Below are 111,248 nucleotides of genomic sequence, written 5' to 3' on the forward strand. Positions count from 1 at the left end.
TTCGGGCGGCGGAGGCGTGCCGTTCTCTACAAAGGCGGAAATGTCGGCCCGGAGAGTGCTGACGGCGGTTTCATAAACGCGGACGAGTTCCGCGAGAGTGCTCTTGATCGTTTCCATCGCCCGTAATTACTGAATTTATGTTGCAGGGCAATAGCAGCTTAAATTTCGAACGGGGCGCGGGGAAAAAGAGAAAGGCCCCCGCTCCGCATGGAGCGAGGGCCTTGATTCCCTTAGGCAGTTGCCGGGAAAGAAGAAGCTCAGGCTTCTTCTTCGCCTTCGACAGCTTCCTCGACCGCGATTTCGCCGGGTTCGGCGTTCGGGTCGTAGGCTTCGGTGAAGCCGGAGACGTCCTGTTCGAACATCGCGGCCATCACGTCCACGCCCTGCGACTGCAGGTCGGCTTCGTCGGGCGAACGAGCGACGTTCACCTTGACGTTGACCGAGACTTCGGGGTGCAGGCTGACGCGAACGTCGAACACGCCGATGGTCTTGATCGGGCGCTCGAGCACGATCATCTGCTTGGCAACGCCAGCGCCCTGCTCGTTGAGGGCATCGACGATGTCACGGACGGAAACCGAACCGTAGAGCTGGCCGGAGTTCGACGAAGCGCGGATCAGGACGACCTGCTTGCCTTCGACTTCGCTCGACTGGGCTTCTGCACCGGCGCGACGCTCGGCGTTTTCAGCCTCGATCTTCGCGCGGTTGGCCTCGAAGACCTTCTTGTTGCGTTCGTTGGCGCGCAGGGCCTTCTTGTTGGGAAGAAGGTAGTTGCGGGCGTAACCGTCCTTGACGGAAACGACATCGCCGATGGCGCCGAGCTTTTCGACGCGTTCGAGGAGGATGATGTCCATGGGCCTAGCCTCCCTTACTTGACGATGTAGGGCAGGAGGCCGATGTGCCGGGCGCGCTTGATCGCCTGGCTCAGCTCACGCTGCTTCTTTGCGGAAACCGCGGTGATGCGGCTCGGAACGATCTTGCCACGCTCGGACATGAAGCCCTGAAGCAGACGTACGTCCTTGTAGTCGATGGCCGGAGCGTTCTTGCCCGAGAACGGGCAGGACTTGCGGCGGCGGAAGAATGCACGTGCCATGGAAATCAGTTCCCTTCACGTTCACGACGGCGAGTACGCTCGCGGTCGCTCTTGCGCATCATGACCGACGGACCAGCTTCGTGTTCGTCGACGCGGATGGTCAGGTAACGGATCACGTCTTCGTTGATCTGCGTCTGACGCTCGAGCTCGGCGATGGTGTCGCCGGGAGCTTCGATGTTGAGCATCACGAAGTGCGCCTTGCGGTTGCGCTTGATCTTGTACGCGAGATTCTTGAGGCCCCAGGTTTCGGTCTTGGTGACCTTGCCCTGGTTTGCTTCGACGATCTCGGTGGCGGTGGCGGCAAGTGCATCGACTTGCGCCTGGCTGAGGTCCTGGCGTGCCAGGAACACGTGCTCATACTGAGCCACGGCAGCTTCCTTTTCTCTGTCTAACCGATCGCTGGCTTGTCCGCGGGATTGCGGGGCCCCTCCGGCTTTCTTTCCTTCCGTCCTGCATCACGGCATGAAACGGAAGGCGCGCCCTTAGCCTATCCGGGACGGAACGCAAGCAAAACCGTGTCCGCCGCGCGGATCAGCTCACGGCGAGGACCAGGTTGCGGACTTGCGGGTAGACCTGCGTTTCCCAGCGCGAGCCCGCGAACAGGCCGTAGTGACCCACTCCTGTCTGCAAGTGGTGGCGTTTAAGGTGAGGGCGAAGGCTGGAGCAGAGGAAATGGGCGGCGGCCGTCTGGCCCACGGCGCAGATGTCGTCGCGCTCGCCTTCGACGGTGAGGAGCGCGGTCTTGCGGATGGCGCCGCAATCGACCTTGCGGCCGCGATGTTCCAGTTCTCCCCGGGCGAGCAGGGCGCGCTGGAAGACCTTGTCGATGGTTTCCAGATAGAAGTCGGCGGTAAGATCGAGCACGGCGAGGTACTCGTCGTAGAAAGTCTCGATCTTTTGGGCGTCCGCCGGGCGTTCGTCGGCAAGCGCCTGGTAGAGCTTGCGGAACTGGCTGAAATGGCGGCCCATGTTCATCGACATGAAGGCGGAGAGCTGGACGAAACCGGGGTAGACCTTCCGTCCGGCGCCTGGATGGCGCAGCGGCACGGTGTGGATCATGTTGTCCTCGAACCACATGAACGGGTGCTCCGTCGCCAGTTCATTGACCGATGTCGGGCTTTCACGGGTGTCGATCGGGCCGCCCATCAGGGTCATCGAACGGGGCTGCGCGGGGTCGTCGTCCTGCGCCATCAGCGCTACCGCCGCCAGAACCGGGACGCAGGGCTGGCATACTGCGAGCACGTGCGCACCGCGGCGGCCTTGCGAACCTTCGTCGGCGGGATCGGCCAGTTCCTGAAGGAAGTGGATCACATAGTCCACGAAATCGTCGAAGCCGAAATCGCCCTCGCTCAGCGGGACATCACGCGCGTTCTTCCAGTCGGTGATGTAGACGTCGTGATCGCTCAGTAAGGTATGCACGGTGTCGCGCAGGAGCGTGGCGTAGTGGCCTGAAAGCGGGGCCACCACCAGCATCCTGGGTTGCGGCGTTGCAACATCGTCCTTCGCGAAGTGCAGCAGGTTGCAGAACGGCAGGTCCAGCGCCACTTCCTCGCGCACCGTGACATCGCGGTTGCCGGAGAGAACGCTGCCGATACCGTAGGCGGGGCGCTGGTGCGTTATGGTTGCCTTGTCGAACACTTCGGCCAGCGCGAAGAACCGCCTGAACCAAGGCATATCCTGCGCTCCGCCAAGATAGCGGTCGCGGAATCCGGTGGCGGCCTGCGCGGCCATTCGGGCCGGTGCCAGCATGTCGGAGCAGGTCTGGTACGCCTGGTAAAGCATTCGTACTGGTCCCCTGTGACAAATGCGTTTCGCGGGATCGAGAGGCTGATAAGCAGGTGGGCGATTCGGCGGCGGAGATACAATCCGTACTGGATTCATGCTGCGCTGCATCATAAGCTGATGCAAGCAAAAGCACGCTGCAAGGACATGACTCATGAGCGACTCGGCACCGGCGCAGCTGACGATTTCCAGCAAGACATATTCCGCATGGTCGCTGAGGGGCTGGCTGCTGTGCCGGCTTGCAGGTTTGCAGATCGAAGAGAAGCAGGTGCTCAACGATGCGGCGAACCGTGCCGAACTTTTGCTGCTGTCGCCCTCGGTGCTGGTGCCCCGGCTAAGCCATGATGGCGCGAGCGTGTGGGATACCCTGGCAATCGCCGAATATCTCAACGAGAAGTTCCCCGACGCGGGCCTCCTTCCCGAAGACGCCATTGCGCGGGCACATTGTCGGTCGATTTCCGGCGAGATCCATTCCGGCTTCACCAACCTGCGGTCGGCATTGCCCATGAATCTCAAGGTCCGGCACGAGAGTTTCCCGATCTTCTCCGGCGCCCGGCCCGATATCGAACGGATCGAGACGATCTGGCAAGATTGCCTCGATACCTATCGGGGGCCTTTCCTGTTCGGAAAGAAGCCGACGATCGCCGATGCCATGTATGCGCCGGTGACACGGCGCTTCATCACTTATGCAGTGCCGATGTCGGACCAGCTCCGCGCCTATTGCGAGACGATCGAGAAGTGGTCGCCGATGGCGGAGTGGATCGCTGCGGCACATGCCGAACCCGAGGATATCGAGGAACTCGACGTCGAGTTCTGACGAAAGACGGCGGACCTTCCGGCCCGCCGTCTGTTTGCGACCCTGTCGGGCTATCGGATCGTCAGCGCAGCAGGCTCATGACGTTCTGCTGGGCCTGGTTGGCCTGGGCGATCATCGCGGTGGATGCCTGGCTGAGGATCTGCGCCTTGGCCATTTGCGTGGTTTCCAGCGAGTAGTCCGCGTCCTCGATCCGCGAGCGGGCGTCCGACAGGTTGGTGACATTGTTGGTCAGGTTGTTGATCGCGGATTCGAGGCGGTTCTGCCCGGCGCCGAGCGAGGCGCGGGTCTGGTTCACGTCTTCCAGGGCGTCGTCGATGAAGTCGAGCGTGTCCGAGGCTGCGGTGCTGGTCGATACGTCGAGCGCCGAGGCGTCGAGGTTGCTGCCGTCGATCATGGTGGAGGTCAGCGTAACCGTCTCGCCCGAATTGGCGCCGGTCTGGATGTCGAAGGTGACGTCGCTGCCGGTAGTGGCGAAGAGGGTGTTGCCGTTGAAGGTGGTCTGCGTGAGGATATCGTCGATCTGATCGGTCAGCGCGGTGACTTCCTGCTGCATCGCGTTGCGGTCGCTGTCCTGATAGGTGCCCGAGGCGGACTGGATGGCCAGTTCGCGAACCCGCTGGAGCATGTTCGACACTTCGGAAAGCGCGCCGTCGGCGGTCTGGGCAAGCGAGATGCCGTCATTGGCGTTGCGGATGCCCTGGCTCATGCCGCGGACTTGCGCCGTCATCGAGGTCGAGATGGCGAGACCGGCGGCGTCGTCCTTGGCGGAGTTGATGCGCTTGCCGGTGGAGAGGCGCTCCATGGCGGTGCCAAGGGTCTTGTTGGCGGCGATGGAGGCGTTCGAAGCGCGCAGGGCGCTGATGTTGGTATTGATGACGGACATGGTGTTTCCCCAGATTTTCAAGAGATTGTCAGGAGTTTGGAAGTGATCTTCCGGACAAGGCTGAGAACGGTTGGGGGGAGGGGAGCATTAAGGGGCCGGATGTGAAAAGGCCGGGGCATGTGTGGCCATGCTCATGATAAGCCCTTTCATGGGCACGACTTTGTCCGCTTTCGCTTGATCGCGGATAGTTTCGCCCGCATGGCTGCGGGCATCATTCAAACAGGGGATTTCCTTCCAGATGGCTTCCGGCCTCGTAGCTCTTCTAGATGACGTCGCGGTAATCGCCCGCGCCGCAGCAGCTTCGCTCGACGATGTGGGGCTGGGCGTCGCCAAGGCCGGCAGCAAGGCGGCAGGCGTCGTGATTGACGACGCAGCGGTTACGCCGGGCTATGTCACGGACTTCACGCCCGAGCGCGAACTGCCGATCATCTGGAAGATCACCAAGGGCAGCTTGCGCAACAAGCTGTTCATCCTGCTGCCGATCGCGCTGTTGCTGAGCGCATTCCTGCCCTGGCTCATCACTCCGATCCTGATGCTGGGCGGCGCGTATCTCGCGTTCGAAGGCGCCGAGAAGGTTATCGAGAAGTTCGGCGGCGCGCATCACGGCGAGACGTTGGAAGAGCCGGTTGCCGACGCGGCGAGCTTCGAGCAGGCGCGCGTGTCCGGTGCGATCCGCACGGACCTGATCCTCTCGGCGGAGATCATGGCCATCGCCCTTGCGGAAGTGGCGGACAATTCGCTGCTGGCGCGGGCCGTGGCGCTGGCGCTGGTCGGCATTCTCATCACGGCGGGTGTCTACGGCGCTGTCGCGCTGATCGTTAAAATGGACGACATCGGCCTGCACCTCGCCAAGAAGCAGGGCAAAGGCACGCAGGCTTTCGGACGCATGCTCGTGACCGGTATGCCCAAGGTGCTGACGGTCCTTGCGTCTGTCGGTACGCTGGCGATGCTGTGGGTCGGCGGCGGGATCATCCTGCACGGGCTGGAAGAACTGGGCGTTCCCGGTCCCGCCCATCTCGCCCATGGTGTCGAGCATTGGCTGGCCGTGCTGGGCGGGCCGCTCGGCGGCGTGCTGGGCTGGCTCGGTTATGCCTTGGCCTCGGCCGTGGTCGGGCTGGTGCTGGGCGCGGTGATCGCGATCGTGGTGCATCTGATCGCAAAGGCGCGCGGCACGGCGCACTGATTGGGTCATACATCGCCCCGGACAAAGCCGGGGCGATGTTTCACAGTCTTGCGAGCAGGTCTTTCGCGAAGACTGTCAGAGTATCGTCGCGCGCGCCCATCACGACCACACGGTCGCCCGGCTTGGCGATCTCGACGATGCGGCTGGCGCAGTCCTCGCGAGAGGGCACGTATTCGGCCCCTGGTCCATTTGCTCCGCCATCGGCCTCGATCAGGCGCACGATGCGCTCGCTGCCCTCGGAGCGGTCCACGGTGCCGCCGAAATAGACCGGATCGCACAGGATCGTCATATCGCTGGCCCCCAGTCTGGTGGCCAGCACATGCGCCAGTTCATGGCCCATCTGCTTGAGCGGGCCGTAGCCGTGCGGCTGGAAGAAGGCGATAACGCGGCCCGGATGCGCCTTGAGCGTTGCCAGTGTGGCCGAGACCTTGTCCGGGTTATGGCCGAAATCGTCGATCACCGTCACGCCCGATGGCGAAGTGCCGACGATATCGAACCGGCGGGCAAGCCCTGCGAAACTGCCCAGCGCCTCTACCGCCTCGGCCACCGAAACACCGGCGGCATTGGCCGCGGCGATGGCGGCGAGCGCGTTGTAGAGGTTGTGACGACCCGGCACCTTCAATGCCAGCGCGTGCGAAGTCCCGTCGCGGCGATCCAGCACCACGGCAGTCAGTGACGTTGGCCCTTCGACTACATCGACAGCGCCGATTTGCGCGTCCGGCGATGAAATGCCGAACGTCACCAGCGCCTTGGCGTGGGGGGCGAGGGCTGCGGTCTCATCATCGTCGAGATTGATCGCGGATACATCCGCACGGCCAAGGAAGTCGCCGAAAAGCTGGCGCAGTTCCTCAAGGCTCTTGTGATCGAGGCTGACGTTCCCAAGCACCGCCACTTTCGGGCGATAGAGCGCGATGGAGCCGTCGCTCTCGTCCACTTCCGAAACGAAGACTTCGCCCTGACCAACCCGGGCACTGGCGAAAGGTGCATCGGGCGAGGCGAAGTTCTTCATCACCGCGCCGTTCATGATCGTGGGATCGCAGCCCGCATGGGTCATGATCCAGCCTGTCATGCCGGTGACGGTCGACTTGCCCGAGGTGCCGCCGATGGCGATCCCGAAGGGTGCGGCATTGAACAGGGTGGCGAGAAGCTGCGCGCGGCTCATGCGCGGGCAGCCGAACTCTTGCGCGCGCACCACTTCCGGCACCGTGTCTTCCACTGCCGCCGAGGCGACCAGCGTTTGTTCCGCGCCGGTAATGCCGCTGCCGTCCTGCGGGTGCAGTTCGAAGCCAAGGCTTTCCAGCCATGCGAACTTTTCAGGCGTGCGGCCCTGATCTCGGCTGCGGTCCGATCCCGCGACCTGCGCGCCGTGTCCCCGAAGGATCAGCGCGAGCGGCAACATGCCAGATCCGCCGATGCCGCAGAAGAACCAGGGATGAGAGGTGAGATCGTGATCGGAAGTCATGACGCTTCGGTATGCGGCCTTGTTCGTCCTGACAACCTCGATAGGAAGGAGCCATGACCCGTATCGCAGTTTGTGCACCGTCCACCCCGATCACCCGCGAGGATGCGGAAGCCGTCGTCGCTCTCGCGGCTGAGGAGTTCCCCGATGCGGAGCTTGTGATCCACGATCAGTGCTTCGAAGTGGATGGCCATTTCGCCGGCAGCGACGCGCGGCGGATCGAGGCTCTGGTGGAATGCGCCAACGATCCCTCGGTGGACGCGGTGTGGTTCGCGCGCGGCGGCTATGGCGCCTGCCGCGTGGCCGAAGCCGCTCTCGCCCGGTTCTCGCACGAGGCGCAGGACAAGACGTTCCTCGGTTATTCCGATGCAGGCTATCTGCTGGGCGGGCTCTATCGCGCGCGGATCGGTAAGCCGGTCCATGGGCCGATGCTGGCCGATATCCGGCGCGCGGGCGGTGCGGATGCGGTTCGGCGCGCGCTGGCCTTTCTTTCGGGCGATGCCTCGGGCTTGGAGCCGAGCGGGGATGGCCACCCGCGAGTCGCCTTCAACCTCATGACTCTCGCGATGCTGTGCGGCACGCGGCTGATGCCGGGGCTGGCCAAGCATGTCGTGCTGGTGGAGGAGGTCTCGGAGTATCTCTATGCGGTGGACCGGCTGTTCTTCCACCTGACCGCGCATCTCGGCGGTATCGCCGGCCTGCGGCTCGGCCGGGTCAGCGACGTGCCCGAAAATGATCGGCCTTTCGGCATCGAGGCTGAGGAAATCGCCCGCCATTGGTGCGAGCATCATTCGATCCCCTTCCTCGGCAGCGCGGACATCGGGCATGACGCGGCCAACAGGATCGTGCCGTTCGGACTTGCGGGGAACGCGGAAGGGCAATAACCCGCCGCGCCACATTCGATTCGTAAAAACGGCACACGGCCTCAGCGCCTGCCAGACAAAGGAAGCCGCCAGATGCGTGCATTCGTTTTCCCCGGACAGGGCAGCCAGAAGGTCGGCATGGGCGCCGAACTCGCCGAAGCCAGCGCCGTCGCGCGCGAAGTTTTCCAGGAAGTGGACGAGGCGCTCGGCCAGAACCTCTTCCGCGTGATGACGCAGGGCCCCGAAGAGGAACTGACCCTTACCGAGAACGCCCAGCCGGCGATCATGGCCAATGCCATCGCCGTCCTGCGCGTGCTGGAAAAGGAGGGCGGCATCACGCTCGCCGACAAGGCGGACTTCGTCGCCGGGCACTCGCTGGGCGAATATACCGCGCTCTGCGCCGCCGGTGCTTTCAGCCTTGCCGACACCGCGCGTCTGCTGAAGCTGCGCGGTCAGTCGATGCAGGCTGCCGTTCCGGTGGGCCTTGGCGCCATGGCCGCGCTGCTCGGCGCCGATATCGAGAAGGCCACGGAACTCGCCGCTGCCGCTGCCGAGGGCCAGGTCTGCACGGTGGCCAATGACAACGATCCCACGCAAGTCGTGATTTCGGGGCACCGCGAAGCCATCGAGCGCGCCGTTGCGCTGGTGAAGGACTTCGGGATCAAGCGCGGCGTGCTGCTGCCGGTCTCGGCGCCGTTCCACTGCCCGCTGATGCAGCCCGCTGCCGACGCCATGGCGGAGGCACTGGCCAAGACCCCTCCGGTCAGCCTGCACGTGCCGTTGTTCGCCAATGTCACCGCCTCGGTCGTCACCGATCCCGCAGAAATCCAGCGCCTGCTGGTCGAGCAGGTCACCGGCCGTGTCCGCTGGCGCGAAAGCGCGATCGCCATGCGGGAGGCGGGCGTCGAGACGTTCGTCGAACTCGGCGGCAAGGTGCTCGGCCCGATGATCAAGCGTTCGGCCGGCGAGGTGGAGGTGATCTCCGCCGTGACCATGGCCGAGATCGAGGAACTGGCGAAAGGCCTCTGATTGGCGCGCCGGGCTTGACCCCGGCGCCTTGAAGGTTTGAAGAATGGCCCCGTTCAGCGGGCCGTCGCCTGCCGATCAGGCAGGCGATTCACGGAGATTTGAAAGATGTTCAACCTCAACGGAATGACCGCCCTCGTCACCGGCGCCTCGGGCGGCATCGGTTCCGCCGTCGCCCGCGCGCTGGCCGCGCAGGGTGCGCGCCTTGCCATCTCGGGCTCGAACGCCGACAAGCTGCGCGCCTTCCGCGACGAGCTGGACGAGCACACCCCGCAGCACCTGCAGGATGTCGATCACGTCGCCATCGCCTGCAACCTCGGCGATGCCGAGCAGGTCGAGAAGCTGGTTCCCGCCGCGCTCGAATCGCTGGGCAAGATCGATATCCTGATCAACAACGCCGGCATCACCCGTGACAACCTCGCCATGCGCATGAAGGACGAGGAGTGGGATCAGGTCATCCGCATCAACCTCGAATCGACCTTCCGCCTGATGCGCGCCGTGACCAAGCCGATGATGAAGGCGCGCTTCGGCCGTATCATCAACGTTACCTCGGTCGTCGGCACCACCGGCAATCCCGGCCAGATGAACTACTGCGCGGCCAAGGGCGGAATCACCGCCATGTCGAAGAGCCTCGCGCAGGAACTCGCCAGCCGTAACGTCACCGTGAACTGCATCGCGCCGGGCTTCATCCGCACCGCGATGACCGAAGTGCTGCCCGATGCCCAGAAGGACGCGCTCAACGGCCGGATCCCGATGGGCCGCATGGGCGAGGGCGAGGATATCGCCTCGGCCGCCGTATTCCTGGCCTCGAAGGAAGCAGGCTACGTCACCGGCCAGACGATCCACGTCAACGGCGGCATGGTAATGGTCTGACATGACCCCCGGGATTGCGCGGACCGTGCGGGTGGAACCCTGCGATCCGCGCAATCCCGAAGCCGTCGCGGCGATGGAGCGCCTTTCGGAGGCGCTCGCAGCGATCACGGGGGACGGCGGCACGTCGTCGTTCGATCCGGCGGACGTCCTCGTTTCCCGCGCGCTGTTTGTGGTCGCGCGGAACGGGGAGGGCGCCGTGATCGGATGCGGCGCCTATCGGCCACTTGAAGAGGAAGTGGCGGAGATCAAGCGCATGTATGCCGATCAAGGCTGCGGTGCGGCGGTTCTGGCCGCCCTGGAGGCGGGCGCATCGGCTGACGGCTACCGCGAGGTTCGCCTCTCCACACGCAAGGTCAATACCCGCGCGACAGCGTTCTATCGTCGGCATGGCTACGCGCCGGTTGCGGCTTATGGGCGTTATGTGGGCCGGGAAGAATCGGTTTGCATGGGGAGGGTGCTGGATGAAGCAATTCGAGCGCCCAATGCGGGGAAAGCGTTCGAATCGATCCGCGAACGCCTGAAATCCCCTAATTTATCCCCAGAAACACCGGAGAGCGGGCAATAGTCGCTTGCCGCAAGCCTTCCGTTCGCTAGAGATATTCGTCCTGAAATTCGGGATGTTTTGCATCCCTTGCCCGATCAAGGGGGACTAAAGGCTGTCATGAAGGCCACCATCGAACGTTCCACGCTCCTGCGCTGTCTTTCGCACGTGCAGTCCGTCGTCGAGCGGCGCAATACCATTCCCATTCTCTCGAACGTGCTGATCGAGGCCTCGGGCACCGGGTCCTTGCGCATCATGGCGACCGACCTCGACTTGCAGGTCGTCGAGACGCTCGGCGTCGTCTCGGTCGAGCAGGCTGGCGCAATCACGGTTTCCGCCCACCTCCTGTTCGACATCGCCCGCAAGCTGCCTGACGGCAGCCAGGTGAGCCTCGATGCCGCGGACAACCGCATGGTGGTGAAGGCCGGACGCAGCCGCTTCCAGCTGCCGACGCTCCCGCGTGACGATTTCCCCATGATTGCCGAGGGCGAACTGCCGACCAGCTTCGAGATTCCGGCGGCAACGCTGGGCCAGCTGATCGACCGCACGCGCTTCGCCATCTCGACCGAGGAAACCCGGTACTATCTCAACGGCATCTTCCTCCACGTCTCCGACGAGGAACTGAAGGCAGCCGCCACCGATGGCCACCGACTGGCACGCTTCACTCTTGCTCGTCCCGACGGCGCGGAGGGCATGCCCGACGTGATCGTGCCCCGCAAATGCGTCGGCGAGCTGCGCAAGCTGCTCGAAGAAGCGCTCGACACCAATGTGCTGGTCGATCTCTCGGCGAGCAAGATCCGCTTCACGCTGGGCGGTGAGCATGGCGTGGTGCTGACCAGCAAGCTGATCGACGGAACCTTCCCGGACTACACGCGCGTCATCCCCACCGGGAACGACAAGCTGCTGAAGATCGATCCCAAGAGCTTCTTCGAAGGCGTGGACCGCGTTGCGACGATCGCCACGGAAAAGACCCGCGCGGTGAAGATGGCGCTGGAACAGGACCGTGTGACGCTTTCGGTCACGTCGCCCGATAACGGCACGGCTGCCGAAGAGGTTCCGGCGGACTATTCGGCCGAAGGCTTCGAGATCGGCTTCAATGCCAATTATCTCAAGGACATCCTCGGCCAGATCGACGGCGATACGGTGGAACTGCATCTGGCAGACGCTGGTGCGCCGACGCTGATCCGCCAGGATGAGAAAAGCCCGGCGCTATACGTGCTGATGCCGATGCGCGTCTGACCTGCGCGTTCAGGGACCAGAAAAATGAAAAGGCCGGGGCATTCCCCGGCCTTTTTGTTACCTTGGATCGATCAGGTTCCGGCGGAGGGATGCGCTTCCGCGATCATCTGGTCCACGGCCACGAACTTCTCGCGCGGGGCGCCTTGCCGGGCGTTGGCGGCTTCGGCTTCCTCGATCTTCTGCCACTCGGTGAACTTGACGTAGTCGATGCCGCGCTGTGCGGCGAGGGCGTCGAACCCCGGCCTCCCAGCCTTTCCGCTGCCTTCGCCGATATCGGCGTCGATCTTCTCGACAATCGCAAAGCCGTCCGGCCGGTTGGTGCCGATGGTTCCGGTCGGTCCGCGCCTTGCCCAGCCCACGCAATAGAGGCCGGGCGCGATTCTTCCCTCGGCATTGGCGAAGCGCCCCCCCTGTTCGTCATAGGGAACATCCGGAATCCGGGAGGTCTGGTAGCCAATGCAGGCGACCACGATGCCAGCGGGAATGCGATAGGTCTCCCCGGTGCCGACGGCCTTGCCATCGACGAGCCGGGTGCGTTCCACCTCGATGCCCTCGACCTGGTCGGTGCCGAGGATGGCGCGCGGGGCAGCGAAAAAGTCGAACTCGATCCGCACGTCGCGGCCGGGACATGCCGGGCCTTCGTTGTCGTTGGCAGTGCCGCCGCCGATCGCGAATCCGCGCAAGTGCCCCATGGTCTTTCGCATGCCCGGATCGAGTGCTGCATCCTCCGTCAGAGGCGGAAGGTCGGCAGGATCGACGCTCGGGCAGGCGCGAGAGAGCTTGGCCAGTTCCCCCAACTCCTTCGGCGTCATCGTCACCTGGTGCGGCCCGCGTCGCCCGAGAATGACGATCCGCCTTACGCGGGATGCCTCCAGCGCTTCTAGCGCATGGCTCACGATGTCGCTGCCTTCGAATTCGGCGCGGGACTTGGCGAGAATGCGGGCGACATCGAGTGCGACGTTGCCGTTTCCGACGATCACGGCGGTTTCATGGGCGAAATCGGGGCCGATGCCGGCGAAATCGGGATGGCCGTTGTACCAGCCGACAAAGGCGGCGCTGCCGAAGACATTGGCCAGGTTCTCGCCGGGAAGGCCCAGCTTTCGGTCGTTGGGCGCGCCGGTGGCAAGAACGACGGCGTCGTAAAGATCCTGAAGTTCCGCGATGGTGATATCCCGGCCGACCATCACATTGCCGACGAAGCGCACGTTCGGATTGAGCGCGGTCGTCTCGTATCGGTGCGAGACGCTCTTGATCGACTGGTGATCGGGCGCGACTCCGGTGCGGATCAGTCCGAAGGGCACTGGTGACAAATCGAATATATCGACTTTGACACCGTCTCCCCACTGCTTGAGCGCCGCTTCGGCCGTGTAGTAGCCGGCCGGTCCGGAACCAACGATTGCCAGGTGCCGCATCGTGTTGTCTCCCAAGGGCTTATCTCTCAGGCGGGCGGTGTCTCACTTAAGCGCCCGCCATTCATGGAAGCAAACATGACTGGGCGGCGGCGGCAAGCGAAATCCGGTGGATCGGGCGACTTGTGCCATACCCGACCGCAAACGGATTTGGTTGCCGGGACTTAACACTTTGGAAATGGGCTCGGGGCAATAGCCGATCTGATGGCGCGCAAGGGACTTCAGGAGCAGCAGCAGGCATCGCGTGGCGGCGCGGCGCACAGGGCTGCGCTTTCCGCCCAGTCGGAAGCCGCGCGCACCGGCATACCCAACTTCGCGTTTCTGCGCCCTCGTGGCCCGAGCAGCGATCCGCTTCACTTCTTCATCGCCCGGCGCTGGGAACTCATGGCACCGGCCATGGTCTGCGTGCTGGTGGCGATGGGCGTGGCCTCGCGCAGCGCGCCCGGTTCGTTTCCGCTTTGCCTGTCCTTCGGCGCGATGCTGCTGTGCCTCGCCGCGCCGCTACTGGCCACGCTTGAGGGCCAGTTCCATCACCGCAGCTGGAAGCGTTATCCGCTCATGCTGCTGGCCGTGGCCTTGCCGATGTGCCTGTTCGGTGTGGCTGCGGCGCAGTGGACTTACGAGACGCCGGCGCTCGACTGGCGGCTCACGATCAAGGGCTACGGCATCCTGGTGTTGCTGGCGACGGTCCTGCTGGACCGCCGCCTGACCTCGATCGTGGCGGCGACGGTGGGGGTATGGGCAGGGGCGTCGATTCATTCCGCATCGCCGCAGACCATGGGCCTCCTGGCGGCGGGGATCGGCATCGGGCTGAGCGCGGCCATGCGCCAGTCGCGCATCGCCGCGCGGGAATCGGCGCGTCGTGCGGAGCAGGAGCGCGAGCAGCACCGCGCCGAGGAGCTTCTGCGCGAATACGAGGAGACCGGGCAGGGCTGGTTCTGGGAGACCGACCGGCGAGCCTTCATCACTTATGTCTCGCCTCGCATCGCCGAATTGGTCGGCGTGCCGCAGGAGGAGCTTTACGGACGGCCCTTCCTCGGGCTGTTCCGGCTGCGCGCGCAGGATCACGAGAGCGAGCGCACGCTGGCGTTCCACCTTTCGACCCGCTCCTCCTTCCAGGACATCGGCGTGCGCGCCGCGACCGATGAGAAGGATGAGCGCTGGTGGTCCATCAGCGGCCGTCCGGTGCTGGATCAGTTTCACAATTTCCTGGGATTCCGGGGCTCGGGGATCGATCTGACCGAGACCCGCAAGTCGCAGCAGCACGCCACCCAGCTTGCGCGCTTCGATTCGCTGACAAAGCTCGCCAACCGCTTCCAGATGTCGGAATGGCTGGAGAAGGTCATCAATTCGCCGCGGATCGAAAATCGTGCCTGCGCGGTGTTCCTGCTCGATCTCGATCGCTTCAAGCAGGTCAACGATACCATGGGCCATCCGGCCGGCGATGCGCTGCTCAAGCAAGTGGCCGAACGCCTGCGCGCAACTGTCGCGAACATGGGGCGGGTCGGCCGCCTTGGCGGCGACGAGTTCCAGGTGATCCTGCCGGGCTATCACCAGCACGAAGGTCTCGGCCATCTCGCCCGCCGGATCATCGAGAACCTGTCGCAGCCTTACTCGATCGACGGCGCGCGCGTGGTGATCGGCGCATCGCTGGGCATCGCGATGTGTCCTGACGACGGCACGACGACGGAAGCACTGATCCGCAATGCCGACCTTGCTCTCTATGCGGCGAAAGGCGGCGGACGTGGCCGTCATCATTTTTACGACGACGATCTCCATTCCGATGCACGCGAGCGGCAGCAGTTGGAGCAGGACCTGCGCGATGCCATCGCCGGAGACGCGCTTGAACTGCACTATCAGCCGCAAATTCATACCACGACCGAGAAAATCACCGGTTTCGAGGCGCTTCTTCGCTGGAAGCACCCCCGGCATGGCTATCTTTCGCCCGCGAAGTTCGTGCCGGTGGCGGAAGAGACCGGTCTTGTCTCCCAGATCGGCGAATGGGCACTGCGCACCGCCTGCCGCGACCTGGCAGCTTGGCCGCATGACGTGCGCGTTGCGGTGAACGTCTCGCCACTGCAATTCGCCAATCCCGACCTTCCCGGGATCGTTGCCGGTGCCGTGGCGGAAGCCGGAATCAATCCCGCCCGGCTCGAACTCGAAATCACCGAGAGCGTTTTCCTTGGGGAGGGCAAGGCAACGGAGGATATGTTCGGCGCGCTCAAGGGGATCGGCGTGCGGCTGGCGCTCGACGATTTCGGCACCGGCTATTCCTCGCTCGGCTACCTGAAGAAGGCGCCGTTCGACAAGATCAAGATCGACCAGAGCTTCGTGCGCGGTGCCACCATCGACGGCAGCCGTAACGGCGCGATCATCTCCTCGATCGTCAGCCTCGCCGAAGCGCTGGGCATGGAGACGACGGCCGAAGGGGTCGAGACGTTCGACGAGCTCGATCTCGTGCGGCTGCTGGGCTGCAGTCATGTGCAGGGCTATATCTACGAGAAGTCGCTGACCTCCGCCGAAGCGGCGGCCCGGCTTGAACAGGGGCTTTCGGCAGTGGCTACGGGGCCGCGTTCGGCTCGCGCGCCGCGCCAGACCATGCTGCGCAAGGTCGTGCTGGAGCACGGCGGACATATCTATCATGCCACGATCCGCAACATCTCCAGCACCGGTGCTATGGTAGAGGGCCTGTGGAACGTGCCGGCCGATACGCAATTCGGGATTCAGCTTGCGGACGACAACGTTGTTCTCGCCACCGCGCGCTGGTGCCGGGAGGATCGCATGGGCGTGGAATTCGTCCGTCCGCTGCAGCTCGACGGCTCGGGAGCGGTGCTGTTCAGCCCCTCGCGGGTCGATCCGGAAGCCGGTCCGAAAGCAAGTGATTCAGGATTGATGCGCAAGGCAGGCTGACAGGTGCGAAAACCGCTGCTAACGGCGCATTCATGACAGACCTCGCCCAGATCCGAAATTTCTCGATCATTGCCCATATCGACCATGGCAAGTCGACGCTTGCCGACCGCCTGATCCAGTCGACCGGCGGCCTCTCCGAGCGTGAGATGAGCGCCCAGGTGCTCGATAACATGGATATCGAGAAGGAGCGGGGCATCACCATCAAGGCGCAGACCGTGCGCCTGAGCTACACCGCCAAGGACGGGCTCACTTACGAGCTGAACCTGATGGACACGCCGGGCCACGTCGACTTCGCCTACGAAGTATCGCGCAGTCTGGCGGCGTGCGAGGGCGCGCTGCTGGTCGTGGACGCGGCGCAGGGCGTGGAAGCGCAGACGCTGGCCAACGTCTATCAGTCGATCGAGCACGACCACGAGATCGTGCCCGTCATCAACAAGATCGACCTGCCGGCCGCCGAACCTGAAAAGGTCCGCACCGAGATCGAGGACATCATCGGCATCGATGCGTCGGAAGCGGTGCTCGCTTCCGCCAAGTCGGGTATCGGCATTGCCGAGATCCTCGAAGCCGTGGTTGCCAAGATTCCGCCGCCGAAGGGCGAGCGCGACAAGCCGCTGAAGGCGATGCTGGTCGATTCGTGGTATGATCCGTATCTCGGCGTCGTCATTCTGGTGCGCGTCATCGACGGCGTCATCAAGAAAGGCCTCAACGTCAAGTTCATGCAGGGCGGCACCGATCACCTGGTGGACCGCGTAGGCTGCTTCACGCCCAAGCGTATCGACCTTCCTGAATTGGGCCCCGGCGAAATCGGCTTCATCACGGCGCAGATCAAGGAAGTCGAGCAGGCCAAGGTCGGTGACACCATCACCACCGTCAAGGCTGGCGCAACGCAGGCGCTGCCTGGCTACAAGGAAGTGCAGCCGGTGGTGTTCTGCGGGCTCTTCCCGGTCGACGCCAACGACTTCGAGAAACTGCGCGAATCGATCGGCAAGCTTCGTCTCAACGACGCGAGCTTCAGTTTCGAGATGGAATCGAGCGCGGCACTGGGCTTCGGCTTCCGCTGCGGCTTCCTTGGCCTGCTGCACCTGGAGATCATTCAGGAGCGGCTCAGCCGCGAATACGACCTCGACCTGATCACCACCGCGCCATCCGTGGTCTACCGTCTGACGATGACGGACGGCACCGTGAAGGAACTGCACAACCCGTCCGACATGCCCGATCCCGTCAAGATCGATTTCATGGAAGAACCGTGGATCAAGGCCGTGATCTACACGCCGGATGAATATCTCGGCTCGATCCTGAAGCTCTGTCAGGACCGTCGCGGTATCCAGAAGGACCTCACTTACGTCGGCGGCCGTGCGCAGGTGACTTACGAACTGCCGCTCAACGAAGTGGTGTTCGACTTCTACGACCGCCTGAAGTCGATCAGCCGCGGCTACGCCAGCTTCGACTATGAGCAGATCGGCCTTCAGGAGGGTGATCTCGTGATGATGAACATCCTCGTGAACAACGAGCCGGTCGATGCTCTGTCGATGGTGGTGCACCGCAGCCAGGCCGAACCGCGCGGCCGCGCGCTGGTGGAACGCCTGAAGGAACTGATCCCCCGGCACATGTTCAAGATCCCGATCCAGGCGGCGATCGGTGCCAAGGTCATCGCACGCGAAACGATCAGCGCCATGCGCAAGGACGTTACCGCCAAGTGCTACGGCGGCGACATCACCCGCAAGAAGAAGCTTCTGGAAAAGCAGAAGGAAGGCAAGAAGCGCATGCGCGAATACGGCAACGTGCAGATTCCGCAGGAAGCCTTCATCGCCGCGCTGCGCATGGGCGAGGAATAAAGCCCCTTCCACGAACCGTCACATTGACGCCCTCGTGCGGACGCGACCCGTCCGCACGAGGGCGTTGTCGTATGTGAGTATCAGTTCCCGCTTTACCTCGCTTGCTTTGGGCGGGGCGGGAAATGCCGGTCGCCGTGACCCATTAATCCATTTTGGGTCATTCGTTGGTTGAATTCTGTTCGAACGTAGAGCTGGCCGAACCGGCGTGACGCAAGCGACGCGAATCTCGCAGATAGTGAGCAGAACTGGTTAAGGGGTGGCCGGTATTGTCCGGGCGCGAACACGGCGATTCGGCTTTAAATTCATCCGGATGCTGGAAGCCGGATGTTTGGCCGGCCGCCGGCATGGCGTCGTGGATGCGCGATAAGTCGGATTTGGTTAAGTCGTAGCCTGTAACGGGTTGATAGTGCGTTTGCAGACGACCTATAATTGCTTTGTACGAACTGCGTGGGCGGGGGCTCGGCGGAACGAGGGTGGTTCGATAGTGTTATGGAAGTTGGGCAGATGGAGCGGAGCGGCGACTTGACGCACGTCCAGAAGATCATGGCGATCTTTCCCGTGCTGACTTCGAAGCAGCACGAGGTGCTGGCGTTCGTCGCGGAAAACCGCACCAGCAAGGAGATTGCCTGGGAACTCGGCATTTCCGAAAGTGCCGTAAACCAGCGTATCGAGGGTGTGCGTAACCGAACGGGGGCGCCGCCGCGCGCGGAACTGGCGCGTGCCTACAGGCAGTATCAGTTGGACCTGGCAGCGGCCTGTAATCCGATACCAGCCAAGAATCCTCAGGTTCCGGCTGTTGCGATGTTCGACAAGGATCGGGCTCAGGACGAACTGACCGACAGGCTGACGCTTGCCGATGGTGCCACCTTCAAGGTTACGGCGCCCTGGCAGGAAGAACCTTACGCCAGGATCGTTCCGGAGGTGCTCGATGGTTCCAACGCGGGCCTCAGCCGCACGGCAGCCATGATTGCCATCGCCGGGGGACTTCTCCTCGTCGCGGTGTTCGGTCTGGATTTCGCCACTCGGTTGAGCAGTCTGCTTTGAGCCAGCCTCCCGGCACAAGAACAGGCGCATCGAACGGGCCGATGACGCTGGATGAGGGTCTCCATGTCCATCACCATTTCCTCTGCCACTGCCCGGATCGCCCGTCAGCTTCCCGAGGCCGAAGTTTCTCTCGACTCTGCGCTGCTCGCCTCGGCGCGGCTTATGGAATCCATGCTGCTTGCGCGTCAGGCGGATGGCATCGCCACGTTCACGGGGCAGACGGCACTTATGCGCCTTGCCAAGACCCAGCGCTCCCTGCTGGAAACCCAGAACGACATGATCCGTGTTCACCACGAGCTTCTCGGCATCGGCCGCGATATCAAGGCCATTGCCGACGAGCCGGAAGCCTGCCCCAAGACCGCAGAGCTGGTGGAAGAAGCGCCGATGTTGCGATCGGCTTAAGCGACCCAGGCCCGATCGCGGGCTCCGCGCGTTTCAGGCGGCATGGCCATGGGGGGCTTGCATGCTGATCTGGAGCGCGCGGGCCTACGTGCAGTACGGCGCGTATCTCGCCCTTTTCCTCGTGGCCATGCGCCGCGGTGCGGCGCCCGAACGTATCCTGGCCAGCATCATCCTTGGCATGATCGTGGTAGACCGGATCTATCATCTTGTGCGGGGGCCTGACCTCCTGCTCTATCAGGGGGTCGATCTCGTCCATCTGGCGATCGACACGTTCAGCCTTCTGGCTATCGGCGCTGTCGCGCTCAAGGCAAACAGGTTCTACCCGTTATGGATAGGTGGGGCACAGATTATCGCTTTTTCGAGCCATTTCTATCGGCTGGGGATCGTCGAAATCCACACGACGGCCTATCAGGTCATGGCGATCATGCCGTCCTACGTCCAGCTTCTGGCGATGGCGCTGGGTTTTCATATGCGGCGGCAGAAGAAACTGGGCAACTATCCGTCCTGGCGCAAATCCTACGTCCCTTCATCGGCCAGCGGAGCGAAGAGGTTGCGCGCCGCCTGATCCAGCGCTTCGGCTCGCTTTACACGGTCTATACCGCGTCGGCACAGGCGCTCGCCGAGGAACTCGATGAGGGTGAGATCGCCAGGGAGGCGATCGCTGCCGCCATTGTCGCCGCCCGCAACCTGGCGGACGTCGCCGCACGCGAAACCTTGCTGGGCGAGGTAACCGATATCGGCAGCAGCCCTTTCAGGCAGTACCTTGCGCGGCGGCTGCTCGGCCGCCGGGAGGAATGCGTGATGATGCTGTTTTTCACCGCGCAGGGCCTGTTCATCGCCGAGGAGTTCCAGATCGGCACCCGTCAGTCGAGCTGCGAACTGCCGCTGCGGCGCACGGTGCGTCGCGCCTTCGACCTTGATGCACGGCGGCTGGTGCTGGCGCATAACCACCCCTCCGGCGATCCGACGCCCAGTGTCGATGATATCCAGTCCACCCGAACGTTCCGGCAGGTCATGGCCGCGCTGGAGTTCAGTCTCGATGACCATTTCGTCGTCGCGCGGGGCGGTATTTTCAGCATGAGCGACAATGGTTTGATCTAGATACGATCGGCATTTGACTTTGCCGGCCATGCAACCAGAGTGTCGTCCAAGCTATCTATACCGACGACCGCGCCTGCGCCTGCAGGTCCTGCATGGAGATTGGGGTTTTGACCGATATCGTCACCGTACCGACCACGCCTTTCGAAGGACAGGCGCCGGGAACGTCCGGCCTGCGCAAGAAGGTTCGCGTGTTCCAGCAGCCGAACTATGCCGAGAACTTCATCCAGTCCGTGTTCGATGTGGTGAAGCCGCAGCCCGGTGCCGCGCTGGTGATCGGCGGTGACGGGCGTTTTCATAACCGCACGGTGATCCAGCAGGCGATCCGGATGGCCGCGGCAAACGGCTATGGCCGGGTCCTGGTGGGCCAGGGGGGCATACTCTCGACGCCTGCGGCAAGTCACGTCATCCGCAAATACGGTGCGAGTGGAGGCCTGATCCTTTCCGCCAGCCACAATCCCGGCGGCCCTGAGGAAGACTTCGGCATCAAGTACAACATTGCCAACGGCGGCCCGGCGCCTGAGGGCGTCACAAACGCGATGCTGGCGCGCACGCGTGAAATCGCGCTCTGGCTCACGGTGGAGGCTGCCGATGTCGATCTCGACACGCTCGGCGAAACCACGATCGGCGGCATGACGGTCGAGGTCATCGATCCGGTTTCCGACTATGCCGATCTCATGGAGGAGCTGTTCGACTTCGATGCGATTCGCAAGGCGGTCGGCAGCGGTTTCACCATGCGCTTCGACGCGATGAGCGCCGTGACCGGGCCCTATGCGATGGAGATACTGGAAAATCGCCTGGGCTTCGCGCCCGGCACCGTGATCAACGGCACGCCGCTGGAGGATTTCGGCGGGCACCACCCCGATCCGAACCTGATCCATGCCAAGGACCTCTACGATGTGATGATGGGGCCGGACGCGCCGGATCTCGGAGCCGCGTCGGACGGTGATGGCGACCGCAATCTCATCATCGGCAGGGGGCGGTTCATCACGCCGTCGGATTCGCTGGCGATGCTGGCGGCCAATATCGAGATCTCTCCGGCCTATCGCGGGCGGTTGACCGGAATTGCCCGTTCCATGCCGACCAGCGCCGCGGCCGACCGGGTGGCGGAAGCGCTGGGGGTCCCCTGTTTCGAAACGCCGACCGGGTGGAAGTTCTTCGGCAACCTCCTCGATGCGGGAATGGCGACGATCTGCGGCGAGGAAAGCGCCGGTACGGGGTCCGATCATGTGCGCGAGAAGGACGGCCTGTGGGCGGTGCTGCTCTGGCTCAACATCCTTGCCGTGCGTGATATCGGCGTGGATCAGCTTGCGCGCACGCATTGGGCGCGCTTTGGCCGTAACTACTACGCACGTCATGACTATGAGGCGATCGAAAGCGACCGCGCAGCCGGATTGATGACGGAGCTGAAGCAGCGACTGACCAGCCTGGCAGGCCAGCAGTTCGGGCCGCTCATCGTCGCCGGGGCCGACAATTTTTCCTACTCCGATCCGGTCGATCAATCGGTGAGCGAAAACCAGGGCATCCGCGTCCTGTTCGAGGATGGCAGCCGCGTGGTGTTCCGTCTTTCCGGCACCGGCACGCAGGGCGCCACCTTGCGGGTCTATCTCGAACGCTATGAACCGGCGACCGGTCATATCGATCAGGAAACCGGTGCTATGCTGGAACACCAGATTGCTGCCGCGCAGGAGATCGCCGGGATCACGCGGCACACGGGACGGATCGCGCCCGACGTCATAACCTGAAACGCCGCGCCGCCGCGGTTGCAAGGCCTTGCGAGCGCCGTCTCCCAGGGCTTTTGCGTTTTTGCGGAGGGCGCCGACTTATCCCGATCGTTCCCTTGTTTCTGCCCGGCTTGTCAGCATGTTTATCCACAGCCTTGCCCACTGCGGGAAGGCAAGGCAGAGCAGGCGATATGGACCTCGAAAACTACTTCGCCCGCATCGGCCTTCCGGCTGCCCCAACGCTCGATCCGGACGGGCTCGCGCAGCTTCAGCTGGCGCATCGGCGTGCAATCGGTTTCGAGAATCTCGCGATCCCGCTCGGCGAGGGTGTTCGGATCGACAGCGCCAGCGTGTTCGAGAAGCTTGTGGTGCAGGGGCGCGGGGGATATTGCTTCGAGCAGAACAGGCTGTTTTCGGACGTTCTTTCCGCACTGGGGCTGGCGAACCGGCCGCTTCTGGCGCGGGTGCTGCTGGGGCTGCCGGAAGGCGTCGTTCCGCCGCGAACCCATACGCTTTTGCTGGTCAACCTCGGCGGCGATGCGTGGATTGCCGATGCCGGGTTCGGCGGCAGCTATGTTCCGCCCCTTCCGCTGGAAGACGGGGCGCAGGTCCAGACCCCGGACGGGGCCTGGCACCGCCTGCTGCGCAGCGGGGAGCGCGGATCACTCGGCGGTGAGTGGCGGCTCGAAAGAGCCGGTCCGGCCGGTGCGACCGATGGGCGCAGCGCACCGCACGGCGATTGGCAGCCGCAATATGTCTTCGATCTTGCGCAAGTGGCCGGAGACGATCTCGAAATGGCCAATCACTGGACTTCGACGCGGCCCGGCACGCGGTTCACCACGCTTTGCGTCGCAAGCGTGGTGCTGGATGGCGGTTTCGCGGCTCTCAGCGACCGGCAACTCACGATCCATTCCCAGGGGGTGAGCGAAACCCGCGCCATCGAGGACGCGCGCGATTATGCGCAGAACCTGCGTGACCTGTTTCGTATTGCGCTGTCCGATGAGGATGCGGAGAGACTGCCGCCGTTTTCCTAAGGGAGCCCAGCTCCCTCGGGGCCGTAGCCAAAATCCGTGGCTACGCCGAATTCGTCCGCACCGCCTGACTTCTCAGACTTCCCTGAGCCTTGGCATCAGTTCCACGAAGTTGCAGGGGCGGTTCCGGCTGTCCAGCTGTTCGGCGAGGATGCCGTCCCAGCCGTCTTTCACCGCGCCGTTGGAGCCGGGCAGGGCGAAGATGTAAGTCCCTCGCGAAACGGCGGCGGCGGCGCGGGACTGGACGGTGGAGGTGCCGATCGTCTGGTAGGAGAGCCAGCGGAAGAGTTCGCCGAAGCCGGGAATGTCGCGTTCCTTCACGCGGTCGATGGCCTCCGGGGTAACGTCGCGGCCGGTGAGGCCGGTGCCGCCGGTGGAAACGATGGCGTCAACGTTCGGATCGTCGATCCAGGCATTGAACCGTGCGGCGATCAGGTCCGCGTCGTCCTTCTCGATGGCGCGCGCTGCCAGGGTGTGGCCCGCATCACGGATGCGCTGGGCGAGAATGTCGCCCGAGGTGTCGTTCTCGGGGACACGCGTATCGGAGACTGTCAGAAGGGCGATGTTGATCGGCTTGAAGGTACGCTCAGGATCAATTGCCACGCAGGATAGCTCCATTCGGTGCCATGCGGACGGCCTGCGAGCCGGAAAGCCCCGGGAAGGTCGGCCACATGTCCTGTGCGAGCGCCATGCGGCTTTCGGACTGGCCGCCGGCCTGCCGCTCGTACATCCAGTAGTTGCGCAGCACTATGTTCACATAGCCGCGCGTTTCCCAGTAGGGCAGCGATTCAATCCACAGCAGCGGGTCGCCCTGGTCCTTCACTTCGGTGTTCCAGCGGCTGATCGGGAGAATGCCGGCGTTATAGGCGGCCATGACCTTGGGCAGCAGGCCCTGGGTTCCGGGTGCGTCGCGCAGCATCTGGAGGTGGCGCTGGCCGAAAGCGAGGTTCACTTCGGGCTTGTTGAGGTCGCTGGCATTGCCGGTTACGCCGAGTGAGGCCGCATGGTCGCGGGCGGCGGCGGGCATGATCTGCATGAGGCCGCGCGCACCGGCCGGGCTGACGACGCTGGCCTGGAAGATCGATTCCTGAAGCGCATGGGCGTAGACCAGCGCCGGGTCGACCTTCCAGCCGCCCACCGGGGTCCACTTGGGCGTGGGGAAGCGGCTGGCCGGTTCCGGTTTGCCGCCGTAAGGCGCATTGTAGGCCATCCAGAGCTGGGTGGAGGGCAGGCCGAGATCGCGGGCGAGGCGGCTGATCGAGGCGTACTGGTCTGCCGAGCCGATGCGGGCCTGATGGCGCAGCACTTCGTCGGCCAGGCTGTCCTTGCCGATTTCCGCCAGCTCCACCGCGGTGCGGATGTTGGAATTGGTGCGCAGCGCCTGCCAGTCGGTCGGCGTGAAATCGGCGGCGGCATGCTGTTCCGGCATCTTCAGGCCGAGCTGTTCGGCGGCGAGCATGCCATAAAGCGTTTCGTCGCGCGCGGCGGCAAGGCGCAGCGACGCGGCGGCCTGCTCCGGCTTGCGGCACCGCACGAGCGATCGGCTGTTCCAGTAATGTGCGGCGCTGGTCAGTTCCGCGTTCTCGGATGAGCGGGCCGCGCGGGAGAAGGCGTCGGCAGCGCCGTCGCAATCACCCAGGCGCCAGGCCGCGAGCCCGGCCGTCCACCATGCCTCGCCCACCCAGGGGCCAGTGCCCATCGCGGCAAGCTGGGCAAGCTGGTAGGCCTGCGCATCCTGGTTTTCGATATAGAAGCTCCAGGCCACCTTTTCGCGCCATTCGGCCTGAGCCGAGGGGCTGAGGCCGGCGTCGATGCCGTCAAGCAGGACGCGCGCGCCGGTGGGATCGTCGGCCTTGATACGGTCGTTAATGCCCGAGGCGATCATCGCCGGCATCGTGCCGTCGTCTATGGAGGCGGGGCGCACGCGCTTGGCCATGGTGGGCAGGCGGGCGAACTGCTGCTCTGCAGGAAGCGAGGGAACGCTGAGGGCGCCGCGCTTCAGCGCAAGGCGGCTGATCTGGTCGGCGCCGGGAAGCTCGGTGCCCTGCGCCAGCCAGGATTGCAGTGCCGGAAGCTCGATCTTCGGGGAGCCGGAGGCGAGGTAGTATTCGGCGCGGGCCTGCTGGTGCAGCGGGCCGTCGGGACGGTCCGTCAGCATTCGCTGCACGGTGGTCCAGTCCTTCGCGTCGATCGCGTCGAAGACCTGCTTGTAATAGGTCCGATCGTCCTGGCTGAGCAGCGAGGGAACGGCGGTATTGTCCGCCCGCGTGCGGAAATACTCGACAGCGGCGCTATTGGCGAAGGCTGGCGCCGCGGCTGCGGTCATCCCGGCCACGGCAATCAGGGCCGCGCCTGCGCGCCAAGCCCCGCTGCCCAAACCTCCAGCGCCAAATCGTTTCAAATCAATTCCCCGCATCGTGCGACCCATCCGGCGTTCTTTGGCCTGTTCATCCGCAGGGAACCGTCCTTTCAGGACTGTGAACCCTCCGGCCCGGCATCTTTCATCTGTGCAATTTCAGACTTCGTCCACTCAAGCCAGGCGTTCCAGAAGCTCGCTTTTGCGCGCGGCTGTTGCAGCAGCGCGGCGAGGCCCCACCCGCCCAGGAGAGGTGTCGTAAGTCCTTCATGATGAAATTGTCTTAAAACGGCAGCGCGTTGCGGTGATTCGTGGCCAAGAAGCGACAGGACGTTTCCGCCAAGCACAATGAGTCGCTGCGGTGCGACAAGGTTAACGTGCCGGGCGAGTGCTTCGCCCACGCCGCGCGATTCCGCCGCGCGCCAGTCCGGCAGCGCATCGTGGCGGGGCAGCGCGCTGGCGAGATAGATATCCGCGCGCCGGGTGCCGAAGGCCGCGAGCATCGCGTCGAGCAACTTGCCCTGCTGGCCGGTGAGCAGTTCGTCTCGGTCCTGCTGTTCGGGCGTTTCCACCACGACCATCAGTTTCGCGCCTGCCACGCCGCCCGGCATCACGCGGCCGGCCGGGCCGCCATCGTCCAGTAGCGATTCGCTCATCCACCAATCGCGGAAGGCGGGAAGGTCGGCCGGGAGCAATGCCGGGTCGATCCGGGCGGGCCGGGGCGGCGGCGCGTCGACGTCCACCGGGAGGCGGCGACGCGGGGGCAGCCGGTCTCCGTTTTCGTCCTGTTCGTCCTCGGGCACGATCCACTGGCGGGGCTCGTCCAGAAAGTCGAATTCGACCCCGGCTTCGCGCCACCAGTTCAGCGCACCTGTGATATCGTCCAGAAATTGCCGATTTGGGGCCTGATCCATCGCGTGGGTCTTGACCTCTTGCCATCCACCAATCAAGGCAATTCGCGAAAATTAATCGAGCGACTAAACTAGGGGCTTGCTGCGTGGACGCAATGATTGAACGCGAAGAGATGCCGTATGACGTCGTCATCGTGGGCGGTGGGCCCGCAGGACTGGCGACGGCGATCCGGCTGAAGCAGGTCGATCCTGAGCTTTCGGTCTGCGTGCTCGAAAAGGGCTCGGAGATCGGCGCGCACATCCTTTCGGGCGCGACGATCGATCCCAAGGCGCTTGACGAACTGCTGCCGACCTGGCGCGAAGACGGCTGCCCGCTGGCGGAAACGCCCGTGACCGACAACTGGCACTGGCACCTCACGAAAAAGAAGAAGTTCTCTCTTCCGCATCTGGTGATGCCGCCGTTCATGTCGAACGATGGCAACTACACCGGCTCGCTGGGCAACCTCTGCCGCTGGCTGGCCGAGCAGGCCGAGGCGCTGGAGATCGAGATCTTCCCCGGATTCCCCGCCGCCGAGATTCTCCATGACGACAATGGCGCCGTCATCGGCGTGCAGACCGGCGACATGGGCGTGGACCGCGAAGGCAAACCCAAGAGTGATTTCCAGCCGGGCATGAACCTGCTGGGCAAGTACACCGTGTTCTGCGAAGGCGCGCGCGGCCACCTGACCAAGCGGCTCAAGGCGAAGTACAATCTGGAGGCCGATTGCCAGCCGCAGATCTATGGCATCGGCATCAAGGAACTCTGGGATATCCCGGCGGACAAGCACGTCCCCGGCCGCGTGATCCACACCCAGGGCTGGCCGATGAGCGAGACCGATAGCTGGGGCGGCGGCTTCCTCTACCACCAGGCGAACAACCAGGTGGCATTGGGCTTCGTTACCGCGCTGGATTACAAGAATCCCTACGTCTACCCGTTCGAGGAATTCCAGCGCTGGAAGCAGCACCCGGAAATCCGTGCGATTCTCGAAGGCGGCAAGCGCGTCGCCTACGGTGCGCGTGCGATCAACGAGGGTGGCTGGCAGTCGGTGCCGATGCTGGCCTTCCCGGGCGGCGTGCTGGCAGGCTGTTCGGCCGGCTTCGTCAACGTGCCGCGCATCAAGGGCACGCATACCGCCATGAAAAGCGGCATGCTGGCTGCCGAGGCGATTGCTGCGGCCATCAAGGCAGGCCGCGAGCAGGACACGCTGGGCGAATACGACACCGCCGTGCGCGAGAGCTGGATCGCCAAGGAACTCAAGCTCGTCCAGAACGCGGAGCCGCTGGTCGCCAAGTGGGGCGGCGAGATCGGCACGGTGCTGGCGGGCGCGGACATGTGGCTGCGCACGCTGTTCGGCTTCGGGCTGGCCAGGCCGATGAAGCATCACACCGATGCCTCGACACTCCAGCGCGCCGACCTCTACAAGCCGGTCGCCTATCCCAAGCCGGACGGTGTCATCAGTTTCGACCGCCTGACCAGCGTGTCCTACTCGTTCACCAATCACGAGGAAGACCAGCCGGTCCACCTGAAGCTGACCGATCCGACGGTCCCCACGCGCATCAACCTGCCGCTCTATGCGGGGCCAGAGGCGCGCTATTGCCCGGCGGGCGTCTACGAATTCGTCGATCCGGACGGTTCGGGCATGAAGCTCCAGATCAACGCGCAGAACTGCGTCCACTGCAAGACCTGCGACATCAAGGATCCGACCCAGAACATCGAATGGGTCACCCCTGAAGGCGGCGGCGGCCCGAACTATCCGAATATGTAATCGGAATGAGGGAAGGGCAGCGCCCTTTCCCGGTTCGGAATCTGATTGCCGCCGATTTCTCCCGTCACCCTGAAACGGGTTCAGGGTGACGGTTCCCCGGTTTGCAACGAGGGGTGGGAAGGCCAACGCTCGCCTTGCCTCTGGGCTCGCCTCGCGCCATGGACGGAGCGATGCTGACCGAAACTGCCTATGCCAAGATCAACCTCGCCCTCCATGTCCGCAGGCGACGCGAGGATGGCTATCACGAGCTGGAAACCCTGTTCGCCTTCGTCGATGCGGGAGACGAACTGGCGGCGGCGCCCGCCGAGGTGGATCGCCTTGCCACGCACGGCGAGTTTGCAGGGAAGATCGACGACCCGCTCGGCAACATCGTCGCCAAGGCCCTGACAGCGCTGCCGCATGGCAAGGGATGGTCGGTCGACCTCGAAAAGCGCCTGCCCGTGGCGGCAGGGCTGGGCGGGGGCTCCGCCGATGCAGGCGCCATATTCCGCATGATCGAACGCGCTCATGGCCTCCCGGACGACTGGCATGAGCGCGCCGCAAGGCTGGGCGCCGACGTGCCCGCCTGCGTGCTTTCGCGGCCCTGCATCGGCACCGGCACCGGCACCGATCTTGCCGAAGTCTCCGAAAACGACCTTGCCGGATGCCCGGTGCTGCTGGTCAATCCCCGCGCGCCGGTGCCTACCGGGCCGGTGTTCAAGGCGTGGGACGGCGTAGACCGCGGCCCGATGCCGGGCGGAACCCTGCGCGAGATCGCCCAGGGCGGGCGCAACGACCTGGAAGGACCGGCCATCGCCATCTGCCCGGTTATCGCCGATGTCTTGGCGGCCTTGCGCGATACCGGGCCGTTCCTCGCGCGCATGTCAGGCTCCGGCGCAACGTGTTTTGCGCTCTATGAGAGTCAGGAAGCCTTAAGCGATGCTGCCGCAAGCATCGCGGCGGAACACCCCGACTGGTGGCAACTATCCGGGAAATTGCGTTGAAAGCCCCTGCGATGAAAACCGAACTCTACAAGTTGCTTGGCAAACCCGTGGAAGGCGGCATCGTCGTCATCGCCGACCATGCCTCGAACCATGTGCCAGACGGAATCGACCTCGGCATTCCCGCGGATCTGATGAACCAGCACATCGCCATCGACATCGGCGTCGCCGCCGTGGCGGAGAGGATGACGGAGGCGGGCACTTCGGCATGGCTTGCCGGGATCAGCCGCCTCGTCTGCGATCTGAACCGCGATATCGGGATGCCCGGCATGTTCCCGGTCGTTTCGGACGGCTACGCGATCCCCGGCAACATGATCGGTGACGATGGCCGCGCCGCACGCGTGGCGGAATACTTTGCCCCTTATCACACCGCTCTCGAAGAAATGCTGGAATCTGCCGAGCCTGCACTGATCGTTTCGCTTCACAGCTTCACGCCGGGCCTGGCAACGTGCGACAAGCCGCGGCCCTGGGAGATCGGCATCCTCTACAACCAGGATGACCGCGCGGCGCGCATCGCCATTGCGCTGCTGGAGGCGGACGGCCTGACGGTGGGCGATCAGGAGCCTTACTCGGGACGGATACTGAACGCCTCCATGAACCGCCATGCCGAGGCGCATGGGCGGCCCTACCTCAGCATCGAGATCCGGCAGGACCAGATTGCGGACGAGGCCGGGCAGGCGCTCTGGGCCGAGCGGATGACGCGGCTTTGCGCAGGCGTGGTCGAACGGCTGTGAGGGGGCGGCATCGGGCAGGGTGAAATTCGAAAACCTGCTTGGCCCTTGAACCAATAAAACAATCGTTATGGCATTTGCGAAAGAAAATGTCTCACTCCCCATTGCTGCGGCGCAGTTCGCAGTGTAGGGGCCGGCGCAAAGGGCGTATAGTCGCGCCCCTGTATCCCGGAGTTCGCACAATGCCCGCCTATCGTTCCCGCACTTCCACCCATGGCCGCAATATGGCGGGCGCGCGTGGCCTCTGGCGCGCGACGGGCATGAAGGATGCGGACTTCGGCAAGCCGATCATCGCGGTGGTGAACTCGTTCACGCAGTTCGTGCCCGGCCACGTCCACCTGAAGGACCTGGGCCAGATGGTTGCCCGCGAGATCGAGGCTGCGGGCGGCGTCGCCAAGGAATTCAACACCATCGCGGTCGATGACGGCATCGCGATGGGCCATGACGGCATGCTCTATTCGCTGCCCAGCCGCGACCTGATCGCCGACAGCGTGGAATACATGGTCAATGCCCACTGCGCCGACGCCATGGTCTGCATCTCCAACTGTGACAAGATCACGCCGGGGATGCTGATGGCCGCGCTGCGCATCAACATCCCGGTCGTGTTCGTTTCGGGCGGGCCGATGGAAGCGGGCAAGGTCGTGCTGCGCGGCAAGGAGCAGGCGCTCGATCTGGTCGATGCCATGGTCGCCGCCGCCGACGAGAGCTACACCGACGAGGAAGTGAAGGCGATCGAGCGTTCGGCCTGCCCCACGTGCGGTTCGTGCTCGGGCATGTTCACTGCAAACTCGATGAACTGCCTGACCGAAGCGCTGGGCCTGTCGCTGCCGGGTAACGGCTCGACGCTGGCGACCCACTCCGACCGTCAGCGACTGTTCCTCGAAGCAGGCCGTCTCGTCGTGGACCTGTGCCGCCGCTATTACGAGCAGGAAGACGAATCCGCGCTGCCGCGCAACATCGCCAGCTTCGGCGCTTTCGAAAACGCCATGAGCCTCGATATCGCCATGGGCGGATCGACCAATACCGTGCTTCACCTGCTGGCGGCTGCCGTGGAAGCGGGCGTGGACTTCACGATGGAGGACATCGACCGTCTCAGCCGCAAGGTGCCGTGCCTTTCCAAGGTCGCGCCGGCCAAGAACGACGTCCACATGGAAGACGTCCACCGCGCCGGCGGCATCATGGCGATCCTCGGCCAGCTCGACCGCGCCGGCCTGCTCAACTCTGACCTGCCGACGGTGCACAGCAAGTCGCTTGGCGACGCGCTCAACCACTGGGATATCTCGCGCACCAATTCGCCTTCGGTGCAGGAGTTCTTCAAGGCCGCGCCGGGCGGCGTGCCGACCCAGACCGCGTTCAGCCAGAGCCGCCGCTGGGACGACCTCGACCTCGACCGTGAGCACGGCGTCATCCGTTCGAAGGAACGTGCCTTCAGCCAGGACGGCGGCCTTGCGGTGCTCTACGGCAATATCGCTGCTGACGGCTGCATCGTGAAGACGGCGGGCGTGGATGACAGCATCCTCAAGTTCACCGGCACTGCGCGCGTCTACGAATCGCAGGATGCCGCCGTTGCGGGGATTCTCGGCGGCCAGGTGGCTGCGGGCGATGTCGTGGTGATCCGCTACGAAGGACCGCGCGGGGGGCCGGGCATGCAGGAAATGCTCTACCCGACCAGCTACCTGAAGTCGAAGGGCCTCGGCAAAGCCTGCGCGCTGCTGACCGACGGTCGTTTCTCGGGCGGTACTTCCGGTCTCTCGATCGGACATGCCTCGCCGGAAGCGGCGGAAGGCGGCGCCATCGGTCTCGTCGAGAACGGCGACACCATCGAGATCGATATCCCCGGTCGCACCATTCACCTCGCGGTCTCGGACGAGGTTCTGGCCCATCGCCGGGCCCAGCAGGAAGCGCGCGGAGCCGACGCATGGTCGCCGGTCCATCCGCGTCCTCGCAAGGTCTCGGCCGCGCTCCAGGCCTATGCCGCGATGACGACCAGCGCTGCCCGTGGTGCCGTGCGCGACGTGACCCAGCTCAAGCGGAAGTAAGGTTCGAGGAAGCCGGCCGAGGGTGCGTGGCGCTTTCGGCCGCATCCTCGGACGGTCCGCTCCCTGTCGTCACTGCAAGCATGGCAACGCGATCCGGAGCCGGTCATGCGCCGCTCCGGATTGCTCGCGATGAAAGGCGGGGGAACTGAGGCTGGGGAACTGCGCCGGTTAACCGTCGCTGACAGGGTAGAGGCGGACAGCCTCGTCAACCATGTTCTGCCATGCATCGTGAACGTCGGCGACGTTGACGGTAAGGCCACGATCCTTCTTGAGCAGATGTTCGCCGGCAAGGCACATGCCCGGCGTGGGAACCCGCAGCGCCTTTACCACTTCCCGCGCGGTCGCCTTGAACTGCTCGCGATCTTTCGCGGTAAGGCCATTCCAGTCATCCGTTCCGTGTTCAGCCTTCGCCAGCGCCCTTGCTGCGCGTTCGATCAGCGGCATAGTGCTCTCCCTCGGTAGATTATGCTCCAGCGTAACATCACGCGCGGGCCGCGTTAAGTGTCCCATTCTCGGGCTGCGCCGTGCAGAGGCTTGATGTCGGCGGGAAAGTCCTTTTAGCCGGCGGCATGGCACGCTCGCTTCCCGGTTTCGTCTTCATCCTCGCTCTTGCCGCCTGCTCGTCGCGGCACGAGGCGCCGAATGTCGCCGAAGGCGGCGAGCCTGTCTCCTGCGCCGTGGGCGGATCGGCGGAACTGAAACCGGTTTGCGCGGTCGAGCGGTCGGAAGAAGGGGGAACGCTCGTTCTCGTGGTCCACCACCCCGACGGCGCCTTCCGGCGTTTCACCGTCATGACGGACGGCAGCGGCCTTGCGGTTGCCGATGGGGCGCAAGTGGCGGTAACAAGGCTGGAAGGTGAACGGCTCGACGTCAGCGTCGGGGCGGACCGCTACCTGTTCCCGGTGACGAGGAAGCCCCATGCCGCAAATCCAGAGCCTGCACGCTGACCAGATTCTCACCGTTGCGCAGATGCGGCAGGCGGAAGAGGCACTGATCGCAGCAGGGTCGTCGGTCGATGCGCTGATGCAGATCGCGGGGCGGGGCGCGGCGGAATGGATCTGGCGGATCTGCGCGGGGCGCAAGGTCACTGTGCTCTGCGGTCCGGGCAACAATGGCGGTGACGGTTACGTTCTGGCCGAGGCCATCCGCGAGCGTGGCGGCCATGTCACTGTCGTTGCCGGCGCCGATCCGAAGAGCGCGGCGGCGGTCCATGCGCGAAAGCTTTATCAGGGCGCGGTGTCTGGGCCGGAGACACCTGCCGAGGGCGATGTCTTCGTCGATTGCCTCTATGGCAGCGGGCTGACCCGTCCGCTTTCGGCAGGCGACCTGGCGCTGCTCACGCGGCTAGCGAATGCACATCATCACCGGGTGGCCGTGGACCTGCCGAGCGGCGTGCAATCCGATACCGGCATGGCGCTGAATCCGTCGCTTCCGGACTATGACCTCACGATCGCGCTGGGCGCCTGGAAATACGCGCATTTCCTGATGCCTTCCGCTGCCGCCATGGGCGCGCTGCGTCTGGTGCCGATCGGCGTCGCGCCGGTGGAAGGGGCTGCATCGGCCGTGGCCAAGCCTCGCCTCGCGGCTCCGGCGGCCGACGCGCACAAGTACCGGCGCGGGCTTCTTGCGGTTGTCGGCGGAGCGATGCCCGGCGCAGCGGTGCTGGCCAGCCTTGCCGCGCAGGGCGCCGGGGCGGGCTACGTCAAACTCTTCGCGGATAGCAAGCGTAACGTCCCTGCGGACCTCGTGGTCGATCAGGGCAAGCTGGTCGATGTGCTCGTGGATGACCGCAATACCGCCGTTCTGGTAGGGCCGGGGCTGGGGCGTGACAGTCTGGCACGGGAGCGGCTCGCCATTGCCCTGGCCGATCCGGTTCCTGCGGTGATCGATGCCGATGCGCTGGTCGTGCTGACGCCGCGCCTGCTTGCCGAGCGCAAGGCCGCCATAGTGGCGACGCCGCACGAAGGCGAACTGCTGGCTCTTGAACGGGCGTTCGGCTGCGAGGGAAGCGAAAGCAAGCCCGGCCGCGCGCTGGCGCTGGCGAGGGCAGGGGGGATGGTCGTGGTGGCCAAGGGCCCTGACACCGTGATCGCCGCGCCGGACGGCCGGATCGCCTGCGCCCCCCGTGCCAGTTCCTGGCTTTCGACTGCGGGAACGGGTGACGTGCTGGCCGGGTGCATCGCCAGCCGCCTTGCTGCCGGAACCGAAGCTTTCGCGGCCGCCTGCGAGGGCGTGTGGCTTCATGGAGAGGCGGCGCGGCGCGCTTCGCCTGCCTTTACTGCCGGTCAGCTTGGACAAATGGTCCCGGCTGCGCTAGCGGCCTGCCTGTGACTACTGGAACAGAAGAAATCCTGCGCATCGCCTCCAAGGGCGATGGCGTTACCGAATCCGGCCGCTTCGCCTGGGGCGCTGCACCGGGCGACCTCCTGCACGAGGACGGCACGCTCGAATGGGGGCCGCATCATGTGCAGCCCGCCTGCCAGCATTTCGGCCGTTGCGGCGGCTGCCAGCTTCAACAGCTCGACGAGGAAAGCCTCGAACACTTCGTGGGATCGCGCGTGGCCAATGCCTCTGCCTCGCAGGAACTGGGAGCGGAAGCGATCTCGCCGCCCTACCTGTCCCCGCCGGGCGCGCGCCGCCGCGTGTCGTTGCGGGCGGAAAGCTCGGGCGGGCGCGTGGTCATCGGCTTCCGCGAGGCCAAGTCGCACCGACTGGTGGAGCTGGAAGAATGTCCGGTCATGGCGCCGGAACTGTTCGCGATCCTCGGCCCGCTTCGCAAGCTGCTCATCATGATGGGCAAGGCGGCGCCCGCCAAGAAGGGCGGTAGGCCCGGCAAGCCCGCGAAGCACCAGCAGGCGCGCATGGCCGCCGATATCGAGATGACGCTGACGGACCAGGGCGTCGATCTCGGCGTCAAGGGGCTCACCGCCGAAGGGCTCTCGGCGACCGAATCGATGCTCGATTTCTCGCGCCAGTACGGTCTCGCCCGTCTCACCATGGACGGCGGCTACGGCTTCGAGACGGTGTGGGAGCCGGAACCGGTGACGGTGAGCCTCGGCCCCGTCAAGGTCCCGTTCCCGCCGGGATCGTTCCTTCAGGCCACGCTCGACGGCGAACAGGCCCTGGTCGAAGCCGCGCGCGGCTGGCTCGAGGGCGCTGCGACGGTCGCGGACCTGTTTTCGGGGCTGGGCACCTTTGCGCTGGCGCTGGCCGGGCCGCAGACCAAGGTGCTGGCCGCAGAGGCTGCACGCGATGCCCATCTCGCCTGCAAGACCGCGGCGGACCGGGCGCAATTGCCGGTGTTCTCCGCTCACCGCGACTTGTTCCGCAATCCGCTCCAGCCCGATGAACTGAGCAAGTTCGACGCCGTCCTGCTCGATCCGCCCCGCGCCGGTGCGCGCGAGCAGGTGGATTGCATCGCCGATTCCACGGTGAACCGGGTGGTCTATATCTCGTGCAACCCGTCGAGCTGGTCCCGCGATGCCGCGCGGCTGGTGGAGGCGGGGTTCCGGCTGGTCGAACTGCGTCCGGTCGGCCAGTTCCGCTGGTCCACCCACGTCGAACTGGCGAGCTATTTCGAAAGATAGCCCGTCCGCATGGTGGCGGGGCAGGGGGCTCCCTGCCTCGCCACCTTCTTTACTCTCCCTGGGCCTTGGCCATCATGTCCATGAAGTCCCGCGCGGCGTTGCGGTCTTCCTCGTTGTCGAAGGCGACGTCGAGGTCGGGCGAGGCATTGAACAGATAGAGCAGCGACCACAGCGCGAAACGGCGGCTGCGGTCCTTTTCCATGCCAAGATCGACGCGCATCCGGTCAATCCCGGTTTCCAGCGTGCTGGGAGCGATCGTCGAAAGGTCGTCGGTGCCGAAGTAGCGGCGAAGCTGGTCGTCGAAATCCATGGCCTCGCCCTAGCAGAACCGGGGGCCGACGCGAAGGGGCGTCAGGAATCCGTACTGCGCCCGCATACATGCGCGGACACCAGCTGGTAGATCACCAGCGCCCAGCAGCTTCCGATCATCCCCACGAAGAAGGTCGACCAGCTCAGGCCCCAGTCCGCATCGAGCAGGTTGTTGGTAAGCGCCGCGAGGGTGACCACGACCAGAACGGCTTCGAGCGCAATGAAGGCCCAGCGCATCGAAATGGCGGAAAATGGTTCACTGCGGGTGCTCACGCTTTTTCTCCCGAATGTGTCTTGCCCTGTTCGCGCAAGATTAGTTCAGGTTGCGTCGTTCGTCCAGAATTTGCTTTCCGGTGCAAGTGTTTCAAAATGCGCCGATCGGCCCTGCCGGTTTTCGGGTCAGTCGGCTCCGGAAAGCACGCTGGCGAAGGCCTGGGCGTCGGTATTGCCGCCCGAGAGCACGATGGCAGTACGCTCCGCCGAAGGAGTTCTGCCGGCCAGAACCGCCGCCAGCGCCGCCGCGCCGCCGGGTTCGATAACGAGGCGCAGCTTCGCGAAGGCGAGGCGCTGCGCCGCGCGGATTTCGGCGGGGGTAACGACGAGGCCGAATGGGCAGCGCGCCCGAAGGATCTCGAAGTTGATCGGCCAGGTTCCGGGCGTCTGCAGTGCATCGCAGGGCGTGGGCGGGGCATCGGCGCCGACGCGGCAGATCGTTCCGGTTTCGAGGCTGCGGCACACGTCGTCCCAACCTTCGGGCTCGACGGGGATCACCGCCGCATCCGGCAGGGCGAGTGCGAGCCCGGCGGTCAGGCCGCCGCCGCCGCAGGGTGCCACTACCTGATCCGGAGCCGCGAGACCAAGTTCGGCCATTTGCGCGGCGATCTCGATCCCGGTGCTGCCCTGGCCTTCGATGATCCACGGGTCGCCATAGGCGTGGACGAGCGTCGCGCCCCGGGCGGCGCACAGGCGCGCCGCCACTTCGTCACGGTCCTCGCCGCCGGGCCGGTCGTAGAGCACGACCTCGGCACCCAGAGCGCGGGTGTTGGCAAGTTTCACTTCCGGCGCGTCGACCGGCATGACGATGGTGGCTTCGATGCCCAGCCTGCGTGCGGCCCAGGCGACCCCCTGCGCGTGATTGCCGCTGGAAACGCCGACGACGCCGCGCGCGCGTTCCTCTTCGGTCAGGGCGGTCAGACGGTGCCAGGCGCCGCGAATCTTGAACGCGCCGACGGGCTGCAGGCTTTCGGCCTTGCACCAGATCGTGCGGCCATCGACGTCGAGCGGCAGAAGCGGCGTTCTTGGCAGGATTTCCGAGATCTTGCGGGCAGCCATGGCAACGCCTTGGCCGGTCGGACGGTGAAGAAGGGCCTGAGTCATGCGCCCGGCCATAGCGTCAGCGGATGAGGCGCACCATCTGGTAATAGCCCAGGGCCCCGCGCTTCACCTCTACCCGCAGGCCCAGTTCTCCGGCGATCCGCGCGGCGACCATCGGCAGGTCCAGCCGGGGGCTGACGTGGAACTTCGTCAGCCACGCGAGCAGGGCTCCGCGCAGAGGGGCGGGCAGGCCGGAAAGGTCGCCGAAGTCGACGGCATGGAGCACGCCGCCGGGTGTCAGCGCATGTGCCGCCTGTCGCAGCGCGGCCTCCCATCCGGGGATCATCGAGAGCGTGTAGGACAGGATGATCCGGTCGAAGCCGGTGCGGCCGAACAGGTCACGCGGCTCGAATCGTGTGGCGTCGCCGAGCGCCAGTTGCACGTCGGGGCCCAGCCGCGCGCGGGCGGATTTCAGCATCTCGCCGGAAATGTCGAAGCCGTGGCAGGCAGCGCCGGGCCAGGCACGGGCGACCCGTTCCAGATTGCGGCCGGTGCCGCAGCCTGCTTCGAGCACGCTCATGCCGGGTTCCGCGCCCAGTTCGCGGATCAGCCGGTCCCGGCCGAACAGGTAGTATTTCCGGGTGAGGTCATAGATGTGGCGCTGGCCCCGATAGACCTTGTCCATCAGCGCGGCATGGTCCTGCGAGGTGGCGCTTCCCGTCATCGCGGATGCCTCAGCGCAGGACGTAGAGGTGGACGCCGCCATAGATGGAGGAGCGATCCCCCCGCGTGGCCGCTCGGGATTCCTCTTCGCGGTAGTCCCAGCGGGAAAGGATTTCTTCCGGCACGCGGCCCGGCAGCAGGGTGGGCTCGGCGGCAGTGCGGAAAAGCACGCGCGAACCGGCGCGCGCGGTGCGGGTGATCTCGCTCCAGAGTTCGGTGAGCTGCGCGTCGCTCATCCAGTCCTGCGCATCGAGCAGGATGTAGCGGTCGAGCGAGGCTTCGGCGCTTTCTTTCAGAACCTGCGTGAAGTTCGCATGGCGCAAGGTGAGGCGGCCAAGCCGCTCGCGCACCAAGGGAACATTGGCTTCCTGAAGATAGGGCGGCAGCGGGGCCTTGGGCTCGCGTCCGTAGCCGCGCCCGAAAGCCTGCCAGGCGAAGTAGTTGTCGTTGAGGGGGAAGTGGCAGGCCAGCTTCTCCAGCCGTGCGCGCAGCACATCGGCCATGCGGTTGCCGCCTGCCAGCGCGTCGTACTGGGCAGGCGGAATGCCGAGGCCGAAAAGCGAGGCGGGCTGGTCGGTCAGCCAGCGAACCAGCTTGCGCTCGAAGATCGGCGCCAGCCGTTCGTCGAACACGCGGCGCTGTTCCTCCAGCGTTTCGGCGCCGAGGATTTCGCTGGGGTCGATCTTGTAGAGCTTGGCGAGGACATGTGCCGCGCCGATGAAGTGGCCGAGCAGGCCCTGCTTGTAGATACCGCGCGCAAAGCCGCGGATGCGGCGACGGCCCACCAGATCGCGGCCTTCCCAGTACCGGCGGGTGGCTTCGTCGAGGTGCGGGGCAAGGCGGTCCCGATATGTCGCGACATTGCCGGGATGATCGGCCTCGGCAATGAAGCGGCGCAAGTCCGCATAGTCGGTCAGCTTGCGGATCGCGGCGATCTTGAGGCGGCCAAGAGCGATATGCGCGGTGTTGAGATCGACGCTGGTGATCGCGGCGGGATCGGCGGTCAGGTAGGACAGCGCGTTGCAGCTGCCGCTGGAGATGGTGATGATCCGGCTCTCCGGCCCGATCTGCAGCGCTTCCATATCGGCAACCGGATCTTCCCAGATCTGCGCGTAGACGAGGCCCTTGAACGCGAGCGCGAAAGCCTTGTCGAGCAGGCGGGCGGCACGGTTCGATTCGGGACGGACGACGGCCTTGCCGATGAGGTCGGACGCAGGCCTCGCGTGAGGGTGCTGGGCAGGAGGCATCGGAAATTCCTTGGCCGCGAGGGAAAGGTGTTCGCTCGCCGCATTGCCCCCGCCGGGTGACCGCGCGATGACGGGACGATGGCGGATTGTGACAGTTTTCGTTGGGTGCGCTCTTCACATCCGGGACGGGCGTGGGCCGGTGCCGCACAAAACGGCCGGATGGCCGTCTTGCCCAACTGACAGGTCGGACAAACGAATCAACGAAACTCGAAGAGTTGAGTTGTCACACAGGGCCTCTATATGCGGCTGTTCGCGAGCATCGCGTTAAGGAGACAAATTGGTGAGCAAGGTTCTGGTGATCGGCGCAGGCGGCGTCGGTTCGGTCGCGGTCCACAAGATGGCGATGAATCCCGACATCTTCTCGGACATCCACCTCGCCAGCCGCACGGTTTCCAAGTGCGAGGCGATTGCCGAATCGGTGAAGGAGCGCACCGGCGTCTCGATCAGCACTTATGCGATCGACGCCGATGACGTGGCGGCAACCAGCGAGCTGATCCGCTCGATCGGGCCGAAGCTCGTCGTCAATCTCGCGCTTCCCTACCAGGATCTCGCGATCATGGACGCGTGCCTGGCAACCGGCGTGAACTACATGGACACAGCGAACTACGAGCCCAAGGACGTGGCCAAGTTCGAGTATCACTGGCAGTGGGCCTATCAGGAGCGCTTCAAGGAAGCGGGCCTGACCGCGCTGCTCGGCTCGGGCTTCGATCCGGGCGTCACCTCGGTCTTCGCCATGTGGCTGAAGAAGCACAAGCTCAAGACCATCCGCACGCTCGACATTCTCGACTGCAACGGCGGCGATCATGGCCAGGCCTTCGCGACCAACTTCAACCCGGAAATCAACATCCGCGAAGTAACCGCGCCGGCCCGCCACTGGGAAAACGGCCAGTTCGTCGAAACCCCGGCGATGGGCGTGAAGCAGAGCTTCGACTTCGAGGCCGTCGGCCCGAAGAACATGTACATGATGTACCACGAGGAACTCGAAAGCCTTGCGAAGTTCATCCCCGAGATGGAGCGCGCGCGCTTCTGGATGACCTTCGGCGACGAGTACATCAAGCACCTCACCGTGCTGCAGAACGTCGGCATGACCCGGATCGACCCGGTGATCTACAACGGCGTGGAAATCATTCCGCTCCAGTTCCTCAAGGCCGTGCTGCCCGAGCCCAGCTCGCTCGGTTCGACCACCAAGGGCAAGACCAACATCGGCGATATCGCGACCGGCGAAGCGCTTGACGGTTCGGGCGAGAAGACGTTCTACATCAAGAACATCTGCGACCACGAAGATGCCTATGCCGAAACCGGCAACCAGGCCGTCAGCTACACCACCGGCGTTCCGGCGATGATCGGCGCCGCCATGCTGGTGACCGGCAAGTGGAGCGGTGCGGGCGTGTTCAACATGGAGCAGTTCGATCCCGACCCCTACATGGACATGCTCAACCAGCATGGCCTGCCCTGGACGGTCGAGGAACTCGACGGACCTCTGGCCTTCTGATGACGATGCTGCGGACCGTTCTCGTCGCTGCGGCCGGCGCTCTCGCGCTGGCCGGTTGCGTGCCGCAGGGCGGTCCGCAGCAGCCCGCTCAACCTGCCGGAAACGGCGAGGCCGGGCCGGGCTATTCCCGTGACATGAGCGCTGCCGACCGCACGGCCTGCGAAGGTTCGGGCGGCAGCGTGCAGCGCCGGGGACGGCTGGGCATGGAACAGTGTGTCCACGCCTTTGCCGATGCCGGGAAGCAGTGCACCGATTCCTCGCAGTGCCAGGGCAAGTGCATCGGCAGTGCCGGCGCCGCTTCTGCCGATGCCTCGGCCAGCGGCACCTGCCAGGCTGACGATCGGCTGTTCGGCTGCCATGCGGAGATCAAGGGCGGCAAGGCCGTCAATGCGATCTGCATCGACTGAGCGGGTTCGTGAACTGGACCTTCGTTGCCCCCGTGGCCATGCTCGCGGGATCCAATCTGTTCATGAACACGGCGTGGTACCTGCATCTCAAGATGCCCGGCAAGGCGCTGTGGCTGGCGATTGCCATGAGCTGGGGCATCGCATTCTTCGAATATTGCCTTGCCGTGCCGGCCAACCGGATCGGCAGCCAAGTCTACTCTCTGGGGCAGCTCAAGGTGCTTCAGGAGGCGATGTCGCTCACGGCCTTCGTGCTGGTGGCATGGCTGCTGTTCGGGCAGAAGCCGGGACTCAACGAGATCGTCGGTTTCGCTCTGGTTGGCGCAGGGGCATGGTTCATCTTCAAGGGTCCGTTTGCCTGAGGCATCCTTGAAGCTGGCGGCCGCGAAGGCCATCTGGTTGGAAATTTGGCTCGGCCGATGATGTGCGAGCCCACCGAAAAGGATTGAACTGAACATGGAAACCCGCGCCGGCGATCCGGGAGCCTTCGCTCACTTCGATCTGTCGCGAGTCGACAGTCCCAGTTTCGTGGTGGATGCCGCCAGGCTGCGCGAGAACCTGCGCGTGCTGGCCGACATCGGCGAGCGTTCGGGCGCCAAGGTGCTCTCCGCGCTCAAGGCCTTCTCGATGTGGTCCACCGCGCCGATCGTCGGCGAATACCTCGACGGCGTATGCACTTCGGGCCTGTGGGAAGCGCGGCTTGCCTCGGAATTCTACGACGGCGAGATCGCGACCTATTGCGCGGCCTACAAGGAGGAGGATCTCGACGAGATCCTGCGCCTGTCGGATCATGTGATCTTCAATTCGCCGATGCAGATCGAGCGTTTCTGGGCGCAGATCGAGAACGCCCGCGCGCGGGGCGAGGATTTCGATATCGGCCTGCGCGTCAATCCGATGCATGCCGAAGGCGAGGTTCCGCGCTACGACCCTTGCGCGCCGCACTCGCGCCTTGGCTTCCCGATCAACCAGCTCACCGAAGAGCATGTCGAGATGATCGACGGCATCCATATGCACACCTTGTGCGAGCAGGATTTCGAGCCGCTGCGCCGCACCTGGGACAAGGCGTTCGATTACCTCGAACCGTTCTTCGGCCAGTTCAAGTGGATCAACCTCGGGGGTGGCCACCACATCACCCGGTCCGACTATCAGCGCGACGAACTGGTGGAATTCCTGATCGATCTTCAGGAAGATACCGGCGCCGAGGTCTATATCGAGCCCGGCGAAGCCGTCGCGCTCGATGCCGGCATTCTCGTGGGAACCGTGCTCGACATCGGCCATAACGGCATGCCGGTGGCGGTGGTGGACGTTTCCGCCACCTGCCACATGCCCGACGTGATCGAAGCGCCCTATCGCCCGGCCATGCTGGGTGAGCGGGCGGAGAGCGAAGGCGAGCCGGTGCGTCTTGGCGGGCCGTCGTGCCTCGCGGGGGATGTGATCGGAGACTATGTCCTGCCGGTCGAGGCGGAACCGGGCGTGCGCTTCGCTTTCCTCGACCAGGCGCATTACTCGATGGTCAAGACCACCACTTTCAACGGGGTGCCGCTGCCCTCGATCTGGCTGTGGGATTCCGAAACAGACCTGCTCGAATGCACCCGCCGCTTCGATTACGAGGATTTCCGCGGCCGTCTGAGCTGAGCGCAGGCAGGCCAACTCGTCATTGTGAAAGGAGCGGTCCCGCCTTGGGGGGCCGCTCCTTTCCTTTGTTCCCGCTCTGCCGAATCCATGAAAAACGGCTCGATCCGTCCCGCGATTGCCCCGTTCGGGCTCCGATAGATCGACTCGAGAGAACCGAACCCGTGCCGTTTGCATTGTAACCGTGAAACGCGCCTTTCGGGCATTCCGTTCGCGACGGAAGTCCGGGGTGGTGATTTTCAGGTAAATGTCTGTAAAAAGACAATAAAATGAAACGGAGAGGCGGCATGGATCTTCGCGCTATCCCCTTATGTGACGTTTCCGTGAAAGGGGACTTTTTTCACTTGCGATTCAGCTTGGGAGCCCTATATCCCGCCCCTCGCTGCCCCATGGGGACTTCCAAACCGCAAGGCAGCTCTTGTTGTTAACAATTCCGTTTGGGGGTCCCTTGAGTTGCTCGAATTTCTTGACGCACCGGCTGTAGCGCGCGCTCTCGCGCCCGACGAACCCGTTATCCTGAACCGCCCGCACGCTGCTGCGCGCGCGGCCCGTTTCTTCGCCACGAAGTTTCCGGGCAAGTCGCTCTATGCGGTGAAGGCCAACCCGTCCCCCGATCTCATCAAGATTCTCTGGGCGAACGGCATCACGCATTACGACGTCGCATCGATCGGCGAAGTTCGCATGACCCGCGCGGCCCTGCCGGACGCGACCCTGTGCTTCATGCACCCGGTCAAGACCGCCAGCGCCATCCGCGAAGCCTATTTCGAACATGGCGTGCGGACCTTCAGCCTCGACACGATCGAGGAAGTCGAGAAGATCCTCGAAGCGACCACTGACGCCGACGGCAATCGCGCCGCCGACCTGCGTCTTTGCGTGCGCCTGCGCGTCTCTTCCGAATATTCGGAACTGAGCCTGGCCTCGAAGTTCGGCATCGATCTGGCTGATGCCGGCGAACTGCTTCAGGCCACCCGTCAGGTTGCCGACTGGCTGGGCGTATGCTTCCACGTCGGTTCGCAAGCGATGACGCCCTTCGCCTATGTCCAGGCGCTGGAGCGTGCGCGTGCGGCAATCGCCGACGCCGGTGTCGTCATCGACATGATCGACGTCGGTGGCGGGTTCCCCTCGGTCTATCCGGGCATGGAGCCGCCGCCGCTGGAAGACTATTTCCAGGTGATCCACCGTCACTTCGAAGCCCTGCCGATCGCCTACAACGCGGAACTGTGGTGCGAACCCGGCCGTGCGCTTTCGGCCGAGTACAGCTCGATGATCGTCAAGGTCGAGAAGCGTCGCGGTGACGAACTCTACATCAACGAGGGTGCCTATGGCGCGCTCTACGATGCGGCGCACGTTGCCTGGCGCTTCCCCGTGAAGTGCATCTCGCGCGAGACCGCCGTTGGCGGCGAGCGTTCGGAGGACCTCCAGGAATTCGCGTTCTACGGTCCGACCTGCGACGATGCCGACTTCATGGAAGGCCCGTTCATGCTCCCGGCCGATATCAAGGCGGGTGACTGGATCGAAGTGGGCATGCTCGGCGCCTACGGCGCGGCCATGCGCACGGCGTTCAACGGCTTCGGCACCGGCGAGGTGCTCGTTGCCACGGACGAGCCGATGGCGAGCCTCTACACCGGCGAGCGCAAGGACCCGCGCGTGTCGGACAACGTGGTTTCGCTGCGCTGAACCGAGCGGAAAGTTGGCAAAAAGGCCCGCCGGAACCATGTTCCGGCGGGCCTTTTTTCTTGTCCGCCCGCAGGCTCAGGCCTGGACGAACAGGTCCTTGTAGACGCGCGGCTGGCTGCGCAGGAACTGCGGCGCCGCCTTGACCTTCGCGCCGAGCGCGGCGGCTGCGTGCCAGGGCCAGCGGGGATCGTAGAGCACGGTGCGGGCAAGGCCGATCATGTCCGCCTCCCCGGTGGCGACGATGGCCTCGGCCTGCTCGGGCTCGGTGATGAGCCCCACGGCGATCACCGGCATCGAGACCGCTTCCCTGACCTTGCGCGCGAGCGGAACCTGGTAGTTCGGGCCAACGGGGATCTTCTGTCCGGCGTCGAGGCCGCCGCTGGAGACGTGATAGGCCGCGCAGCCGCGTGCCTCCAGCGCCTTGGCGAAAGCGATGCTCTGTTCGACGTCCCAGCCGCCTTCCACCCAGTCGGTACCGGAGACGCGCATCGTCACCGGCTTGTCGGCAGGGAATGCGGCGCGCACGGCGTCGTAGACCTCCAGCGGGAAGCGCATGCGGTTCTCCAGGCTGCCGCCATATTCGTCCTCGCGCCTGTTCGAGAGCGGCGAGAGGAACTGGTGGAGCAGGTAGCCGTGGGCGCCGTGGATCTGGATCGCATCGATGCCGAGCCGGTCGGCACGGCGGGCGGCATCGGCGAAGGCTTCGCGGATGCGGTCGAGACCGGCCTTGTCGAGCGCCTCGGGCGGGTTCTCATGGCCGAGGAAGGGAAGGTCGGAGGCTGATACCGTCTGCCAGCCGTTTTCGGCGTCAGGAGCGATCTGGGCGCCGCCGTCCCAGGGCTTGGCGGTGCTGGCCTTGCGACCGGCATGGGCAAGCTGGATGGCGATCGGCATGTCGGACCAGCGACGCACGCTTGCGAGGACCGTGCCCATCGCCTCCTCGGTGGTATCGTCCCACAGGCCGACATCGGCATAGGAGATGCGGCCCTCGGGGCTGACGGCGGTGGCCTCGATCGTGAGGATGCCGGCGCTGGACTGGGCGAGGTTGCCGAGATGGATCGTGTGCCAGTCGGTCATCCGGCCGTCCTCGGCGGAATACTGGCACATCGGCGCGATGACGATGCGGTTGTCGAGAGTGAGGTTGCCGATGGTGATCGGCTCGAACAGCTTGGCCATGAAAGTCCTTCTGGTCACGTCGTCGCGGGGGAGGGCGCCGGGAGAAGGGCGCGCGGGAGCGACCGGGCGAACGTGGGGTCGCGCGGGAAAATGAAAAGGGCCCCGCCGCGTTAACGGGGAGCCCCTTTCGAAAGAAAATATTGCAACCGCGAAAGCGCGCGGCGCCGTTCAGGCGGCGAGGCGCATTTCCATGCGTTCCCAGATCTCCACGAGAGCCTCGGTGAGGTTCCGCATCATCTCTTCGGTATGGGCCGGGCCGGGCGTGAAGCGCAGGCGTTCGGTGCCGCGCGGCACGGTCGGGAAATTGATCGGTTGCACATAGGCGCCGTATTCGGCGAGCAGGATGTCGCTGATCTTCTTGGCCTTCACCGGATCGCCGACCATCAGGGGCACGATGTGGGTCGTGGAGTCCATGACCGGCAGGCCCGCGTCGCGGAACATCTGCTTCATCATGGAGGCCGAGCGCTGCTGGCCCTCACGCTCGGCGCTGGAGCTCTTGAGGTGCTTCACCGAGGCGAGCACGCCTGCCACCAGCACCGGCGAAAGCGAGGTGGTGAAGATGAAGCCCGGCGCATAGGAGCGGATGCAGTCGATGATCTTCTGGTCGGCGGCGATATAGCCGCCCATCACGCCGAAGGCCTTGCCCAGCGTGCCTTCGATGATGTCGATGCGGTGGGCCGCCTCGTCACGATCGGTGATACCGCCGCCGCGCGGGCCGTACATGCCCACCGCGTGGACTTCGTCGATGTAGGTGAGGGCGTTGTACTTTTCGGCGAGGTCGCAGATCGCGTGGATCGGCGCGACGTCTCCGTCCATCGAATAGACCGACTCGAAGGCGACCAGCTTGGGCAGCGCGGGATCGGTGGCGGCCAGCAGTTCCTCGAGGTGTTCGAGGTCGTTGTGGCGCCAGACCCGCTTTTCGCAGCCCGAATTGCGGATGCCGGCGATCATCGAGGCGTGGTTGAGCTCGTCCGAGAAGATCACGCAGCCCGGCAGGAGCTTGGCGAGCGTGGAGAGCGTCGCATCGTTCGAGACATAGCCCGACGTGAACAGCAGCGCGCCTTCCTTGCCGTGCAGGTCGGCGAGTTCGCTTTCGAGTTCAATGTGATAGTGCGTATTGCCGCCGATGTTGCGCGTGCCGCCGGAGCCGGCGCCGACATCGTGCAGCGCTTCTTCCATGGCCTCGATCACCTTGGGGTGCTGGCCCATCGCAAGATAGTCGTTCGAGCACCAGACGGTGATGGGCTTCGGGCCGTTGTGGCCGGCGAAGCATCGTGCGTTCGGGTAAGCGCCCTTGTTGCGCAGGATGTCGATGAAGACACGGTAGCGACCTTCCGAATGGAGCCGCTCGATTGCCTGATCGAAGATGTGTTCGTAGTTCACCTAGGCTCTATCCTGCGTTCGCCTTGAAAGGGCTTTTACCCGTTGATGCGGGCAAATACATGATCGTTCCGGACATGACCAGTCGCTTGTCCTGCTCACCGTGATCGATCTTTCGTGAAACCTCTGAGCGCGCCGGGGACCGGGCCGGGATCGTGGCCGGGAACGATGAACATCGCGGGAGCGGCATGCTTGAGCGCGTTTATGGTCTTGAGCCAGGACACGATCCGCACCCGTTCGTCCACGTCGCCGACGGTGGAGAAGGTGCGCGCAGGCGGCCGGGCGTCCACCCAGTTCTCGTTGATCGTGGCGACGTCTCCGGTGAACAGGTACTCGCGCCCGTTTTCGAGGCGGGCGTAGACCATCATCGCGCGGTTCGGCAGCCCCTTGAGCGGGATGGCCACCACGCCGTGCGCCACGGCGTGCGGCTCGCCGTCGGAAAAGTCGGGCAAGGGGCGGGCGCCGGGCGATACCAGCGCGCGGTTGCCGCGGTGGAGCAGGTGGTCGAGCAGGACGAGCCGGAGGCCGGCCGCTTCCACATGCCGGTCGATCCGGGCCTGGGCGGCGGTGTCATAGTCCTGGAGGTGGCGTTCCTCGGCCCCTGCGGGCGTGGTGCCCGCGTCGATCATGATAGGCCCGGAATCCGGCACCGTCAGTTCGAAGGCGCGAACCGAAAGGCGGATCGGCCGCAGGCCGCCACCGGCGGCGATCTGGTTGTGAAGGACCGAGCGATAGCCGATCAGTTCCTCGTGCAGATGGGTCGGGCTGTCTCCGGGGATCTCATCGGCCAGCTGGCGCAGTTTCCCGATGGTCAGCGGCAGCGGCTTGGCGCCGGGTGCGCTGGCATCGAACTGGAACCAGTAAAGCGGCACCCCGACGAGCAGAAGCACGACGAGCAGAAACAGATTCAATCGCGGCGTCAAAACCTTCCGCCCCCCAGCAGACCGTAGCGTGCCAGCGCTTCGCCGTACGCTCCGGGAAATTCCCCTGGCCCGGTGAATAGCGCGCGGTCGGGTTCCTGGCGAGCGTATTCCTGGCCTTGCGTGAGACGCTCGATCTGCCGGGCGATTCCTTCCGCGCCATGAACGAAGCGCACCTGCGGCCCGAAGGCTTCGGTGAGTTCCTCTTCCAGCAGGGGAAAATGCGTGCAGGCCAGGACGAGCGTGTCGATATCGGCGCCGCCGGGCATGGCGCGAAGGGCTTCCGCGGCGCGCAGGATGGCGGTGCGGTCAACCGGCTCGCCGCGCAGCTTCGCTTCGGCCGCTTCGACCAGGCCGGGGCCGCCGTAGCGCAGCAATTGCTTGTCGGCGGCGAACTCTTCCTCGAGCCGGTCCACATAGGCCTGCCGCACGGTGGCCTTCGTTCCCAGCAGGCCGATCACGCCGGTCCGCGTCATGGCGGCGGCGGGCTTGATCGCCGGAACCGTGCCGACGATGGGCACTTCGAGAACCTCGCGCACCATGCCGAGAGCGATCGTCGAGGCGGTGTTGCAGGCGATGCAGACGAGGCGCGGGGCGAACCGTTCGGTCATGCGGCCCAGCAGCCCGGCAACCCGCGCGGTGATCTGCGCCTCGGTCTTGGTGCCGTAGGGAAGGCCGGCCATGTCGGCGGCGTAGATCACGGGCGCCTGAGGCAGGATCTTGCGCAGCTCGCCGAGCACGGTGAGCCCGCCCACGCCCGAATCGAACAGCAGGATCGGCGCGCCGGGTGGGGGCCCGGCGTCAGCCATTGCGGGAAGGCGGCGCGGAGCGCGACGCACTGGTATGTTCGGAAGACATCGTTTTTTCCTGGACCTTGCACCCTGTTAATCGCGGAACGGCCCAAAGAGCAATGTTCATTGCTGCAAGTCCCTTCGCCATTTCCGCGCAAGTCGCTAAGAGACGCGCATGGAATGGATTCTCGCCCTCGTCTTGGGTTACGCTCTCGGTTCGGTGCCCTTCGGCCTGCTCATCACTCGCATCGCCGGCGCCGGCGATCTACGCTCGATCGGCTCCGGGAATATCGGCGCCACCAACGTGCTGCGCACGGGGCGCAAGGGGCTTGCCGCCGCCACTCTCCTGCTCGACCTGCTGAAAGGCCTCGCCGCCGTGCTGATCGCGGCGCATTTCCTGCCGGAATGGACCTGGCTTGCGGCGCTCGGCGCCTTTATCGGACACTGCTTCCCGGTCTGGCTGCGTTTCCGGGGCGGCAAGGGCGTGGCGACCACGGCAGGCATCGCCTTTGGGCTCGCCTGGCCGGTGGGGCTGGCCTATGCCCTGACATGGATCGGCCTGCTGCTGACCGTGCGCATCTCCTCGGTGGCGGGCATGACGGCAGCGGTGGTCGCGCCCATCGCCGCGCTCGCGCTGGGGCATGGAGAGGCTTCTGCCGTGCTTGCCGTGATCGCGGCGGTGGTGCTGTTCCAGCACCGTGAGAATATCGCCCGGCTTCGCGCCGGCACCGAGCCGAAGATCGGGAGCGGCAAGAAGCCGTGAGCGAAGCCGGGGGGCAGGCTCTGGGGGAGCAAGGGCAAACGCTTTCGCAGGAGGAAGCCTTCGCGCGCATCCGGCTGCTGCGTTCCCCCAATGTCGGCCCGGTCACTTACATGCAGTTGATGGGCCGCTTCGGCGGCGCCCGGGCGGCGATAGAGGCGCTGCCGGGTCTCGCGGGCAGGGCGGGCAAGCCTTACCAGGCCGCCCCGGAGCGCGCCGTCCACGCCGAGATCGCGCAAGTCCGCAAGGCCGGCGCGCGGTACCTGTTTCACGATTCGCCTGACTATCCGGCGCTGCTCACCCATTCCGAAGGCGCGCCGCCTATCCTCACCCTTCGCGGCGACAGTGCCATGCTGTCACGCCCGTGCATCGCGGTGGTGGGCGCGCGCAACGCTTCGGCAGGTGCCGTGCGCATCGCGCGGGATTTCGCGCATGGACTGGCGGAGGCCGGTTTCACGGTCGTCTCCGGACTGGCGCGCGGGATAGACGGCGCGGCGCACGAGGGTTCTCTCGCGTCGGGGGCGCCGGGCGGAACGGTAGGCGTGATCGCCAGCGGCATCGACATCGCCTATCCCCCGCAACATGCCGCCTTGCAGGAACGGGTCGCCCGGGAAGGCCTGATGCTGGCTGAGCAGCCGCCCGGAACCGAACCGCTGGCCCGCCATTTCCCGACCCGCAACCGCATCATCGCCGGGCTTGCTGCCGGAACGCTGGTGGTGGAGGCCGCGCCGAAATCCGGTTCGCTCATCACCGCAAGGCTGGCGGGCGAGATGGGCCGGGAAGTCATGGCCGTTCCCGGATCGCCGCTCGATCCGCGTTCCCATGGCTGCAACCAGCTCATCCGTGACGGCGCGATGCTCGTGCAGTCGGTGGAGGATGTGATCGAGCTGTTGTCGGGCTTCGACGGCTTGCCGCGCAGCAGCTTTCGCGAAGTCTCGGCAGCATGGCATGCCGTTTCCGACGTGGATCTCGGCGCCCCGCCGGCCGATCTGGACGGGGATATCGAGAACCTTCTGACAACCGCTCCGGTGACGGTGGACGAACTGATCCGGCAATCGGGCGCCGGCGCGGCTTCGGTCCAGTTGGCCTTGTTGGAACTCGAGATCGGCGGGCGCCTGCTGCGCCATGCTGGCGGAAGGGTCAGCCTCGGGTAAAGGGCGCGGTCGCTTAGGGTGCCCAGCGGTTTTCGCGAATCCAGCGGTTGTAGAGCAGCTTCGTGCCCCGGGTGACGGGGAGGCCGGCATGTTCGGTGAGGGTATCGAGGCTGCGGTCCGGCAGCGCATTGCGGAACAGCACGGCGTCGCCGACACGGCCTTTCAGTTGCAGGCCGGTCTTGAGGAAGGCGGTCTCTCCGCCTTCATAACCGTCGTTCAGCCAGACCAACACGGTGGTGACGCGCTGGTTGGGGGAGGCTTGCACGAAATCGTAATGCGGTCGGTATTGCTGGCCATCGCGGTAGCGCAGCACTTGCGCCGCTTCGCCGTTCTCTGGAGGGAGCCCGGCAAGCGCGGCGATGCGGCGGTTCAGGGCATGGATCGCAGGGTCTTCGAGCAGCCAGTGCAGGACCGAGCCATCGGAAGAGCGGATCGGGTCCCGCACCAGCTCGCGTTGCCGATTGTAGACCATGGAGGGCTGGAAGCTGCTGGACGCCAGGGCGCTGACGTAATCACATTCTTCCCGTGTGAAGAGCTTCCGGAACACCTGCACGAACGGAGCGGAGCTCGCCTGTTCCGCTATGGCTTGCCCAACCGGGTTACCCTCCGCGTCGAGCTTCATGGAGCCGATCAGGTCCAGGGCCTTGCGGCGGGGCGCGATCTTCGTTGCCTCGAGCCGGAGCCGGGCAAGGGCGGCCTGCCAGTCCCTGCGCCCGGCCACGCCGTTCGCCAGGAGATTGGTCGCGAAAACATGGGCATCCGCATCGCCGCGCAGGGAGGCAAGTTCGAAGAGGCGCCGGGCATCGACGGGATCCTGCTCGATATCGCCGCCCCAGCGCATGATCCCCAGCGTGTATATCGCGCGTGCCAGCCCTCCGACGGCAAGGCGCTGGATGATCGTCAGGCCTTCGGTCTTGCGGCCTTGCGTGAACAGGGCGATGCCGTGATCCAGTTCCGTCTGTGCCATGGTGTCGGTATTCTGCATGGCGCCGGTATGGCAAACTTGCGAAAAGCCTGCCAGTGGCCCTGATTATGCAAAAGCGCTGTCGCGGCGGCGGCAGTATCGCTTCACGGCTATTGCGCCGCGGAGAAGGATCGGTAACGCGTTGATGCTATTGGGCTGCGGACAGGGATCGGGGGAGCACGCGAATGAAGATCAGCTTTGGAGATATCACGGGAGAGGCCTTCGCCATCCTGCGGGAGCATAAGGCACTGATCATCCCGCTGGTGGCGGCGATGACGGCGGGGTTTGCCGTGATGGACCTCGTTTCCGACAAGCTCGGCAACTTCAGCGGCATCATTTCGAGCGTTTTCGTCCAGTATATCTTCCTTGAGCAAGTGCTCTCCGTACGTTCGGAGCGGCGGCGGTTCGGATCGATGCTCGGCGCCAGTATGCTGGCGGGGCTGGGTATCATCGTCGGTCTGATATTCCTCGTGCTGCCGGGATTGTTCCTTGCCGTGCGGTGGGCGCTGGCGCCGGCCTATGTGGTGACCGAAGGGCAGCGGGCTTCGGAATCGCTGTCGTCGAGCTGGGATGCGACACGGGAAAACTGGCTTCCGCTGATGCTCGTCTATCTGGTCCTGGCGGTGCCTTCGCTGGTCATTCTGGTGGGCATCGGCTTCTCGCTCGGATTTTCTGGAGCGACGCCGGGCTGGGTCGAGACAGTGCTGCTCAACCTGATGGTTACCGTGTTCACGGTGGGCAACTGGGCCATCGTGGCGGCAGCCTTCCGCCTGCTGGGCGAGCGCCGCGACGATCTGGAATCGCTTTTCGCCTGAACCGGGCGGAATGTCGGGCGCCGAATCTCCGCGCTTGACGAAGCCCTCAATCGCTTCCCACCCTATGCGTACACGTATATGCGCACGCGTAAGGGCGCATTGGCGCTTAGGGGCACACAGAGTCTAAAAGTATGCAGCTAGTCATCGTAGAATCGCCGGCCAAGGCGAAGACCATCGAGAAGTACCTCGGCAAGGACTACAAGGTTCTCGCCAGCTACGGCCATGTCCGCGACCTTCCGCCCAAGGACGGCTCCGTCCGTCCGGACGAGGGTTTCGAGATGGACTGGGAGCTCTACGGCGACAAGCAGAAGCAGGTGAAGGCGATCGCCGATGCCGCCAAGGGGGCCGATCGCCTGATCCTCGCGACTGACCCTGATCGCGAGGGCGAGGCGATTTCGTGGCACGTGCGCGAGCTGCTGGCCAAGCGCCGGGTGCTGCCCAAGGACGTGCAGCGCGTCACTTTCAACGCCATCACCAAGGAAACCGTCACCAAGGCGATGACCCAGCCGCGCGAGCTGGACCAGGACCTGATCGATGCCTACCTCGCCCGCCGCGCGCTGGACTATCTGTTCGGCTTCACGCTGTCGCCGGTGCTCTGGCGCAAGCTGCCGGGCGCCAAGTCGGCCGGCCGCGTGCAGTCGGTGGCGCTGCGCCTGATCGTCGATCGCGAACGCGAGATCGAGGCGTTCAAGCCGCAGGAGTACTGGTCGGTCGCGGCGCAGATGGCGCATGACGGCACGGACTTCACCGCCAAGCTCGTGGCGTTCGAGGGCAAGAAGCTCGACCGCCTGAGCATCGGCGAGGAAGGCACCGCGATGCGTGCCAAGGCCGCCGTCGAAAGCGGCGCCTTCAAGGTCGAGTCGGTCGAGACCAAGCCGCACAAACGCAACCCGCAGCCGCCGTTCACCACTTCGACGCTGCAGCAGGAGGCGGCACGCAAGCTCGGCTTCTCGGCCAGCCAGACGATGCGCGTGGCGCAGACGCTCTACGAGGCGGGCGCCATCACCTACATGCGTACCGACGGCGTGCAGATGGACCCGAGCGCGATTTCCGCCGCACGTGCCGCGATCACGGACCGTTTCTCGGGGCACTACCTGCCCGAGCAGCCGCGCATCTACCAGACCAAGGCCAAGAACGCGCAGGAAGCGCACGAGGCCATCCGTCCGACCGAGTTCACCCGCGACCGCTTCGGCTCGGGCGATGAGGCGCGCCTTTACGACCTGATCTTCAAGCGCGCCATGGCCAGCCAGATGGCTTCGGCCGCGCTGGAGAGGACCACCGTTACCTTGCGGGACGGCACCGGCCAGCACGAGCTGCGCGCTTCGGGCCAGGTCGTGAAGTTCCCGGGCTTCCTCGCGGTCTACGAGGAAGGGCAGGACAACAAGTCCGACGATGAGGAAGGCGGCCTGCTGCCGTTCATGAAGTCGGGCGACATGCCCGCCAAGAAGGACGTCACCGCCGAACAGCACTTCACCCAGCCGCCGCCGCGCTTCTCGGAAGCGAGCCTGGTCAAGCGTCTGGAAGAACTGGGCATCGGCCGTCCTTCGACTTATGCGGCGACGATCCAGGTCATCAAGGATCGCAACTACGTCCGCACCGAGAAAAACCGTTTCTTTGCAGAGGAATCGGGCCGACTTCTCACATCGTTCCTCGAACGCTTCTTCCAGCGCTATGTCGCCTATGACTTCACGGCGGGCATGGAGGACGAACTCGATAACGTCTCCGGCGGCCGTCAGGAATGGAAGGCGCTGCTCGAAGCCTTCTGGCGTGACTTCAAGCCGAAGTCGGATGAGGTCATGGAGAAGAAGCCCTCGGAAGTGACTGAGGCGCTTGACGAATTCCTGTCCGATTACCTCTTCCCGCCGAAGGCCGACGGCACCGATCCGCGCCTTTGCCCCAAGTGCGGCGAAGGCCGCCTGTCGCTGCGCGGCGGGCGTTATGGTGCCTTCGTCGCCTGCTCGAACTATCCGGAGTGCAAGTTCACGCGCAAGTTCGCGCAGCCCGGCGGCAGTGCCGAGGGCGGCGACGACGAGGTGCTGGGCCAGGACCCCGAGACCGGGCTCGAGATCGTCCGCCGCACCGGCCGGTTCGGACCTTACATCCAGCTCGGCGAGGGCAAGGAAGCCAAGCGCGCGTCGATCCCCAAGGACATCGACGAATTGACGCTGGAGTGGGGGATCAAGCTGCTCAGCTTGCCGCGTACCATCGGCCCGCACCCGGAAACCGGCAACGACATCACCGCCAGCATCGGCCGCTACGGTCCCTATCTGGCGCATAACGGCAAGTATGCCCGCCTGCGTTCGACCGCCGAAGTGTTCGAGACGGGTATGAACATGGCCGTCACCAAGCTTGCCGAAGCGGCGGCGGGCGCCGGTGCGCGCGGTTCGCGTGCCGCGGCAGAGCCGATCAAGGTGCTGGGCGCTCACCCGACTTCGGGCGGCGAGATCAAGGTGCTGGCGGGCCGTTACGGTCCCTACGTCACCGACGGCACCACCAACGCCACCCTCCCGCGTGACCAGAAGCCGGAAGATCTGACCGCCGAGCAGGCGATCGTGTTGATCGATGAAAAGGCCGCCAAGGGGCCGGCCAAGGGCAAGAAGAAGGCAGCGCCGAAGAAGGCCGCCGCCAAGAAGGCTCCGGCCAAGAAGGCTCCGGCCAAGAAGGCTCCGGCTAAGAAGGCTGCCGCGAAGGACGACGGAGAAAAGCCCGCCGCCGCGAAGAAGCCTGCTGCAAAGAAGCCTGCCGCCAAAAAGACAGCTGCCAAGGCTCCGGCCAAGGCCAAGAAGGAAGCCGCGGAATGAGCGACAAGATCGCCAAGCACAAGCAGCCCTGGAAGCCGGAGGAACTGCAGAAGCTCCAGGTTCTCGCCGGAAAGGGCAAGGGCCTGAAGGAAATCGCCAAGGCCCTCAACCGCACCGAGGAATCGACCAAGGATGCCGCGCGCCAGCACGGCATCGCCGTCGCCAAGGCGCGCTGAGGTTCACCGCCTGAGGCGGTAGAGACCGAATTTCCGCGTACCGATTACCACGCCCTCGTAGCGCTCGTAGGAGCGCGCGAGGGCGTTTCGTATCAGCGCCCGCGTTCTGAAATTGGGCTGGTTGGGGCGGCTCGATTCCGCGACCACGATCACGCCGGGACGCAAGGCGAGCACGCGGGAGACTTCCGCCACCGGATCGACGCCGAGCGCTCCGGCTTCGTTCATCGCGTTGAGATGGCTGGGATAGGCGAAGCGTGTCGGGATGCAGGCGCGGGTGGTGCGATAGAGCGCGCTGTCGCCTTCGTAGACGTAGAGGCAGCGGCCGTGCAATTCGCGGGATACGGCCGCGCTGGCGGCGGCGAACTCGGTCGAGGTTCCGCGCTCGCGGACTTGCAGCGCAGGGACGATGACGGCGCCGAGCAGGCCGAACCCGAGCAGCAACCGTCCGTACCATCGCTCGCCCGGGGCGCTGCGTGCCAAGGCAGGGGCGGCCAGGACGCAGAGCGGTACGAGCACCGGGCCGAGGTAATGATCGTACCACGTCCCGAACGCGAGAAACCCTAGCACGGCGCTGAGCGCCCAGATGCGGATGCCGGTCAGGATAGCCGGATGAAAGGCGGGCAGGGGCGACAAGCGGCGCGGCGCCAGAATGATGGCCAGCGCGAAGGGGATCAGCGCCAGCGCCTCCTTGGCAAGCTGGGCGAAGGCGTCCTTCTGGTCGGTCATGCGGCCGAAGATCGAGAGGAAATTGGCCTGCACGAAAGCCTCGCCATGCCCGGTGTGGGCATAGCCTGCCCAGACCGCAAGCGTCGGGGCGAGGGCGGCTCCGGCCCAGAGCAGCGCCGTCGCGCCGAGGCGCGGCAGGCTCCAGCCATCGCGGATCCCCCGTGACAGCAGCATGAGCCCGAGCCCGACCCCCTCGAAGACGACGCTGTACTTGATCTGCATGGCAAGGCCGAGCAGCAGCATGACGCCGAGGCCGCGCCTGCCGAGTGCGGCGTCCTGCCTGCGCGCGAATGCACCGATCGCCAGCATTGCGGCGAGGGCGACAGGCAGGTTGTAGAACACCGGCGATTGCCCCAGCGCCACGTTGAACACCGGCTGGTAGATCAGGTAGGCCAGCCCCGCCGCCTGCGCGCCGCGCGGGGGTGCGATCCGGCGGGCCATGCGCTCGATCGCCAGCGCCGTCAGGACCGAAAACAGCAGCCCGGCAAGCTGATACGCCAACACCGGATCGGCAGGCAGCGCGATCAGGCTGCGATAAAGGAGGAACAGGCCGTAAGGCTTGCGGTCCCAGATATCGACGTAAGGCAGGGCGCCTTCGGCCATGCGCTGGCCGACAAGCAGGTAGAACTGTTCGTCCGACTGGAATGCCGGCTTGCCGAACATCGCAAGCCTCAGCACGAAACCGGCCGCGAGATAGAGCAGGGGCGAGGCGATACCGAGCCGCCGCCCGGCCGTGAAGCCGGGGTGTGCGGCAAGGCGCCTTGCCGTCGCTCGTCCGATTGCGATCATTGCGCGACCCTTTCAGCCCCCATCGCCGTTGGAGGAAGCCGGGCGGGTGACAAGGGCAGGGGCTTCATGGCGCGCCAAGATTGCAGTCCGGCGACTACCGCGTGACGGGGACGGACTTTCGTATGGCTTGCGACAAATTCTTACACCGGGCAGCTTGCGACCGATCCCGAACTCGGGCGTTGGAGTGCCATGCTGCGTATGCGAGACGAAGAGGCGGCGCTCGAACCCGCTGCCGTTGATGACCACGATTCCGGCCTGCCGATGCCGCGCAGGCTGTGGGCGATCGTGGCGATCTCCTTCGGCACGGCCCTGTTCGTGCTCGACGGGACCATTGCCAATGTGGCGCTGCCGACGATCGCCCGCGAACTGTCGGTGGAGCAGGGCGTCGTCGTCAACGTGGTGACGGTCTACCAACTCGTCATGGTCATGGCCCTGCTGCCTTTTGCCAATCTTGGCGAGCGGCTGGGGCTGCGGCGGGTCTACCAGACGGGGCAAGTGATCTTCATGGCAGCCTCGGCGCTGGCATTCCTCGCCAACTCGCTGCCGATGCTGCTGGCGATCCGCGCCGGGCAGGCGCTTGGTGCGGGCATGGCGATGAGCGTCGGTACCGCGCTGATCCGGCAGATCTACCCCAAGGCGCGGCTCGGCAGCGGGCTGGGCATCAATTCGGTGATCGTCGCTTCGTCTAACGCGCTGGCGCCGGTGCTGGGCGGCTTCATCGTCGCCCATGCCGACTGGCGCTGGGTCTTCGTGGCGGCGGTGCCGTTCGCCCTGATCTCGCTGGTGATCGGGCGCTTCCTGCCCGATCCCGAACGCGGAGACACGCCGTTCGACTGGGTATCGGGCCTGTGGAGTGCGGGTAGCTTCGTATTGCTGATCGGCGGGGTGGAACTGGCGGCGCATGGCGGCATGGTGGAACCGGGCATTGCGGCGGCGCTGGCAGGCATCGGATCGGCCCTGCTGCTGGCCCGCCGGGAGCGCGGGAAAGCGAGCCCGGTGTTTCCGGTGGACCTCATGGCCCGTCCCGCCATCGGGCTGTCCACCATCGCCGCCGTCGCCGCCTTCATCGGTTCGGCGGCGCTGATCGTGGCGCTGCCGTTCCGGCTGGAGCAGGACATGGGCTACAGCGCCGAGCAGGTCGGGCTGCTGGTCCTGCCGTTTCCCCTGACGATGCTGGTCGTCGCGCCCCTTGCGGGGTGGCTGTCGGACCACGTCTCGCCTTCGATCATGGGACTGGTGGGAATGACCATCGCGGTGACCGGGCTGGTGCTGCTCGGCTTCCTGCCCGAGCATGCCGGCGCTTTCGCAATTGCCTGGCGGCTGGTCGTGGCCGCGTTCGGTTTCAGTCTGTTCTTCTCGCCCAACGCGCGCATGATCGTGGGCAATGCCCCGCGGGAGCGCTCGGCGGCGGCGGGCGGGTTGCTCGCTACCGGGCGCCTGTTCGGGCAGACGCTCGGCGCGGCGATGATCGGGGCGATGCTCTCGCTCGGCGCGGGACAGGGGCCGGCGCCGATGCTGATGGCCGCCGGACTGGCGGCCATCGCGGCCATCGCCAGCCTCGCGCGGTGGAGGCTGGCGGAAAGGGCCTAGCGCCGGCTCGTCTTGCCCGAGCCGATTGAGGCTGTCGGCGTCGCGGTGGGCGTGGGGGACGGTTTCGGCGTGGGCGCGGTGCCGGGAACGGCGGGCGGCACGACGATCGTGGGTACACCTTGCGGTACGGACTGCGGCTGGACGGTTACCGTCGGCTTCGTCTGCTTCACGCCGCTGCGGGTCAGCCACCAGCCGATGTCGTTGGCGGTTGCCTGCATTCCGGCGAAATTGAGGTGCCATTGCAGGCCCTGCCTGCCATCATAACCCTCGGGCGAGCCGATCATCCACGGCACCGCATCGCAGGGCGTATGCGCGGCCGAAGACTGGTTCATCTCGACGACGATGGCGCCGTAGGCCTGTGCCACGCGGCCGGTGATCTCGGACAGGCGCAGGCCGATGCGGCGGACTATCGCGGCGTGTTCCTCGCTGATCGGCGTGGCGGCGCAGAGCGAGCCGGGCTGCGGCAGCGGATTGAGGTACTGCACGAAGACCAGCCGCGCGCGCGGGGCCACCGTGCGGATGCGGCGCGCGATCTCCATCATCTGCATCTCGTCGCGCGCATATTCGACTTCGGTGGGCACTTTCACCGTGCCGCAGGCGGCGCGCTTGCTGCCGGGCGGCAACTGGCTGGCGCGGTAGAGGCAGGTCGCGGTGAAAAGGTTGCCGATGTAGTTGAGATCGTTGCCGCCGATGGTCACCGTCACCAGCCGCGTCTGCGGGGTGACGGAGTTGATCTGCGGCGGAATGTCGCCCCATGGACCCAGCACGTTGTTGGTCGTCGCGCCCGAGCAGGAACGGTCGGTCAGGACCATGCCGAAGCGTTCGGCCAGCAGGGTCGGGTAATTGTTCATGCTCTGCCCGCAGCGCACCGGCGCGCCGGGCTTGGCGGGGGGCAGCATCGGGCCGGCGGCAAACGACGAGCCGATCGCGACATAGCGCTGACCGGCAAGGCTTTCCTCGACGGCGGCGACCTGGTCGTTCTCGGCCGCGCGGGCCTTCATGTAGGGGGTGGCGCAGCCGCCCAGCAGCAGGACGGCGGCCGTGATCGCCGTCGACGTGATTCGCGTCATTACTTGACCCAGTCCAGCCCGATCTCTTCGTAGATGTCGCGGGCGTCGGCCCAGTTTTCCTCGACCTTGACGTGCAGGAAGAGGTGGACCTTCTGGCCCAGCACTTCGGCCAGTTCCTTGCGGGCGGCCTCGCCGATGGACTTGATCTTGGAACCGCCCTTGCCCAGCACGATGGCGCGCTGGTTGTCGCGGGTGACGACGATCTGCTGGCGGATCTCCACCGAGCCGTCCTTGCGCTGCTCGTAGCCTTCGGGGCGCACGGCGGCGTCGTAGGGCAGCTCCTCGTGAAGCTGGCGATAGAGCTGCTCGCGCGTGATCTCGCAGGCGAGCAGGCGTTCGCTGGCGTCGGACACCTGGTCTTCGGGATAGTGCCAGGGGCCTTCGGGCATCAGCCCGGCAAGATGGGTCTTGAGTTCGGGCACGCCGTCGCCCGAGAGCGCCGAGACGAAGAACACTTCGTCGAACTCGACCTTGCCGGTCAGTTCCTGGGCCAGCACGAGAAGCGGTTCCTTGGCGCCGGCATCGACCTTGTTGATGACCAGGATCTTGCGTTCCGGGCGCGCGGCCAGGGCTTCGAGCAGGGGCTCAAGTTCATGACGGCGCTTCTTGATGGGATCGACCACCAGCAGCACGGCGTCCGCTTCCTGCGCGCCTTCCCAGGCGGCGGCGACCATCGCGCGGTCGAGCCTGCGGCGCGGCTCGAAGATGCCGGGCGTGTCGGCCAGGATGATCTGCGTTTCATCGAGCAGGGCAATGCCCATCAGGCGCGCGCGGGTGGTCTGGGCCTTGGCCGAGACGATCGCCACTTTCTGCCCGACGAGCGCATTGACGAGCGTGGACTTGCCCGCGTTGGGGGCGCCGATGACGGCAACGAGACCGCAATGCTGGGTCATGCGAATTTCCTCATGAATTCCTCGGCGGCGCGGGTTTCGGCATCCTGCTTGGAATTGGCCGTGGCACGCGCTGCGCCGACATTATGTACTGCCACCTCGACGGTGAACTGCGAGGCATGGTCGGGGCCTGAACGCTCGACCAGCTTGTATTCGGGGGTGCGGCGGCGATTGCCCGCCGCCCATTCCTGCAGGGCGGACTTGGGATGCTTGCGCTTGCCCGTCTTGCCCTGCATCGGTTCGGCCCAGAGAGCCCTTACCATATCGCGCGCGGCTTCGAAGCCCCGCTCGGTGAAACAGGCGCCGATCAGCGCCTCCATCACGTCGCCCAGGATATTGTCGCTGTCGAGGCCGCCATCGTCGCGGGCCTGCTTGCCCAGCCGCATGTGCGGGCCGAGGCCGATCTGACGGGCGACCTGTGCGCAGGTCTGGCGGCTGACGAGCGCGTTGAGGCGCTGCGAGAGGCGGCCTTCCGCTTCCTCGCTGTTTTCGAAAAGCCATTCGGCGACCGAGAGTCCGAGAACCCGGTCGCCGAGGAATTCCAGTCGTTCGTAATTGCGCTTCTCGCCGGTGCTGCCGTGGGTAAGGGCGGCTAGCCAGAGTGCCTCGTCGGCGGGTTTGCCGCCCGAGACGCCGGCGAGGAACTCGCGGTCCTTTTGGTCAAGCACTCAGATCACGCTCCCGATCCGGCTCCAGCGCGCGGCGGTGAACCATGTCCAGGGCTTGAGCCATTCGGCGCCGCCGTTGGTGGAGAACATCATGACGGCGGCCTTGCCCACCAGGTTGTCCTGCGGGACGATGCCGATGCCCTGGCCCTCGATCGCCGGGAAGCGGCTGTCGAGCGAGTTGTCGCGGTTGTCGCCCATCAGGAACATGTGGCCTTCGGGCACGATATAGACGCCGGTGTCGTCCTGCGGGGTCTGGCCGAGGTCGAGCACGTTGTAGCTCTTGCCGCCGGGCAGCGTCTCGCGGAACTGCGGATAGTTGCAGACCGGGTCGCCCGCGGCGTCCTTGCCCTCGAACTCCGGTGCGTAGCAATGGGTGTTGGCGGTGACCGGCAGCACGAAATCGGGCTGCTTGACGCGCGGCACGGCCTTGCCGTTGAGCCAGACCTGTCCGCCCTTCACCTGCACTTCGTCGCCGGGCAGGCCGATCACGCGCTTGATGTAGTCGACGTCGTTGCCGGGAGGCGCCTTGAAGATCACCACGTCGCCGCGATCGGGCTGGCTGGCGAGGATGCGGCCCGGGATCAGCGGCAGGCTGAAGGGCAGCGAATACTTCGAATAGCCGTAGGACCACTTGGACGCGAACAGGTAGTCCCCGTTCAGCAGGCGCGGCAGCATCGACTCGCTGGGGATGTTGAAGGGCGAGATGATGAAGCTGCGCAGCACCACCACGCCGAGAACCAGCCAGAGGAGGAAGGAGAAGAAGCCCTCGTCCTTCTTGGCATCCTTCTTGGCGTCCTTTTTGACAGGCTTTCCGCTGGCGCCCGGCGCGGGCGCGGCAGATGTTTCGGTGGTGAGGCCGGAAGTCGCGGTTTCGATGTCGCTCATGGCTCGAACCCTTGTTGCGCGCAGGGGCATCCGTCAAGTGAGATACCGAGGGAAAGCGTACCGGTATCGATCAAAAACGTCATGTTCCCGACGTGCATCTGTGCACAAGAATGACCTTGGCCTTCTCCCGCCTGCTATGCATAAGGCTGGCCCCCAACCCTGAGACAAGGAACCATGGCATGAGCGAAGCGGTGTGGAACAAGCTGGAAGCATTGCCCAAACCGACGCTTTCCGAGCTTTTCGACGCCGATTCCGGCCGTCTGGACCTGCTCGCGACCCGTCTCGAACTCGGTGACGAGACCAGCCCCGGCGCAATCCGGTTCGACTGGTCGAAGACTCACCTCGATGCCGCCCATGTCGCCGCCTTCGAGGAACTGGCCGTCGCGATGGACTTCGACGGTCGCCGCGCGGCGCTGTTCGCGGGCGAGATCGTCAACCAGACGGAAGGCCGCGCGGCCGAGCATACCGCCCAGCGCGGTGTCGGCAGCGAGGAAGGCGTCGCGACCGCGTTCGAGAACCATGCCCGCATGGCCGCCATCGTCGAGGCCATCCACCGCGGCGCCATGGGCGAGGTGAAGCACCTGATCCACGTCGGCATCGGCGGATCGGCGCTCGGCCCGGCGCTGGCGATCGACGCGCTGGCCCGCGACGGTGCCATGGTGGACGTCCATGTCGTCTCCAATATCGACGGATGCGCGCTCGAAGCCGCGTTCGCAAAGTGCGATCCGGCCACGACGATGCTGGCGGTCGCTTCCAAGACCTTCACCACCATCGAGACGATGACCAATGCGGACAGCGTGCTGGGCTGGATGCGCGAGCACGGCGTCGAAGACCCGTACGGCCGCGTCGTCGCGCTGACCGCCGCGCCGGACAAGGCGATGGAGTGGGGGGTGGACGAAACCCGCATCCTGCCGTTCTCGGAAAGCGTGGGCGGCCGCTACTCGCTGTGGTCGTCGATCGGTTTCCCGGTCGCCATGGCGCTGGGCTGGCCGGATTTCGCCGAAATGCTGGACGGCGCGGCCGCGATGGACATCCATTTCCGCGACGCCGACGGCCTCGACAACCTGCCGCTGCGCGCCGCCTTCGCCGACCAGTATTATACGCGCCTGCGCGGCTGCCAGACCCGCGCGGTCTTCGCCTATGACGAGCGTCTCGCCCTGCTGCCCGACTATCTCCAGCAGCTGGAGATGGAATCGAACGGCAAGAGCGTGAAGGTGGACGGTTCGCCGGTGGTCGCGCCGACCGCGCCGATCACCTGGGGCGGAGTCGGCACCGATGCCCAGCATGCGGTGTTTCAGCTCCTCCACCAGGGCACCAACCTCGTCCCGGTGGACTTCATCGCCGCCATCGCGCCGGGCGACGATCTCAACCCCGCGCATCACCGCATCCTCCTGTCGAACTGTTTCGCTCAGGGCGCGGCGCTGATGGCGGGCAAGGGCAGCGAAGATCCCGCGCGCGCCTATCCGGGGGACCGTCCCTCGGCGACGATCCTGCTCGACGAAGTCTCGCCCGCCACGTTCGGCGCGCTCGTGGCGTTCCATGAACACCGCACGTTCGCCAATGCCGTGCTGATGGGGATCAACCCGTTCGACCAGTTCGGCGTGGAACTGGGCAAGGAGATCGCCAAGCAGATCGAGAAGGGCGGCACCACGTTCGATCCTTCGACCGAGGCGCTGCTTCAGCTTTCCGGGATCGCCTGAACGAGAGCCTGAGCCGAAGGGGGCGTGATCATGCCCCCTTCGGCTTGTTGCTGAATTCGGCCCTGGCGCTCAGTGGCCCAGTTCAAGGCCGTCCGACCCGTCGGCATGGGCCGATGGGTAGTGCCGGGCAGAGGCAGCGGCGCTGCCGGTCAACTGGCGAAGCAGCTGCTTGCCGTCTTCCCAGCTTCCGATCTTCGAATCCGCATTGATGTGGCCGGTCTCGCCCGCGTCCACGAACTGGCTGCCCCATTGGCGGGCCAGCAGCCGCGCAGTCGGGAAGCCGATCCACGGATCGTTGCGGCTGGCCACGAGGATCGAGGGGAAGGGCAGTTCGTCGCTCGGCGTCGGCGCGAAGCCGTTCAGGCGGTCGTCGCGCGGGAAGAAGTCCACTTCCGGCGGGGCCACCAGCAGCGCGCCCACGACGGGCGAAGACCAGCCGGGCTGTTCGAATTTCGCCCACCATGCCGTCAACAGGCAGCCGAGGCTGTGCGCCACCAGCACCACCGGCCGGCCGGCGCGCTGGACCGATAGGTTCAGGCGGTTGATCCAGGTGTTGCGATGCGGCTTTTCCCAGAGGCCGAGGTCGACCATCTGGGCATTGTCCATCTCTTCGGCCCAGCGGCGCTGCCAGTGACCGGGGCCGCTGCCGTCAAGACCGGGGATGAGCAGCACCAGGGGCTCTTGCGCGGGTGTTGCGTGCTGGTTCGTCTTTGCCATTCTCTCTTCTCCCGATGCAGGAGGGGATGTCCGCCGGCGCAGGCTGTCCTGTAGGGAGCGGCTCTCGATGCGACTCCTATAAACTCAACTGTTTTAGTTGACAATGCATTTGCGGCCAGCGGAGCGCGCGTTTCGACGATCCGTTCCCGCGCTTCTGCGGCGACATGGCGTGCGGGCGGCCTTGCGGGATGCGGGTGGAGGCGATGGGGGTGGGCAAAACACCCGTTGGCAATCGGCGATGTCCTGCCCCATATGCGCCGGTGCCCGGAACCAGGCCGGCGCAGCAGGAGCCAAGTGCATGCCAGAATTCGACTATGACCTCTTTACCATCGGCGCAGGATCGGGCGGCGTGCGCGCCAGCCGGATCGCGGCGGCGCACGGCGCGCGCGTGGCGGTGGCCGAAGAGTACAGGGTCGGCGGCACTTGCGTGATCCGCGGCTGCGTTCCCAAGAAGATGCTGGTCTACGGCGCGCACTTCGCCGAAGACCTCGAGGACGCCAGGCAGTTCGGCTGGGACATTCCGCAAGCGACGTTCGACTGGGTGAAGCTGCGCGACAACGTGCTGGGCGACGTCGACCGGCTGAACGGAATCTACACGCAGACGCTCGAGAACAACAAGGTCGAGATATTCCACGAGCGCGCCGCGATCACCGGCCCGCACGAAATCACGCTGGCCAGCGGCGAGAAGAAGACCGCCAGGGTCATCCTCATCGCCACGGGCGCCCGCCCGATGGTGCCGTCCTGCCCCGGCCACGAACACGGCATCACCTCCAACGAGGCGTTCCACCTCGATGCCTTGCCCAAGCGCATCCTGATCGCGGGCGCAGGCTATATCGCCAACGAGTTCGCGGGCATCTTCCACCAGTTCGGATCGAAGGTGACGCTCATCAACCGCTCGGACCAGCTTCTGCGCGGCTATGACGAATCCATGCGCGATCGTCTCCTCCAGATCTCGATCACCAAGGGCATCGACTTCCGCTTCAATGCCGACTTCCGCGGCATCGAGAAGAACGCCGATGGTTCGCTCACCGTCTCGATGACCAATCACGAACCGATCGAGGTGGACTGCGTCCTCTTCGCCACCGGCCGCGTACCCAATATCGAGGGGCTCGGGCTGGAGAACGTCGGCGTGGAGCTTGACGACAAGAACGCGATCCGGGTGAATGACTATTCGCAGACCAATGTCGACTACATCTATGCCGTGGGCGACGTGACCAACCGGGTGCAGCTCACCCCCGTCGCCATCCGCGAAGGGCAGGCCTTTGCCGATACCGTGTTCGGCGACAAGCCGACGACGGTGGACTATGGCTGCATCCCCTCCGCCGTGTTCAGCCACCCGCCGATCGGCGCAGTGGGCCTGACGGAAGCGCAGGCGCGCCAGCAGCTGGGTTCGGTGGAAATCTACACCAGCGACTTCCGCCCGATGAAGAACGTCGTGGCGCATCGCAACGAGCGCTCGCTCTACAAGATGGTCTGCGAGGGCACGACGGGCAAGGTCGTCGGCCTGCACATGATCGGGCCGGATGCGCCCGAGATCATCCAGGCCGCTGCCATCGCGGTGAAGGCCGGGCTCACCAAGGCGGACTTCGACGCCACCGTCGCGGTTCACCCGACGATGTCGGAAGAACTCGTGCTCATGAAGTAAGGCTGGTCGCTGGTTGGACAGTCCTGTCCGACCAGCGGTCATCGCCGCGATCGGCCGGTGCTTTGCCCCCGGCGGAATAGAGAGGCGCCGTGACTGTCCATACAGTCGCGGCGCCTTTTCCGTTGGAGGCAAGGAGCGGCGGAAAACCGCAAGGTCGGCGGGATCAATCCGTGCAGGCGATCTTGGCCCGTGCAAACACATCGGTGGGGCGAAATCGACGCGAAGCTGCCGCTTTTGTGGTTTAACCGTTCGATTAAAACTATTGACCTTGGCGCTTCAACCTGCCTTAGCAGGGCAACGAATTCGTGCCGTCAAGGTCACTGCCAAGGGAACCCGGATGTCAGCCAATATCGCCGAGATGGAAAAGCGCCGCGCCGCCGCAAAGCTGGGCGGGGGCGAAAAGCGCATTGCCGCGCAGCATGCCAAGGGCAAGCTCACCGCGCGCGAACGCCTTGATATCCTGCTGGATGAGGACAGCTTCGAGGAGTTCGACCTCTACGTCGAACATGACTGCACCGATTTCGGCATGGAGAGCCAGAAGATCCCCGGAGACGGCGTGGTCACAGGCTCGGGCACCATCAACGGCCGCCTCGTCTTCGTGTTCAGCCAGGACTTCACCGTGTTCGGCGGCTCGCTCTCGCACCGTCACGCGCAGAAGATCTGCAAGCTGATGGACAACGCGATGAAGGTCGGCGCGCCGGTGATCGGCCTCAACGATTCCGGCGGCGCGCGCATCCAGGAAGGCGTGGCCTCGCTCGGCGGCTATGCCGAAGTGTTCCAGCGCAACGTGCTCGCCTCGGGCGTGGTGCCGCAGCTTTCGCTGATCATGGGGCCTTGCGCCGGCGGCGCGGTCTATTCGCCTGCGATGACCGACTTCATCTTCATGGTGAAGGACTCGTCCTACATGTTCGTCACCGGGCCGGACGTGGTGAAGACCGTGACCAACGAAGTTGTCACGCAAGAGGAACTGGGCGGCGCGATCACGCACTCCAGCAAGACTTCGGTGTCCGACCTGGCGCTCGAAAACGACATCGAGGCGCTGCTGGCGGCGCGCGATTTCTTCGACTTCCTGCCGCTCAACAACCGTGAGGAAGTGCCCGAGCGTCCCTGCGCCGATCCGTGGGACCGTGCCGAGGAAAGCCTCGACACCGTGATCCCACCTTCGGCCAACCAGCCTTACGACATGCATGAGGTGATCCGGAAGACGCTCGACGAGGGTGACTTCTTCGAGGTCCAGCCGCTGCATGCGGGCAACATCATCGTCGGTTTCGGCCGTATCGAGGGCAAGACCGTGGGCGTCGTCGCCAACCAGCCGATGGTGCTGGCGGGCGTGCTGGACATCAACTCGTCCAAGAAGGCCGCGCGTTTCGTGCGCTTCTGCGATGCCTTCAACATCCCGATCATCACTTTCGTGGACGTTCCGGGCTTCCTGCCGGGCACCGATCAGGAGCACAACGGCATCATCAAGCACGGCGCCAAGCTGCTGTTCGCCTATGCCGAGGCAACCGTGCCGAAGATCACCGTGATCACCCGCAAGGCCTATGGCGGCGCTTACGACGTCATGGCGTCCAAGCACCTGCGCGGCGATCTCAACTATGCCTGGCCGACCGCCGAAATCGCGGTGATGGGCGCCAAGGGCGCGGTGGAGATCATCTTCCGCGGCCTTTCGCCCGAAGGCATTGCCGAGAAGACCAGGGAATACGAAGACCGCTTCGCCAACCCCTTCGTGGCGGCGAGCCGGGGTTACATCGATGAGGTGATCTACCCGCACTCGACCCGTAAGCGCATTGCGCTGGGTCTGCGCAAGCTGCGGACCAAGAGCCTCGAAAACCCCTGGAAGAAGCACGACAACATTCCGCTTTGATCGCGTCACGGATCGCGGCGCATCGCCTGGGGGCGAGCGCCGCGATCCACTCCAGCCGCGAAAGACGGCACGCATCGAAAAACCAGATTGGGAAGTCAGGTCATGGAAGACATCTACATCGTCAGCGGCGTACGCACGGCAGTCGGCGATTTCGGCGGCTCGCTGAAGTCGTTCATGCCGTCCGATCTCGGCGGCAAGGTCGTGACCGAGGCGCTGGCCCGTGCAGGCGTTTCGCCTGAGGACGTTGGCCATATCGTCATCGGCCAGGTCATGCCGACCAGCGCCAGGGACGAGATGCTCAGCCGTGTTATCGGCCTCAATGCAGGCGTGCCGTTCGAAGTGCCGTCGCTGACGCTGAACCGCCTCTGCGGATCGGGCGTGCAGGCGATCGTTTCGGCCGCGCAGATGATGAAGCTGGGCGAGGCGGGGATCACCGTCGCGGGCGGCGCCGAATCGATGTCGAACGTGCCCTATCACGACCACGGCGTGCGCTGGGGCAAGAAGATGGGCGACAACACGCAGGAAGACGCGCTGACCCTGGGCCTGTCGGACGCCATTGGCGGCTACCACATGGGCATCACCGCCGAGAACGTGGCCGAACGCCACTGCATCTCGCGTGAGGACATGGACACGGTTGCCGCGACCAGTCATCAGCGCGCCGCCAAGGCCATCGCGGAAGGCCGCTTCAAGGAGCAGATCCTCCCCGTCGAAGTGAAGACCCGCAAGGGCGTGACCGTATTCGATACCGACGAGCATGTCCGCGCGGACACCACCGTCGAGACGCTCGGCGCGATGCGTCCGGCGTTCAAGAAGGACGGCACGGTCACCGCAGGCAATGCCTCGGGCATCAACGACGGTGCTGCCGCCGTGGTGCTGGCGACGGCCTCGGAAGTCGAGAAGCGGGGCCTCAAGCCGTTTGCGAAGATCGTCGCCTGGGGCCATGCCGGCGTCGAGCCCGCCTACATGGGCGAAGGCCCGATCAAGGCCGTGCCGGTGGCACTGGAGCGGGCCGGGCTCTCGCTTGACCAGATCGACGTGATCGAGAGCAACGAGGCTTTCGCCGCGCAGGCCGCCGCCGTGTCCAAGGTGCTCGGCTTCGATCCGGAGAAGGTGAACCCCAACGGTTCGGGGGTGTCCATCGGCCACCCGGTCGGCGCGACCGGCACGATGCTCGCCATCAAGTGCATGTACGAGCTGAAGCGCACGGGCGGGAAGTACGGCCTTGTCACCATGTGCATCGGCGGCGGGCAGGGCATCGCCCTCGTGCTGGAGAACGTGGCGTGAAGCTCGGCCGTCTAAACCACATCGGCGTCGCCACGCCCGATCTCGACGCCTCGATCGCGTTCTACCGGGACGTGATGGGCGCCACCGATATTACCGAGCCGTTCGTGCTGGAAAGCCAGCAAGTGCGCGTCTGCTTCGTCAATACGCCGGGTGAGGATGGCACGGCAGGCACGCAGATCGAGCTGCTCCAGCCGACCGCGACGGATTCGGCCGTGGGCAAGTGGCTGGAGAAGAACCCGCTCGGGGGCCAGCACCACATCTGCTACGAAGTGCCGGACATTCACGCCGCCAAGGCCTGGTTCGAAAGCCTTGGCAAGCGCGTGCTGGGTGAGCCGCGCATGGGCGCGCATGGGACGCTGATCTTCTTCGTCCACCCCAGGGACATGGGCGGCCAGCTTACAGAGATCATGGAAACGCCCAAGGGCGCTCACTGAGAAAGATCACGGCCCGCCGCAACCAGCGCGGGCCGGAAGGGATGCGGACTATGGCAGACATCAACGACTGGAAGGCAGCCGCCGACAAGGAGGTCAAGGGTAGGGACCTGACCTGGAACACGCCCGAGGGTATCGCGGTGAAGCCGCTCTACACCGCCGAGGACGTGACCGTCGATCCCGGCCTTCCCGGCTTCGCGCCGTTCACGCGCGGCGTGCGCGCCTCGATGTATGCCGGCCGCCCCTGGACCATTCGCCAGTACGCGGGTTTCTCCACTGCCGAGGAATCGAACGCTTTCTATCGCCGCAACCTTGCGGCGGGCCAGAAGGGCCTTTCGGTCGCCTTCGACCTTGCCACCCATCGCGGCTATGACAGCGACCATCCGCGCGTCGTGGGTGACGTCGGCAAGGCGGGCGTCGCCATCGATTCCGTCGAGGACATGAAGATCCTGTTCGACGGTATTCCGCTCGACAAGATGTCGGTCTCGATGACGATGAACGGCGCGGTGATCCCGATCCTGGCCTTCTTCATCGTTGCCGGCGAGGAGCAGGGCGTAGACCGCAAGCTGCTCGACGGGACCATCCAGAACGACATCCTCAAGGAGTTCATGGTCCGCAATACCTACATCTACCCGCCCGAGCCTTCGATGCGGATCATCTCGGACATCTTTGGCTACACCAGCCGCGAGATGCCGAAGTTCAACTCGATCTCGATTTCCGGCTATCACATGCAGGAAGCCGGTGCGACGCAGGTGCAGGAACTGGCCTTCACCATCGCCGACGGCGCGGAATACGTGAAGTACGGCGTGGCATCGGGCCTCGATATCGACAAGTTCGCGGGCCGCCTGTCGTTCTTCTTCGCCATCGGCATGAACTTCTTCATGGAAGTTGCCAAGCTGCGCGCCGCACGCGTGCTGTGGCACCGGGTCATGACGGAGCTTGGCGCCAAGGACGAACGGTCGAAGATGCTGCGCACCCACTGCCAGACTTCGGGTGTTTCGCTGCAGGAGCAGGACCCCTACAACAACGTCATTCGCACCACGATCGAGGCGATGGCCTCGATGCTGGGCGGCACCCAGTCGCTGCACACCAACGCGCTGGACGAGGCGATCGCGCTGCCGACCGACTTTTCGGCCCGCATCGCCCGCAACACGCAGATCATCATCCAGGAGGAGACCGGCATGTGCAATGTCGTCGATCCGCTGGGTGGCTCCTACTACATCGAATCGCTCACGAAGCAGCTGGTCGACCAGGCCTGGGAGATCATCGAGCGCGTGCAGGCCGAGGGCGGCATGGCCAAGGCTGTCGCCGCCGGCTGGCCCAAGGCGATGATCGAGACCGCTGCCGCGGCCCGTCAGGCCCGCGTGGACCGGGGCGACGACGTGATCGTCGGCGTCAACAAGTACCGCCTTGCCAGCGAAGACCTGCTGGAAACGCTGGAAGTGGACAACGCCAAGGTCCGCGAAGGCCAGATCGCCCGCATCGAGAAGATGAAGGCGGATCGCGACGAGGCGGCGTGCCAGGCCGCTCTCAAGGCCCTTCGCGAAGGTGCGGCGGGCGAATCGAGCATCGAGAACAACCTGCTCGCGCTGGCGGTGGAATGCGCCCGTGCGCGCGCCACGCTGGGCGAGATCAGTTCGGCCATGGAAGACAGCTTCCAGCGTTATGGTACGCAGCCGACCCCGGTGAAGGGTGTTTACGGCGCGCCTTACGAGGGCGACAGCCGCTGGCAGCAGGTGCTGGACGGCGTGGCCGCGGTGGAACGCCGCCTCGGCCGCAAGCCGAAGCTGCTGGTCGCCAAGATGGGGCAGGACGGCCACGATCGCGGCGCGAACGTGATCGCCTCGGCCTTCGGGGACATGGGCTTTGACGTGGTGTCCGGTCCGCTGTTCCAGACTCCGCAGGAAACCGTGGTGCTGGCGCTGGAAAGCGACGTGGACGTGGTGGGTGCATCGTCGCTGGCGGCGGGCCACAAGACGCTGATTCCCGAACTGATCCAGAAGCTGCGCGAAGCCGGGCGAGGGGACGTCAAGGTGATCGCAGGCGGCGTCATCCCGCCGCAGGACTACGAATATCTGCGCGGTGCAGGCGTTCAGGGCATCTACGGCCCCGGCTCCAACGTGGTGGAATGCGCGGCCGACGTGCTGCGCCTGCTCGGCCACAACATGCCGCCGGTGGGCGACGCGCTGGCCACGGCCGAGTGATGATTGCCGTGCGGGGGAACACGGGAAACTGGCACGAGACGCCGCTCCGCTCTATGCGGGCGGCATCGACTGGACTCCGGCTCCGTGCCGCGCGTCCGAACGTAACAGGAAGATTTTGATGACCGACCCCCGTTTTGAACCGCGCAACGACTGGACCCGCGAAGAGATCGCCGAACTCTTCGACCTGCCGTTCACCGAACTGGTGTTCCGCGCGGCCGAGGTTCACCGGGCCAATCACCGGGCAAACGAAGTGCAGCTTTCCACGCTGCTTTCGATCAAGACCGGCGGCTGCGTGGAGGACTGCGGCTATTGCTCGCAGTCGGTTTCGGCGAACAGCGGCGTCAAGGCAACGAAGCTGATGGAAGTGCAGCAGGTGCTCCAGCGCGCGGCGCAGGCGGCGGACCAGGGCTCCACCCGCTTCTGCATGGGCGCCGCCTGGCGCAACCCCAAGGACCGCGACATGCCCGCCATCATCGAGATGGTGAAGGGCGTGCGCGCGCTCGGGCTCGAAACCTGCATGACGCTGGGCATGCTGACGCCCGATCAGGCGGACATGCTCTCGGACGCGGGTCTCGATTACTACAACCACAACATCGACACCTCACCCGAGCGTTACGATCAGGTGATCACCACGCGCACCATGGACGACCGGCTCGACACGCTGTCGAACGTGCGCATGGCGGGCATCAACGTCTGCTCCGGCGGCATCGTCGGCATGGGCGAGACGCGCGCCGATCGCGTGGGCTTCGTCCACACGCTGGCGACGCTGCCCGATCACCCGCAGTCGGTTCCGGTCAACGCGCTGGTGCCGGTAAAGGGCACGGTGCTGGGCGACATGCTGGCCGATACCCCGCTCGCCAAGATCGACGACGTGGAATTCGTGCGCACCGTGGCGGTCGCGCGCATCACCATGCCGCTGTCGATGGTGCGCCTCTCGGCGGGCCGCGAATCGATGTCCGAAATGACGCAGGCGATGTGCTTCATGGCCGGCGCCAACTCGATCTTCACCGGCGACCAGCTGCTCACCGCGCCGAATGCCGGTGACGACAGCGACATGGCCATGTTCGCCCGCCTCGGCATCAAGCCGATGGCCATCGAACTGACCGAGGCTCAGGTCGAAGCCCAGCGCATGCCCAAGGGCTGCGCCAAGCTGGAAGCGGCTGAGTGATCCGCGCGTGATCCTGCCGATCCTTCTCCTGGCCTCGGAGCCCGCGATCGATTGCGCCAATGCGATGACGCAGACGGACATGAACGTGTGTTCGTACCGCGACTTCCAGTCGGCCGACCGGGCGATGAACGAGGCCTGGGGGAAGGCGGCAGCGGCGGCGAAGGCCGCCGACAGGCAGGGCCCCGGCGGAAATTTCAATCGGCTGCTCGATGCGCAGCGCAAGTGGCTCGCCTATCGCGATGCCCAGTGCCTCGCCGAAAACGGCCCGCGTGAGGAAAGCGGCACGATCTGGCCGCTCCAGCAGAACGGTTGCCTCAAGGAATTGACCGAGGCGCGCACAAAACAACTGCGCGCCGTTGTGGAAACGGGCGAGCGGTGACGTTCGGTCGGTGTGAGGGGCGGCGACCGGTGAGTTTTAGCGATTCCGGCACAAGCCTGAAACAGCATTTGGGCTGCATTGGCGGTGGCCTGCTTGGCAGCGCCTTTGTGGTGACGTTGCTGGGCGGGGCAGCAATGGGAGACTGCGGTCGCCCTGGCAGTGCGGAGTGCAAGAACGATGGGTTGATCAAGTTCCTCATGTTTCCGGGGAGCCTGATCGTTCTGATCTTGGTGGGACTTTTCGCCGCTTGGCGCATGACAAAAGACAGGGATTGAGATGTTCAAGAAAATCCTCATCGCAAACCGGGGCGAGATTGCCTGCCGCGTGATCAAGACCGCGCGCCGGATGGGCATCCAGACGGTGGCCGTCTATTCGGACGCCGATGCCCGCGCGCCTTTCGTGCAGATGGCCGATGAGGCCGTCCACATCGGCCCCGCGCCCGCCGCGCAGTCGTACCTGATTGCCGACAAGATCATCCAGGCCTGCAAGCAGACCGGCGCCGAAGCCGTCCATCCGGGCTATGGCTTCCTGTCCGAGCGTACCTCCTTCGCCGAGGCGCTGGCCGCAGAGGGCATCGAGTTCATCGGCCCTCCCGTCGGCGCGATCGCTGCGATGGGTGACAAGATCGAGTCCAAGAAGCTTGCCAAGCAGGCCGGCGTCAATGTGGTGCCCGGCTTCGTCGGTGAGATCGAGGATACCGAGCATGCCGTGCGCATCTCGAACGAGATCGGCTATCCGGTGATGATGAAGGCCAGCGCGGGCGGCGGCGGCAAGGGCATGCGCCTTGCCTATGACGAAAAGGACGTGCGCGAGGGCTTCGAGAGCGTGAAGCGCGAGGGCCTCAATTCCTTCGGCGACGACCGCGTCTTCATCGAGAAGTTCATCCTCAACCCGCGCCACATCGAGATCCAGATCCTCGGCGACAAGCACGGCAACATCCTCTACCTGAACGAGCGCGAATGCTCGATCCAGCGCCGCCACCAGAAGGTGGTGGAGGAAGCGCCGTCGCCCTTCGTCACCGAGAAGATGCGCAAGGCCATGGGCGAGCAGTGCGTCGCCCTGTCGCGTGCGGTGGGCTACTATTCGGCGGGCACCGTCGAACTGATCGTCTCGGGCGCGGACCCGACGGGCGAGAGCTTCTACTTCCTCGAAATGAACACCCGCCTTCAGGTGGAGCACCCGGTTACCGAGGCGATCACCGGCGTCGATCTGGTCGAGCAGATGATCCGCGTCGCCGCCGGCGAAAAGCTGGAGATGACGCAGGCGGACGTGAAGATCGACGGCTGGGCCATCGAAAACCGCGTCTACGCCGAAGATCCCTATCGCGGCTTCCTGCCGTCGACCGGCCGCCTCGTGCGCTATCAGCCGCCGGTTGACGGCTGGGACGACGACGGTTCCGCAAACGGCCGCCGCGGTATCGACGGCGTGCGTGTCGATGACGGCGTCTACGAAGGCGGCGAAGTCTCGATGTTCTACGACCCGATGATCGCCAAGCTGATCACCTGGGGCGAGACCCGCGACGAGGCGGCGGACAAGCAGGTCGCCGCGCTCGACCTGTTCGAGATCGAGGGCCTTGGCCACAACATCGATTTCGTTTCGGCCATCATGCAGCACCCGCGCTTCCGCTCGGGCGAACTGACCACCGGCTTCATCGCCGAGGAATATCCCGAAGGCTTCACCGGCGCGCCTGCGTCCGAGGAACTCCAGGGCAAGCTGGCCGCCGTTGCCGCGTTCGTCGCCACCGCCCGGGCCGACCGTGCGCGCCGGGTCGACGGGCAGCTCGCCTCGCGCCGTCTGGCACCGCCTTCGGAATGGACCGTCATCATCGACAAGGCGCCTTTCGAAGTCGTCATCGACGATGAGGACGTGACGGTGAACGGCATCTCGGTTGATCTCGCGATGGAATATACGCCGGGCGACCGCCTGATCGATGCCGAGATCGACGGCGAGGCTATCGGCATCCGCGTTGCGCCCACGCGCACGGGCTTGAAGATGACCACGCGCGGCTGCATCCACGATGTGCTGATCCTGCCGAGCCGGGTGGCTTCGCTGAACGAGCACATGATCGAAAAGATTCCGCCGGATCTTTCGAAGTACCTGATCTGCCCGATGCCGGGCCTGCTCGTCGCGCTCCATGTGGGCGAGGGCGACAAGGTGGAAGCGGGCCAGCCGCTGGCCGTGGTGGAAGCCATGAAGATGGAGAACATCCTGCGCGCCGAAAAGTCGGGCGTGGTGAAGGCGGTCAATGCCAAGGCGGGCGAAAGCCTTGCGGTGGACGCCGTGATCCTCGAAATGGAATAAATGCATCTGGACCACGACCCCGCCGCACCCGCGGCCGAGCAGATATCCTTCGACGACTTCCTGAAAGTGGACATCCGCGTTGGCACCATCGTCGCCGCGGAAGTCTACGAGGGCGCGCGCAAGCCAAGCTGCAAGCTGCGGATCGATTTCGGCCCCGGCATTGGCGAGCGCAGGAGCGTGGGGCAAGTCGCCGCGCTCTATGCGCCGGAGGACCTGGTCGGGCGGCAGGTGGCGGCGGTCGTGAACTTTCCCGCGCGGCAGATCGGCAAGGCGCTGTCCGAGGCATTGACGCTCGGCTTCGCGGACGAGGAAGGGCGCGTGGTCCTATTCGCACCGGACCAGCCGGTGCCCAATGGTTCGAGGTTGTTCTGATGACGGGTTTCGCCGCGCTTCTGGCCGAGGCGGAGGAAATCGAGGGCGGTTTCGCGTTCGATATCACTGATGACTGGCTTCAGGGCCGCACCGCTTACGGCGGGCTGACTTCGGCGCTGGCGCTGGCAGCGGCGCAGCGGGTCGATCCCGAATTGCCGCCGCTGCGTTCGGGCCAGTTCGCGATGATCGCGCCGCTGGCAGGCCGCGTGGAGGCGCGGGCGCGGATCGTGCGCAAGGGGCGCAACGCCACCTGGGTTGCGGCGGAACTGTCGAACGAGAAGGGCGTGGGTTTCAGCGCCAGCTTCGTGTTCATGCGCCAGATCGAAAGCGCTGCCGATATCGCCGGTTATCCGCTGCCGGAAGGCGTGAACCCGGTCGCGGATGCCAAACCGGTGCCGATGGACCATGCACCGCAGTTCCTGAAGCAGAACTTCGATGCGCGCTTTGCCCTGCCGAAATCGGCGCTGGGCGAAGCGGATCTGTGCTGGTGGGTGCGGCTCAGGGCGCGCGAAAATCTCGACCCGGCGCTTGAAGCGGTGCTCGTGGGGGATGCCTTGCCGACGGCGGTGCTGCCGCTGCTGGGCTTCCGCGTGCCGATCAGCTCGATGCACTGGCACGTCAACATGCTGGAGCCTGTGCCGACGACGGAGGATGGCTGGTGGCTGCTGCGCTCCACCAGCGAATTCGCGCGCGGCGGCGGGGCGAGCGAGCAAATCCTTCAGTGGAATGCAGCGGGCAGGCCGGTGATCGCGGGGATGCAGTCGGTCGCCGTGTTCGGCTGACGGGCTTTCCGCTTGGTCCCATAACGGCGCCCTTGCCTGAGCAGGGGCGCCGCTTTGCTATCAGGCGGGGCCGGGCTCACCGGCCAGCGTCTTGCCCAGTGCGATCTTGAACGCCGCGAAGGCGATCAGGCCCACGGCGGCCGAGGCGACGTGGATCAGCCAGAAAGACACGGTATCCATCGAGGAATACCAGCCGCCCACTTCGCCCACGACCTTGTTGGCGCCGAAGAACGCAAGGTAGTAGATGCCCACCACCGTCGCATTGAGCGCGCGCGGGGCAACCTTGGTGAACAGGGCCAGGCTGACCGGCATGATGTGCGCGAAACCGATCGAATTGAACAGGTGGAACATCACCGGCCAGAACAGGCCGATCTTGGCATCGCCAGCGGTTGCGGCGGCGATGACGAGGCACATGCCGCCCATGATGCTGAACACCGAGCCGATGATCATCTTGCCCAGTTCGTCGGGCTCGCGGCCTGTGCGGGTCGAGTACCACTTCCAGAACGCCGCGACGGCAACCAGCATGGAGAAGCTGAGGGTGGCGTCCACGGTGATCATCCAGCTCGTCGGCAGGGTATCGCCGAAGAAGGTCAGCTGGAACTTGTCGTCCGCCCAGACGAGGTAGGCGTTGAAGATTTCCTGATTGCTCATCATCGCGATGGCCAGCACCGGCACCAGCACGGCCAGTGCGCCGAGGCGGGGCCAGTCGGAACGGGCCAGGCGGATTTTTTGCGCCTTTTCCCCCTTCGGAGCGCGGTTATCGGCGGGAAGCCAGTGTCCGGCCCTCAGGTAGATGATCAGGCCCAGCACCATGACCACGCCGGCAGTACCGAAGCCGTAGTGCCAGCCCACTTTCTCGCCCAGGGTGCCGGCGATCAGCGGCGCGGCGATGACCGAAACGTTGATGGCGATGTAGAAGATCTGGAACGCCATGGCGCGGCGCAGGTCGCCGGGCTTGTAGAGTTCGCCGACCTGGCTGGCGATATTGCCCTTGAACAGGCCGACGCCCACGACCAGCGAGATCAGCGCGAAGAGGAACATGCCCTCGAACGCCATGAGGAAGTGGCCGAGCGACATGACCACGGCGCCAGCGATCAGGGTGGCCTTGCGACCGAGCCAGCGGTCGGCGACGATGCCGCCGAGAATGGGGGTCAGATAGACGAGCGAGGTATAGTCGCCGAAGATCGCCGATGCGAGCGGCTGCCCTTCAAGCCCGGCATAGTGCCAGCCGCGCAGCCACGACAGCCCCATGACCTTGCCGACGTTCTCCGGCAGCAGCAGGTACTTGACCATGTAGAGCACGAGCAGCGTCTGCATGGAGTAGTAGGAGAATCGCTCGCAACCCTCGACGAAGGAGAGGTAGCCGAGGCCCTTGGGGTGGCCCAGGAAGGCGCGGTCGTCTCGCTCGATCTCCTCGGGGAAGTCGAGCTCGGGAGTGGCTTCTGAAAGTGTCATGGCGGTCTGGTGCGGCCCGGTACTTTTGTTGTCCAAGCGCGCACCATAGTGGCGCGTCATTGTAATGTCACGCACGAGCCCCGTCTATGAGAGCTAAGTGCGATGCAGGGGTGCCGGTTACGGCTCTCGCCTTCTCTGTACCCTTTAGGTGTCGTTCAATACCGGGGCCGCCAAGTGCCTGAAAGCAGGCGGTTCAGGGCTGGCGGGTCAGTTCCTCGTCAAGGAATGCGGCGACGTCTTCGAGCGAAACCTGCTTGTCCAGATAGGTCTGTCCGATGCCCTTGAGCAGCAGGAACGGCAGGGTTCCGGCGTCCATCTTCTTGTCGTGGAGCATGTGACCGACCAGTTTCCCGCCATCGCAATCGAGGCTCAGTTCTGGAAGGCTGGAGGGCAGGCCGATCTCGCGGATATGGTTTGCGATATGCTCGGCGCTGGCCCGGGGCAGCAGTTCGCGGCGGGCCGAATAGCGGGCCGCCAGCACCATGCCGAGCGCGACCGCCTCGCCGTGAAGCAGCCGGGAGGAGAAGCCGGTTTCCGCTTCCAGCGCATGGCCGAAAGTGTGGCCAAGGTTGAGAAGTGCGCGCTTTCCCGTGGTTTCGAACTCATCCTCGGCAACGATCCGCGCCTTGCTCGCCACGGAATGCGCCACGGCATATTCGCGAAGCTGGCTGTCTCCGGCGATCATCGCACCGCCATTGGCATCGCACCAGGCGAAGAAGTCGGCATCGTCGATCAGGCCGTATTTCACCACTTCGGCATAACCGGCCCGAAGCTCGCGTTCCGGCAGCGTTTCGAGGGCGGAAAGGTCGGCCAGCACCAGCGAGGGCTGATGGAACGCGCCGACGAGGTTCTTGCCCGCCGGCGTATTGATCGCGGTCTTGCCGCCGACGCTCGAATCGACCTGGGCGAGCAGGGTGGTGGGAACCTGGATGAACTTGCAGCCGCGCTTGAGAACCGAGGCGCAGAAGCCCGTAAGGTCGCCGATCACCCCGCCGCCCAGCGCGATGATATGGTCGCCGCGCTCCACTTCGAGCGACAGGAGCCAGTTGACGGTCGCCGCCAGTTCTTCCCAGGATTTGGTCGCCTCACCGGCAGGCAGGATGCGCCAGTGCGGCTCGTGGCCGCTTTCGCGCAGGCTTGCCTCGACAACCTGGCCCCAGGCCGCATGGACGTTGATGTCCGTGATGATCGGCACGCCGCGCTTTCGCAGGCGCCCGCGGCACTGCGGCACGAGTTCCGCGAGCAGACCGGCTCCGACCCGGACTTCGTAGGGACGACCGGCGATATCGACGGGGATTACAGCCATTGCGAAATTCCCTGAAGGACCTTGTTGATGGTCTGAACGTGAGGCCCGCTGTTGCTGATCACATGGATCGGTGCCTGCGAATAGTGCGGCCTGCGGTCTTCGCGCAGCCGGGCGAGTATGTCGCGCGGATCTCCGCCGCGCAGGAGCGGACGGTGATCCTTGCGCGCGGTGCGTTCGACAAGGGTGTCCACCTCGCTGTCGAGCCAGACGGTGATCGCCTTGTCGAGGATCAGCGCCCGCGTCGTCTCGTTGCAGAACGCGCCGCCGCCGGTGGCGATCACGCAGCGTTCCACGCCGGATTCGATGAGGCGGGAGATCACCCGGCGTTCGCCGTCGCGGAAGTAATCCTCGCCGTAAGTCTCGAAAATCTCGGGGATCGTCATCTGCGCCGAGCGCTCAATCTCATCGTCGGCGTCGACGAAGGCGCAGTCGAGCAGCGTGGCAAGGCGCTTGCCGACGCTGGACTTGCCCACGCCCATCATTCCGACCAGCACGATGGGGCGATCGATGCGCCGCGCGAGTGCGGCAATTTCCTGTGCGGAAAACCGGGTTTGTTGAACGTCCATTGCTCCATCGCCTATAGTTGCGCTAGGTCGCAGCGCAAGCATCGGTGAAGGAAGGCGAGTGACGATACAAAAACGCAGGCGCAGGTTTTCAGGCGTGGCTGCCGTTTCCATCGTCGTACTGGCGGTCGTTCTGGGTGTCTGGGCGTGGATGGATGGCGGTCGTTCGCCGGTCCGCGATATCGTCCAGCCGGTGCCGGTTCCGGAGCTGCCGCGATGAAGCCTCGCAAGGGAACATACATGAGGACCTGGCACTTGCTGGCCGGCGCTTCGCTCGCCGTGACGTCCGCGTGGGCGATGGCGCAGGATGCCCCGGAATCGCTGCTGCCCAAAATGTTCTCAGAGCCAGCGCCCACGCAGGCGCCCGCTACGCCGCCACCTGCGAATCGCCCTGCCACGGCCACTCCGGCCACGGCGCCTCGTTCGGTGTCGACCCCCGTGGTCCAGCCGTTGCCTGCGCAGGTGCCGCCATTTGCCACGGATTCCTTCGTTACCACTGACGTGAACGGCAAGAGCACGCTGTCACGCCTGCCGAGCCTCGAAGAACTGGAGCGCATGTCGCCCGAGGATTTCGAAGCCCTGCTGGGGGACAAGCTCGACCTCGACATGCCTTCGGGCGCGCGCCGCTCGATGGAGCGGATCGGCCTTATCGACGAGAGCGAGGGCGGGATGCCGGAGGCGTCGCTCGCCGGGCAGAATCCCTATCTGGTCCAGTCCGCGATCGCGGCAAACCGGGGCGCGGTGTTTTCGCGATGGGGCCATATCCTGCTACGCCGTGCGCTTGCCTCGCGTCTCGAGACTCCGGCGGGAATGAGCCCGCAGCAGTTCCTGGCCCTGCGGGTCGGCCTGCTGCTCCGCATGGGTGAAACCGATGCCGCCCGCGCGTTGCTGCAAGGTATCGACATATCGAACTTCACGCCCGAGATCGGAAACGAGGCGTTCGACGTCTATCAGCGTTCCGCCGATTTCACGGGCATGTGCCCGGTGATGTCGATCCAGGGTTCGCTGCGGGACGATCCTGAATGGAACGCAGCCCAGGCGATCTGCGAGGCCTTCCGGGGCGGCGGTGCCTCGGCGATCTCGAAGCTTGAACGCGCGCGTGTCAGCGGCAAGCTGGAGCGCATCGATTCGCTGCTGGCGCAGAAATACGCCGGCGCGGCAGGGCGTTCGCGCAAGGCCGTTACGATCGAGTGGAACAACGTCGATACGATGACGCCCTGGCGCTATGGCCTTGCCATTGGCGTGGGCCTGACCCCGCCGGAAAGCGCGATGTCCGGCGCCGGACCGATGTATGCCTATGCCACGGCGCTGGCCCCGATGGTCGGGCTGGAACGGCGCGCGGTCGCGGCAGACCGGGCGGGCGGGGCAGGCGTGCTCTCGAATGCGGCGATGGTCGATCTCTACGCCCAGATCTACGCGGATGGGGATGTTACCGGCGAATGGCAGAAGCGGGCGGAAAGCCTGCGCGATGCCTATACGCTGGACGCTCCCGCAGCGCGGTTCTCGGCAATGCAGAGCTTGTGGAACGGCGCCGGCGGGGGCGATGCGGCCTATTCGCGGCAGGTGCTGACGGCCGCCGCCGCCGCCCGCATCGCGCCGAGCAAGGACATGGAAGCGGATGCCTCGGCGCTGATCGCCTCGATGCTGGCAGCCGGTTACGATACCAATGCGCTGGCGTGGTCTTCGATCGTTGCGTCCGGCAGCGAGGGCTGGGGGCTGCTGACACTGGCGGCGCCGGGCCGGATACGCTCCGTGGATTCGGGGGCGATCAGCACGTATTTCGATGCCGACGAAAGCCGGAACAAGCGAAAGAGCGCCTTCCTCGTCGCGGGGCTTGCCGGTCTGGAACGCGTAGATCAGGGCGTGGCCTCACGCTACTCGGGCGAATGGGGCCTGCAACTCGACAGCACGACCCTGTTCACGGCTGCGATCGACAAGGCGGCTGCAGCCGGTGATCCGGCCAGTGTGGCGCTATTGGCCGGTCTCGGCATGCAAGGGGCCAACTGGCAGCGCATGACCCCGCGCTATCTCTATCACATCGTTTCGGCGCTGCGCACGGTCGGGCTTGACGCAGAGGCGCGGATGATCGCTGCGGAAGCCGTGGCACGGGCCTGACGCGGCATGGTCGGCGAAGGTCACGCCGAGCGTTTTCTGGCCATGCTGGCGGCCGAACGCGGAGCGGCGGCCAATACGCTGGCCGCCTATCGCCGCGACCTCGTGGCAGCGGCTGAGGCGCTCGGCGATATCGAGACGGCCGATGGCGATGCTCTGGCCAGGCTCGGAGATGCGTGGAGCGGCCTTGCCGCGTCGAGCCTTGCGCGGCGCTGCTCCGCGCTGCGGCAGTTCTACGGCTTCTTGGTGGACGAGGGGGTGCGGGGCGACGATCCCTCGGGTTCCCTGCCGCGTCCGCGCACCCGCCGTCCCTTGCCGCGCCTGCTTTCTCACGAGGAAGTCGAACGGTTTCTGGCCACGGCCGAAGCGGAGGCACGGGGCGGACGGTCGGATGCGGTCCGGCTGCTGGCCTTGCTGGAACTGCTCTACGGATCGGGGCTGCGCGCAACCGAACTGGTCTCCCTGCCGCTCGCGGCGGTGCCCCGCGATGCGCCGTTTCTCCATGTTACCGGCAAGGGCGGGCAACAGCGCATGGTGCCGGTGAGCGGGCGCGCAAGGTCGGTGCTGACCCAGTGGCTGGCGGTGCGGCGCGGAAATTCGAAGTTCCTGTTCCCTTCGAGCGGAGAGAGCGGGCATCTGACAAGGGTGCGCCTGTTCCAGCTGCTGCGCGCACTGGCCGCGAGGGCGGATATCGATCCCACGCGCGTCTCGCCGCATGTCCTGCGCCATGCCTTCGCGACGCATCTGCTGGAAGGCGGCGCGGACCTGCGCGTCCTCCAGATGTTGCTGGGACACGCCGACATCGCGACGACGCAGATCTACACGCATGTCGACAGTGCGCGGCTGGTCGCACTGGTGAATGCCCGCCACCCCCTCGCGCGGGGGTGAAAAGAGCGGGAACAACCACTTGCGCTTGCCGTTGCCTGACGGGAAGAAGACGCAGATCAAGATAGCCGGAGGGGAAGGGGCCATGTTCGCAGTTCATTCAGTCAGGAGCCGGTCGGTAATGGCGGTTACTGCCGCCGCCATGTCGTTCCTTCCGACCGCCACCGGCATGGCGTCGGCCGCCGCGGCCTATCCCGCGACAGTCAGTGCGATCAGCCGCGCCGACAAGGCGGAAGGCGCCAAGGCCCATCCCGACCTGCTCGCCGAATTCGGCGGCTCGGTGACGGGGCCGCAGGCCGCCTATGTCGAGCAGGTGGGCAAGACCATCGCCGTGCAGTCCGGTCTGTCCAACGCGCGCGGCGATTTCACCGTGACGCTGCTGAATTCGCCGGTGAACAACGCCTTCGCCATCCCCGGTGGCTACATCTACGTCACCCGGCAGCTTACCGCACTCATGAACAACGAGGCGGAACTGGCGGGCGTGCTGGGTCATGAGGTCGGCCACGTGGCGGCGCGACATTCGGCCAAGCGGCAGCAAGCGGCATCGCGCAACCAGTTGCTGGGCGTGCTCGGCTCGGTTCTCTCCGGGGTTCTGCTGGGCGACAATGCGTTCGGGCGGCTGGGCCAGCAGATCGCTTCGCAAGGTTCGCAGATGCTGACGCTTAAATACTCGCGCTCCCAGGAACTGGAAGCCGACCGTCTCGGCATTACCTATCTCAAGCGCGCCGGATACGATCCGCGTGCGATGAGTACCGTGCTCGACAGCCTGGCGCGCCAGAATGCGCTTGAGGCGCAATTGCGCGGCTCGGCGAATCAGGTACCGCAATGGGCTTCCACGCACCCGGACCCTGCCTCTCGCGTGCGGGACGCGCTTGCGCAGGCGGGGAGCGGCGCATCGGGAATGACGAATCGCGACGTATTCCTCACCCGAATCGACGGGCTGGTCTACGGAGACGATCCCAAGCAGGGCATGATCGACGGGAATCGCTTCACGCATCCGGAACTGCGGCTGGCCTTCGAGGCACCTAACGGCTTCTATCTCGTCAACGGAACCCAGGCCGTGTCGATCAATGGGGAATCGGGCAAGGCGCAGTTTTCCGGCGGGCAGATGGGGACCGGGCTCGACGCCTACATCCAGTCGGTGTTTTCCAGCCTGACCGAATCGGGGCAGGCGCGAATCGTGCCTTCCAGCATCGAGCGGGCGAATGTGAACGGTCTTTCGGCTGCTTACGGCGTGGCGAGGGTTCAGGCATCGAGCGGGCCGGTGGACGTGACGGTCTTCGCTTATGATTTTGGAGGCGGAAAAGCCTATCACTTCGTGACGATCACCCGTGTGGGCGGTGCCGGGGCGTTCAATGGGATGTTCAAGAGCATGCGCCGGATTTCAGTTGCCGAAGCCGGGCAGGTCCGTCCGCGCCGTCTCTCCGTGCTGACTGTAAAGGCGGGCGACACCGTGCAATCGCTGGCCGGCCGGATGGCTTACACGGATGCCGCGCTGGATCGGTTCCTGGTGCTCAACGGCATGCAGGCCGGAACGCGCCTGGTTCCGGGGCAAAAGGTCAAGATAGTGACTTACTGAGTTCGCCTTCGTACGAACCGCAAACGAAAGGGGCGGCGGGTTTCCCCGCCGCCCCGATCTGTTTTCGCTTGTCGCGGCCGGGCTTAGTCGGCGTTCGCGTTCTCAAGCGTGGTCGAGGTCTTTTCGAAGGTCGACTTGAGCTGCGAGCCCATGCCCTGCATCGCGGCGATCGCGGCAACGGCAATGAGGGCGGCGATCAGGCCGTATTCGATGGCGGTGGCGCCCTGTTCGTTGCGGCGCAGCTTGGCGAGGAACTTCATGTGGTGTCTCCTGAATGAAAGCAGTCTTGTGTACCCGGTCCGCCCCGCCAGGCACTCGCTTCGGCGCTTTGGACAGGCTTAGGAATGCCCCACAAGTGTTGAAAAAAACTTAAACCGGAAACGTTTTCACTGACCCGATGTGGCTGCGGCCGACTTTTCAGCGATATTGTCCCAAATGCCAACGGTCTCGGTGGCGACGCCATCCAGAGCAACGATCATGACGAGGACGATCATCGCAAGAATCAAGGCGTATTCAACGGCAGTGGCGCCGGACTTGTCTTTGATGAGTCTGATTATGACTGAATCAATAGTCATGAATACCTGCACCTGACCTGAGTATTTCATAAAATAGCATTTTAGCGTTAAAGAGTTCCTAAAGGAGGGCGTTAAACTGGAAAATTCCTTTACACCCCTGTTGGTTGTCGCCGTGGCGCTGGTGCGCGGGGATGGGCAGGTCCTGATGCAGCAAAGGCCCTACACGTCGATGCACGGCGGGCTTTGGGAGTTCCCCGGCGGCAAGGTCGATCCGGGCGAAACGCCGGAGCAGGCCGCTGCGCGGGAACTGGAAGAGGAACTGGGCCTATTGGTCGATCCGGCTTCCCTGATGCCTGTAGGCTTCGCCAGTGGGCCGGGTGCCGCCGGAAAGGATGGCCGGGCAGGACGGGCCATTGTCATTCTTCTATATGCATGCCGTGAATGGGGCCGCGAACCGCGCGCGATCGAGGCGGAAGCGCTCGGATGGTATGGCCCGGATGCGATCGCCGATCTCTCGATGCCGCCGCTCGATTATCCCCTCGCGAAAAAGTTATCCATATTCCTGCGCCAGAAGGCAATATAGGCGTTGACGGCAGAGCGAACCGCTCCTATTGGCGCCTCTCCAACGCGCCCGTAGCTCAGCTGGATAGAGCATCAGACTACGAATCTGAGGGTCGGACGTTCGAATCGTTCCGGGCGCACCATTCTCCTTCGGGGGTGTGGGCATTGGTTGGAAAATGAAATTTTGCGCCCGTAGCTCAGCTGGATAGAGCATCAGACTACGAATCTGAGGGTCGGACGTTCGAATCGTTCCGGGCGCACCATTTCTCCTTCAAAGGCCTTTGGCCGATGGGGGTACAGACATAGATACTGCAATATGCGCCCGTAGCTCAGCTGGATAGAGCATCAGACTACGAATCTGAGGGTCGGACGTTCGAATCGTTCCGGGCGCACCATTGCAGCACACACGAAAAACCCCGCAGGGCTTTGGCTCGGGCGGGGTTTTTCGCGTCTGCCGCTCTGAGATTCGCGCTTCATGCGAACCGGTCCCGAAGAATGCGCTCCGGGCGCGTCAGGGCGAAAAAAGCCGGGAACACTGGCGTGTCCCCGGCTCCTTGTTTTGATCCGCGTCGAGGCGGAAGCGTTACTGGCCGGTGGGCGTCGCAGCCGCGCCTGCCGCACCCGAGGGTGCTGCCTGGGCATCGGCTCCGGGCTGACCGCCCGAGCTGGACTGAAGCTGCGAGTTGAAGGAAGCGGCCGTCATGCCCAGCGCCAGCGACTTGTCCGCGCCCAGGCCGAAGTAGGACTTCTTGAGCTGGGCCACGGAGCCGTTGCTGAGGTTGACGAACACGTCGTCGCCTTCCGCCTTGCTGATGGTGCCAAGGACGACGCCGTCGCTGCTCTTTACCGGGGCATCGGCAACGAAGGCGCTGGCAAGCTCGGCGCTGCTTTCGGCCTTGGCGCCGCTGACGGCGGCTTCGAGCTGCGCCTTGTTCATCCCTATCGTCAGGCCCTTTTCGCGCATGGCGAAGGAAGCGACCGGGAGGCCGGCGCGCGCAGTGCCGGTGTTGACGGTCACGACACCGCTCTGCACCGCTTCAACGGAGCCAACTTCGGTGCCGTCGGGGCCATAGACCTTGGCGCCCACCGTCGGTGCGACGGCGGTTGCGGCCGCGCCCTGCGCCATCACGGCGACCGGAGACAGGGTCGCTGCGGCGATCGCGGCGGCGATGAGAGTTTTCTTCATGGCGTACTCCTTCTCGATGCGGGAACCGACCCAACGGTCCCGGCTCGGCTTCTGCACAGTCGCAGCGCAGAAGCGTGAATGGTGGTCCGGAAAACACGACCCGGACGGTTGGTTTCGGCTTGAAGCCGAAAGTCCGTTCCGCGTGCATTTGTCACGTGGGAAGGAACGGACGAGAACGATGCATGTTGCATCCGCGAAACGGAATGGCGGCTGAACTGTGCCGGATCAACCGCTCAGTTGACGTATTTTCGCGGCGAAATGGCGGAAATCCGCCATACGGAGATTCCCGGGGCGACAGGCTGTGCCATCTGTCGGACAAATGGGGCAGGGAACATCCTGTGGGCTGGATGCTTGATCGCGAATGGTGGGTGGTTCAGCAAGGCAAGCGATGGATCGGGATTCTGAAAACGGAGGCGAGGGCGATGGCCCTGCGTCGCCGACGGTCTGGCGTTATGCCATGGCGAAGCGCGCTTACGTCGTTATCGACGCGGCGGACTATTTCGAATTGATGCGCGGGGTGATGGAGGAGGCACGCCAGCGCATCTTCATGATCGGCTGGGACTTCGATTCGCGCATATTGCTCTCTTCGGGAAGGCGATGGTGGCAGCGAGGGCGGCACGAGAAGTTTCCGGCGCGGCTCGGCTCGTTCATCATCTGGCTGGTGAAGAGCAATCCTCGTCTGGAAATCCTGCTCCTGAAGTGGAATTTCTCGCTGGTGAAGTCGCTGTTTCGCGGCACCATGATCATCGACCTGATCCGCTGGGCCTTGCGCGATCGAATCGATTTCAAGTTCGACGGTGCCCATCCCATCGGATGCAGCCATCACCAGAAGATCGTGGTGGTGGACGATGTTTTCGCGGCCTGCGGCGGGATCGACATGACGTCCGACCGCTGGGACACGCCCGAGCACTTGCCCAGGGACAAGCGGCGGCGGAAGCCGACCGGCAAGCTCTATGGCCCCTGGCACGACGTTACCATGGTGATGGAAGGCGAGGTGGCAGGCGCGTTGGGCGATCTGGGGCGGGAACGCTGGAAGGTGGCGGGCGGCGCCGAACTGGTGCCTTGCGCGCCGCAGGATTTCAGCCCGTGGCCCGAGGAACTGCGCGCCGAATTCGAGAACGTGGAGATCGGTATCGCCCGCACCCGCGCCGAATATGGCGATTGCCCGCAAGTGAGCGAGATCGAGGCGCTGTTCGTGGAGCAGATCCGCCGGGCGAAGCGCTTCGTTTATGCCGAGACCCAGTACTTCGCATCGCGCGCCATTGCCGAGGCCATCTGCGAGCGGCTTCTGGAGGACGATCCGCCCGAGTTTCTCATCATCAATCCCTGCACCGCCGACGGCTGGCTGGAGCAGATCGCGATGGATACCGCGCGCGTCGAACTCGTCCGCACGCTGCGCAATGCCGATCATGCCGGGCGGTTCCGCATATTCTATCCGGTCGCCTCCGACGGCACGCCCATATACGTTCATGCCAAGCTGATGATCGTCGACGACGAGATACTGCGGGTGGGTTCCGCGAACATGAACAACCGCTCGATGGGCCTCGATTCGGAATGCGACGTATTCATCGATGCCGCGCGGCCCGCCAATGCCCATGTGTCTTCCGCCATCACGGGCCTGCGCCATCGCCTGCTCTCCGAGCATTGCGGTGTGACCGAGGAGACCATCGCCGAGGCGCTCGATCGCCACGGTTCGATGGCGGCCATGATCGAAAGCCTTGTGCCCTTGGGCAAACATCTGGAACCCTTGCCCTTGAAACATCTCACCGAAGCTGAAAGAGCGCTCGGTGAAAGTGCTCTGCTCGACCCGGAACGTCCCGGGGAGATGTTCGAGCCGATCGAGCGGCGCGGTCTCTTCCGCCGCAAGGGGCAGCTCATGCGGCTGCACCTTATGGATAGATTGCGAAGGAGTAAGAAGGGATGAGCAGCCTCGACGGTCCCGACGAGGACAACCCGCTGGGCAAGCCCGCCGTCCCCGAGCACGTGCAGCAGGCGATCCGCACCCTCATCGAATGGGCGGGCGACGATCCCTCGCGCGAAGGCCTGCTGGACACGCCGAAGCGCGTGGCACGCGCCTGGCGGGAATATTGCCAGGGCTATGGAGAAGACCCGGCAGTTCACCTCAGCCGTGTGTTCGAGGAAGTGGGCGGCTATGACGAAGTCGTGCTGCTGAAGGATATTCCGTTCCAGTCGCACTGCGAACACCACATGGCGCCCATCATCGGCAAGGCGGCGATCGCGTATCTGCCCAAGGATCATGTCGTGGGCATCTCGAAGCTCGCCCGCGTGCTTCACGGATTCGCGCGGCGTCTCCAGATTCAGGAGCGGCTCACCGCCGAAGTGGCGCAGTGCATCTGGGAGCACCTCAAGCCCCAGGGCGTCGCCGTCGTGATCGAGGCCAGCCATGCCTGCATGACTGCGCGGGGCGTGCGCACGCCAGGCGTGAGCATGATCACCAGCCGCATGATGGGGACATTCCTCGACGATGAGCGCAGCCGCAAGGAAGTGCTCAGCCTGATGGGCTACTGATCGCGGAAACCATCCCCAATCCGGGAAACCGGCGCGCTTATCCCCGCTTCCGCAGGCAAGGGGCTTGAAACCATCCCTGGCCTGCGGCGAAGGAAGCGGCTTGCCATGCGGCGGGGGATAAGGTGAGCGGTCGGATCGAAAGCATCGAAGGGCGGAGCAAGGTCCGCCTGCAGCATGGGATGATCGCGCTCGTCCCGGCTGCCATGCTGCTCGTCCTGCTGCTGCGCAGCGTCTGGGATGTGGACATCTTCTGGCAGCTCAAGCTGGGCGAGATCATCCTCGATCATGGCGGCCCGATCGCGCGGGAGCCCTTCGCCGCGCTCCATCTGGGCGAGCCGCTTCCAGCGGTCGGCTGGCTGGCGCAGGCGAGCATGGCTCTCGTCAGGTCTCTGGGCGGCTGGGACGCGCTTCGTGCTTTCGATGCGCTCTGTTGGCTTGGCGGGTTCTGGGCCGTTGCCGCCGCATGTCGCAGCCGAGGGGCAGCCGCTCATGCTGTTGCGCTGGCGCTGGTCCTTGCATTCCTGGCCGCGCTTCCCACGGCCAGCATTCGCCCGCAAAGCTTCGCCGCGCTGGGCTTTGGGCTATTGCTCGCAATGCTGCGGCTTCGGCCGAAGCCGCTGGTGATGATCGGGCTGGGGCTGCCGTTGCTGGTGCTCTGGCAGAACTTTCACCCTTCGGTGAGCGTCGGCGTGCTGGCGCTTGGCGTTCACACCGCCGTTGACGCACTGGCCCGGCTGCGCGGCCGGACCCGGCGTATCCCGATTGCTTCGGCCATCCTCACCGTGGCGGCGATCGCCTCGATGTTCGCGACACCCGATGGTTTCTCGATTCTGGCGATATCGGCGACCAATGCCGAGATGAGCCTTGCCATCGGTGCGAGCGAATGGCGCCCGCTATGGATATCGGCGAACTGGGAGAACGCGATTCCGGTTCTCCTGACCTTGCTGGTGACCTGTTGGCTATTGCTGCGCCAGAAAGAACGCCGCTTCGACTGGAGCGAACTGCTGGTGGCGCTGGCGCTTCTTGTCATGACCGTGACGGCCTATCGTTTCGTGCTGTTCTGGGCGCTGGCGATGGTGCCGGTGATCGCCCGCGCGGCGACCGCGACAGGAACGGCATCGCCGGATGAGGTCCGGCCGGTTCCGCGCTGGCTGCCCGTTGCCGCCGTCCTGGCGGTGGTGCTGGTCGTCCCGTTTGCCGCTCCTACCCGGTTCGGTCCCAACCTGCCGCTGGAGGCGATCGCGCATCTCAAGAAGCAGGGCGTGCGCGGCACGGTCTATGCCGATTTTCCTTATGGTGGGCCTATCATCGATGCAGGCTGGCCGGCCTGGCGCGTTGCCTACGACGGCCGGTACTACCGCTACGGCCATGACGAGTGGCAATACAACGGCGGCATCGAGAACGGGTACGTTCCTCTGGTCGACGTCATTGCCAAATGGCATCCGGCCGCGTTTCTCATTCAGGAAGACCACAATGCGCCGCTCGCGCGTGAACTGGGCCGCTCGCCAAAATGGCGGCGGGTGTTCAGGGGGCAGGACGGAATGCAGGTCTATGTTCCGAAAAGGCGCTGACCGGGCCTGAAAGCGGCGCCGGGCAAGCCTGCGGGCTCACCCTCCCCGTGTGACGGGGATCAGGGCGCCGGTGATCGAGCGTCCTGCATCCGAGGCAAGGAATCCGATGACTTCGGCGATGGCCGAGGGCTGCACCCAGGTGGAGTAATCGGCGTCAGGCATGTCGGCACGATTGGCCGGGGTGTCGATGATGCTGGGCAGCACGGCATTCACGGTGACGCTGGTGCCCGCAAGTTCTTCCGCAAGAGCTTCGGTCAGGCGGTGGACGCCCGACTTGGAGGCGGCATAGGCGCCCATGCCCGCGCCGGCCTTGATGGCGGCCCCGGCGCCGATGTTGACGATGCGGCCGGCCTCTGACTTCCGCAGTTCGGGTAGTGCGAGCTGGGTGATGGTGGCGGCGGTTGTCAGGTTCATGGCCTGCATCTTCGCCCAGGCAGCGATCGATCCGCCTTCCAGCGTTTCCCAGGTGAAGCCGCCCGCGACGTTGACCAGCACGTCTATCCCGCCGTGCGCCGCAACGATCTGGGCCAGTGCTTCGCCGGTGGCGCCGGCGTCGGCCAGGTCCACGCCGCCGATATCCAGTGCGCCTGCGAGCGGCTCTCTGGCGGCAGGGGCGAAGTCGATGCGGGCGACCTTGTTGCCGGCCTGCGCGAATGCGGCGGCGACAGCGGCGCCAAGAATGCCGAAACCACCGGTGACGATAACCGAACGTGCCATGAAAACTCCTCGCTTTGTGGCGACGCTAAACGTCCCCCGGCAGCCGGGCAAGGCGATCAGGACAGGAGAGGGCAAGCCAACGCCCCGTCGATGGAATGGACGTGAAAAAAGGCGGCCCTCCCACAGGAAGGCCGCCTTTTTTCCGGTTTTCGCAGGGCGCTTAGAGCTGGCCGAGCATGTAGTCTGCCGAGCTGACCTCGAACGCACCCGGCGCCTCGACGTTGAGCTGTTCGACCACGCCGTCGTTGACGACCATCGAGAAGCGCTTGCCGCGATGGCCCATGCCGAAGCCGGTGCCATCCATGACGAGGTCGATCGCCTTCACGAAATCGCCGTTGCCGTCGGACAGCATGGTCACATCACTCGATCCCGAAGCCTTGCCCCACGCACCCATGACGAAAGCATCGTTGACGGCGGTGCAGGCGATTTCGTCGATGCCGCTGGCCTTCAGATCGGCCGCCTTGTCGACGAAGCCGGGCAGGTGCTTGGCGGAGCAGGTCGGGGTGAACGCGCCGGGGACCGAGAACAGCGCCACTTTCCGGCCTGCGAAGAAGTCGGCGCTCTGTACCGGTTCAGGGCCGCTCTCGGTGGCCTTGATGAGCTTTACGTCGGGCAGCTTGTCACCAACGGCGATGGTCATGGTGTGAATCCTTCTCATGCAAATGAACCGCAAGGACCGCAGATATAGACGCCGAATGCCTTCCGGCAATGAGGCTCGCAGGCCGGGGTGCCTGTTTAGGTGATGTTAACTACGTTATGGGAATTTTCCTAACGAGACGGGAGCCAATTCCCGCCAAGGAGGAGGAGCACCATCATGAGCACCTGCCTTGCGAAACGCCGGGTTCGAGCCGGATCGCTGATCGCTGCCGTCTGCGTTGCCACGTTGGGATTGGCACCGCCGGCCGCCGCCCTGCATGCTGACGCCAGCGCGGAACGCCTGCAACGCCTCGATGCGATGCTGAAAGTGACAGCCATGCGCTGTGAAAACACCGGCGACGATTTTCAGGCCGACTATCGGACATTCAGCCGCGTGCATCGTGGCGATCTCGATCTCGCCGCGCGCCGGGTCAGGGCTGATTACGTTCACCTTTATGGCGTGAAGAACGGTGTCCGGGCGCTGGACCGGCTGTATGGCGTCATGGTCAATCAGTATGGCGCGGGCCATCCATGGCTGAACTGTGCGCAGTTGCGCCAGGTGACTCAGGGCCTCGCCATCGCCGTCGGGAGAGACCCGCTGGTGGAAGCGGCAGGGCAACTTCTTCCCTACAGGCAGCCGGCATCCGCGTTCGCGGCGCACTAACGCTGTAAACAGCAATATCGAAAGCGGCGTGTTTCCAGGGCGATAGCTCTGGCAGCACGCCGCTTTTCTCATGTCCCGCAGTTTGGACCGCTCGCCGCTTGACGGGGCGCGATTCGCGTCATAATTAGAATAGGTATTCCGGTTTTATAAAAGGTGCGCCGAGTTGAGGGTAGCGCCGACATGGGAGAGTTTGATGAGACTGGCATTCGTGCTTCTTTCGACGTCCGCGCTGGCCGTTCCTGTCATGGCCCACGCGCAGACTGCCACTCAGGCAAGCGATGATACGGCCGCGCAGAGCCAGGGTCTGGGCGATATCATCGTTACGGCAAACCGCACCGCCTCCGACGCGCAGGACACCCCGATCGCGCTCAACGTCTACTCCGGCGATGCACTGCGCGATGCCGGCGTCGTGTCGGTCCGGGACCTCGCCCTGATCGACCCCAGCGTGAACATCTCGCCTTCGGCGGGCGCAGCATTCGTTGCAGTGCGCGGCGTTGCCTCCACCGACGTGACGGAGATCGGCGATCCTTCCGTGCCGATTGCACGCGACGGATTCTACACCAACCGACCGTTCTCGATAAACGCCTCGATGTACGATCTCGCGCGTATCGAGGTGCTCAAGGGGCCGCAGGGCACGCTCAACGGGCGCAACTCCACCGGCGGTCTCGTCAGCATCATTACCAACCGGCCGCAGTTCTCCAACGGGGGCTACAGTTCGGTCGAAGTGGGCAACTTCGGTACCTTCAACGGGGAGATGGGCGCCAATCTCGCGGTGAGCGACAACTTCGCGATCCGCGCTTCGGGCACTTTCATGACCCATGACGGCTACCGCAAGCTGGACGCGCCGACGAAGGATGCCGACGACGAGAATTTTGCATCGGGTCGGCTTCAGGCGCTTTATCAGTCGGGTGGCTTCTCGGCATGGGTTTCCTACCAGCACGACTCCCGCAAGGTCCATGGCGATGCCGTGCTGCGGGGGACGCTCGGCGGCCCTCAGCCTGACCTCGACGATATCGGAGACTTCGTGGGTACCACGCCGATTTCCACGCGGCTCGAAGGGGACCGCGTTCGCTGGGAACTGGCCTACAACACCAGCGGCAACCTGAACTTCATCTATTCGGGCGGCTACGACGAACAGCACTGGAAAAACGTGGTCGATGCCACCGGGCCATCCTATCCGGCGAACCGCCAGTTCCGCCAGAGCGAGACCCCCAAGACCTGGAACCACGAATTCCGCGTGAGCAATGACTCCGCTTCGCGTCTGTTCTTCCAGGCGGGCTATTTCCGGTTCCAGGAGAACAACACCGTCGATTCCGGGCTCTACAACCGCGACATGACCGGCGACTTTGCGATCGGCGGCCCGCTGGCGGCACTGGGGCAGCCCGATCAATACGGCATCAAGTTCGACTACAGGATCAAGACCCGCTCGCAGGCGGTCTTCGGGCAGGTCGATTTCGATCTTACCGATCAACTCGAACTGAGCGTGGGCGGCCGCTACACCTGGGACAAGAAGAGCCGCACAGGTCAGGCCGTGCTGGACCTTGCAGCTTTGGCCAGCCCGTTCATCTCTGCGGACCCGATCGTTACGCCGGGTGAAGGCAAGCTCAGCGAGAGCCAGCCGACCTGGCACGCCGGGCTGAACTACCATCCCACGCCCGATACGCTGATCTATGCGAAGTACGACCGCGGCTACAAATCGGGCGGCTTCAATTCCAACGGCAGCGCGGCCTCGATACCCTACGGTCCGGAAAAGCTGGACGCCTTCGAACTGGGTACGAAGAATTCGTTCCTGGGCAACTCGCTCCAGATCAACGCTGACGTCTTCTACTCGAATTATCGGGGCTATCAGGCCTCGCAGACATCCAGCGTGATCGACGGCGGCAGCGGCATCTTCAATGTCGGCAATGCCAAGATCTTCGGTGCCGAGGCGGAAGTGAAGGCGCTGGTGGCCGAGCATACGCGGATCGGCGTCAACGGCACTTACCTGCACACCAAGTTCGGCAACGGTATCGAGGTCAACGATGGCGACAACAGCCCCGTGGATATCAGCGGCAACCGTCTGCCAAATGCCCCGACGTTCACCGTGACCGGCTCACTGGATCAGGACTTCCTCTTCGCCGGTGGAAAGGTCACGGCTCATCTCGACGGGAAGTATTCCTCGAAATATTACTTCTCCGTTTTCAATCTGGATGATGTCTCTACGGAAGACTTCTTCATGGCGAATGCGTCTCTGGCCTACCAGCCTGACGTTGGAGGCTGGAAGATCCAGGCTTTCGTACGCAACATCTTCGACAAGAATGTGCTGGCCTATGCGCAGCAGAACTTCGTGTCGTTCACCAACAATTACCAGTTCCAGCCGCCGCGCACTTACGGCGTCCGGGCGAGCGTGAATTTCTGATGTCTCGGTGATCCTCCGCGGGCGGGCGCGCTTCTCCTCCTGCAAGCGTCCGCGAAGGCACCATATCGCCGGGCAACGATCGGGGGCGCAGCTACTGGCTGCGCCCCTCTTTTTCATTCCCGCGCTGGAGAAGGCAATGCGCCTAGAGGTCAGTCGTGAGGTAGGCCAGGCACATCCGGCCCAGTTCTATCTTCAGTTCCTTCCAGTCCTGAGGATGGACGGACTCCCCGGTCGAGCCGAGGCTCAACTGTCGGGCAAGGGTGGCGAAGATGATCTGATAGGCGGCATTCGCCTTGCGCTCCTGATCGGTGCCCCCGAACTGGTCGCGGTATTCCAGCATGGCGCCGATGCCGAGCGCCGCGGCGCGATTGGCGCTCTGCCGGCCGGGTTCGGCGACCAGTGGATCGAAGGCGGCGCGGGCCATGCTCTGGCGGAGGAGGGGGGCCTCTTCCCGCAGCAGCTCGGCGTAGTTTTCGACGAAGGCGGGAACGACGGTGTTCAGCGAGCTGGATACTCCACGCACCCGCTCCATCATCTCATTCTCGCGCTCTTCCATGCGTTTGAGGTGATCGCCGATAACCGCGCGGACGAGGTTCTCCTTGCTCTCGAACCGCAGGTAGATCGAGCCTATCGAGACATTGCCGGTCTGGCTCACTTCCTGAAGCGTGAACTCCTCGCTTCCGCGTTCCAGCATGAGCTTCTTGGCGGCACTGACCATCCTTTCGAGCGAAGCCTTGCTGCGCCCCTGCTGGGGCTTTCGGCTGACGGAATCGACGGCCAGTTTCTTTTCGGCCTTTTTTTCGCCGGGGCGGGGCTTTGCGCTTGTTGACATGACCGCAACAAACAGCCTATCGAAATAAGAACGTCAATTCTAATTCAGTTTTATTTCACACTGAACCGCACGCCATCGCGGCGGCGGCTATGGCCCCAAGGGAGGGGAAGATGCGCTTTTCCGTTTTTCTGAACGCCCGTTCGCTTGGTCCGGATCAGGACCGGAAGCTGATGAAGGACCTTGAGGGTCACGCAAAACTTGCCGCCGAGCTCGATTACGACGCGATCTTCCTGCCGGACCACCACTTCAACGGTTACATGCCGGTGGCGAGCGACAGCTTCATTTTCGCAGGCTACCTGGCCGCGCAGATGCCGAAGATGCATTTCGGCTTCTCCGTGGTTTCGGTGCCGTTGCACCACCCGGTGCGCCTTGCCGAGCGGATCAACATTCTCGACCAGTTGACTGACGGCAAGCTGCTGGTCGGCGTTGGTTCAGGCACGACGCCGGAAGAGATGATCGGCTTTGCGGTCGACTACAAGGACGCGGGCGCGATCGCGGAGAACAACCTTGCGCTGGCAGAACAGCTCTGGGCCAAGCAGATGGAAGATCCGGCGGTGGTGATCGACAACGGACCTTACAAGGGCCGCGTGCTACAGCGCATCACGCCTTCGCCCTATACGCCGGGCCATGCGCGGTTGATGCCTGTGGCGATGAAGGAGGCCAGTTCGCGCCGCGCGGCCGAGAACGGCTGGCCGGCCTTCATTCCCGCTTTCACCCCGCCCAAGATCGGCGGCACCGAGCCTTTCGCGCACGTCAAGAAGTGGTTCGATATCTACAAGGGTTTCCTGCTTGAAGCCGGGCATTCGGACGAAGTGGTGAAGGCCGCGCTCGACTGGACGACACATACCTATCAGGTGGTCCATGTTGCAGAGAGCGACGACCAGGCGCGCGAGGAACTGGAAGCGATCCTGCGCAGCTACCAGGACGCGATCGAGCGCGAGGCCGAGTTCAATGCGCGTGCCGAAAGCGACGATGCCAACAAGAAGACCGACCGCACGCCGGACGCTTTGTCCGACGACTGGATCGGCACCTGGTGCCTCTACGGCTCGCCGGAAACGGTGGCGGAGCATCTGGCGCCTTACGCCGAACTCGGCATCGGCAATGTGCTGTGCGGCACCACTACGGGACCGTTGACCGAGCAACGCCTTGCTTATGGCGACCAGACCCTGCGCCTGATGGCCGAAAAGGTGATGCCGGCGTTCAAGGCCGCCGTTCCGGCTTGATGGCAAATAGAATGGCGCGGCCCGCAAGAAGGCCGCGCCGCTTGAGGAGAATGCGATGACCGTGATTTCGTCCGCCGCGCCCCGGCGGGTCGTGGGGCTTGGCGGCACGTTCCGCCAGGCCTCGTCCAGTGAGCGGATCGTGCGTGCCGTGCTTGTCGAATGCGCGGCACTGGGCGCGGAAACCGTGATGTTCGATGGGGCGGCGCTTGCCGCCTTGCCGCATTTCAACCCTGAAGGCCCGGACCGCACGCCCGAAGAGCAGGCGCTCGTCGAGGCCGTCCGCAGCGCGGATGGGATCGTTATCGGCAGCCCCGGCTATCACGGGGGCTATTCCGGCCTCGTGAAGAACGCCATCGACCTGCTTGAAGACTTGCGCGGCGATCCAAGGGTCTATTTCGATGGGCGTCCGGTCGGCCTCGTGGTGACAGCGGCGGGTTGGCAGGCTTGCGGTACCACGCTTTCGGCGATGCGCGACGTGGTTCACGCGATGCGCGGCTGGCCGACACCGGTAGGCGTTGCGGTCAACTCGGTGGAGCAGAAGCCTTTCGCGCCCGACGGTACGCTGGCGGACGAAGGCATCGCCCGCGCCGTGCGTGCGCAGGCGGAGCAGATCATGGGTTTTCGGACGGAGGCAGTGGCATGAGCGACGTGACCCTTTCACAAGCATGCGCGCTCACCGCGGGCGGCGCGATGTGGGCCACTTTCGCGGTGCCCGATGCGGGCATTCCTGCCTTCACCATGTCCGATGGACCGCTCGGTATCGCCAGCGGCAAAGTGGATGAGCGCGACATCGCCTTGTTAAGCCCATGCTCGACCCTGCTCGGCGCGACCTGGGATCGCGACCTGACCCGCCGCGTCGGCGCACTGGTCGGCAGCGAGGCCGTCTTGCGCGGGGTGGATGCGGTGCTGGCGCCCAACCTCAACCTCGCACGCAGTCCGCTGGCAGGCCGGGCTTTTGAGTATTTCTCGGAAGACCCGGTGCTGACCGGTGTGCTCGGGGCGGAATGGGTGAAGGGCCTGCAATCGACCGGCACCGGCTCGGTCGCCAAGCATCTGGTCTGCAACGATAGCGAGACCTCGCGTGACGAAGTCGACGTGCGCGTGGACGAGAGGACTTTGCGCGAAGTCTATCTGCTGCCATTCCAATATGCTGCAGACGCGGGCTGCGTCGGGTTGATGGCCGCCTATAACCGCGTCAACGGGTCGTGGTGCTCGGAGCAGGCCCATGTTCTTACGCAAGTCGTCAAGCAGGACTGGTGCTTCGAAGGCCTCATCATGAGCGATTGGTTCGGCACGCATTCCAGCGAAGGCACGATCAATGCCGGCCTCGATCTGGAAATGCCCGGACCTTCGCGGTTCATGGGGGGCAAGCTGGAAGCGGCTGTCGCGGCAGGGGCGGTCGATCCGGCGCGGGTGGAGGATGCTGCATCACGCATCGCTGCGGTCGCGCGCCGGATCACCGGCGACAAGGCGCCGCCGATACCTGCTGCCGAAGCCGAGGCCCTGCTGGTAGAGGCTGCCGCGGCCGGATTTACCCTGCTGCGCAACGAAGGCGATATGCTGCCGCTCGTGCCCGGAACGGTGAAGACGCTGGCGGTGATCGGCCCCAATGCCTGGGCGCCATGCTTCCAGGGCGGCACTTTCGCCAAGATTTCGATTTCGCCCGATGCGCCGACGCCGGTGGAGACCTTGCGCGCGGCCTACGGCGCTTCGTGCGAGATCCTGTTCGAACCCGGTGTCGATCCGCAGCCGCGTCTGCCGAACATGAGTGTGACACCCGCGCTCGATATCGGCGACGGCTGCACGAGCGGCATGACGCTTGAGTACTTCGGTGCGCCGGATTGCGTGGGCGACGTGCTCACACGCGAGACGCGCGATACCAACTCGCTTGTCTGGTTCGTCGGGGTCCACGATCAGGCGCGCTTTACCGAACCGGGCTCGGTGCGTGCCAGCGGGCGCTACACCGCGAAGCGCGCCGGCGCGCATATGCTGCACCTCGGCTCTACCGGCGCGGCGCGCATTCTCGTCGACGGTGAGGAAGTCATGCGTGCAGGCGGGGAGATCCCGGCGGGCGACGTGATGGGCGTGCTCAAGCGCGGCGATTCCGATCATGTGAGCTTCCATCTCGCGGAGGGACAGGAAGTGACGATCGCAGTCGAATTCTCGTGGACAGGGGGCCGTGTGCAGGGCTTGTGGTATGGCCTGCGCGGCCCCGGCAGTGCCGAGGAAATGCTGCAGGCCGCGGTCGATGCAGCGCGTGCGGCGGATGCGGTCTTCTTGATCGTGGGAGAGACTTCGGACTCCAGTGTCGAGAGCAAGGACCGCGCCGACACCCTGCTGCCTGCCGAGCAAATCCACCTGATCGAAGCGGTGACGGCTGCCAATCCGCGCACGGCGGTGGTCGTCAACGTCGGCCATGCTTTTGACAGCGCGTGGGAAGACAGGACGGCGGCGCTGCTGTCGGTCTGGTATCCGGGGGAGGGCTTCGCCCGCGCTCTGGCCGACGTGCTTTCCGGTACGCGCGAGCCGGGTGGCCGTCTTCCGGTGACCATGGCTGCGGATGAGGGCGACTACCCGGCGTTCGCGCTTCAGCCTGCAAGTGACGGCACGCTGACCTATTCGGAAGGCACACTGCTGGGCTATCGCGGTCTCGCAGCGAGCGGAAAGGCTGCGCGTCATCCGTTCGGCTCGGGCATGGGCTATGCGCGCTTCGCGTGGGCGAGCGCTGCGGTCGAAGGAGGCATGCTGCACCTCACCGTTACCAACACCTCGGACCGCACCGGCAGCGATGTCGTGCAGGTCTATCGCGATAACCCCGAGTGCGCGCTGGTGGGCTTCGCCCGCGTCGAACTGGCTGCGGGGGAGAGCCGCCGCATTGCCGTGCCGCTCGAACCGCGCGCGCTGCAGCGCTGGGGCGAGCAGGGCTGGGAACCCGTAGCCGACCATCTCGTGCTGCGTCTTGCGCGCCATTGCGAAGATGAGGGGCTGACCTTGGAAATGGAGATTGCTGCGCTCGCCTGAAGCGCAGCAATCCCAAAGAAAAGGCCCGCCGGGATCGCTCCCGGCGGGCCTTTCTTATGCGCGGCGTTGCCGGATCACGCCATCAGCGGCGTTCGCCTGCGTGTCATGCCCATGCCGAGCGCGGCGAGGGCGACTGTCAGCGAGAGTACGCCCGCGCTGAGGAACGCGCCCTGCATGGAGCCCGTCGCACCATTCGCCTGATGAACGAGCACAGGCGAGATGAACTGTCCGAAGAAGAACGATCCGGTCCAGATGCCCATGCCCCGGCCGCGATGCTCGAAGGGGAACTTGGTCTGGGCCCAGGCGATGAGAGAGGGCACTGCCATGCCCGCGCCGGTCTGCTGGATGGCAAGGCCGACGATCATCTCGCCCGGGTTGCGGGCAAGACCGATCACGGCAAGGCCGGTGCCGAGAATCGCAAGGAAGGCGCCGAGCTGTACGCCGTTGGATCGGCCCGAGAGGATACGGAACAGCAGCGCGCCGAGAATGACGAACAGGCTGGGAAGGAAGCTCATCTTGGCGACGGCGGCGGGATCGGTGACGCCCACTTCGCCGAAGGCAATGCTGCCGTTGACGATGAAGACGTAGTACTGTGCGGCCGAGAACAGCGTCAGCGCGGCGACGCCGAGCGCGGCGCCGACCGGGAAGCGAGCCTTCTCGCCGGTCGGCTCTGCCGGAGTTTCATCATGTGCCGCGCGGCCCTTGGGTTCGTAGAGGAACGCCAGCATCGCGAAATAGATCGGGAAGGCGACCAGATAGACGAGGAAGCCGCCGTTCCACCGCATCGAGGCGACAAGCCCAGACATCAGGATCACGCCCGAAGCCAGGAACGGCCCGATCACCCCTTGCAGGAACAGCCAGTTTCGGCGGCTTTCGTTATCCCAGTAATCGCCGAGCAGGGTGTTGACGATGGTGAGGATGCCCGCCTCGCAAACGCCCAGCGCCAGGCGGCTGGCGAAAATGTGGTTCAGGTCGTCGAGGAAGAACGGCAGGGTGCCGAACAGGCCGTAGAAGAACGTGCAGATCAGCAGCAGCCGGCGGCGGCCGAACTTGTCCACGAACCAGCCCGCGAACGGTGCGAGGATCGCGATGGTGAGGCCCGGCGCGGTGACCATGAGCGGCACTTTGGCCGCGGCGTCCGGGTCGGTCTGGAAGTGGGCGATCATCGATGCCACGATCGGGAACATCGAGACGATCGCGAAGATCGGAAGGAAGGCCGCGATGACGATCGTCATGCCCTGCGGCTTCATGGTGAGCTTGCTGAAGAATCGGGAAACCGGGTTCATGCCTCTCCGCCCGCGCCGCTGTCCGGCGCTATATTAGAATTTCTATTCCTGTTTGATATCGGCGTTTCTGACCGCGGTCAATGCAATCGAAGGCCTTGACCTGACCCCTCATATAAAATTAGAACCATCATTATAAATCATACGAGAGGAAGCATGACGAAAGCGCGCCTGCGGATGGGCATTGTCGGCAGAGGGCCGGGGTCGTTCATTGGCTCGGTCCACCGAATCGCTGCCGAAATGGACCGCGAGATCGAACTGGTGGCGGGCGCTTTCAGCAGCGATGCCGTGCGCTCGCAGCAGGCGGGAGAAAGCTATCGCATCGATCCGGCGCGTGCCTATGCCGATCTCGAGACGATGCTGCGCGAAGAAGCCGCGCGTGAGGACGGGATCGATTTCGTGGCGGTGACGACGCCGAACTTCCACCATCTCCCCGCCTGATCGAAATGAGACGGATCATGAAGACGATAAAGGGCCTCTCTCGGATCGCAGGCCAGGAAGCCGACCATGCGGGCAATGCGCCGACAAGGGATATCGACGCATGAGCGCTCATACTTCCGGCTGGAACCGCCGCGAATTCACCGCGGGTGCGGCGCTGCTGGCGCTGGCTCTGGGCATTCCTGCAGCGGGCGTGAAGCTTACCGCTCTCGACGAGCGCGAACTGCCGAGCGACCGCCAGCGCAATCTGATCGCGGAGGTTTCCGATCTCGTGATCCCGCGCACCGATACGCCTGGCGCGAAGGACGTGGGGGTCGGCGATTTCGTCGTGCTGGCGCTTGCCCATGGTCTTTCCGGCACGCGCGCGCCGATGGCCGCAGGCATGGTGACGGCGGCGCTTGAACCGTTCCGTCGCCGCGACGGTTCGCTGCGCCATCTCCCATGGCTGGAACACACGCTCGACCGCGCGGCGGGCGGCGATTTTCTGCGACATGACCCGGCGGAACGTGTGCGGCTACTGACGGCGCTCGATACCCAGGCTTTCGCCCAAGGCGCGCCACCATCGCCGTGGACGGCGATCAAGGGGCTGATCCTGACCGGCTACTACACCAGCGAAGCCGGCGGATCGCAGGAACTTCGCTATGAACTGGTGCCCGGAAAATGGGAGTGGGACATCCCTCTCAAGCCCGGCGACCGCGCATTCTCCAGCGACTGGACCGCAGTGGATTTCGGCTGACATGACCAACAACACGCAATTCGACGCTATTGTCGTTGGCTCCGGCATTACCGGCGGCTGGGCGGCCAAGGAACTGACCGAGGCGGGCCTTACCGTCCTGATGGTCGAGCGCGGCCGCAATATCGAGCATCAGACGGGCTATGAGACCGAACTCAAGGCCCCGTGGGAAATGCCGTTTCGAGGGCAGGGCGACGCCGAGCTTTATGCCCGCGAATATCCGGTGCAGATGCTCAACCGGCATTTCAACGAGTTCACCGAAGGCCACTTCGTCAACGATGCCGAGCAGCCCTACCAGAAGGCGAAGGGCAAGGACTTCGACTGGTTCCGCTCCTACCAGCTCGGCGGGCGTTCGCTGACATGGGGGCGGCAGTGCTACCGCTGGTCGGACTATGATTTCGGCGCCAACAAGCGGGATGGTTTCGGCACCGACTGGCCGATCCGCTATGCCGACCTTGCCCCGTGGTACGACAAGGTAGAGGAATTCGTCGGCGTATCGGGCGCGGCGGAAGGGCTGGCCCAGCTTCCGGACGGCCGTTTTCTGCCGCCGATGGAATTGAACTGTGTCGAGGCGGCCGTCCGTGAGCGGATCCGGGCGAAGTATCCGGACCGGGTGATGACAATCGGCCGCACCGCGAACCTTACCGAGGCACGTCCCGAACAGGGCCGGGCGCACTGCCAGTATCGCAGCATCTGCGCGCGCGGCTGTTCCTACGGCGCCTACTTCTCGACGCAATCGGCAACACTGCCGGCGGCGAAGAAGACCGGGCGGCTCAAGGTCGTTACCGACGCGCAGGTCCACAAGGTGGATTACGATGCGAAGACCGGCCGGGTTACCGGGGTGCGCTGGATCGACACGAAGACCGGCGAGCACAAGGTTGCCTATGCCCGCGTGGTGTTTCTGAACGCGGGGGCGTTCAACTCGGTCCACCTCATGCTCAACTCGGCTAGCGAAGCGATGCCTCGCGGCCTTGCCAATTCGAGTGGGGTGCTCGGCACGCACATCATGGACCATGCCAATACGATGGCGGCCATGGCGGTGATGCCTGGATTCGAAGGCCGGACCAGCTTCGGCAATCGGCCCACCGGCATCGTCATCCCGCGTTTCCGCAATCTCGACACGCTGGACGGGGACGGCTTCACGCGCGGCTATTCGTTCCAGGGCGGCGCGCTGCAAGGCACCTGGACGCGCGGCAAGCGGATGGGCGGCATCGGCAAGGATTACAAGGAAGAGCTGCACCAGATCGGTCCGTGGACGATGGTGCTGGTGGTCTTCGCGGATTCGATGCCGCGCGCCAGCAATCGACTGACGCTGAGCAACCGCACGGACCCGCGCGGCGTCCGCCAGCTCGAGATTGCCTTCGAGCATGGCAAGGAGGAAATGGCGGCGCTTGCCGATGCGCATCGCGAGGCGACCGCGATGCTGACCGACGCGGGCGGCCACGTCATCATGGGCTTCGACAAGCCGGGCCATGGCGGCACTTCCATTCACGAAATGGGCGGCGCGCGGATGGGTTGGGACCCAGGGACTTCGGTGCTCAATCGCCTTAGCCAGGCCCACGACATTCCAAACCTGTTCGTCACCGATGGCGCACAGATGAGCTCATCTGCCTGCCAGAACCCTTCGCTCACTTACATGGCGCTCACTGCGCGGGCCTGCGCGACGGCGGTTTCGATGCTGAAGGAAGGCGTAATTTGACCGCCATGGCATCGCCGTTTCCGGCGCAGGTCATGGACCTGACCGAGCGACAGAAATCGCTGGCCTACCTGACATTGATGGTGGCGCTGGTTCTTGAGATCGTGGACGTCACCATCGTCAACACCGCGCTGCCGGTGATCGAACAGGACTTCGGCGCGGCGGCGGCACAGGCGCAATGGGTCGCGGCGGGCTACTCGCTGGCATTTGCCCTGCTGTTGATGCTGGGCGGCCGGCTGGGGGATGCTTTCGGCTACAATCGCCTGTTCATTGGCGGCGTGGCGGGCTTCACGTTTGCCTCGATGCTTTGCGGGCTCTCTCGCAGCCCGGAACAACTCATCGCCGCGCGCGTGCTTCAAGGCGGAGCGGGGGCGATGATGGCGCCGCAGGTCATGGCATTGATCCAGGTCCTGTTCCAGCCACTGGAGCGCGTGGCGAAGCTGGCATGGGTCGGCGTCATCGGCGGCCTTTCAGCCATCTGCGGGCCGATCATCGGCGGCGTGCTGATCCATGCCAATCCCTTCGGCCTGGGGTGGCGCAGTGTGTTCCTCATCAACGTGCCGGTCGGCGTGTTGGCAGTGATCGTCGCGTGGAAGTTGCTGCCTTCTGCGCGTTCGTCCCTGACGCGCGGGATCGACGGTGGTGGAACCATGCTGTTCGCCGCGTCTATGGCTGCGATGCTCTATCCGCTTGTGCGGGGGCATGACCTTGGCTGGCAACCCTGGCATCTCGCCTTGCTCTTCGCGGCTCCGATCATGCTGGCGCTGGTCTGGCGGCGGACCGAGAGACGCGCAAAAGTCGGGGCCGCGACGCTTTATGCGCCTGAACTCTTCCATCAAAGGCAGTTCGCGCTTGGCCTTGCGATCGCGCTGGCATTCGGCGCGGCGACGGGCGGCTTCCTGTTCGTCTTCGCATTCGGGGCGCAGAAATTGCTCGGTTTCTCTCCACTGGAAACCGGCCTGCTGCACATCCCGTTCAGCGCCGGGGTCATGCTCGGTATTGCCTTTCTCGGCCGCAAGCTCGTGACGAGCCACGGCAAATGGGTGCTGGTAGGCGGGATCACGCTGATGGCATTGTTTGCCGGAGGCACTCTGGCGTGGATCGAGACCGACGTGTCGTTCTGGTGGGCACTGCCATGTCTTGCTCTTGCCGGGACCGGCATGGGCATGACCAGCGGCCCGCTGACGCCGGTGATCCTCGCGCGCGTCGACCGGAGCCATGCGGGCACGGCAAGCGGTTTCATCAAGACGGTGCAGGAACTCGGCATGGCGCTGGGCATCGCCATAGTCGGTACGGCCTTCTTCGCCGGTGCGCCGACAGGAGAGGTCGGCGCGGTCCTGCCTGCGATCGCCGCCATCGAAGGGCTGATGCTGATATGCCTGGTTCTGGCGTTCCGGCTTCCGGCGCCCTTGTTCCCCGAACATGACGCGTGACTGGAATTGTATTCCATAGCGAGGGGGAGGGCGGCCAGGCCGCCTCCCCCTCGTAGCCGATCAGGCAAGCGCCTTGTAACGATAGTCCCTGAAACGTGCCGAACCCTTGCCGCTGGCGAAGATCGCCGGGCGCAGGCTTGCCAGGTCGTCCATGGTATTGGCGTGGTAGCCGGAGACTTCGCTGCGAACAGCGTGGCGAACCCACTCACCACCTGGCGTGCGGTGATACATGGAGACGATTTGCCGATCGTTGACGATCCGCAAGTCGATCCTGCTGCCTTTCTCCACCGGCTCCTGCCAGTAACTCGCCTTGCCGCCACGATAGCTTACCATGCGCTCGCCATCGTAAGCCATGCCGAGGAACAGCCGGTCGTTGAAGAACAGGAGCAACCCTGCAGACGCACCGTCCGTCAGCTCTACAGAGACTGAGCACTCGTAGGCGTGATCGCCGACAAGGTGGGTCAGCGGAGAGCAGTCCTGCGGTCCGGTGCCTTTCGCTGCAAGTGTCAGCGCATTGCCGCCGACGGTTGCCCGTGCACCAGCGCCCGGGGCCTGGTTGTAGAAACGCCAGCGCGAGCCGAGAGACTGGCCTGAGAAATTGTCCGACCACGCCATGCCGTGCGGCCCCGCCTCGCCCCCGGAAGGCTTGGCGAGCGGGCGTGCAAGGTCGGCGCCCATCGCGTGAGGCCAGCCCTGCTTGTCCCACCGGATCGGTTCGAGCAGGGTCTGCCGACCGAGCGTGTAGAAGCCGTTCTCATATCCGTGATAGACGGCCCACCAATCTCCCGCAGGACCTTCCACGAAGGTGGCGTGACCGCGGGACAGCCATTTGTCCGCAGGATTCCAGGTGCGGATCACGGGATTGTGAGGGCAGTCCTCCCAAGGCCCGTGAACCGAGCGCGAACGGGCCACCGTCACCATGTGGCCGGTGGGCGGCCCGGCGGTGCCGCCCACCGCCGTCACGAGATAGAACCAGTCGCCGCGCCGGAACAACTTGGGGCCTTCCAGCGAGTAGGCTTCGGTCACCCAGTCGTCAGGATATTTCCAGCCGTCATAGACTTTCTCCACCGGACCGTCCGTGGCGAGGCCGTCGTCGGTCAGGCGCACGCGGTTGACACCGGACAGGAAGAGATAGCGTTTGCCGTTCTCACCCACGACATGGCCGGGGTCGATCAGGCCGCCGATGCCGAGGTCGACCGGCTCGCTCCACGGTCCACGAATATCGTCCGCGTGGATGACACAGATGTTGGCGAAGCTTTTGAGCCCTTCCGACCACGGCGCCGCCATGAACGGAATGTAGATGTAATATCGCCCTTCATGCTTCACGAGATCGACCGCGAAGACCGTGCCCAGCGGTTTTTCCAACGCGGAAGCTATCGGCGTCCAGTTCACGAGATCGCGCGAATGCCAGATCAGCAGTCCGGGCGCGGCTTCGAAAGAGGAATGTGTGAGATAGTAGTCTTCGCCATCCTTGAGGACGGTCGGATCGGGATAGTCGCCGGCGAGTATCGGATTGAGGTAGGTGCCATCCCCGCGATCGGCCCGGCGCTGGCCCTCGATCCCGTTCCTTGCGGGAGGCTTCCCGGCGGCGGCCAGGGCCGGTGCTGGAAGGCCCGTCACCAGTCCTGCCACCGCGCCTAAATGCAGCGCGTTACGCCGGTTCATCATGCCTCGAGCGAGACGCGCTTGGCATCGGTGTTGATCGACGGGAAAGGTAGGTAGGAAACACGGAGTTGCTGGAGCAGAGCGAGTTCGTGCTCGCCATCAGGGAACCCGCCCGGATGATCGACAAGGATCGTCGCGGCTGTCCCGAAGGGCCATCGCCGGTCGTAAGCGGTTTCCATCTCGTCCAGCGTGATGGCGCCTTCGCCTTCATCGAAGCGAACCGCCGCGCGCGGAAGCGAGGCCCCGTCGATGGACACGTCCAGCTTCTCGATCATCGAGAGGCCAAGGCCGCGATAATAGCCGAGCTTGGCCTCGAAGGAGAACCCCGTGGGCGCATCGGCCGGGCCGGTGTTGCGCAGCGAAGCGGCGTCGATAAGATACTTGTCGAACATCAGGCGGTCTCCAGTTCCGCTTCGGCCTTGGCTATCAGGCGCTCGAACATCACATGTTGGCGGCGGACCTGCTCGCGGCTGTCGACCGGCGAGACGTCCTGGATCCAGCGATTGCCTTCGTATTCGCTCGAAAGCGTACCTTCCCAGCCGCATTTCACCAGTTCGGGTATCACTTCGTCGTAGGCGATAGTGGGGTCCGTGCAGTCTTGTGCCATGCCGTAGAACTTGGCCTGGATATGGCGGAAGTACGGTGCATAATCGCCGATCCGTTTGGGGTTGGCGTAAGGCGCGTGGCGCAGTGTCTCGGCCATGGCGATCTCGGCCTTGTTGCCGCCCATCTTCACCGCGACTTCGTAGATCGTGTATTCGCACATGATCTTCTGTTCGTGCTGGTCGACGATGAACTGCGCCACTTCCGGCCGCGCACCCTGCCGTTCGAAGCGGGCGCGGAATTCCGGCGGGTAGTGTTTCATGAAGATGCCCATGTCGGGCAGGATGCCTAGATGCTTCGTGCCGATCCGGTCCGCCACGTCGATGGTGCGGAGGATCCATGCATGTTCGAGATGCCACGGTGCATGGACTTCCACGCCCATGTGGACATCCAGTTCCTCCGCATGGGGCACGCATTTTTCGAGGATGTCCGGGCGCACGAAGACAAGCACACGCATGTTGCGGATGCCGAGCCGGTTGCAGAGCACGAGGTCGCGCCGGATGCTTTCGACCTGCTCTTCGTCCGAGAGGGTCTCGCCCTTGCGCAGCTTGGTATCGAGGAACATGTCGTAACAGGTGAAATGCGCGCCGTGGCGGGCCAGCATGTCCTGCCAGCGCGCCACTTCCGCATCGTCGATGTGGGGGAAACGCGGCATGTTCTGTTCGGGCAGGATCTCGATCCCTTTCGCGCCGATGGAGGCGCCAAAGGCAATGCAGTCCTCAACCGACATCTGCCCCAGGAACATTTCTTCCTGGAAGCTGTAAAGGCTCACGCCCCGTTCTATCTTCGCCATCAACCCCTTCTCCCGGGCGTGCCCGTGCAGCGCCTCATAGTATTAGAATTACTATTCCTGTTTGTGCGAAACGCAGGGGGCTGTCAATCTGGCGGGGCCGCAATTTTTGAAAGTCCGTCAGCCGCGCCGTTCGATGGCGATGACGCGATCGGCAAGCCGGTCCACTTCGGCACGGTCATGGCTGACATAAAGGATCGGCAGCGCCAGTTCGTCGCGTATGCGCTCGATCACGGTCAGGATTTCCTCACGCCTTTCGGCGTCAACTGAGGCGAGAGGCTCGTCCATCAGCAGGAACCGCGGACCGGAAAGCAGGGCGCGGCCGATTGCCACGCGCTGGGCTTCGCCGCCCGAAAGCGTCGCGGGCATGCGCTCCAGCAGATGGCCGATTCCGAGAAAGCCCAGCGCGGTTTCCAGATCCATCCAGCGCTGGCCAGCAGGTGCAAGGCGCCACCCGTAGAGCAGGTTGTCGCGTACGGACCGATGGGAAAAGAGCCGCAGGTCCTGGAACACGTAGCCGCAGCGGCGCTGTTCGGGCCTGAGATCTATCCGCTTCGTGCTGTCGAACAGCACGGTGTCTTCGACATGGATGCGGCCCTGGACAGGCCGGGCAAGGCCGGAAATCGCATCGAGCAGGGATGTCTTGCCTGCGCCTGACGGACCGAACAGTGCCGTCAGCCCGCCTTTTTCCGTGCGGAAGGCATAATCGAAACGTTCCGTTCCGCGGCGGAGCGAGATGTCGATATCAAAGGGCATGATGGGCTCGCCCCTGACCGCTGCGCCGCGCCAGCCACTCGGAAGCCACGAGGGCGATAACGGAGACGAGGATGGACAGCACGGCAAGCCGCGTGACCTGCCACTCCGCACCGGGCATCTGCAGCGCGCTGTAGATCGCGAGCGGGAGGGTCTGCGTCTCGCCGGGAATGTTGGAGGCGAAAGTGATCGTTGCGCCGAATTCGCCGATAGAGCGGGCAAGGCCCAGCACCAGGCCGGCCAGAACGCCCGGCATTGCCAGCGGGAGGGTGATCGTTCGGAACGTATGCCAGCGCCCTGCACCGAGCGTCCGGGCTGCGCCTTCAAGGCGGCGATCCACGGCTTCGATAGAAAGCCGCATCGCACGAACCATCAGGGGGAGAGCCATGACCGCAGCTGCGAGCGCGGCGCCGGTCCAGCGGAAGATGAAGGTGAGGCCCAGCCATTCGGCGAAAAAGCGGCCCAGCGGTCCGTTGGTGCCGAACGCGATCAGCAGCAACCAGCCAGTGACGACAGGGGGCAGGACCAGGGGCAGGTGAACCAGTGCGTCGATCAGCACTTTGCCCGGAAAGCGCAAGCGTGCCAGTATCCATGCCAGGGCGAAGGCAACAGGTAGCGCGGCGAGCATGGCAACTCCGCTCACCTTGAGCGACAGGATCAGGACCTGGCATTCGTCTGGAGTGAGCAGCGTCACGAGCGGAGAAGGTGCGTCAGCGCGTGCCGAAGCCGAAGCGGCGGAACACGGTCTTGCCTTCGGCGGAGATCAGGAACCGGCGGAATGCCTCGGCATCGCGGTGGCGGGATGAGGCGAGAACCGCGACCGGGTAGCTGATCGGATCGTGCGAGGACGGGGGGAACGTATCGGCGACCCGCACGCCGGGTTCGGCTTTCGCATCAGTGCTGTAGACTATGCCGAGCGGCGCGGCACCCCGGCTGACCAGCGCGAGGGCGGCGCGAACGTTTTCGGCCGGCGCGAGCCTGTTCTGGACCGAGGGCCAGACCTTGAGCCGGGTCAGTGCCTGTCGGGCGTAAAGTCCTGCGGGGACCGCATTCGGGTCCGCCACGGCCAGCCGGCCGGAGCCGAGCGCGGCGGCCAGCGGAAAGCCGGGACGAATCTTGATGCGCACAGGCTTTGCGGCGGGGGCGATCAGCACCAGGTTGTTGGTGAGAAACGATACGCGGGTCTTCGGGCGCAGAAGACCCTTGGACTGCACTTCGTCCATCCAGGGCTCGTCCGCGGAGATGAACAGGTCGGCAGGGGCGCCGGCCTCGATCTGGCGGGCAAGGGCGGAAGATCCCGCGAAGGAGATTTTCGGTCGGGAATGGCCTTTGGCGACCCAGGC

Annotated in this window: 106 protein-coding genes and 3 tRNA genes (2 of these 109 only partly in view); 65 read left to right on the forward strand and 44 right to left on the reverse strand. The window is 64.8% G+C overall.

What is annotated here, in order from left to right; all coding sequences use genetic code 11:
- The 5 genes from ACXJ16_RS02805 to ACXJ16_RS02825 all read right to left on the reverse strand — a co-directional run.
- On the reverse strand, positions 1 to 117 hold the 5' end (the start) of the coding sequence (locus ACXJ16_RS02805) for an AMP nucleosidase (protein ID WP_324695886.1). Its footprint begins 1,314 nt before the window's first position; only the first 117 of its 1,431 coding nucleotides appear in the window; the start codon lies at positions 115 to 117; its stop codon lies off the left edge, out of view.
- 140 nt (positions 118 to 257) lie between these two features.
- Positions 258 to 851 carry a 50S ribosomal protein L9 gene (gene rplI / locus ACXJ16_RS02810; RefSeq protein ID WP_054440794.1) on the reverse strand — a complete coding sequence of 198 codons (594 nt, stop codon included), beginning with the start codon at positions 849 to 851 and terminating at the stop codon, positions 258 to 260.
- A 14-nt stretch (positions 852 to 865) separates the two neighbouring features.
- On the reverse strand, positions 866 to 1,090 hold the full coding sequence (rpsR, locus tag ACXJ16_RS02815) for a 30S ribosomal protein S18 (protein ID WP_021232952.1): 225 nt from the start codon (positions 1,088 to 1,090) through the stop codon (positions 866 to 868).
- Positions 1,091 to 1,095: 5 nt separating this feature from the next.
- Positions 1,096 to 1,458: a 30S ribosomal protein S6 gene (gene rpsF, locus ACXJ16_RS02820; protein WP_054440796.1), complete on the reverse strand. Its 363-nt coding sequence runs from the start codon at positions 1,456 to 1,458 to the stop codon at positions 1,096 to 1,098.
- 163 nt (positions 1,459 to 1,621) lie between these two features.
- On the reverse strand, positions 1,622 to 2,872 hold the full coding sequence (locus ACXJ16_RS02825; protein WP_463921195.1) for a polyhydroxyalkanoate depolymerase: 1,251 nt from the start codon (positions 2,870 to 2,872) through the stop codon (positions 1,622 to 1,624).
- Between the two features lie 154 nt (positions 2,873 to 3,026).
- Between ACXJ16_RS02825 and ACXJ16_RS02830 the strand changes: the two genes are divergently transcribed.
- Positions 3,027 to 3,689 (forward strand): glutathione S-transferase, encoded by a 663-nt coding sequence (locus tag ACXJ16_RS02830; RefSeq protein WP_463921197.1) that lies wholly within the window; start codon positions 3,027 to 3,029, stop codon positions 3,687 to 3,689.
- A 61-nt stretch (positions 3,690 to 3,750) separates the two neighbouring features.
- Here ACXJ16_RS02830 and ACXJ16_RS02835 read toward each other — a convergent pair whose 3' ends face one another.
- Positions 3,751 to 4,572, reverse strand: a complete 822-nt coding sequence (locus tag ACXJ16_RS02835) for a flagellin N-terminal helical domain-containing protein (protein WP_054440801.1) — start codon at positions 4,570 to 4,572, stop codon at positions 3,751 to 3,753.
- Positions 4,573 to 4,810: 238 nt separating this feature from the next.
- Between ACXJ16_RS02835 and ACXJ16_RS02840 the strand changes: the two genes are divergently transcribed.
- Complete coding sequence (locus ACXJ16_RS02840) at positions 4,811 to 5,755, forward strand: DUF808 domain-containing protein (RefSeq protein WP_463921198.1); 945 nt, start codon at positions 4,811 to 4,813, stop codon at positions 5,753 to 5,755.
- A 40-nt stretch (positions 5,756 to 5,795) separates the two neighbouring features.
- Here ACXJ16_RS02840 and ACXJ16_RS02845 read toward each other — a convergent pair whose 3' ends face one another.
- Positions 5,796 to 7,217 carry a glutamate ligase domain-containing protein gene (locus tag ACXJ16_RS02845; RefSeq protein ID WP_463921200.1) on the reverse strand — a complete coding sequence of 474 codons (1,422 nt, stop codon included), beginning with the start codon at positions 7,215 to 7,217 and terminating at the stop codon, positions 5,796 to 5,798.
- A 53-nt stretch (positions 7,218 to 7,270) separates the two neighbouring features.
- Between ACXJ16_RS02845 and ACXJ16_RS02850 the strand changes: the two genes are divergently transcribed.
- The 5 genes from ACXJ16_RS02850 (at position 7,271) to dnaN (ending at position 11,756) form a co-directional block, all read left to right on the forward strand.
- Complete coding sequence (locus ACXJ16_RS02850; protein ID WP_324695874.1) at positions 7,271 to 8,098, forward strand: LD-carboxypeptidase; 828 nt, start codon at positions 7,271 to 7,273, stop codon at positions 8,096 to 8,098.
- A 72-nt stretch (positions 8,099 to 8,170) separates the two neighbouring features.
- The gene (fabD, locus tag ACXJ16_RS02855; RefSeq protein ID WP_324695871.1) at positions 8,171 to 9,106 is read left to right on the forward strand and encodes an ACP S-malonyltransferase; all 936 of its coding nucleotides are present in this window, start codon (positions 8,171 to 8,173) and stop codon (positions 9,104 to 9,106) included.
- A 105-nt stretch (positions 9,107 to 9,211) separates the two neighbouring features.
- Positions 9,212 to 9,976 carry a 3-oxoacyl-[acyl-carrier-protein] reductase gene (gene fabG, locus ACXJ16_RS02860; RefSeq protein WP_185997091.1) on the forward strand — a complete coding sequence of 255 codons (765 nt, stop codon included), beginning with the start codon at positions 9,212 to 9,214 and terminating at the stop codon, positions 9,974 to 9,976.
- A gap of 25 nt (positions 9,977 to 10,001) precedes the next feature.
- On the forward strand, positions 10,002 to 10,541 hold the full coding sequence (locus ACXJ16_RS02865) for a GNAT family N-acetyltransferase (protein WP_463921202.1): 540 nt from the start codon (positions 10,002 to 10,004) through the stop codon (positions 10,539 to 10,541).
- Positions 10,542 to 10,637: 96 nt separating this feature from the next.
- Positions 10,638 to 11,756 (forward strand): DNA polymerase III subunit beta, encoded by a 1,119-nt coding sequence (gene dnaN / locus ACXJ16_RS02870; protein WP_132468963.1) that lies wholly within the window; start codon positions 10,638 to 10,640, stop codon positions 11,754 to 11,756.
- Positions 11,757 to 11,827: 71 nt separating this feature from the next.
- Here dnaN and ACXJ16_RS02875 read toward each other — a convergent pair whose 3' ends face one another.
- The gene (locus ACXJ16_RS02875; RefSeq protein ID WP_463921205.1) at positions 11,828 to 13,168 is read right to left on the reverse strand and encodes an FAD-dependent oxidoreductase; all 1,341 of its coding nucleotides are present in this window, start codon (positions 13,166 to 13,168) and stop codon (positions 11,828 to 11,830) included.
- Between the two features lie 201 nt (positions 13,169 to 13,369).
- Here ACXJ16_RS02875 and ACXJ16_RS02880 point away from each other — a divergent pair, with 201 nt between their 5' ends.
- From ACXJ16_RS02880 to ACXJ16_RS02915, 8 genes are all read left to right on the forward strand, one after another.
- Entirely contained in the window at positions 13,370 to 16,075 is a 2,706-nt protein-coding gene (locus ACXJ16_RS02880) for an EAL domain-containing protein (protein ID WP_454797378.1), read from the forward strand.
- 32 nt (positions 16,076 to 16,107) lie between these two features.
- A complete protein-coding gene (gene lepA / locus ACXJ16_RS02885; RefSeq protein ID WP_185997095.1) occupies positions 16,108 to 17,910 on the forward strand; it encodes a translation elongation factor 4 in 1,803 nt (600 codons plus the stop codon).
- Between the two features lie 522 nt (positions 17,911 to 18,432).
- Positions 18,433 to 18,954, forward strand: a complete 522-nt coding sequence (locus ACXJ16_RS02890; RefSeq protein WP_231636147.1) for a helix-turn-helix domain-containing protein — start codon at positions 18,433 to 18,435, stop codon at positions 18,952 to 18,954.
- Positions 18,955 to 19,017: 63 nt separating this feature from the next.
- Positions 19,018 to 19,356 (forward strand): hypothetical protein, encoded by a 339-nt coding sequence (locus tag ACXJ16_RS02895; protein ID WP_054440813.1) that lies wholly within the window; start codon positions 19,018 to 19,020, stop codon positions 19,354 to 19,356.
- 61 nt (positions 19,357 to 19,417) lie between these two features.
- Positions 19,418 to 19,921 (forward strand): hypothetical protein, encoded by a 504-nt coding sequence (locus ACXJ16_RS02900; protein ID WP_463921207.1) that lies wholly within the window; start codon positions 19,418 to 19,420, stop codon positions 19,919 to 19,921.
- A gap of 239 nt (positions 19,922 to 20,160) precedes the next feature.
- Positions 20,161 to 20,457: a JAB domain-containing protein gene (locus ACXJ16_RS02905; protein ID WP_231636153.1), complete on the forward strand. Its 297-nt coding sequence runs from the start codon at positions 20,161 to 20,163 to the stop codon at positions 20,455 to 20,457.
- A gap of 92 nt (positions 20,458 to 20,549) precedes the next feature.
- Entirely contained in the window at positions 20,550 to 22,199 is a 1,650-nt protein-coding gene (locus tag ACXJ16_RS02910; RefSeq protein ID WP_463921208.1) for an alpha-D-glucose phosphate-specific phosphoglucomutase, read from the forward strand.
- 170 nt (positions 22,200 to 22,369) lie between these two features.
- Entirely contained in the window at positions 22,370 to 23,212 is an 843-nt protein-coding gene (locus ACXJ16_RS02915; RefSeq protein WP_324695855.1) for an arylamine N-acetyltransferase family protein, read from the forward strand.
- A gap of 72 nt (positions 23,213 to 23,284) precedes the next feature.
- Here ACXJ16_RS02915 and moaB read toward each other — a convergent pair whose 3' ends face one another.
- The 3 genes from moaB to ACXJ16_RS02930 form a co-directional block, all read right to left on the reverse strand.
- Positions 23,285 to 23,812 (reverse strand): molybdenum cofactor biosynthesis protein B, encoded by a 528-nt coding sequence (gene moaB / locus ACXJ16_RS02920; RefSeq protein ID WP_324695853.1) that lies wholly within the window; start codon positions 23,810 to 23,812, stop codon positions 23,285 to 23,287.
- A complete protein-coding gene (locus ACXJ16_RS02925; protein WP_132468965.1) occupies positions 23,802 to 25,535 on the reverse strand; it encodes a lytic transglycosylase domain-containing protein in 1,734 nt (577 codons plus the stop codon). The genes moaB and ACXJ16_RS02925 overlap by 11 nt, the downstream gene beginning before the upstream one ends.
- A 143-nt stretch (positions 25,536 to 25,678) precedes the next feature.
- Entirely contained in the window at positions 25,679 to 26,479 is an 801-nt protein-coding gene (locus ACXJ16_RS02930; protein ID WP_324695850.1) for a uracil-DNA glycosylase family protein, read from the reverse strand.
- Positions 26,480 to 26,571: 92 nt separating this feature from the next.
- Between ACXJ16_RS02930 and ACXJ16_RS02935 the strand changes: the two genes are divergently transcribed.
- The 4 genes from ACXJ16_RS02935 to ilvD all read left to right on the forward strand — a co-directional run bounded on the left by ACXJ16_RS02935 (position 26,572) and on the right by ilvD (position 31,971).
- Complete coding sequence (locus tag ACXJ16_RS02935) at positions 26,572 to 28,221, forward strand: electron transfer flavoprotein-ubiquinone oxidoreductase (protein ID WP_324695848.1); 1,650 nt, start codon at positions 26,572 to 26,574, stop codon at positions 28,219 to 28,221.
- A 170-nt stretch (positions 28,222 to 28,391) separates the two neighbouring features.
- Positions 28,392 to 29,204 carry a 4-(cytidine 5'-diphospho)-2-C-methyl-D-erythritol kinase gene (locus ACXJ16_RS02940; protein ID WP_324695846.1) on the forward strand — a complete coding sequence of 271 codons (813 nt, stop codon included), beginning with the start codon at positions 28,392 to 28,394 and terminating at the stop codon, positions 29,202 to 29,204.
- A gap of 11 nt (positions 29,205 to 29,215) precedes the next feature.
- Positions 29,216 to 29,935: an N-formylglutamate amidohydrolase gene (locus tag ACXJ16_RS02945; protein WP_324695844.1), complete on the forward strand. Its 720-nt coding sequence runs from the start codon at positions 29,216 to 29,218 to the stop codon at positions 29,933 to 29,935.
- Positions 29,936 to 30,114: 179 nt separating this feature from the next.
- Entirely contained in the window at positions 30,115 to 31,971 is a 1,857-nt protein-coding gene (gene ilvD, locus ACXJ16_RS02950) for a dihydroxy-acid dehydratase (RefSeq protein ID WP_463921210.1), read from the forward strand.
- A 168-nt stretch (positions 31,972 to 32,139) separates the two neighbouring features.
- On the opposite strand, the gene ACXJ16_RS02955 is transcribed toward ilvD, so the two are convergent.
- Positions 32,140 to 32,415, reverse strand: coding sequence for a hypothetical protein (locus tag ACXJ16_RS02955; RefSeq protein ID WP_324695841.1), 276 nt, complete (start codon positions 32,413 to 32,415; stop codon positions 32,140 to 32,142).
- Positions 32,416 to 32,540: 125 nt separating this feature from the next.
- Between ACXJ16_RS02955 and ACXJ16_RS02960 the strand changes: the two genes are divergently transcribed.
- The 3 genes from ACXJ16_RS02960 to ACXJ16_RS02970 are packed head-to-tail and all read left to right on the forward strand — an operon-like array spanning position 32,541 to position 35,558.
- Positions 32,541 to 32,918: a hypothetical protein gene (locus ACXJ16_RS02960; RefSeq protein ID WP_463921211.1), complete on the forward strand. Its 378-nt coding sequence runs from the start codon at positions 32,541 to 32,543 to the stop codon at positions 32,916 to 32,918.
- On the forward strand, positions 32,890 to 34,302 hold the full coding sequence (locus ACXJ16_RS02965) for an NAD(P)H-hydrate epimerase (RefSeq protein ID WP_463921212.1): 1,413 nt from the start codon (positions 32,890 to 32,892) through the stop codon (positions 34,300 to 34,302). The genes ACXJ16_RS02960 and ACXJ16_RS02965 overlap by 29 nt, the downstream gene beginning before the upstream one ends.
- Complete coding sequence (locus tag ACXJ16_RS02970) at positions 34,299 to 35,558, forward strand: class I SAM-dependent RNA methyltransferase (protein WP_054440828.1); 1,260 nt, start codon at positions 34,299 to 34,301, stop codon at positions 35,556 to 35,558. Before ACXJ16_RS02965 ends, ACXJ16_RS02970 begins: the two co-directional genes overlap by 4 nt.
- Before the next feature lie 49 nt (positions 35,559 to 35,607).
- On the opposite strand, the gene ACXJ16_RS02975 is transcribed toward ACXJ16_RS02970, so the two are convergent.
- The 5 genes from ACXJ16_RS02975 to ACXJ16_RS02995 all read right to left on the reverse strand — a co-directional run bounded on the left by ACXJ16_RS02975 (position 35,608) and on the right by ACXJ16_RS02995 (position 39,151).
- Positions 35,608 to 35,868 carry a hypothetical protein gene (locus ACXJ16_RS02975; RefSeq protein WP_054440830.1) on the reverse strand — a complete coding sequence of 87 codons (261 nt, stop codon included), beginning with the start codon at positions 35,866 to 35,868 and terminating at the stop codon, positions 35,608 to 35,610.
- Between the two features lie 41 nt (positions 35,869 to 35,909).
- Positions 35,910 to 36,140, reverse strand: a complete 231-nt coding sequence (locus ACXJ16_RS02980) for a hypothetical protein (protein ID WP_463921213.1) — start codon at positions 36,138 to 36,140, stop codon at positions 35,910 to 35,912.
- 126 nt (positions 36,141 to 36,266) lie between these two features.
- Complete coding sequence (locus ACXJ16_RS02985) at positions 36,267 to 37,244, reverse strand: threonine ammonia-lyase (RefSeq protein WP_463921215.1); 978 nt, start codon at positions 37,242 to 37,244, stop codon at positions 36,267 to 36,269.
- Between the two features lie 16 nt (positions 37,245 to 37,260).
- Complete coding sequence (locus ACXJ16_RS02990; RefSeq protein ID WP_463921217.1) at positions 37,261 to 37,905, reverse strand: class I SAM-dependent methyltransferase; 645 nt, start codon at positions 37,903 to 37,905, stop codon at positions 37,261 to 37,263.
- Positions 37,906 to 37,915: 10 nt separating this feature from the next.
- Positions 37,916 to 39,151 carry a BtaA family protein gene (locus ACXJ16_RS02995; RefSeq protein WP_054440836.1) on the reverse strand — a complete coding sequence of 412 codons (1,236 nt, stop codon included), beginning with the start codon at positions 39,149 to 39,151 and terminating at the stop codon, positions 37,916 to 37,918.
- A 280-nt stretch (positions 39,152 to 39,431) separates the two neighbouring features.
- Between ACXJ16_RS02995 and ACXJ16_RS03000 the strand changes: the two genes are divergently transcribed.
- The 5 genes from ACXJ16_RS03000 to ACXJ16_RS03020 all read left to right on the forward strand — a co-directional run bounded on the left by ACXJ16_RS03000 (position 39,432) and on the right by ACXJ16_RS03020 (position 44,356).
- Complete coding sequence (locus tag ACXJ16_RS03000; protein ID WP_185997111.1) at positions 39,432 to 40,643, forward strand: saccharopine dehydrogenase family protein; 1,212 nt, start codon at positions 39,432 to 39,434, stop codon at positions 40,641 to 40,643.
- Positions 40,643 to 41,050 carry a hypothetical protein gene (locus tag ACXJ16_RS03005; RefSeq protein ID WP_054440839.1) on the forward strand — a complete coding sequence of 136 codons (408 nt, stop codon included), beginning with the start codon at positions 40,643 to 40,645 and terminating at the stop codon, positions 41,048 to 41,050. The genes ACXJ16_RS03000 and ACXJ16_RS03005 overlap by 1 nt, the downstream gene beginning before the upstream one ends.
- 8 nt (positions 41,051 to 41,058) lie before the next feature.
- Complete coding sequence (locus ACXJ16_RS03010) at positions 41,059 to 41,409, forward strand: DMT family protein (protein ID WP_054440842.1); 351 nt, start codon at positions 41,059 to 41,061, stop codon at positions 41,407 to 41,409.
- 94 nt (positions 41,410 to 41,503) lie between these two features.
- A complete protein-coding gene (locus ACXJ16_RS03015; protein WP_463921219.1) occupies positions 41,504 to 42,682 on the forward strand; it encodes a carboxynorspermidine decarboxylase in 1,179 nt (392 codons plus the stop codon).
- Between the two features lie 450 nt (positions 42,683 to 43,132).
- On the forward strand, positions 43,133 to 44,356 hold the full coding sequence (locus ACXJ16_RS03020; protein ID WP_185997113.1) for a type III PLP-dependent enzyme: 1,224 nt from the start codon (positions 43,133 to 43,135) through the stop codon (positions 44,354 to 44,356).
- Positions 44,357 to 44,431: 75 nt separating this feature from the next.
- Here ACXJ16_RS03020 and ACXJ16_RS03025 read toward each other — a convergent pair whose 3' ends face one another.
- From ACXJ16_RS03025 to murI, 4 genes are all read right to left on the reverse strand, one after another.
- On the reverse strand, positions 44,432 to 45,532 hold the full coding sequence (locus ACXJ16_RS03025) for an NADH:flavin oxidoreductase/NADH oxidase (RefSeq protein ID WP_463921220.1): 1,101 nt from the start codon (positions 45,530 to 45,532) through the stop codon (positions 44,432 to 44,434).
- A 168-nt stretch (positions 45,533 to 45,700) separates the two neighbouring features.
- Positions 45,701 to 46,915, reverse strand: a complete 1,215-nt coding sequence (hemA, locus tag ACXJ16_RS03030; RefSeq protein WP_054440846.1) for a 5-aminolevulinate synthase — start codon at positions 46,913 to 46,915, stop codon at positions 45,701 to 45,703.
- 95 nt (positions 46,916 to 47,010) lie between these two features.
- Positions 47,011 to 47,823: an MBL fold metallo-hydrolase gene (locus tag ACXJ16_RS03035; RefSeq protein ID WP_324695820.1), complete on the reverse strand. Its 813-nt coding sequence runs from the start codon at positions 47,821 to 47,823 to the stop codon at positions 47,011 to 47,013.
- 8 nt (positions 47,824 to 47,831) lie between these two features.
- Entirely contained in the window at positions 47,832 to 48,641 is an 810-nt protein-coding gene (gene murI / locus ACXJ16_RS03040; RefSeq protein WP_463921222.1) for a glutamate racemase, read from the reverse strand.
- A gap of 157 nt (positions 48,642 to 48,798) precedes the next feature.
- Here murI and plsY point away from each other — a divergent pair, with 157 nt between their 5' ends.
- Together plsY and dprA are read left to right on the forward strand one after the other, a co-directional pair.
- Positions 48,799 to 49,386, forward strand: coding sequence for a glycerol-3-phosphate 1-O-acyltransferase PlsY (plsY, locus tag ACXJ16_RS03045; protein WP_132468970.1), 588 nt, complete (start codon positions 48,799 to 48,801; stop codon positions 49,384 to 49,386).
- On the forward strand, positions 49,383 to 50,537 hold the full coding sequence (dprA, locus tag ACXJ16_RS03050; protein WP_463921223.1) for a DNA-processing protein DprA: 1,155 nt from the start codon (positions 49,383 to 49,385) through the stop codon (positions 50,535 to 50,537). Before plsY ends, dprA begins: the two co-directional genes overlap by 4 nt.
- Positions 50,538 to 50,550: 13 nt before the next feature.
- Here the strand turns inward: dprA and ACXJ16_RS03055 are convergent, their stop codons facing one another.
- The gene (locus ACXJ16_RS03055) at positions 50,551 to 51,522 is read right to left on the reverse strand and encodes a 2OG-Fe(II) oxygenase (RefSeq protein ID WP_463921225.1); all 972 of its coding nucleotides are present in this window, start codon (positions 51,520 to 51,522) and stop codon (positions 50,551 to 50,553) included.
- Positions 51,523 to 51,686: 164 nt separating this feature from the next.
- Here ACXJ16_RS03055 and ACXJ16_RS03060 point away from each other — a divergent pair, with 164 nt between their 5' ends.
- The 3 genes from ACXJ16_RS03060 (at position 51,687) to ACXJ16_RS03070 (ending at position 55,293) form a co-directional block, all read left to right on the forward strand.
- On the forward strand, positions 51,687 to 52,316 hold the full coding sequence (locus ACXJ16_RS03060) for a DUF7847 domain-containing protein (RefSeq protein ID WP_463921226.1): 630 nt from the start codon (positions 51,687 to 51,689) through the stop codon (positions 52,314 to 52,316).
- 131 nt (positions 52,317 to 52,447) lie between these two features.
- Positions 52,448 to 55,117, forward strand: coding sequence for a type I DNA topoisomerase (gene topA / locus ACXJ16_RS03065; RefSeq protein ID WP_463921227.1), 2,670 nt, complete (start codon positions 52,448 to 52,450; stop codon positions 55,115 to 55,117).
- Positions 55,114 to 55,293: a hypothetical protein gene (locus tag ACXJ16_RS03070; protein ID WP_054440854.1), complete on the forward strand. Its 180-nt coding sequence runs from the start codon at positions 55,114 to 55,116 to the stop codon at positions 55,291 to 55,293. The genes topA and ACXJ16_RS03070 overlap by 4 nt, the downstream gene beginning before the upstream one ends.
- Positions 55,294 to 55,296: 3 nt before the next feature.
- Here the strand turns inward: ACXJ16_RS03070 and ACXJ16_RS03075 are convergent, their stop codons facing one another.
- Positions 55,297 to 56,808, reverse strand: coding sequence for a glycosyltransferase family protein (locus ACXJ16_RS03075; protein WP_463921228.1), 1,512 nt, complete (start codon positions 56,806 to 56,808; stop codon positions 55,297 to 55,299).
- Between the two features lie 189 nt (positions 56,809 to 56,997).
- On the opposite strand from ACXJ16_RS03075, the gene ACXJ16_RS03080 reads away from it, so the two are divergent.
- Positions 56,998 to 58,398, forward strand: coding sequence for an MFS transporter (locus tag ACXJ16_RS03080; RefSeq protein WP_463921230.1), 1,401 nt, complete (start codon positions 56,998 to 57,000; stop codon positions 58,396 to 58,398).
- Here the strand turns inward: ACXJ16_RS03080 and ACXJ16_RS03085 are convergent.
- The 4 genes from ACXJ16_RS03085 to lepB are packed head-to-tail and all read right to left on the reverse strand — an operon-like array spanning position 58,395 to position 61,911.
- The gene (locus tag ACXJ16_RS03085) at positions 58,395 to 59,468 is read right to left on the reverse strand and encodes an SGNH/GDSL hydrolase family protein (protein ID WP_463921232.1); all 1,074 of its coding nucleotides are present in this window, start codon (positions 59,466 to 59,468) and stop codon (positions 58,395 to 58,397) included. The two genes, ACXJ16_RS03080 and ACXJ16_RS03085, sit on opposite strands and share 4 nt — an antisense overlap.
- Entirely contained in the window at positions 59,468 to 60,361 is an 894-nt protein-coding gene (gene era, locus ACXJ16_RS03090; protein ID WP_054440861.1) for a GTPase Era, read from the reverse strand. The genes ACXJ16_RS03085 and era overlap by 1 nt, the downstream gene beginning before the upstream one ends.
- Positions 60,358 to 61,026 (reverse strand): ribonuclease III, encoded by a 669-nt coding sequence (gene rnc, locus ACXJ16_RS03095; RefSeq protein WP_054440863.1) that lies wholly within the window; start codon positions 61,024 to 61,026, stop codon positions 60,358 to 60,360. Before rnc ends, era begins: the two co-directional genes overlap by 4 nt.
- The gene (gene lepB / locus ACXJ16_RS03100; RefSeq protein ID WP_082370523.1) at positions 61,027 to 61,911 is read right to left on the reverse strand and encodes a signal peptidase I; all 885 of its coding nucleotides are present in this window, start codon (positions 61,909 to 61,911) and stop codon (positions 61,027 to 61,029) included.
- A 179-nt stretch (positions 61,912 to 62,090) separates the two neighbouring features.
- Between lepB and pgi the strand changes: the two genes are divergently transcribed.
- Positions 62,091 to 63,611 (forward strand): glucose-6-phosphate isomerase, encoded by a 1,521-nt coding sequence (gene pgi, locus ACXJ16_RS03105; protein ID WP_463921234.1) that lies wholly within the window; start codon positions 62,091 to 62,093, stop codon positions 63,609 to 63,611.
- A gap of 69 nt (positions 63,612 to 63,680) precedes the next feature.
- On the opposite strand, the gene ACXJ16_RS03110 is transcribed toward pgi, so the two are convergent.
- Positions 63,681 to 64,328 (reverse strand): RBBP9/YdeN family alpha/beta hydrolase, encoded by a 648-nt coding sequence (locus tag ACXJ16_RS03110; RefSeq protein ID WP_463921236.1) that lies wholly within the window; start codon positions 64,326 to 64,328, stop codon positions 63,681 to 63,683.
- Positions 64,329 to 64,626: 298 nt separating this feature from the next.
- Here ACXJ16_RS03110 and gor point away from each other — a divergent pair, with 298 nt between their 5' ends.
- From gor to ACXJ16_RS03165, 11 genes are all read left to right on the forward strand, one after another.
- Positions 64,627 to 65,973 carry a glutathione-disulfide reductase gene (gene gor, locus ACXJ16_RS03115; RefSeq protein WP_324695800.1) on the forward strand — a complete coding sequence of 449 codons (1,347 nt, stop codon included), beginning with the start codon at positions 64,627 to 64,629 and terminating at the stop codon, positions 65,971 to 65,973.
- A 337-nt stretch (positions 65,974 to 66,310) separates the two neighbouring features.
- Complete coding sequence (locus tag ACXJ16_RS03120; RefSeq protein WP_454797357.1) at positions 66,311 to 67,837, forward strand: acyl-CoA carboxylase subunit beta; 1,527 nt, start codon at positions 66,311 to 66,313, stop codon at positions 67,835 to 67,837.
- Positions 67,838 to 67,939: 102 nt separating this feature from the next.
- On the forward strand, positions 67,940 to 69,121 hold the full coding sequence (bktB, locus tag ACXJ16_RS03125; protein WP_463921239.1) for a beta-ketothiolase BktB: 1,182 nt from the start codon (positions 67,940 to 67,942) through the stop codon (positions 69,119 to 69,121).
- Positions 69,118 to 69,555, forward strand: coding sequence for a methylmalonyl-CoA epimerase (gene mce / locus ACXJ16_RS03130; protein ID WP_054440867.1), 438 nt, complete (start codon positions 69,118 to 69,120; stop codon positions 69,553 to 69,555). Before bktB ends, mce begins: the two co-directional genes overlap by 4 nt.
- Positions 69,556 to 69,605: 50 nt before the next feature.
- Positions 69,606 to 71,756 (forward strand): methylmalonyl-CoA mutase, encoded by a 2,151-nt coding sequence (gene scpA, locus ACXJ16_RS03135; RefSeq protein WP_324695794.1) that lies wholly within the window; start codon positions 69,606 to 69,608, stop codon positions 71,754 to 71,756.
- A gap of 118 nt (positions 71,757 to 71,874) precedes the next feature.
- Positions 71,875 to 72,924, forward strand: coding sequence for a biotin synthase BioB (gene bioB, locus ACXJ16_RS03140; RefSeq protein ID WP_185997129.1), 1,050 nt, complete (start codon positions 71,875 to 71,877; stop codon positions 72,922 to 72,924).
- A gap of 7 nt (positions 72,925 to 72,931) precedes the next feature.
- Entirely contained in the window at positions 72,932 to 73,303 is a 372-nt protein-coding gene (locus tag ACXJ16_RS03145; RefSeq protein WP_324695791.1) for a lysozyme inhibitor LprI family protein, read from the forward strand.
- Between the two features lie 29 nt (positions 73,304 to 73,332).
- Complete coding sequence (locus tag ACXJ16_RS03150; RefSeq protein ID WP_185997130.1) at positions 73,333 to 73,578, forward strand: hypothetical protein; 246 nt, start codon at positions 73,333 to 73,335, stop codon at positions 73,576 to 73,578.
- A gap of 1 nt (position 73,579) precedes the next feature.
- Positions 73,580 to 75,604, forward strand: coding sequence for an acetyl/propionyl/methylcrotonyl-CoA carboxylase subunit alpha (locus ACXJ16_RS03155; protein ID WP_324695789.1), 2,025 nt, complete (start codon positions 73,580 to 73,582; stop codon positions 75,602 to 75,604).
- The gene (locus ACXJ16_RS03160; protein WP_185997132.1) at positions 75,605 to 75,976 is read left to right on the forward strand and encodes a tRNA-binding protein; all 372 of its coding nucleotides are present in this window, start codon (positions 75,605 to 75,607) and stop codon (positions 75,974 to 75,976) included.
- The gene (locus ACXJ16_RS03165) at positions 75,976 to 76,758 is read left to right on the forward strand and encodes a thioesterase family protein (protein ID WP_463921244.1); all 783 of its coding nucleotides are present in this window, start codon (positions 75,976 to 75,978) and stop codon (positions 76,756 to 76,758) included. The genes ACXJ16_RS03160 and ACXJ16_RS03165 overlap by 1 nt, the downstream gene beginning before the upstream one ends.
- A gap of 60 nt (positions 76,759 to 76,818) precedes the next feature.
- Here the strand turns inward: ACXJ16_RS03165 and ACXJ16_RS03170 are convergent, their stop codons facing one another.
- The 3 genes from ACXJ16_RS03170 to ACXJ16_RS03180 all read right to left on the reverse strand — a co-directional run bounded on the left by ACXJ16_RS03170 (position 76,819) and on the right by ACXJ16_RS03180 (position 80,085).
- On the reverse strand, positions 76,819 to 78,213 hold the full coding sequence (locus tag ACXJ16_RS03170) for a peptide MFS transporter (protein ID WP_463921246.1): 1,395 nt from the start codon (positions 78,211 to 78,213) through the stop codon (positions 76,819 to 76,821).
- Positions 78,214 to 78,406: 193 nt separating this feature from the next.
- Positions 78,407 to 79,519, reverse strand: a complete 1,113-nt coding sequence (aroB, locus tag ACXJ16_RS03175; protein ID WP_324695782.1) for a 3-dehydroquinate synthase — start codon at positions 79,517 to 79,519, stop codon at positions 78,407 to 78,409.
- Complete coding sequence (locus ACXJ16_RS03180; protein ID WP_054440877.1) at positions 79,510 to 80,085, reverse strand: shikimate kinase; 576 nt, start codon at positions 80,083 to 80,085, stop codon at positions 79,510 to 79,512. Before ACXJ16_RS03180 ends, aroB begins: the two co-directional genes overlap by 10 nt.
- A gap of 94 nt (positions 80,086 to 80,179) precedes the next feature.
- On the opposite strand from ACXJ16_RS03180, the gene ACXJ16_RS03185 reads away from it, so the two are divergent.
- The 4 genes from ACXJ16_RS03185 to ACXJ16_RS03200 all read left to right on the forward strand — a co-directional run bounded on the left by ACXJ16_RS03185 (position 80,180) and on the right by ACXJ16_RS03200 (position 84,658).
- Positions 80,180 to 80,302, forward strand: a complete 123-nt coding sequence (locus ACXJ16_RS03185) for a hypothetical protein (protein WP_255351691.1) — start codon at positions 80,180 to 80,182, stop codon at positions 80,300 to 80,302.
- A gap of 20 nt (positions 80,303 to 80,322) precedes the next feature.
- Positions 80,323 to 82,197, forward strand: a complete 1,875-nt coding sequence (locus ACXJ16_RS03190) for a hypothetical protein (protein WP_463921249.1) — start codon at positions 80,323 to 80,325, stop codon at positions 82,195 to 82,197.
- Positions 82,198 to 82,203: 6 nt separating this feature from the next.
- Positions 82,204 to 83,082: a tyrosine recombinase gene (locus ACXJ16_RS03195; RefSeq protein ID WP_324695776.1), complete on the forward strand. Its 879-nt coding sequence runs from the start codon at positions 82,204 to 82,206 to the stop codon at positions 83,080 to 83,082.
- A 139-nt stretch (positions 83,083 to 83,221) separates the two neighbouring features.
- The gene (locus tag ACXJ16_RS03200) at positions 83,222 to 84,658 is read left to right on the forward strand and encodes a M48 family metalloprotease (protein ID WP_420719883.1); all 1,437 of its coding nucleotides are present in this window, start codon (positions 83,222 to 83,224) and stop codon (positions 84,656 to 84,658) included.
- 83 nt (positions 84,659 to 84,741) lie between these two features.
- Here ACXJ16_RS03200 and ACXJ16_RS03205 read toward each other — a convergent pair whose 3' ends face one another.
- Positions 84,742 to 84,918 carry a Flp family type IVb pilin gene (locus tag ACXJ16_RS03205; RefSeq protein WP_054434193.1) on the reverse strand — a complete coding sequence of 59 codons (177 nt, stop codon included), beginning with the start codon at positions 84,916 to 84,918 and terminating at the stop codon, positions 84,742 to 84,744.
- Between the two features lie 126 nt (positions 84,919 to 85,044).
- Entirely contained in the window at positions 85,045 to 85,233 is a 189-nt protein-coding gene (locus ACXJ16_RS03210; protein WP_185997140.1) for a Flp family type IVb pilin, read from the reverse strand.
- Positions 85,234 to 85,333: 100 nt separating this feature from the next.
- On the opposite strand from ACXJ16_RS03210, the gene ACXJ16_RS03215 reads away from it, so the two are divergent.
- The 4 genes from ACXJ16_RS03215 to ACXJ16_RS03230 all read left to right on the forward strand — a co-directional run bounded on the left by ACXJ16_RS03215 (position 85,334) and on the right by ACXJ16_RS03230 (position 86,129).
- The gene (locus ACXJ16_RS03215) at positions 85,334 to 85,756 is read left to right on the forward strand and encodes an NUDIX domain-containing protein (protein ID WP_463921251.1); all 423 of its coding nucleotides are present in this window, start codon (positions 85,334 to 85,336) and stop codon (positions 85,754 to 85,756) included.
- Positions 85,757 to 85,800: 44 nt separating this feature from the next.
- Positions 85,801 to 85,877: transfer RNA gene (locus ACXJ16_RS03220), tRNA-Arg, on the forward strand.
- A gap of 43 nt (positions 85,878 to 85,920) precedes the next feature.
- Positions 85,921 to 85,997: transfer RNA gene (locus ACXJ16_RS03225), tRNA-Arg, on the forward strand.
- Positions 85,998 to 86,052: 55 nt separating this feature from the next.
- Positions 86,053 to 86,129 (forward strand) — tRNA-Arg (locus ACXJ16_RS03230).
- Between the two features lie 188 nt (positions 86,130 to 86,317).
- On the opposite strand, the gene ACXJ16_RS03235 is transcribed toward ACXJ16_RS03230, so the two are convergent.
- Positions 86,318 to 86,920 carry a hypothetical protein gene (locus tag ACXJ16_RS03235; RefSeq protein ID WP_185997141.1) on the reverse strand — a complete coding sequence of 201 codons (603 nt, stop codon included), beginning with the start codon at positions 86,918 to 86,920 and terminating at the stop codon, positions 86,318 to 86,320.
- Positions 86,921 to 87,377: 457 nt separating this feature from the next.
- Between ACXJ16_RS03235 and ACXJ16_RS03240 the strand changes: the two genes are divergently transcribed.
- The 3 genes from ACXJ16_RS03240 (at position 87,378) to ACXJ16_RS03250 (ending at position 91,020) form a co-directional block, all read left to right on the forward strand.
- A complete protein-coding gene (locus ACXJ16_RS03240; protein WP_463921254.1) occupies positions 87,378 to 88,844 on the forward strand; it encodes a phospholipase D-like domain-containing protein in 1,467 nt (488 codons plus the stop codon).
- The gene (gene folE, locus ACXJ16_RS03245) at positions 88,841 to 89,449 is read left to right on the forward strand and encodes a GTP cyclohydrolase I FolE (protein WP_054438811.1); all 609 of its coding nucleotides are present in this window, start codon (positions 88,841 to 88,843) and stop codon (positions 89,447 to 89,449) included. The genes ACXJ16_RS03240 and folE overlap by 4 nt, the downstream gene beginning before the upstream one ends.
- A 122-nt stretch (positions 89,450 to 89,571) precedes the next feature.
- Complete coding sequence (locus ACXJ16_RS03250; protein WP_463921256.1) at positions 89,572 to 91,020, forward strand: hypothetical protein; 1,449 nt, start codon at positions 89,572 to 89,574, stop codon at positions 91,018 to 91,020.
- A 36-nt stretch (positions 91,021 to 91,056) separates the two neighbouring features.
- Here ACXJ16_RS03250 and ACXJ16_RS03255 read toward each other — a convergent pair whose 3' ends face one another.
- Together ACXJ16_RS03255 and ACXJ16_RS03260 are read right to left on the reverse strand one after the other, a co-directional pair.
- Positions 91,057 to 91,737, reverse strand: a complete 681-nt coding sequence (locus ACXJ16_RS03255; RefSeq protein ID WP_324695765.1) for an SDR family NAD(P)-dependent oxidoreductase — start codon at positions 91,735 to 91,737, stop codon at positions 91,057 to 91,059.
- 160 nt (positions 91,738 to 91,897) lie between these two features.
- Positions 91,898 to 92,377 carry a peroxiredoxin gene (locus tag ACXJ16_RS03260; RefSeq protein WP_185997144.1) on the reverse strand — a complete coding sequence of 160 codons (480 nt, stop codon included), beginning with the start codon at positions 92,375 to 92,377 and terminating at the stop codon, positions 91,898 to 91,900.
- A 174-nt stretch (positions 92,378 to 92,551) separates the two neighbouring features.
- On the opposite strand from ACXJ16_RS03260, the gene ACXJ16_RS03265 reads away from it, so the two are divergent.
- Together ACXJ16_RS03265 and ACXJ16_RS03270 are read left to right on the forward strand one after the other, a co-directional pair.
- Entirely contained in the window at positions 92,552 to 93,037 is a 486-nt protein-coding gene (locus ACXJ16_RS03265; protein ID WP_324695762.1) for an S-adenosyl-L-homocysteine hydrolase, read from the forward strand.
- Positions 93,038 to 93,230: 193 nt separating this feature from the next.
- Complete coding sequence (locus tag ACXJ16_RS03270) at positions 93,231 to 95,435, forward strand: TonB-dependent receptor (protein WP_324695760.1); 2,205 nt, start codon at positions 93,231 to 93,233, stop codon at positions 95,433 to 95,435.
- A 142-nt stretch (positions 95,436 to 95,577) separates the two neighbouring features.
- On the opposite strand, the gene ACXJ16_RS03275 is transcribed toward ACXJ16_RS03270, so the two are convergent.
- Positions 95,578 to 96,267: a TetR/AcrR family transcriptional regulator gene (locus tag ACXJ16_RS03275; protein WP_324695758.1), complete on the reverse strand. Its 690-nt coding sequence runs from the start codon at positions 96,265 to 96,267 to the stop codon at positions 95,578 to 95,580.
- Positions 96,268 to 96,377: 110 nt separating this feature from the next.
- Between ACXJ16_RS03275 and ACXJ16_RS03280 the strand changes: the two genes are divergently transcribed.
- Genes ACXJ16_RS03280 through ACXJ16_RS03290 form a run of 3 tightly spaced genes read left to right on the forward strand, consistent with a single transcriptional unit; the run spans position 96,378 to position 100,511 of the window.
- Positions 96,378 to 97,490 (forward strand): LLM class flavin-dependent oxidoreductase, encoded by a 1,113-nt coding sequence (locus tag ACXJ16_RS03280; RefSeq protein WP_054438801.1) that lies wholly within the window; start codon positions 96,378 to 96,380, stop codon positions 97,488 to 97,490.
- 55 nt (positions 97,491 to 97,545) lie between these two features.
- Entirely contained in the window at positions 97,546 to 98,133 is a 588-nt protein-coding gene (locus ACXJ16_RS03285) for an NADPH-dependent FMN reductase (protein ID WP_324695755.1), read from the forward strand.
- A complete protein-coding gene (locus ACXJ16_RS03290; protein WP_324695753.1) occupies positions 98,130 to 100,511 on the forward strand; it encodes a beta-glucosidase in 2,382 nt (793 codons plus the stop codon). The genes ACXJ16_RS03285 and ACXJ16_RS03290 overlap by 4 nt, the downstream gene beginning before the upstream one ends.
- Positions 100,512 to 100,585: 74 nt before the next feature.
- Here ACXJ16_RS03290 and ACXJ16_RS03295 read toward each other — a convergent pair whose 3' ends face one another.
- Complete coding sequence (locus ACXJ16_RS03295; protein ID WP_324695751.1) at positions 100,586 to 101,797, reverse strand: MFS transporter; 1,212 nt, start codon at positions 101,795 to 101,797, stop codon at positions 100,586 to 100,588.
- Between the two features lie 153 nt (positions 101,798 to 101,950).
- Between ACXJ16_RS03295 and ACXJ16_RS03300 the strand changes: the two genes are divergently transcribed.
- The 4 genes from ACXJ16_RS03300 to ACXJ16_RS03315 all read left to right on the forward strand — a co-directional run bounded on the left by ACXJ16_RS03300 (position 101,951) and on the right by ACXJ16_RS03315 (position 106,094).
- Positions 101,951 to 102,235, forward strand: coding sequence for a Gfo/Idh/MocA family oxidoreductase (locus ACXJ16_RS03300; protein ID WP_324695749.1), 285 nt, complete (start codon positions 101,951 to 101,953; stop codon positions 102,233 to 102,235).
- A 100-nt stretch (positions 102,236 to 102,335) separates the two neighbouring features.
- Entirely contained in the window at positions 102,336 to 102,968 is a 633-nt protein-coding gene (locus ACXJ16_RS03305) for a gluconate 2-dehydrogenase subunit 3 family protein (RefSeq protein ID WP_185997150.1), read from the forward strand.
- 1 nt (position 102,969) lies between these two features.
- On the forward strand, positions 102,970 to 104,664 hold the full coding sequence (locus ACXJ16_RS03310; protein WP_324695746.1) for a GMC family oxidoreductase: 1,695 nt from the start codon (positions 102,970 to 102,972) through the stop codon (positions 104,662 to 104,664).
- A gap of 5 nt (positions 104,665 to 104,669) precedes the next feature.
- Positions 104,670 to 106,094: an MFS transporter gene (locus ACXJ16_RS03315; protein ID WP_324699056.1), complete on the forward strand. Its 1,425-nt coding sequence runs from the start codon at positions 104,670 to 104,672 to the stop codon at positions 106,092 to 106,094.
- Between the two features lie 60 nt (positions 106,095 to 106,154).
- Here the strand turns inward: ACXJ16_RS03315 and ACXJ16_RS03320 are convergent, their stop codons facing one another.
- The 6 genes from ACXJ16_RS03320 to modA form a co-directional block, all read right to left on the reverse strand.
- Complete coding sequence (locus ACXJ16_RS03320; protein ID WP_463921262.1) at positions 106,155 to 107,762, reverse strand: family 43 glycosylhydrolase; 1,608 nt, start codon at positions 107,760 to 107,762, stop codon at positions 106,155 to 106,157.
- Positions 107,759 to 108,151, reverse strand: a complete 393-nt coding sequence (locus ACXJ16_RS03325; protein WP_454797331.1) for a C-glycoside deglycosidase beta subunit domain-containing protein — start codon at positions 108,149 to 108,151, stop codon at positions 107,759 to 107,761. The genes ACXJ16_RS03320 and ACXJ16_RS03325 overlap by 4 nt, the downstream gene beginning before the upstream one ends.
- Positions 108,151 to 109,155 carry a sugar phosphate isomerase/epimerase family protein gene (locus tag ACXJ16_RS03330; protein ID WP_463921264.1) on the reverse strand — a complete coding sequence of 335 codons (1,005 nt, stop codon included), beginning with the start codon at positions 109,153 to 109,155 and terminating at the stop codon, positions 108,151 to 108,153. Before ACXJ16_RS03330 ends, ACXJ16_RS03325 begins: the two co-directional genes overlap by 1 nt.
- Before the next feature lie 117 nt (positions 109,156 to 109,272).
- Complete coding sequence (locus tag ACXJ16_RS03335; RefSeq protein ID WP_054438790.1) at positions 109,273 to 109,908, reverse strand: molybdenum ABC transporter ATP-binding protein; 636 nt, start codon at positions 109,906 to 109,908, stop codon at positions 109,273 to 109,275.
- Entirely contained in the window at positions 109,898 to 110,599 is a 702-nt protein-coding gene (gene modB, locus ACXJ16_RS03340; RefSeq protein WP_463921265.1) for a molybdate ABC transporter permease subunit, read from the reverse strand. Before modB ends, ACXJ16_RS03335 begins: the two co-directional genes overlap by 11 nt.
- A 16-nt stretch (positions 110,600 to 110,615) precedes the next feature.
- Positions 110,616 to 111,248: the 3' portion of a molybdate ABC transporter substrate-binding protein gene (modA, locus tag ACXJ16_RS03345; protein ID WP_454797327.1), read on the reverse strand. Its footprint extends 138 nt past the window's final position; only the last 633 of its 771 coding nucleotides appear in the window; its start codon lies off the right edge, out of view — the gene reads right to left on this strand; the stop codon is at positions 110,616 to 110,618.

This window comes from Novosphingobium sp. TK71, from assembly GCF_055361505.1.

What these genes read in the sequence shown, in the direction of transcription:
- plsY (WP_132468970.1), top strand. Translation starts at nt 48,799, where the DNA reads ATGGAATGGATTCTCGCCCTCGTCTTGGGTTACGCTCTCGGTTCGGTG.
- ACXJ16_RS02930 (WP_324695850.1), bottom strand. Translation starts at nt 26,479, where the DNA reads ATGGATCAGGCCCCAAATCGGCAATTTCTGGACGATATCACAGGTGCG.
- ACXJ16_RS03160 (WP_185997132.1), top strand. Translation starts at nt 75,605, where the DNA reads ATGCATCTGGACCACGACCCCGCCGCACCCGCGGCCGAGCAGATATCC.
- ACXJ16_RS03210 (WP_185997140.1), bottom strand. Translation starts at nt 85,233, where the DNA reads ATGACTATTGATTCAGTCATAATCAGACTCATCAAAGACAAGTCCGGC.
- pgi (WP_463921234.1), top strand. Translation starts at nt 62,091, where the DNA reads ATGAGCGAAGCGGTGTGGAACAAGCTGGAAGCATTGCCCAAACCGACG.
- ACXJ16_RS03055 (WP_463921225.1), bottom strand. Translation starts at nt 51,522, where the DNA reads ATGCAGAATACCGACACCATGGCACAGACGGAACTGGATCACGGCATC.
- ACXJ16_RS03330 (WP_463921264.1), bottom strand. Translation starts at nt 109,155, where the DNA reads ATGGCGAAGATAGAACGGGGCGTGAGCCTTTACAGCTTCCAGGAAGAA.
- rpsR (WP_021232952.1), bottom strand. Translation starts at nt 1,090, where the DNA reads ATGGCACGTGCATTCTTCCGCCGCCGCAAGTCCTGCCCGTTCTCGGGC.
- ACXJ16_RS03320 (WP_463921262.1), bottom strand. Translation starts at nt 107,762, where the DNA reads ATGATGAACCGGCGTAACGCGCTGCATTTAGGCGCGGTGGCAGGACTG.
- era (WP_054440861.1), bottom strand. Translation starts at nt 60,361, where the DNA reads ATGACCCAGCATTGCGGTCTCGTTGCCGTCATCGGCGCCCCCAACGCG.
- ACXJ16_RS02960 (WP_463921211.1), top strand. Translation starts at nt 32,541, where the DNA reads ATGGCACGCTCGCTTCCCGGTTTCGTCTTCATCCTCGCTCTTGCCGCC.
- ACXJ16_RS03025 (WP_463921220.1), bottom strand. Translation starts at nt 45,532, where the DNA reads ATGGCCAAGCTGTTCGAGCCGATCACCATCGGCAACCTCACTCTCGAC.
- ACXJ16_RS02910 (WP_463921208.1), top strand. Translation starts at nt 20,550, where the DNA reads ATGGAGATTGGGGTTTTGACCGATATCGTCACCGTACCGACCACGCCT.
- folE (WP_054438811.1), top strand. Translation starts at nt 88,841, where the DNA reads ATGAGCAGCCTCGACGGTCCCGACGAGGACAACCCGCTGGGCAAGCCC.
- ACXJ16_RS03120 (WP_454797357.1), top strand. Translation starts at nt 66,311, where the DNA reads ATGTCAGCCAATATCGCCGAGATGGAAAAGCGCCGCGCCGCCGCAAAG.
- ACXJ16_RS03060 (WP_463921226.1), top strand. Translation starts at nt 51,687, where the DNA reads ATGAAGATCAGCTTTGGAGATATCACGGGAGAGGCCTTCGCCATCCTG.
- ACXJ16_RS02915 (WP_324695855.1), top strand. Translation starts at nt 22,370, where the DNA reads ATGGACCTCGAAAACTACTTCGCCCGCATCGGCCTTCCGGCTGCCCCA.
- scpA (WP_324695794.1), top strand. Translation starts at nt 69,606, where the DNA reads ATGGCAGACATCAACGACTGGAAGGCAGCCGCCGACAAGGAGGTCAAG.
- ACXJ16_RS02940 (WP_324695846.1), top strand. Translation starts at nt 28,392, where the DNA reads ATGCTGACCGAAACTGCCTATGCCAAGATCAACCTCGCCCTCCATGTC.
- ACXJ16_RS03080 (WP_463921230.1), top strand. Translation starts at nt 56,998, where the DNA reads ATGCTGCGTATGCGAGACGAAGAGGCGGCGCTCGAACCCGCTGCCGTT.
- ACXJ16_RS02985 (WP_463921215.1), bottom strand. Translation starts at nt 37,244, where the DNA reads ATGACTCAGGCCCTTCTTCACCGTCCGACCGGCCAAGGCGTTGCCATG.
- ACXJ16_RS03310 (WP_324695746.1), top strand. Translation starts at nt 102,970, where the DNA reads ATGACCAACAACACGCAATTCGACGCTATTGTCGTTGGCTCCGGCATT.
- ACXJ16_RS02955 (WP_324695841.1), bottom strand. Translation starts at nt 32,415, where the DNA reads ATGCCGCTGATCGAACGCGCAGCAAGGGCGCTGGCGAAGGCTGAACAC.
- bioB (WP_185997129.1), top strand. Translation starts at nt 71,875, where the DNA reads ATGACCGACCCCCGTTTTGAACCGCGCAACGACTGGACCCGCGAAGAG.
- ACXJ16_RS03005 (WP_054440839.1), top strand. Translation starts at nt 40,643, where the DNA reads ATGACGATGCTGCGGACCGTTCTCGTCGCTGCGGCCGGCGCTCTCGCG.
- ACXJ16_RS02905 (WP_231636153.1), top strand. Translation starts at nt 20,161, where the DNA reads ATGCTGTTTTTCACCGCGCAGGGCCTGTTCATCGCCGAGGAGTTCCAG.
- ACXJ16_RS03290 (WP_324695753.1), top strand. Translation starts at nt 98,130, where the DNA reads ATGAGCGACGTGACCCTTTCACAAGCATGCGCGCTCACCGCGGGCGGC.
- ACXJ16_RS02935 (WP_324695848.1), top strand. Translation starts at nt 26,572, where the DNA reads ATGATTGAACGCGAAGAGATGCCGTATGACGTCGTCATCGTGGGCGGT.
- ACXJ16_RS03015 (WP_463921219.1), top strand. Translation starts at nt 41,504, where the DNA reads ATGGAAACCCGCGCCGGCGATCCGGGAGCCTTCGCTCACTTCGATCTG.
- rplI (WP_054440794.1), bottom strand. Translation starts at nt 851, where the DNA reads ATGGACATCATCCTCCTCGAACGCGTCGAAAAGCTCGGCGCCATCGGC.
- aroB (WP_324695782.1), bottom strand. Translation starts at nt 79,519, where the DNA reads ATGGCTGTAATCCCCGTCGATATCGCCGGTCGTCCCTACGAAGTCCGG.
- fabD (WP_324695871.1), top strand. Translation starts at nt 8,171, where the DNA reads ATGCGTGCATTCGTTTTCCCCGGACAGGGCAGCCAGAAGGTCGGCATG.
- topA (WP_463921227.1), top strand. Translation starts at nt 52,448, where the DNA reads ATGCAGCTAGTCATCGTAGAATCGCCGGCCAAGGCGAAGACCATCGAG.
- ACXJ16_RS03165 (WP_463921244.1), top strand. Translation starts at nt 75,976, where the DNA reads ATGACGGGTTTCGCCGCGCTTCTGGCCGAGGCGGAGGAAATCGAGGGC.
- bktB (WP_463921239.1), top strand. Translation starts at nt 67,940, where the DNA reads ATGGAAGACATCTACATCGTCAGCGGCGTACGCACGGCAGTCGGCGAT.
- ACXJ16_RS03300 (WP_324695749.1), top strand. Translation starts at nt 101,951, where the DNA reads ATGACGAAAGCGCGCCTGCGGATGGGCATTGTCGGCAGAGGGCCGGGG.
- lepB (WP_082370523.1), bottom strand. Translation starts at nt 61,911, where the DNA reads ATGAGCGACATCGAAACCGCGACTTCCGGCCTCACCACCGAAACATCT.
- ilvD (WP_463921210.1), top strand. Translation starts at nt 30,115, where the DNA reads ATGCCCGCCTATCGTTCCCGCACTTCCACCCATGGCCGCAATATGGCG.
- ACXJ16_RS02835 (WP_054440801.1), bottom strand. Translation starts at nt 4,572, where the DNA reads ATGTCCGTCATCAATACCAACATCAGCGCCCTGCGCGCTTCGAACGCC.
- ACXJ16_RS03280 (WP_054438801.1), top strand. Translation starts at nt 96,378, where the DNA reads ATGCGCTTTTCCGTTTTTCTGAACGCCCGTTCGCTTGGTCCGGATCAG.
- ACXJ16_RS02850 (WP_324695874.1), top strand. Translation starts at nt 7,271, where the DNA reads ATGACCCGTATCGCAGTTTGTGCACCGTCCACCCCGATCACCCGCGAG.
- gor (WP_324695800.1), top strand. Translation starts at nt 64,627, where the DNA reads ATGCCAGAATTCGACTATGACCTCTTTACCATCGGCGCAGGATCGGGC.
- ACXJ16_RS03235 (WP_185997141.1), bottom strand. Translation starts at nt 86,920, where the DNA reads ATGAAGAAAACTCTCATCGCCGCCGCGATCGCCGCAGCGACCCTGTCT.
- ACXJ16_RS02945 (WP_324695844.1), top strand. Translation starts at nt 29,216, where the DNA reads ATGAAAACCGAACTCTACAAGTTGCTTGGCAAACCCGTGGAAGGCGGC.
- ACXJ16_RS03180 (WP_054440877.1), bottom strand. Translation starts at nt 80,085, where the DNA reads ATGGACGTTCAACAAACCCGGTTTTCCGCACAGGAAATTGCCGCACTC.
- ACXJ16_RS02990 (WP_463921217.1), bottom strand. Translation starts at nt 37,905, where the DNA reads ATGACGGGAAGCGCCACCTCGCAGGACCATGCCGCGCTGATGGACAAG.
- ACXJ16_RS03075 (WP_463921228.1), bottom strand. Translation starts at nt 56,808, where the DNA reads ATGATCGCAATCGGACGAGCGACGGCAAGGCGCCTTGCCGCACACCCC.
- ACXJ16_RS03315 (WP_324699056.1), top strand. Translation starts at nt 104,670, where the DNA reads ATGGCATCGCCGTTTCCGGCGCAGGTCATGGACCTGACCGAGCGACAG.
- ACXJ16_RS03200 (WP_420719883.1), top strand. Translation starts at nt 83,222, where the DNA reads ATGTCGTTCCTTCCGACCGCCACCGGCATGGCGTCGGCCGCCGCGGCC.
- ACXJ16_RS02880 (WP_454797378.1), top strand. Translation starts at nt 13,370, where the DNA reads ATGGCGCGCAAGGGACTTCAGGAGCAGCAGCAGGCATCGCGTGGCGGC.
- ACXJ16_RS03270 (WP_324695760.1), top strand. Translation starts at nt 93,231, where the DNA reads ATGAGACTGGCATTCGTGCTTCTTTCGACGTCCGCGCTGGCCGTTCCT.
- ACXJ16_RS03155 (WP_324695789.1), top strand. Translation starts at nt 73,580, where the DNA reads ATGTTCAAGAAAATCCTCATCGCAAACCGGGGCGAGATTGCCTGCCGC.
- ACXJ16_RS02965 (WP_463921212.1), top strand. Translation starts at nt 32,890, where the DNA reads ATGCCGCAAATCCAGAGCCTGCACGCTGACCAGATTCTCACCGTTGCG.
- lepA (WP_185997095.1), top strand. Translation starts at nt 16,108, where the DNA reads ATGACAGACCTCGCCCAGATCCGAAATTTCTCGATCATTGCCCATATC.
- ACXJ16_RS02825 (WP_463921195.1), bottom strand. Translation starts at nt 2,872, where the DNA reads ATGCTTTACCAGGCGTACCAGACCTGCTCCGACATGCTGGCACCGGCC.
- ACXJ16_RS03265 (WP_324695762.1), top strand. Translation starts at nt 92,552, where the DNA reads ATGAGCACCTGCCTTGCGAAACGCCGGGTTCGAGCCGGATCGCTGATC.
- ACXJ16_RS02840 (WP_463921198.1), top strand. Translation starts at nt 4,811, where the DNA reads ATGGCTTCCGGCCTCGTAGCTCTTCTAGATGACGTCGCGGTAATCGCC.
- ACXJ16_RS03325 (WP_454797331.1), bottom strand. Translation starts at nt 108,151, where the DNA reads ATGTTCGACAAGTATCTTATCGACGCCGCTTCGCTGCGCAACACCGGC.
- ACXJ16_RS02995 (WP_054440836.1), bottom strand. Translation starts at nt 39,151, where the DNA reads ATGCCTCCTGCCCAGCACCCTCACGCGAGGCCTGCGTCCGACCTCATC.
- ACXJ16_RS03240 (WP_463921254.1), top strand. Translation starts at nt 87,378, where the DNA reads ATGGCGAAGCGCGCTTACGTCGTTATCGACGCGGCGGACTATTTCGAA.
- ACXJ16_RS03255 (WP_324695765.1), bottom strand. Translation starts at nt 91,737, where the DNA reads ATGGCACGTTCGGTTATCGTCACCGGTGGTTTCGGCATTCTTGGCGCC.
- ACXJ16_RS03285 (WP_324695755.1), top strand. Translation starts at nt 97,546, where the DNA reads ATGACCGTGATTTCGTCCGCCGCGCCCCGGCGGGTCGTGGGGCTTGGC.
- ACXJ16_RS02895 (WP_054440813.1), top strand. Translation starts at nt 19,018, where the DNA reads ATGTCCATCACCATTTCCTCTGCCACTGCCCGGATCGCCCGTCAGCTT.
- ACXJ16_RS03085 (WP_463921232.1), bottom strand. Translation starts at nt 59,468, where the DNA reads ATGACGCGAATCACGTCGACGGCGATCACGGCCGCCGTCCTGCTGCTG.
- fabG (WP_185997091.1), top strand. Translation starts at nt 9,212, where the DNA reads ATGTTCAACCTCAACGGAATGACCGCCCTCGTCACCGGCGCCTCGGGC.
- ACXJ16_RS02830 (WP_463921197.1), top strand. Translation starts at nt 3,027, where the DNA reads ATGAGCGACTCGGCACCGGCGCAGCTGACGATTTCCAGCAAGACATAT.
- ACXJ16_RS02925 (WP_132468965.1), bottom strand. Translation starts at nt 25,535, where the DNA reads ATGACCGCAGCCGCGGCGCCAGCCTTCGCCAATAGCGCCGCTGTCGAG.
- ACXJ16_RS03070 (WP_054440854.1), top strand. Translation starts at nt 55,114, where the DNA reads ATGAGCGACAAGATCGCCAAGCACAAGCAGCCCTGGAAGCCGGAGGAA.
- ACXJ16_RS03205 (WP_054434193.1), bottom strand. Translation starts at nt 84,918, where the DNA reads ATGAAGTTCCTCGCCAAGCTGCGCCGCAACGAACAGGGCGCCACCGCC.
- ACXJ16_RS03195 (WP_324695776.1), top strand. Translation starts at nt 82,204, where the DNA reads ATGGTCGGCGAAGGTCACGCCGAGCGTTTTCTGGCCATGCTGGCGGCC.
- ACXJ16_RS03110 (WP_463921236.1), bottom strand. Translation starts at nt 64,328, where the DNA reads ATGGCAAAGACGAACCAGCACGCAACACCCGCGCAAGAGCCCCTGGTG.
- ACXJ16_RS03275 (WP_324695758.1), bottom strand. Translation starts at nt 96,267, where the DNA reads ATGTCAACAAGCGCAAAGCCCCGCCCCGGCGAAAAAAAGGCCGAAAAG.
- murI (WP_463921222.1), bottom strand. Translation starts at nt 48,641, where the DNA reads ATGGCTGACGCCGGGCCCCCACCCGGCGCGCCGATCCTGCTGTTCGAT.
- ACXJ16_RS03260 (WP_185997144.1), bottom strand. Translation starts at nt 92,377, where the DNA reads ATGACCATCGCCGTTGGTGACAAGCTGCCCGACGTAAAGCTCATCAAG.
- ACXJ16_RS03335 (WP_054438790.1), bottom strand. Translation starts at nt 109,908, where the DNA reads ATGCCCTTTGATATCGACATCTCGCTCCGCCGCGGAACGGAACGTTTC.
- ACXJ16_RS03295 (WP_324695751.1), bottom strand. Translation starts at nt 101,797, where the DNA reads ATGAACCCGGTTTCCCGATTCTTCAGCAAGCTCACCATGAAGCCGCAG.
- dnaN (WP_132468963.1), top strand. Translation starts at nt 10,638, where the DNA reads ATGAAGGCCACCATCGAACGTTCCACGCTCCTGCGCTGTCTTTCGCAC.
- ACXJ16_RS02845 (WP_463921200.1), bottom strand. Translation starts at nt 7,217, where the DNA reads ATGACTTCCGATCACGATCTCACCTCTCATCCCTGGTTCTTCTGCGGC.
- ACXJ16_RS03190 (WP_463921249.1), top strand. Translation starts at nt 80,323, where the DNA reads ATGAGGACCTGGCACTTGCTGGCCGGCGCTTCGCTCGCCGTGACGTCC.
- ACXJ16_RS02900 (WP_463921207.1), top strand. Translation starts at nt 19,418, where the DNA reads ATGCTGATCTGGAGCGCGCGGGCCTACGTGCAGTACGGCGCGTATCTC.
- ACXJ16_RS03170 (WP_463921246.1), bottom strand. Translation starts at nt 78,213, where the DNA reads ATGACACTTTCAGAAGCCACTCCCGAGCTCGACTTCCCCGAGGAGATC.
- ACXJ16_RS02875 (WP_463921205.1), bottom strand. Translation starts at nt 13,168, where the DNA reads ATGCGGCACCTGGCAATCGTTGGTTCCGGACCGGCCGGCTACTACACG.
- ACXJ16_RS03305 (WP_185997150.1), top strand. Translation starts at nt 102,336, where the DNA reads ATGAGCGCTCATACTTCCGGCTGGAACCGCCGCGAATTCACCGCGGGT.
- ACXJ16_RS02975 (WP_054440830.1), bottom strand. Translation starts at nt 35,868, where the DNA reads ATGGATTTCGACGACCAGCTTCGCCGCTACTTCGGCACCGACGACCTT.